The sequence below is a fragment of the Vibrio sp. Y2-5 genome (assembly GCF_014596725.1).
Taxonomy (GTDB): domain Bacteria; phylum Pseudomonadota; class Gammaproteobacteria; order Enterobacterales; family Vibrionaceae; genus Vibrio.
On sequence record NZ_JACVEG010000002.1, the window covers coordinates 805,633 to 920,975 of the forward strand.

Here is a 115,343-nt window from a genome sequence, read left to right on the forward strand (position 1 = left end):
TCGCAAGGTAACGGTGATTTAACTCAGCGTTTAAGTGTCACTTCTAATGATGAAATTGGTGAGATTTCAGGATCTATTAACCGCTTTATTGAACAGCTTCAGGGGATGTTTATTGAAGTATCGAATTCATCATCGAAAATTGATACTGCGGTAAATAACTTAAGCAGCCAGTCTCAATCAAATATGCAGATGCTAAACGCACACACCATTGAAACAGAACAGGTGATTACGGCAATAGACGAAATGAGTGCAACAGCAGGCTCTATTGCTCAAAGCGCAGCGGATGCTGCGAAGTTAACTGAGCTGACAAACGCTTATGCTGATGAGTCTAAACAAACGGTAAACCAAGCGGTGCAAAGTGTGACGGCTTTGGAATCGGATGTGGCTGAAATGGCGAACACTATTGGTGCCATGAATCAAGATACCAAGCAAATTGGAACTGTGCTTCAGGTGATTGGTGATATTGCGGAACAAACGAATCTATTGGCACTGAATGCTGCGATTGAAGCTGCACGCGCTGGAGAACAAGGTCGTGGTTTTGCGGTGGTTGCTGACGAGGTGCGTGCATTGGCTGCTCGTACGCAGCAGAGTACAGGGCAGATCAATGAAATGTTGTCTAAGCTCAACAACACATCAGAAAATGTAGTCACTAAGATGGAAACCACGCGTAAGAGCTGTGAAGCAACATCGCAAAGCACTCACAAAGTGATGGAGTCTCTCAATACAGTGACAACATCTGTGGTGGAGATTAACGACCTAAACACATTAATGGCGACCTCTGCTGAACAACAAAGCCATGTGACTGATGAAGTGAGCCGAAACATGGCGACGATTCAAGAGTTAATTGGCCAATTGAATAGTAGTGCGACACAAACAGATACTATCAGCCAGGAGCTTAGAGGGACTTCGACCGACTTATCTGACGTCGTCACCCAGTTCAAAGTCCACTAAAAATAGTTATTTCATACTCCAACTGAGAAAGAGCACCAATAGGTGCTCTTTTTTTGTAGAAAAAATAGAGTTGAAAAATGGATCTACAAAAAATAAAACAATGTATTAGATAAAACGCGATGGGATTCTAATAAAATATGACCAAGCTCTCATTTACCGAATGATGTAGGCTCTAATTTGAACTACTACTGATTGTTTCATATTAAGTTTGGATACAATGTGCCGAATAATAAACGTGGCTTTGTAAATTTGTGGGAATGTTTCTGCTACGAACGGTTATTCCAACGTGTAGAAAATTTGTTTGATAAGGCATTTAAATCAAGCATGGCCAACAAGTGATTTACTGAGAACCCGCATAATAATTATTACTCTATTCACCATTCGCTCACTGATTATATCGGGGTCAGTAGGCTAAAACTTTGTGAAGGACGCGAAGAATAATGAAGAGTTTTTCCTTTAAAAACAAAATTATATCGCTAATTGTTGCCATAATCGCTATCACTATTTTTGTTTCGTTTCTAAGTGTAAACCACTTTATCAGTTCCTATATCTATCAGTCAGATATAGAAAGGATTGAACATAACATCGAGCTAGTAAACCGAACTCTGGAAGGTGAGCTACGCGACAAGATCAGTCTGGCGAAAAGCCTTAAGTTCAACATGATGGACATCGGCACGACAAAAGAGTCGGCGGGTTTCACTCATATTGTTCGATTAGCAAGTAGCTATGCGTTTGATGATTCTGGCAGAGTGCTAGAGCAAGACGAAACGCAAAAGTACATCACAATGGCAGAGAGCCTGACTTCTGAACCCACAGTGAGTGAAGTCATTGTTGTTGATGGTCAGCCTACATTGAACATCTCTATTAAACACCTTGATGGTTCATCCAACTTTTTCACGCTAAGTTTAAGTGGATTGAAACCAATTCTAGAAGCCTACTCTTTATCAGGCAGCTACATGGAATTGATTTCATCGAACAATATTACGATTTTCTCTGATAAGGCTGGCGAGAACCTGATACCTGTTGAACGCAAGTTTGATATTAGCGGTCAGACATGGGCACTTAACGGTTATATTGACCTTGATAATATTCAAGCAAATACCGACAGTTTGAACTGGAAAATTACCATGGCATTGCTCGTTTGCGCTGCGATCATTATCGGTTTAAGTATCGCAATGCTGCACTACGCATTTAAACCGTTGTTGCGTCTTAAAGAGCTGGTGGCCGATCTTTCACAAGGTAACGGTGACTTAACCCAACGTTTGAGCGTGACATCAAATGATGAAATCGGCCAGATTTCAACGTCTATTAACCGTTTCATTGAACAGCTGCAGGGTATGTTTATCGAAGTCTCTAACTCGTCTGAGAAAATTGATTCAGCGGTTAACCATTTGAGCAGTCAGTCTGAATCAAACATGCAGATGTTAAATGCGCATACTATTGAGACAGAGCAAGTAATTACCGCGATTGATGAAATGAGTGCGACAGCAGGCTCGATTGCACAAAGTGCAGCCGATGCAGCGAAGCTGACTGAACTAACGAATACTTATGCCAATGAATCGAAACATACCGTAAATCAAGCTGTAAGTAGCGTAACTGCGCTGGAATCTGACGTAGCAGAAATGTCGAATACCATTAGCGCAATGAATCAAGATACTAAGCAAATCGGTACTGTACTTCAGGTGATTGGTGATATTGCCGAGCAAACGAACTTGCTGGCGTTGAATGCGGCAATCGAAGCAGCACGAGCTGGCGAACAAGGTCGTGGTTTTGCGGTGGTGGCTGATGAGGTGAGAGCATTGGCTGCTCGTACACAACAAAGCACTGGGCAGATCAATGAAATGCTGTCTAAGCTCAACAACACATCAGAAAATGTAGTCACTAAGATGGAAACAACACGTAAGAGTTGTGAAGCGACATCGCAAAGCACTCACAAGGTGATGGAATCATTGAATACAGTGACCACGTCGGTGGTGGAAATTAACGATTTGAACACGTTAATGGCAACCTCCGCTGAGCAGCAAAGCCATGTGACTGAAGAAGTCAGCCGCAACATGGCTGCCATTCAGGCTCTGATTGGTCAGTTGAATGATAGTGCCGCAGAAACCGACAACATAAGTCGTGAACTGGGTGGTACTTCGAGTGATCTGTCACAGGTTGTGGGGCAGTTTAAAGTTCATTAATCATTTGTTTCAAATGTCATGAAGAGCACTAATAGGTGCTCTTTTTTTGTGCGCTCTTCAATGCCATGTACAGGGTGAGTTAGAAGATTGTTAGTGTTGCAGACTTCATATTGAGTGAGTTGTTAACACACGCTTAAATTGGTGACGAATCAGCTCAAAAGGAACCAATATGAAACGATATGGGATAATTGCACCGCTTTTACTGCTAGGTACATTGATGACAACTCACGCTCAGGCGTCAGATTCACAGGTAGACATAGAATTAGGCTGTGTCTCGGTTGCCAACAAGGATGTCTCAATAAAAACGGGCGACTGTAATAGGAGAAGAGTCGAGACGGTCGAAAGAGTGAAAGTAGTAAAAGTGGTGGAAGAGCGTCATTACCATGATCATCCAGTGCATGGAAAACACCCGGGTAAGAAGAAAGGTCACAACAAAGAAACGTATATATTAATACCAGCGGATAAGCACAAACACTAACGATCAGGCTAATAAAACAAAAGGGATGCAGCAAGCATCCCTTTTCTGTTTGGTCACTTATAACGATTAAACGTCGTAAGTAGTAGACGCAGTGTTGCCGCCTGTACCAGTCCAGTTAGTGTGGAAGAACTCACCACGTGCACGGTCTGTACGCTCGTAAGTGTGAGCACCGAAGTAGTCACGTTGAGCTTGTAGCAGGTTCGCTGGTAGACGAGCTGTTGTGTAACCGTCTAGGAACGTTAGTGCAGAAGTCATACATGGCATTGGAATACCCGCTTCCAGAGATTTAGAAGCCACTTTACGCCATGCAACTAGGCTGCTTTGTAGGATGTTCTTGAAGTACTCGTCAGAGCCTAGGAATGCTAGTTCTGGGTTGTTCTCAAATGCATCACGGATGTTACCTAGGAATGCAGAGCGGATGATACAGCCGCCACGCCACATAAGTGCTACGTTGCCGTAGTTTAGATCCCAGCCGTTCTCGTTTGATGCTTCGCGCATTAGCATGAAGCCTTGAGCGTAAGAGATGATCTTAGAAGCAAGCAGAGCTTGACGTAGTGCATCAACCCACTCTTGTTTGTCGCCTTCAACTGGAGTGATAGTTTTACCAAACAGTTTTTCAGCTTCAACACGTTGGTCTTTCAGTGCAGACAGACAACGAGAGAATACAGACTCAGAGATTAGCGTTAGTGGAATGCCTAGGTCCAGCGCGTTGATACCTGTCCATTTACCAGTACCTTTTTGACCAGCAGTGTCTAGGATCTTCTCTACTAGAGGCTCACCGTCTTCATCTTTGTAGCCAAGGATGTCAGCTGTGATTTCAACTAGGTAGCTGTTTAGCTCAGTCTTATCCCATTCAGCAAATACAGCTTGCATTTCGTCTGCAGACATACCAAGACCGTCTTTCATGAATTGGTAAGCTTCAGTGATCAGCTGCATGTCGCCGTATTCGATACCGTTGTGAACCATTTTAACGAAGTGGCCAGCACCGTCGTTACCAACCCAGTCACAACATGGCTCGCCAGCGTCAGTTTTCGCAGAGATGCCTTGGAAAATAGGTTTAACGGCTTCCCAAGCTTCAGGAGCGCCACCCGGCATGATTGAAGGTCCGAAACGTGCACCTTCTTCACCACCAGAAACACCAGTACCGATGAAGTGGATACCTTTTTCACGTAGTGCAGCAACGCGACGGTTTGTATCTGGGTAGTTAGTGTTACCGCCATCAATAATGATGTCGCCTTTGTCTAGCAGCGGAACTAGTTGATCGATGAATGCGTCAACTACTGAACCTGCACGAACCATAAGCATCACTTTGCGTGGAGTTTCTAGTTTCTCTACTAGCTCTTCTAGAGAGTAAGCACCAACGATGTTTGTGCCTTTAGCTGGACCTTCTAGGAACTCGTCTACTTTTGACGCAGTACGGTTGTGAGCAACCACTTTGAAGCCGTGGTCGTTCATGTTTAGGATCAGGTTTTGACCCATAACCGCCAGGCCGATTACACCGATATCACCTTTCATTTGTTTCTCTCCTTCACGCAATCTTTGCTGCTGCGTCTAAATCTAAATACCACTCTGTTTCGCCAGTCTTTGACTGAATTTTAGCTGCTGGATAAGGCAGGTCAGCGGCTGGAGTAGTGTGAATTTCATTGACGATCTCGGTTTTACCTGCACCAAGAACGAGGTAACTAATACGTTTTGCGGCTTCCAGAACTTTCGCTGTTTTTGATACGCGAAGTTGACCAGACTCTGGATGCGTCGCGACAACTGACAGATTTTCGTCTGCATAGTTGGTCACGTTAGGGAACAGTGATGCAGTATGGCCATCAGCGCCAACACCGAGCAGGATCCAATCGAAAACAGGTGTGCCGTTTTCACATGGGATCACATCAGCCATCTCTTTTGCGAAACGTTCTGCTTCTGTTTGTGGATCATCTTCACCACGAATGCGGTGGATGTTCTCTGCTGGTAGCTTCACTTGGCTAAATAGCAGTGCATTCGCTTCACCGTAGTTGCTCTCTGCATCATCAGGTGCAACACAACGCTCGTCACCCCACCAGAAGTGTAGGTTTTGCCATTGAATCGCATCGGCATAAGAAGCACTTGCCAACAGCTTAAACAGCATTTTAGGTGTGCTGCCGCCAGACAGTGAAATGTGCACAGGTGTGCCTTGTTCACTGTAACGTTGCATTTCATTCGCTAACGATTCAACAACCTGCTCAGCGGTCTGAAAAATCTTTGAATTGATCATAGTTCGCAGTAATCCGTGTCAGTAAGGTTTTTGCATGGGAAACGCCATGCTCTTCCATCATTATTTAGAAGGTCATCAGACTCTTTTGGTCCCCAAGTACCGCACGCATAACCATATAGAGATTGTGGGTCTTGTTTGAAGTCCAGAATTGGCTGAACGAATTTCCAACAGGCTTCTACCGCATCTGTACGAGCAAATAGCGTTGCGTCACCGTTCAGTGCGTCGAGCAGTAGGCGCTCGTAGGCAGTCAGCATCTTCGTTTCTTCTAACGATGTGTAATGGAAGTTCATTGAAACTTCTTTCGCTTTGAAGCCTGCGCCCGGCTCTTTCAGGCCGAAGCTCATCAGGATGCCTTCATCTGGTTGAATGCGGATGATCAGTTTGTTCTCAGGCGCATTTTTACCAAATACAGGGTGAGGAGTGCGTTTAAAGTGAATTACCACTTCAGTCACGCGAGTCGGCAGACGTTTACCACTGCGCACGTAGAAAGGTATGCCATTCCAGCGCCAGTTGTTGATAAACATTTTTAGCGCAACATACGTTTCTGTACGCGAATCTTCTGCAACACCCGGCTCGTTACGGTAGCCCGGTAGGAACTTACCGCGCACTTCAGATTCTGTGTATTGACCAAGTACCAAATTGTTGCGTAAGTCATCTTCAGACAGTGGCTGAAGGCTTTGCAGAACTTTGTTCACTTCGTTACGAATAGAGTCTGCGTTGATTGCCGCTGGTGGTTCCATACCGATCATCGCCAACACTTGTAGCAAGTGGTTTTGGAACATGTCACGTACTGCACCAGAACCATCGTAATAACCGCCGCGCTCTTCTACACCTAGGAATTCAGCACCAGTGATTTCAACGTAATCAATGAAATTACGGTTCCAAAGTGGTTCAAACATACCGTTAGCAAAGCGGAACACTAATAGGTTTTGAACAGTTTCTTTACCTAGATAGTGGTCGATACGATAGATTTGGTGTTCTTTGAAGTGATGGTGAATTTCAATATCCAGTTCTTGCGCTGATTTTAAATCGTAGCCGAATGGTTTTTCGATGATCAGGCGTTTCCAACCGTCTTTTTCATCGTTAAGACCATGAGCTGCAAGGCAAGAAGGGATCACGCCGTAAAGGCTAGGAGGAGTAGCAAGGTAGAACAGGGTATTACGTTGTTCAAATGCGTAATCATCTGAAAGAGAGTCTAAACGGTCTTTCAGTTTTACATAATCTTCGACATCCGATGTATTGATGGCTTGATAGTGAATGTATTCACAAAAGGCATCAAGAATCTCAGGTTCGGTTTTCTCTAATTCTTGAAGCGAGCGTTTCAATTTTTCTCGGTAGGAGTCGTCACTGTATTCAGTACGACTTACGCCTAAGATTGCAAAGGATTTTGGCAGTTGGTTGCTTGCGTATAGGTGGTATAAAGCAGGAATCAACTTGCGGTAGGTTAAATCGCCCGAAGCACCAAATATCACGATGCTGCTGTTTTCAGGTATTAACATCTTCTTTCCCTTAGAAACTAGGTGTGCCCAAAAACCAATGGAGTTTTGGGTATATTTAGCAATGGCTTACCCTAGCAGCGCAATGCACAAATAAGTAATTGGTTTTGTCTATTTCTGTAATTAGAAAAACCGAAACGCCCTTTGTACTCAATGTCATTATTTTACATTGGACATCGGGACATGGTTGATTTGGTATCAAGAGGTGACATTCAAACCAACGCGAGGTCGGTATTGTCTACGACAATTTGACACACATCAACTATTGTTAGCGCAATCGATTATCTTTTGTTCGATTTGTAACCATAAATTCATTTTCAGGCAGTCATAGAGCCCAAATTTGTGACTCTATTAACCGGATTAGAATTGTTGTTTCATATACGCTTTCACCGTTTTAATGTGTTCTTCTTTGTCTATGTCACTGTGCTGGAATTTCTCCAAGAACATGTCAGCGTATTTCTGGTACACGTCTTGTTCGAGGAAGAGCAGATAAAGTTTTGGATCAATATGTCCTGAAGTCGCCATTTTGGTCATTATTGATATCGACTCATCAATAGTTTTGGCTTGCTTGTATGGTCTGTCATTGGAGGTTAAGGCCTCAAAGACATCGGCAATAGCCATGATCCTTGCCTGAACAGAGAGTTCTTCCTCTTGTAAGCCTCTTGGGTAGCCTTTTCCATCCATACGTTCGTGGTGACCACCGGCAATGTTAGGAACATTTTTAAGGTGTTCAGGGTAGGGTAAACGCTGCAACATGGTAATGGTTTGCACGATGTGGTCATTGATCATGAAGCGTTCTTCGTTGCTTAAAGTACCACCGCGAATTGAAAGGTTATATAACTCACCTCTGTTATATTGATACTCTCCCGGTTGAAGAACAAAAGGTTCTTGCCATGTGTCTTTAGGGTTGTTGTTCGCTTGCCATCTCACTTGGTGGACTTGCTTGTCGGCGATGAGGTTTTCCATTACTGGCAATGGTTGTTTTTCACCAGCTCGTTGTGCCTCAATCCAAGAAATACCCAACTGGTCATCAAGGGTACGTTTCCACTGTCTCTGTGCAATAGACTCTAAACGGGCAACATCTTCGTCTGACATATATTCACCGCCGATATTGCACTTGGCAACAAAAGCAAAATCAGCATCTAGTGAATGGTGAGTTTGCTCAAGAGTGGCTTTAAGCTGGCTTGCATCGCCTCCTTGGGCTACGCCTTGCCAGTAGTCGACTTCTGCTTGTGTTTTGAGCAATTCAAAACGCATACGAACTTCATGTATTCGATCATAGATGGTTTCGAGTTTTGTCGCTTTATCTACTACATATTCTGGTGTGGTCACTTTACCGCAGTCGTGTAGCCAAGCTGCTAGGTTTAACTCTTCCCACTGTGGTTTGCTCATGGAGAAATTGCGATAGTAGTGGGTATCTTTATCGGCAACCTCCGCCAGTATTTTAGTCAGCTCTGGCACACGTTGACAGTGTCCGCCTGTATACGGCGATTTGGTATCTATGGCCGATGCGATAAGCGTAACGAACGCATTCAACATGTCTTTTTGTTGTTGAATCTTGTCAATGTTGTCTTTAGCAATTTCAGCAAAGCTTAGTAACTCTCGTAGGAACGCGTGTTTGTCATACTGCTCTGGTGTTATGGCCCGTTCGTATCCCAAATTGAGTAAACCCACTAATTGTTTTTGTCGGTTAAGCAGCGGGAAGAAATAAATATCAGAGTTGTATATCTGGTCTTGATGCATTCTCAAGATATTGTCGTTTCGTGTTAAGTGAACGGTTTCACCTTTAGTCAGCTCCGCCATTAACCAAGGGGTGTTGCAGACAAGTGAATTTAAGTCGATTTTAAATGGAATAATCGCATGGTCGGCGACATTGGTGAAAACGGCTTCTTCTGGCGCATAGGTATACAGCTGGATAGTCTCCGCGCGAGTAACAAGATAACTTTGATGGGTGATGGTTTTTGCTAACACACCAAAATCCTGATTCGATGCAGTATCTCTAAGAAGCCGCAGCAAATCATGTAACGTGTGTTCCATCAGCTCTATTGATTTAGTGAGGTTTGCCACCTCTTTAATCATACTTTTTGGATAGCGAGTCTTCTTAAACTCAAAGCGAGTGATATTGTCAGTGAGCTCCATTAAGTTCACTAAAGGTTTAGCAAGGCGAGCTGAAATAATCCATACCGCTGCAAAACAGACCACCATCAAGGCTATTGCCGCTTGTACCTGCTTGGTTCGCATTGAGAGTAAGCTGGCAATCAGATCATCCTGTGGTGTGGCATCGGCAAGGAGTAAATGAATACTCGGACTTAAAGCGACAGGCGTCAGAGTAACAGACCAGGATTTTCCCTCTAGCTCAATAGTTTCGTACAAGGTTGAACTGCTGATTCGATTGGCGACGGGAGCAAAGATACTGCTATTTAACTTTTTCTGAGTTGAGTCCTCATCATCAGTCAGGCTTAAGGATGTATTGTGCTGAGCTAAGACTCGGAACTGGTGGTCAAAAAGTGCAAGTTTAGCGTTTTGTGAATAACCGATATTTGAGAGTTCTTGTGAAAGCGAGTCGAGCGTAAAGTCTGCACCCACCACCTTGCTGCCATCCGCAGAGCGACGTGACAGTGTGACGCCAGGTGTCTGAAATAGGTAGAATACATAAGGTTCGGTTAAACGAATAACGTCATCCTGTTCGGCAGAGGTGTACCAAGGGCGTGTTCGCGGATCGAACTGACTGGCTTGTTGAGCAACATGGCCCACCAGAATGAGGTCTTGGTCAAAGAAAATGTAGTCGTTGGTTCCATCCATTTTGGTGTAGTTAATAAACAAACGAGCGGTGTCCGGCGCGTTAACCCGTTGTCTGGATTGGCTGTCAAATAACGGACGGACAATGGTGAAATCGCCCTCTTCATTCGCGAAGTAGAGGGCGACTAAGCTCGTTTGACGTTCGAACAATAAGCGCATTGAGGAAAGCCAGCGAGCCCGTTCTGAGGGTGCTTCGTTATCATCGATAAAACTGCTGTAAGCCATAAAGTCCAAGGTGGACAAAATAGGTGCGATGCTTTTTTGGAAAGTCGTTTCTAGTTTGCGGCTGTTTTCCTGGCTCAACTCTTGAGCGCTACCACTTAGTAACTGTTTTGCATGGTGAGAGCTGATACTAATAAGCACTGCTCCTACGATAGCCGTTAATATGAAAAAAAGAGTACTAATGTGAATACTGAGTGAGTAGCGGCGCTTCATGCAGAATCCCTTCAACAAATGGTTGTATAAGTATTGTCGAACTTAGAAAAGTTGCAAAAAATTATCAGTAAAATAGTTGTTGAAAATTTCACAAAATCATTAACTTATTAATCATTTTGTTTGTAATCACTACCTGTCAGTATGGGCTGGAATGAGTATTTATCGGGCTTTGAATCAGATTTGAACCGATATTCATCTAGTTTTACTTATGCTGTACGGTTGTAGTTCATAGAGGGGCTGATACACTGCGTATATCGTGATGTAAGGAAAGAAAAATGAAACTCGAAGTAGATACCCATACCCACACTTACGCTAGCGGTCATGCTTACAGTACCCTGATTGAAAATGCCAAACAGGCAAAGCAGAACAATCTCACTATGTTTTGTATGACTGATCACGCTGAAACTATGCCTGGCGCACCGCATTATTGGTTCTTTGCCAACCAACGTGTGGTTCCGCGTTTCCTTGAGGGCGTGGCGATTATTCGCGGTATTGAATCCAACATTATGAACGTTGAAGGTGAAGTGGATATTCATCCTACGCTGGATGAAAAGCTGGATTGGGTGATAGCCAGCTTTCATGAAGCGGTGTTTAAACCGTCTAGCAAAGAAGAGCATACTCAAGCATTGCTCAACGTTATCAAAGGTGGACGTGTTGACGCTTTAGGCCACTTAGGCAATCCAAACTATGATTTTGATTTTGAAACAGTGATTGCGAGTGCCGTTGAACACAACGTCGCTATCGAAATCAATAACAGCACTTTGAAAGGGCACAGTCGAGTCGGCAGTGTTGAGCGTTGCTACCAAATTGCAGAAGTCGCAAAACGTCTGGGCGCTTGGATAACCACGGGTAGTGATGCCCATTTTTGCCAAGATGTCGGTGTACTGACGAAAGCGGAACAACTTCTTAACAATGTTGGTGTTGATTCTAAGCAAGTAATTACTCATAGTGCACAGCAGTTCTTAAACTTTTTGGCACTACGCGGTAGAGAGCCAATTGAAGAGTTTGCGGACTGGTATAAATAACAATAATGATTCTGGCTTACTAAAAAGTAAGACGAACACGGAAGAGAAAGTAAATGAAAAAACTACTAACGATTGGCCTAGGGCTGTTGCTCTCAACTCAACTGTTTGCTGCTGACTTTGACCTTAAGGCGACAATGAAGCAGATGAAACAAACATTCAAGCAAGCTGCGCAGGCTCAGACTATTGAAGAAATGCAGCAACCGATTATCGATTTAAATCAACTGATAGAACAAGCTAAGCAGGGTGACTATCCGCCGGAGAAAAAAGACATCTATCTTGAAGGCTTCAACAAGCTGACGGTTACTCTAGAGAAGATTGAAACTGAACTCCAAGCGGGACAGTTTGAGGCGGCAAAAGAGTCGTTAAAACAAATTGATTCGCTTCGCGAAGAATACCACGATAAACGTAACCCAAGCATTTGGAAGCGTTTGTTTGGCTAATAGCCAAAAACAATAATGTTCCACAGCGTTGGACGTCAATATCAAAGGTAGCCGAATGGCTACCTTTTTTCTTTTAGAGAAACGCTGTTGAAGGCTTGATACAAGAAACTGTGTTGTAAATGATATCTATTATCGATGCTATTTAAGCCTATGGCTGGTATAGTACGCGCCCATAAAAGAATACTTCTAATAATCATTAAAAAGTCACTCTTCAGGCATCTTATCTGGGTGCGTTACACAAAAAGGAAAGTTTACTTTGAGAGGTTCAACAAATTCTCAGGTTGCCGCGACTTCGCGTGCTAAATCGCTCTATTTTCTCACTTGGCGCTGGCATTTCTATGCAGGTCTGTTTGTTATTCCGTTTATCCTGATTTTGTCTCTGACCGGCTTAGTCATGTTGTTCGATGATGAAATTGAACAAGTGCGCTACCACGATCTTTTAGTGGTCACTCCGCAGTCTCAACAACTCGCAGTATCCGCTCAAATCGACGCTGTTCAGCAACGTTTTCCAGATTATGCCGTCACCCAATTTATTCCGGCACCAACAGAAAACATCGCAAATAAGGTTTCCATTCGCTCACCAGAAGGAACTAACCTTTTCGCTACTGTAGATCCCTATTCAGGGCAAGTACTTGGCACCATAGATAGAAGCGAAAGCTGGTATTCGTTGGCTAACGGAATCCATGCCACTTTGTTGATAGGCGACTTAGGTGATTACTTAATTGAAATTGCGGCAAGTTTAGGAGTACTTCTGCTCGTTACAGGCTTGTATTTGTGGTGGCCTCGTGACAATGCATCAAAAGCAGGGTTTCTCAAATTAAGAGTGACTCAAGGGACGAGAGTGTTTATGCGCGACTTGCACGCGAACCTTGGTGGTGTGTTGTCGATTGTACTGCTATTTTTCCTGATTTCTGGGCTTTCATGGACGGGCATTTGGGGTAAATCTCTGGTTCAGGCTTGGAATACGTTCCCAACTTACTATACGTGGGGTGAAAAACCGGAGTCGACATTGACCCATGCCAGTCTTAACCATGGTAATGAAGAGGAGATGCCATGGAATTTGGAGCTTGCACCAATGCCAGAATCCAAAGCTGCACATGACCATTCTGCGATGGATATGGAAATGCCAGAAATGTCTCATGGTGCTATCAGTGTGGACAAGATAGTTACTAAGGCAAAGGAGTTAGGTTTTACTCAATACCGCATTTATTTCCCGAAAGGAGAGAAAGGGGTATACACAGTAGCTGCGAATACGATGGCTGGTGATATTACCGACCCACGCAACGATCGTACTTCTCACTTCGATCAATACACAGGTAAGTTGCTGGTGGATGTCACTTGGGCAGACTATAACTTGTATGCCAAAGCGATGGCGGCAGGTGTCTCATTGCATCAAGGCGATCTAAGTACTTTAAATAAAGGTTTGAACGTGTTTTTTTGTATCGCCTTTATAGCAATAGCCGTAACAGGTGTTGTGATGTGGTGGATTCGCCGACCTTCAGGTAGAGCGGCGTTGGGTGTTCCTCCGCGTTTTGCAAGTTCAGGTATTTGGAAGACAGGCTTGGTGACGCTGATACTGTTAGCCGTTTTGTTTCCTTTGGGTGGCTTGACCATTGTTACAACTTTGATTTTGGATTGGCTGTTGTTTAGCAGGGTAGAAAAACTGCGTTTAGCTTTGCGTTAAGTGGCTAGCTGAAAATGAGTCAATAAAAAAGGTCAGAGTGTTCTGACCTTTTTCACATCTAATCACTTATTCAACTACAACATCACAAGACTTGCGGTACCTAAGAAGGCAAAGAAACCAACCACGTCGGTTACTGTGGTTAGTATCACTGAGCCTGCCAGTGCAGGATCTAATTCAAACTTGTCGAGAATGATCGGAATAATGACACCAAACAGCGCAGCAGTGATGATGTTAACGACAATCGCAAGTGCAATGGTGCCGCCAATCAGTGGTGATTGAAACCAGAGTGCCGCCATGCCACCGATGATTAACGCCCAAAGTAAACCGTTAATTGAACCTATGCCAAGTTCGTTTTTCAATAAGGCAAGTCGGTTACCGATGGTGATCTGATTGAGCGCCATAGCACGAACCATCAGTGTGAGGGTCTGACTCCCTGCAATACCGCCCATAGATGCGACAATCGGCATCAATACGGCTAGTGCTACCACTTCAGAGATAACATCTTCAAACATACCAATCGTGATCGACGCAAAAATTGCGGTGATTAAGTTAATACCTAGCCAAACGCCACGTCGTTTCGAACTGCGTAGAATAGGCGCAAAAAGGTCATCACCTTCGTCCATACCCGTACCCGCCATCAAACGGGCTTCGTATATCTCACGCTGAGTTCCCAGTGCAAACTGCCAGTCGATAATACCGACTAAGGTACCGTCATCGTTGACGACCGGCACAAGTGATTGTGTCGCGTGTTCCAAAGTTTCTACACCTTCGGCAAGCGTTAAATGCGCATTGATAATTGAGGTGTCTTCAAGCACGAGGGATTTGATTCGTTCCGAGCTATCCGCAAGAAGAATGTCGGTGTAGGTGACGATACCAATGAATTTCTTCTTTTTGTTGATCAGAAAAATATACTGAGGCGATTCATAGTGGTATTTATCCAACAGCATTTTTGCACGAGCCACGGTGATGCTGAACGGAAGGGTATAGACTTTTCTGTCTGCCCAGTGACCAATTTCATCATCGCCAAATTCGTTTGCTTGGTCATAGAGTTCAAGTTCATCACGGCTGATTAAACGCAGAGCTTCGGTAACGATATCGTCAGGAAGTGAATCTTCCCATTCGATAAGGGATAAGTTGTCCAGCTTGGCGAGAGTCAGTTTCAGCTCTGTCTCAGAAAGGCTTTTAATAACGGAAACACGTACATCCGCACGCATCTCTGTTAACACATCAATGTGCATTTCCAGTGGCAGACTACGCCACATTCGAACACGCTGTTCAACGGGGAATGCTTCGAGAATAAGCGCGATGGAGCCAGAATCCAGAACGTTTTCAATCAGTTCGTTTAGAAGGCTAACTTGCTGTTGGTCATCATCTGCTTTTGCCAGCATCTCAATATGTTGTGCTAAGTCTTGATATTCGCTCAACGTGTAACTCCGATTAGCCAAGGTTGTAAATTATAGTATTAATGCAGGGGTAATATTGGCAACGTGTTGTTAGAACGGGCTTTTGTATTATAGGTATGAACAAATATCCCGCGTTGTTCCCAGCGTGGTTAACTTACCATATTCTTTTTAAAAGCATGGCTATTTTCGAAAGGCGTTCGGTATATATTTTTATGTAAGTGGTTAAAAAATGGACGTAAAGGTATGTGTATAACAAAAACTAACAAGAAATTGCCAATTTTAACGATGCTACGGGAAAGGGATAGTTTCCTGATCAATGGTAAGTACCAGATCCTCAGGCGAAATGTCGGAGGTATTCATCATACGAGAAACTCGCTGGAGAGAGGAAAGAATCTGCGTTTGCTCCCATTGATCCAGTGCTTGAAACTGTTCAATGAAGTTATCTTGTAGCAGTTGCGGAGCTTGTTCTAAAACATTCTCACCTTCGGTTGTGATAACCGCATGCACTTTTCGTTTGTCTTTTGTATCGCGTTCTCTCTTGATAAAACCACGTTTTTCGAGGCGATCAAGAATGCTGGTTGCTGTGGCTTGGCTCATATTGCTGTTGATAGAGAGTTGGCGCAGCGTCATTTTGGGCGATGATTGAATAGTCCGCATGAGTAATAATTGAGGACTGGTTAAGCCAAAGTTCTTGTTCAGTTGCTTTGAGTGCAGATCTATTGCGCGAACAATTTGCCTTATCGAAATCAACACTTCATCGTGAGTACTCAAGTAAAGCTCCTAATACGTGTTTTTGAAAAGGGGGCTACTGGAAGACAGCAGCCCCACAGACGAATAGAATCAGTTAACTCTATTTACAAAGTGTTTCGTTACATAGCGGCTTTTTTGGCAGTCTCAATCCATGAATCGAACGTTTTCTGGTTCGCTTTGATCCATCCATTCGCATGCGCTTCAATGTCTTTCCCAGAGTTGTGGCCTTGGCTCATCATCATGTTTTCAGCACTAACATCGTTGATGTTCAGCTTCATGATTTCAAACAATTTCGCTGCTGCTGGGTTTTGTTCAGCAAATTTCTTGTTCGCTACGATCTTCATTGAGTTCATTTCGAAGCCATAGTTTTTGCCATTTGGTAAAGCGGTATCCACGTTTGAACGATCGCCCGGCAGTGAAGAGAAAGGTACTTCTAGCCATACCACATCTTTACCGGGAACCAATACGCCACTTACCCAGTATGGAGTCCAGGTGTAATACAAAATGGAATCGCCTTTTTTGTAGCGAGAGATGGTATCAGCGATGATCGCGGCGTAGTTACCTTGGTTATGCGTGATAGTATCTCTAAGACCGAATGCATCGATTTGATGCTCAATAACACTTTCACAACCCCAGCCTGGGTTACAGCCTGTTAGGTCAGCTTTCCCATCATCGTTGGCATCAAACAGCTTGGCGATTTTTGGATCTTTCAACTGTTCAATATTGGTGATGTTGTATTTTTCAGCGGTTTTCTTGTCAATCAAGTAACCTTGAGCGGCACCAGAAATATACTCACCTTTACGATAGAACTTGTCGTAACCGCCAGAAGCTTTAAATTTGTCATCATGTAGTGGTGCCCAGTTAACGGCTAAGTAAGTAGCGTCGCCTTCCGCTATAGACGTATAACCAACGTTGTAGTCCACTTCTTTGGTGGGCTTCACATCGTATCCAAGCGCTTCCATGGCTTTGTTAACGATTAAAGTTTGGAACGTTTCTTCCGCTACTGTCGACTGTACTGGCTGGACTGATATACCTTCACCGGGTAAAGACGCTGAATATGCGGATGCGCTCATAATTGAACTCATTGCAATACTGCTGGTTAACAAAGTCTTCCATGTTAATTTCATTTCTGTTCTCCTAGTTTTTTGTTTCCTTCGGTATGTGTGAGTTTCCGTTTGATACGGTATACAAAAGACGCAGGGCCTTTTTGATACCAGCGAGTTTTTGTATCGTTGCTCTCGCTGCCCACTTTTTGCGTAATTCGGTCGAGTAGAATGGCGAGTATGACAATGCCTAAACCACCAACTGCCGCCAGTCCCATATCTAAGCGCCCGATACCGCGTAGCACCATTTGTCCTAGTCCGCCGACGGCAATCATAGAGGCAATTACCACCATAGAAAGCGACAGCATCAGAGTCTGATTAATACCTGCCATAATCGTTGGCATTGCTAATGGTAATTGGATGCGATAAAGCATCTGTTTAGGGCTTGCACCAAATGCGTGTCCTGCTTCTATCAGCTCTTCGGGCACTTGCTGAATACCCAATATGGTTAAGCGCACAATCGGCGGCAGGGCGAAGATAATTGTCACAACGACGCCGGGCACGTTACCGATACCAAATAACATTACAATCGGAACTAGATAGACGAATGCTGGGGTGGTTTGCATTGCGTCCAGAATTGGCCGTACGATTTTCGCGGCGGTATTACTCCGGGCAAGCCAGATCCCCATTGGTAATCCTATCAACAGACAGAAAAAGACGGATGTCATTACCAAGGCCAGCGTGACCATAGCCTCATCCCATGCACCGATAAAACCGATCACCAGCAGAGAGAAGAAGGAGCTAATGCCTAAACGAGGTCCCGCAAACTGCCATGCCAATAGGAACAGAATGAGCAGCATGATAGGCGCTGGAGTAGAAACGAGGGCACCTTCGAATGAACTTAGAATAAAGTCAATGGGTACTCTAATTGCTTGAAATAATGGGCGTCCATGTGTGACAAGCCAGTTAAGCGCGGTTTCAACCCAGTGGTCAAAGGGAATAATGGCGTCTTTAAATGGGTGCATCCAGTCAAATGAATCGGGTTGTGTCTGCGCAGCATTAAGCCAATCATTGCCCGCAGTGGTTGCATTTGTAGCCGTTGACCAAGGGTCACTGCTTGCAGCATCGGTTGCTGATTGTGTCGCCGCTCCCCACGGGTCGGCTGTTTCCGGAGCGCTAGAAACGTTTTCTGTAGCCATGTTTATTCCCTGTCTAAAGTTTGAAGTAAGCGAGATTTGGTAATGACACCAAAATACTGTCCTTGTTCGTCGACGACCGGTACCGCATAAGGTACTTCTGCCACTTGACTGATGAGTTCGCCGACGGAAACGTCAGGATGAATGGTGATGGTGTCAGAAAGCAGGGCACTGCTGAGCGAACGTTGTTCTTTCTTCGCTTCATTCAAACTGTGAATGGAAACAATGCCGCTGAATTTGTTGGTTCTATCAACCACGATGCCAAAGTCTCGATCGTGATCCATGAGCAGTTGCAGTGCGGCCGCCGGTCCGTCGTTATCGTGTTTTTTAAACACTGCTGCGGGTTTTTTACGTGCTATGTCTTTGGCACTGAATACCGAAGCGACATTTACACCACGGAAAAACGAACTAACATAATCATTGGCAGGGTTATGCAGAATTTCGTCGGGTGTTCCTACCTGCACCACCACGCCGTCTTGCATAATGGCAATACGATCACCGATACGCATGGCTTCGTCTAAATCATGGGAGATAAAAACGATGGTTCGTTTGTCATCGTTTTGCAGACGAATCAGCTCATCCTGCATTTCAGCTCGTATCAATGGGTCAAGTGCCGAGAAGGCTTCGTCCATTAAGAGTATGTCAGGGTCATTGGTCAGTGCTCGGGCAAGACCCACGCGCTGTTTCATACCGCCGGATAATTCATCAGGGAAAGACTCGCAATAGGCATCAAGCCCAACGCGTTCTAATGCATTTTTTGCATTCTTATGTCTGGTTGCTTCATCAACACTGGCAAGTTCAAGTCCAAAAGCCGCGTTTTCCAACACAGTCATATGAGGCATTAATGCGAAGTTTTGAAAAACCATAGAGATGTTTTGACGACGAACTAATCTCAGCTCTTGCTCTGAGACGTGGGCTATATCCTTACCTTTAATCAGGACGTTACCCTTTGTCGGTTCAATTAAACGGTTAAGTAATCGGACTAATGTTGATTTCCCAGAGCCCGATAAGCCCATTATGACGAAGATTTCGCCTTCGTTAACACTGAGAGAGACATCTTTGACACCCACGGTTAACCCCGTTTGTTCAAAAATTTGATCTTTAGTTAACCCTTTCTTTATCAGGGGGAAAGCTTCACTCGGTGTTTCGCCAAATACTTTATAGAGGTTTCTGACCTCCAGCATGGTAGACATGTTTTTCATCCTTGTTGCTGTACGGTTTTGACGTGAAATATCAAAATATTTATTAGTACACTAACTATTATTTTTGGTTTTAACAAGGTTGAGTTGCGTAAAATTTGGAAGGTAATTTTGTAACTATATGAATATTAATAATTATTTTGTTGAATAAAAAATGAAAAATAATTTGAGTAAGAATGTTTTGTGTGGAAATTAAATTTCGAGAGATAAACGGTAGAGAAGGAAAATTAGAATGGATTTGTGCTCATAATTAAGGCAGAAATCTCCACCTGAAAACATAAAAAATGGAAGGCTTTTGAAACAACATTTTTGCGTTTTTATTAAAAACATTTACCCGTTGTACAGAAACAATAAAAGTTTGTCTTAACGACAAATTATTATGATTAGACACACCCCCTATTTTGTCCGATAAAGCGCGTGACATTTAGGGTGTCAGGTGTGGCTCGAAGCCACTTCATTCTCTCTTAGTGTGTGAGATTAAATGTGGAACAATCATCTAAATTAGATCGCGTACGTGCTGATTATAACGTTCATTATTGGAGCCAAGGTTTCTTCGGAATAGATAACCAAGGTGAAGTCTATGTGTCACCAAGGAAAGATGGCCAATATCAAACGCAATTGAGTTCAATTGTGAGTCAGCTAGAAACACGCGGTTTGAATTTACCGGTGCTTGTTCGTTTTCCTCAAATCCTGCATCAACGTGTTCACAACATTTGTGACGCATTCAATCAGGCGATTGATGAATACGATTACCCGAATAAATACCTGTTGGTTTACCCAATTAAAGTAAATCAACAGCGTGAAGTTGTGGACGAAATTTTGGCGAGCCAAGCTCAGCTAGAAACAAAACAACTCGGTTTAGAAGCGGGCAGTAAGCCAGAATTATTAGCAGTACTTGCAATGGCGCAACAAGCAAGTTCTGTCATCGTGTGTAACGGTTATAAAGACCGTGAGTACATGCGCCTTGCGCTGATCGGCGAGAAGCTCGGTCACAAAGTATTTATCGTACTTGAAAAACTTTCGGAACTGGATTTAGTACTGAAAGAAGCAAAAAGCTTAGGCGTGAAACCTCGCTTGGGTATTCGTATCCGTCTCGCCTCTCAAGGTGCGGGTAAATGGCAATCGAGCGGTGGTGAGAAATCTAAGTTCGGCTTGGCTGCGGCACAGGTCTTGTCTGTTGTTGACCGTTTGAAAGCGGAAAACCAGCTTGATGCACTGCAGCTTGTGCACTTCCACTTAGGTTCGCAAATGGCGAATATTCGTGACGTGCGTAATGGTGTAAACGAGTCGGCTCGTTTCTACTGTGAGCTTCGTGAGCTGGGTGCAGACATTCAGTACTTTGACGTGGGTGGCGGTTTGGCTGTGGACTATGATGGTACGCGTAGCCAGTCTTCAAACTCAATGAACTATGGTCTGGTTGAATACGCTCGCAACATCGTTAGCACTGTTGGTGATGTATGTAATCTTTATAACCAACCAAAGCCGACCATTATTTCGGAATCAGGCCGTTCGGTGACTGCGCACCATGCAGTTCTCATTACCAACGTAATTGGTACAGAAGGTTACACGCCAGAAGCGATTGTTGAACCAGAAGCCGATGGCCCAACATTGCTACAAAACATGTGGCGCAGCTGGCAAACGTTGAATGATGACACCGATGCTCGTGCATTGATCGAAATTTACAACGATACGCAAAGTGATTTGAATGAAGCACATATGTTGTTCTCGACAGGTGTAATTAACCTGCAACATCGTGCGTGGGTAGAGCAGCTGTCGCTACGCATTTATCATGAACTACGCATGAAAATGAGCGCTAAGAACCGCTTCCACCGCCCGATTCTGGATCACTTGCAAGAGCGTTTGGCAGACAAGTTCTTTGTGAACTTCTCACTGTTCCAATCGTTGCCAGATGCATGGGGTATTGATCAGGTGTTTCCTGTGTTGCCTCTGTCGAATTTGCAGAACGTCGAAGACCGCCGTGCAGTGATGTTAGATATTACTTGCGATTCAGACGGTGCAGTTGAGCAATACGTGGAAGGTCAGGGTATTGAAACAACGTTGCCTGTTCCTGCTTGGTCAAAAGATACTTCGTATCTGATGGGCTTTTTCCTAGTGGGAGCATACCAAGAGATCCTTGGCGATATGCATAACCTGTTTGGTGATACACACAGTGCCGTTGTGAATATCACAGACGAAGGCGAATCAGAAATCACCTTCATTAACGAAGGTGACACGGTTGAAGATATGATGCGTTACGTGCATATCGACGTAGATGCAATTAGAGCTAACTACCGTCAGTTGGTGTCTCAGCGCGTGGCTGAACACGAACAACAAGATGTGTTAGCAGAATTAGAGCATGGTTTAAATGGTTATACCTATTTGGAGGATTTTTAAGTGAATGATTTGTTTACTAAAATGGATTATTCATTGTATTCAAATGCAATGACGTTCCTTCGCCAGTCGTACCAGAGAGATCCGCTAGAGTCGGATGCTGATGTTGTGGTGTTAGGCGTGCCTTTGGATATGGCGACTTCAGGTCGACCTGGTGCTCGTATGGGGCCTGATGCGATTCGACGTGCATCGGTTAACTTAGCGTGGGAAGGCAAGAAGTTCCCGTGGGATTTCAACCTGTTCAAACGTATCAAGTTAGTGGATGCGGGTGATTTGGTGTTCGACTGCGGTGACGCAGAAGACTTCACTTACCGTTTAGAAGCAGCAACCAGTGAAATTCTAAAGACTGGTAAAACAGTATTGGCATTAGGTGGTGACCATTTTATCACTCTGCCGCTTCTTCGTGCTTACGCTAAACACTACGGTGAAATGGCGATGATTCACTTTGATGCACACACTGACACTTATGCAAATGGCAGTGCGTATGACCATGGCACTATGTTTTATCATGCGCCGAAAGAGGGTTTGATCTCTCCTCGTAACTCAGTACAAGTGGGCATTCGTACTGAGTATAAGCAGGAAGGACACGGATTCAATGTCATCAATGCGATGCAAGCAAATGACATGTCTGCGGATGAAATCGTTGAGCAAATTCGCGAAATCGTTGGCGATAAGCCAGTGTATCTAACGTTTGATATCGACTGTTTAGATCCTGCATTTGCACCGGGTACAGGTACACCTGTATGTGGCGGCTTAACTTCAGATAAAATTTTGAAGATTATCCGTGCACTGAAAGGGATAAACCTTATTGGTATGGACGTAGTAGAGGTTTCTCCGCCATACGACCAAAGTGATTTAACGTCACTCGCTGGTGCGACGATTGCGTTAGAACTGCTTTATGTTTGGGCTTCAAACCCTGAGCGTGAATAAGCCGTTTGCTGCAATGTGCAAAGTCAATTGAAAGCCGAGAGGGGAGAACCTCTCGGCTTTTTTTATGCGTTCAATTTACAGGTTCGCTATTCAACAGGCAGATAAAGGCTCTGTTTTGGCGTATCCAACACCACATTGGTCATAACACGGCGTATTTGTGGGAACTGCTCCATGATGTGCTCTATAAATCTATCGTAGCTTTTGGCGTTTTCAGCCGTCATCACCAGCATTAAATCGACATTACCAGTCACATAAAATACTTGCTGTATTGACGGTTGAGTTTCTGCCCAACGTTTGAATTTATTGAGGACGGTGTAATTGTCTCTGTCGATTTCTATTCCGGCAATAAAGGTCATTGGGTGGGTAGAAAATTCGGATTTGATCACGGCCACTTCGGCTTTAATTGCCCCTTCGTCTCTCAAACGTTTTATGCGTCTTTGTACTGCAGAAGCGGATAAGCCAACTTGCTCAGCAATGATTTCACTCGCCATGCGACAGTTGTTTTGCATCAGTTGCAGAATTTTCTTATCGAAATTATCCAGAGTGGTTTCACTCATGGTTTTCCTCTTGCCGTTATTCCGCATTATTGAGTTCTAAACGCGGTGTTTTTTCCATGTGGAGAGAAGAATAGCGGATTTTCCCTATCAATTGGAATTCACAATTAGCTCATTCATACGGTTTGGAACTAAAAATGCTCATTAGCCCCAAGTTATTTACGGCTGGTGACAAAGATGGGATCAAGAAAATAATGCATAACGATAATATCGATTTTGAAATGTCTCGCGAAATATACGCTCCTGAAACCTTGGCGGTGCATGCGGCTATTCAGCCAGATCCACACACTAACGCCATCGCTCCTAACATTGTGATGTCGGTAAATCACAGCTTTAGGCCCGATGAAGGGGCTTTTTCTGCTCAAGGGCTGGAAGATATCTCGGACTCACCATTCCTTTATGCTGGATGGACAAACCCAACGGTTCGGTTGCTCGAACAGCGTCTGGCTATTTTAGAACAGGCGGAGGATGGGCTTGCGACTGCAAGTGGAATGGCGGCTGTCACCGCTGTTTTTATGTCTTTACTTAAAGCTGGTGATCACCTCGTCATCAGCGATGTTTGTTATGCTGCGGTGTATGAATTTGCTACTCAAGTATTGCCCCAATATGGAATCGAAGTCACTACGGTTGACACTTCTTGCATCAAAAGTGTGCAAAGCGCGTTGCGTAAAAGCACCAAACTAGTGCACATAGAGACGCCGTGTAATCCGCTATTAAGATTAACGAACATCAAAGAACTCTCTTTACTACTTAAAAACAATGGGGTTTTACTTAGTGCGGACTCGACTTTTTCAACCCCGGTTATTACCCGACCAATCACACTTGGAGCCGATTTGGTTATTCATTCTTTAACTAAGTTTATTAATGGTCATGGTGATGTTCTTGGCGGATGTGTTTTGGGCTCAAAAGCCTTGATTAGCAAGCTTAGAAGCGTCGCAGGCGTTTATTTTGGTGCATCCCTAAGTGCACAAAGTGCATGGCTAATTATGCGTGGTATGGAGACTATGTATCCACGAATGAAAACGCTTTGTGAATCGGCTCAAGCCCTTGCTGAGTGGTTAGAAAAGCACCCCAAGGTGATAAGAGTTTTGTATCCCGGTTTAGAGTCTCATCAACAATTTTCGCTGGCTAAGCAGCAAATGGCATTTTCTGGCGGCATTATTGCATTCCAAGTAGAGGACATCGAACTGATTGAGCAACGTTTTGCACATGAGTCGAAAATGTTTTATTACGCTTATTCCATAGGACATCAACGCAGTTTAGCTGTGGTGTTAAAAACTGATGATTTGGACAAGTCGACCTATCGATTTAGCCCAGAACAAAAAGCGAATTTTTGTCGAGAAGCAGGTAAAGGCGTGGTTCGACTTTCCATTGGTCTTGAGTCTCCGGTGGATTTGATTCGGGATTTAAGTCATCTTCTTAGATGAAAACTGAATTTTTATAGCTTTATATTGGTTTTAAATTCGGATAGTTATTGAAGTGTTACTAGATTGTGTTGCATTATCTTGTGGTTTTTGATGTCAGTACGCGTTTGCGTGATATTCAATACAACATCGTATTTGTCATTGGACGAACAGAAAAATAACAAAATTTTTTATAAGGGATATTATGAAAAAATTTATTAAATCTTCAGCTGCTGGACTTGTTTTTGCCTGCTCTCTGCTTGGTGCCAATCAAGCAATGGCTGAGTCTGACCTAGAAGGTGTTCTTAGCTCAGGTGAATTAAAAGTTTGTTTCGACGCGGGTTACATGCCTTTCGAAATGAAAACCAAAGATGGCCGTTTCATTGGTTTTGATATCGATTTAGGTAAACACATGGCTCGTTCTATGGGTGTTAAGTTCACACCTGTAAACACCGCTTGGGATGGTATTATTCCAGCGCTTCAAACTAACAAGTGTGACATCATCATGGGTGGTATGACTATCACTCCTGAGCGTAACTTGAAAGTTAACTTTGCAGACCCGTACATTGTTATCGGTCAATCTATGATTATTTCACCTGCGCTTGAAGGTAAGGTTAAAAGCTACGCTGACCTGAATGATCCTAAATACACAATCTCAACAAAGCTTGGCACTACTGGTGTTGAAGCTGCGAAGAAACACCTTTTCAATGCAAAACTTGACCTATACGACACAGAAGTGGATGCCGTTCTACAGGTTGTTAACGGTAAAGCAGACGCTTTCGTGTATGACTTCCCTTACAACGCAATCTACGCTGCTCAAAACAAAGGTAAAGTTGCGCACCTAGCAGAACCGTTCACTTACGAACCTCTAGGTTGGGCGATTCGTCAAGATGACCCGAACTTCCTAAATTTCTTGAATAACTACTTACGTCAAATCAAAGGCGACGGTACTTACGATCGTATGTACGACAAGTGGTTTAAATCAGACAAATGGTTGAAAGACGTTCAATAATTAACGTTTTAAAGCTGTAGTCAACTGGGCGGCGTATTGTTGCCCAGTTCATTAAAAAAGAATAAAGAGAATCTGAGTGATGCAGTCAAAATCCTCAAAATGGATAGGACACGGAATTTACGTCCTAATTATGGCCATGCTTATTGGTGCGGTCTATTTCTCTGGGAAGAGTATCAACTATAACTGGCATTGGGATCGCCTCTGGCCATATGTCGTTAATACAGAGATGCAACAACTTCGTGCAAACGGCGACGGCACAGCAGTGCTGAAAGCGGGACAGCTAACAATTGAATTTGATGATTCGAGCACGCCTCAAATCATCGATCATTACACAACACTCATGGTTGGTAATGGTGATTTGGTTTTCCAAGGTGATACCGTCGCACGACTGAACGAATGGAAATTTGGACCGATAGCTCATGGTTTATGGGTAACGGTTGAAATCTCCTTCATCTCCCTCATTTTCGCGGTTTTTCTCGGTCTTGTGTTCGGCCTGATGAGGGTGTCCAAGAATCAGGTTGCGAGAAATTTATCTCTTACCTATGTTGAATTGATACGTGGTACGCCACTTCTGGTTCAAATATTCATCGTTTATTTCTTTATCGGCACTGTACTCGATTTTGACCGTTTTACTGCTGGCGTTGTTGCGCTATCAGTCTTCACTGGTGCTTATGTTGCCGAAATCGTACGTGCAGGTATTCAGGCTATTCCAACAGGGCAAATGGAAGCCGCGCGTTCTTTGGGTATGACCTATCCTAAAGCGATGCGCTACATCATTCTTCCACAAGCACTAAAACGTACTTTGCCACCTCTGGCTGGTCAGTTTATCAACCTAATCAAAGACTCTTCGCTGGTTTCCGTTATTTCAATTACTGACTTAACCAAAGCGGGCCGTGAAGTTGTCAGTGGTAGCTTTGCACCTTTTGAAGTGTGGTTTACGGTCGCAGCACTTTACTTACTAGTAACCGGGACTCTGTCTTGGGCAATTCAACGTTTAGAGAAGAGGTTATCAGCCAGTGACTAGTGAATACAACGGCGAAGATATGGTTTACGCCAGCAATGTCGACAAGTTCTATCCTAACGGTTGCCACGCTTTAAAATCGGTATCAACCACGGTAAAACGTGGTGAAGTTGTGGTTATCATTGGGCCTTCAGGTTCAGGTAAATCGACTTTTTTACGTACTTTGAACCAGTTAGAAGAGATCAGCTCAGGAACTATCATCGTTGATGGTTTTGATATGTATGCGAAAAGTACGGATATCAACGTACTACGTCAAAATGTGGGTATGGTGTTCCAAAGCTTCAACCTCTTCCCGCATATGACCGCGTTAGAAAACGTTATGATCGCACCCATGAAAGTGGCGAAACGTCCTAAGCATGAAGTGGAAGGTGCTGCGAAAGTGTTGATCAAACGTGTGGGTCTTGAAGATCGCATGAACAACTACCCAACGCACTTATCCGGTGGTCAGCAGCAACGTGTGGCGATTGCCCGCGCTTTAGCAATGAACCCAGACTTGATGTTGTTTGATGAGCCAACATCGGCACTTGACCCTGAAATGGTAGGTGAAGTACTGGACGTTATTAAAGCGCTAGCAAAAGAGGGGATGACAATGGTTATCGTGACTCACGAAATGGGCTTCGCTCGTGAAGTTGCAGACCGTGTGTTGTTTATGGAAGAGGGTAAGTTGCTGGTTGATGACAGCCCGCAAGCCGTGTTTGATAATCCAAGCCACCCTCGTTTGCAGCAATTCTTAGCGAAAGTTCTGTAGCAGATTAATACCGCTTAAACAAAAACCGAGCATTGACGCTCGGTTTTTTTCATTTGCGAATCACATCGCCCATAGTATCAGCGCGAGTATTTGTGGCGACAGTATCCTCAGACACATGACTAATGGATAAACGGTGGCATAGGATAAGGCTGAAGCACCGCTTGATTCGTGTATCGCATTGGCGAAAGCTAACGCTGGTGGATCGGTCATAGAACCGGCCAGCATGCCGCATATAGTGAGATAGTTGATGTGGCCGAGCACTCTTGCCAAGATACCGACTGTAATAAGTGGGATTGCAGTAATTGCTACTCCATATCCCATCCAGCTAAGTCCATCCCCTTGTACGAGTGTTTCGACAAAGTTACCTCCGGATTTAAGACCCACGACAGCCAAAAACAGTACGATGCCTATTTCCCGCAATGCCAAGTTGGCACTAGGTGGCATAAACCAATACATTTTCCCGATACTGCCTATTCTGGCAAGAATAAGGGCAACGATAAGTGGACCACCTGCTAAACCGAGTTTGATGGCTGCAGGAAAGCCCGGTAGGTAGAAAGGAATTGAACCCAGCAATACACCCAAACCAATCCCCACAAATACAGGTAACATTTGTACTTGTTGCAATTTTTGGTGAGCATTACCAACCATACCACTCACTGCTTCGATGGCTTCCTGACGTCCAACTAAGTTTAAGATGTCACCAAATTGAAGGGTAGAATTGCTGGTTGGTATCAGTTCGACCCCTGCACGATTGAGACGAGAGACAACAACGTCATACTTTTCTTTTAGATCCAAGTCTCGAAGTTTTTTACCCAGAACCACCTCGTTGGTGACAACTAAACGTTGCACACGAAGCTCAGTTCCTCGCGTCGACAAGGATACATCCACTTCTTCACCGATAACTAGACGCGCTTTTTCCAAAGCATTCTTGTCACCGACAAGGTGGAGTAGGTCATTGACTTCAACCCGAGAGTCCGGTTTTGGCACCAGTAGATGTTCGTTGCGTTTTAGACGTGAGCAAACAATATTTCCATCGCTCAGGGCAGGAATATCTTTCAAAAACAGTCCGTTTAAATTGGGGTTTTTAACCGAAATATTGATGGTGTGTAAGCTTGATTTTTTGTGACCATTTTTGATTTCAAACTCATCGGCCTCTTGGTTCACGTTGACGCGGAAGATAAGTCTAATCAACCACATAGTGAGCAGTATCCCACAGATACCAAACGGGTAGGCTATGGCATAGCCCATACCCGTCATATCAAGAAGGTTTTCATGGCCACCTAATTCTGTCAGGATTTGTTGACCCGCACCGAGAGAAGGCGTGTTGGTCACCGCACCAGAAAAGACACCGAGAATGACAGGTAACGGAACATCAAACAGATAGTAGAGAGCAACGGTAACCAGACAACCTAGCAGCACAATTAACGCAGCAAAAGCGTTGAGTTTTAAGCCAGAACTTCTCAGTGATGAAAAGAATCCGGGGCCGACCTGAATACCAATGGTATAGACGAATAAGATTAATCCAAACTCTTGGATAAAGTGTAAGGTGTGGTAGTTGAGCTCGACGCCCCATGCACCAGTAAAGTGACCAACGAAAATGCCGCCAAACAGCACTCCGCCAATCCCTAAACCAACACCATAGAGTCGCCAGTTCCCTATCCACAGACCTAACACCGCTACCAGAGCAAGGATACTGATAGAGAGTGCAATATCACTCATAGTAAGTCTCCTGAACAATTACAAAAACGGTTGACGGGCAATCGCTGTTGAACATCAGGCAGGGGTAGGCGTAAGAACGTTAATGTGGTTATGTCTACGGCTGGAGGGTTCAGATATAGGCGTTGAACGAGCGAGATATTTGGCGCTGCTCAACGTCACTTTATTGCCCTAACTATGCTATTAGTAATACTGCAATAGACTTAGATTGTTAACTCTAGACATACAAAAATGTGCTGTTTAGCAGGAAATAGATTTAGCCAATAAATATATGTTAAATAAGGGTAAAAAGCGTTTCTTAAATGCAAGTAAAGTAAACGCCGAGTACCAGAATGTAACATAATGTTTCGCTGGATATTCCCATTGATTGCGTTCGAGAAATAAAGTGAGCGTTGTTTTAGGAATCTAACATTTGATCACTGGCATGCTGTAGAAGATGACAGATCAACTCTGTGGCTGTCGCAGGGTCACCCGCTTGGCGACAATAGTCGATCACAGGACCACAGATCTCTTGGATCTCCATTGGACGCCCTTTTTCTCGATCGACCAACATGGATGTTTTGATTGCATCAAACTCACAGATAAGCCTAAACATCTCAGCTACGTCATCATCAGTCATATTTACATTCGCAAACCTTGCCGCTCTCGCTGTTTCTTGCATGATCTTATAAACAGTTTGTCTCAATACAGAATCTCTTGTGACGGTTTGAGTATCTTTCATCGTTAAAGCGGTAAGTGGGTTTATCGCGTTGTTAATGATCAGCTTACGCCACAATGCATAGCTGACATCTTCATAAAGCTGGTTTGGAATATCTGCAGAGTCGAAAACTGAGCCGAGCTCGTGGAGAAAACTTTTTAAATTTGGATTAGCAGAATCTGAGGGCCAAGCACCAAAATCGATTTGCGCTTTGCCCGTCGCTTCTATCTTGCCGGGTTCTAAAACATGAGCCCCGATTCTAATTGCTAGTCCACCTATCGTGCGCTTTAAGCCAACTGTATTGGCAATGATGCCTTCATTCATTACACCGTTTTGAATTGACAATACGGGAGTGTCACACGCATCCAGCCAAGGCTTCATTTGATCCATAATTGAGCTGGTTGTGCTGCCTTTTGACGCAATAATTAGCAAGTCAAAATCATTGCCGTTGTAAACATCACAAAGCCCTTGAACATCTGTAGCCGAAACGGGGGCAGCAAAGGAAAAATCTGGATGTGTTATTTCGAGACCTTGTTGCTGTAACGCTTTTAAATGTTCACCTCTGGCGACAAAAACCACTTCGTGTCCAGCGTTAACGAGCTTTGCCGCGTAGTAGCAACCAATACCACCCGCGCCGATCATTGCGAATTTCAAGAGACTCCTCCTTAAGTACATATCCATAAGCAAAACTAGATTAAACGCTTAAGAAAGTAATCACCAGAGTTAAGTGAACAGGGTTATTCAATAAGAGTTGCTGCAATAAAAATAAAAAAAGCCACATCAACCTTGATGTGGCTTTCGCAAAATGCGGAATGAATAAGAAAAGTCAGTAGATAAAGTTCTCGTAATTAGAACGAGTATTTAGCTACAAATTTAACTGCACTGCCGTCTTCTTTTACGCCAGCTTTTTCGATTTCGCCATTTTGAAGAACGAAGTCAGTCTTGAACTCTTTAGTGACATCGTAACCTAAGCCTAGGTACGCAGTTTGAGCATCGAATGAAGTACCTTGGTAATCGCCTTCAGCGTACTGAACTGAGCCGTAGATACGGAATAGATCGATGGTGTAAGTTGCTGCAACAGAATAAGTTTCACCATCGTTTGGAAGATCAAGTTTTAGCTCAACACTGTCATTTGCTTTCAAAGATGTTGCATTTTCAAATGAAATGTAACCTGCAGCCAGTTTTAGTGAACCAAGGGTTAGATCTGCAGCTACACCGATAGAATCAGCTTCGTCACCATCAGAACCGTAAGCGATCGCAGCTGAGAAATTATCCGCTTTGTAATTTGCTGAAAGACCATAGTTTGATTCGTTGCTAGATTCGCTGTCAGTTTCATAGTTTGCAGATAATTCTAATTTATCAATGGTTTTCTTGTAGCGGATACCTTGACCATTAACACCACCTTGACCAACGATATACAGGTTCGCGCCTTCACCGGTTTTTGCCTTTTCAATTGCACCAAATGAGTTGCCAGTATCACCTAAAGATAGATTACCAAGCCCTGTGTGATCGAATTCTAGTTTGATGTCTTCAAACTTAGCCGTTCTGTCACTAGCACTATCACCAGTATTGATTGCAAAGGAACCGATAACTTTAGTTTCTTCATTTAGGAAATGCGTTGCTTTAGCTTTTAAGTGTGCATCAGTAAAAACATGCTCTGATTTGTCAGCTTGGTCTGCATTTACGTAAAGACCAACCGCTTTTGCCCAACCTGAAAGTTCAACAGTATTTGTGTCAGTAGCGTAGATTTCGCCTGCCGCTACAGAACCTGCTGCTAAAAGAGATACCACTGCTGCTAATGGTTTGATGTTCATATTTTACTCCATTTTTTTATATTGATTACTCATAACGTAATCGAGTGTATTAATTTGCTTAACAACGTAATTTATTTGCAAATGAGAAATATATTTTCATTAATCAAATCGACAGGGGAATCTTATACAAAACAACTTTTAAATATATTGAAAATTTAATTTTTAAATATTTTTTACGATCTACTTCATAATCGGTAGGTTATTTATTCTTTATGTTGTGTAACAAGTTTCAATGCAATTAATAATATTATTCCTTCGATATTATTTAACGTATGCATTAAGTTAATTTACATAACGGTTTATTTTGAGATGTGTCTCGCGTTAGCTTTCGGCTGCTTGTTTACATTTGTGAAGATTGGCTTATATGACAGCCATGCACTTATATTCTTTACGCTGTTTTGTAATGGAGAAGGGAGATTCCGAGGTTTTGTATGTAGCTCGAAACTTTCTAGGCCGGATATCACTCAAAGGATTAGATAGGATTTTATGACTTTTATTGAGTTAAGTTTTATCTGGATCGCAAATTGTAATACTTTATGGTTTTTATTTGAAACGCAATTTCAAATTGAATTGAACAAGGAGAGTTGTTGTCTATAATATCTTTTATTAAATAATTTTTTTGTTTGTTAATTTTGGTCTTGTCTATTTTTGTGTGGTGATTCGCATTTTAAAATAGTTGCATTATAAGTGTATGAGATATTATGAGCGGTCAGTTTATAACAGTTTTAGTTCGTTGTTTTCCTTTTATTGCTTGGTTGCCGCAAGTAAAAATGGACGTTGTAAAAACGGATTTATTAGCGGGATTAACTGGCGCTGTGATCGTTATGCCTCAAGGCGTAGCGTATGCAATGATCGCGGGTCTTCCTCCTGAATATGGTTTGTATACTGCAATTATTCCCGCGATATTGGCGGCTTTATTTGGGTCCTCAAATCATTTGATATCGGGGCCGACTGCCGCTTTATCCGTTATTGTTTTCAGTACTATTAGCCAGTTTTCTGATACTGGAACCCCTTTCTATATTCAGCTATGTCTTACTCTGACCTTCTGTGCTGGCATCGTACAGCTGTTGATGGGCGTGATGAGAATAGGAGCTGTAGTCAATTTTGTTTCTCATTCGGTTGTGATTGGGTTTACTGCTGGAGCAGCGGTTGTGATTACCGTTAGCCAATTGAGGCATGTACTCGGTCTAGACTACTCTTCGGCAAATACGGCGATTGAAAACCTATGGTTGGTAATACTACACCTTGATCACCTTCAGGTTTTCTCATTGCTCATCGCTCTGATAACCATCGCGAGTTGTATTGTGGCGAAGCGTTATCTGCCTTCTGTTCCAAATATGCTAGTCGCGATGGTAGCGTCAGTCCTTGTCGCTCTTTTGTTTACTTACAATGGCATTGAAATTGATTACGTCGATCAGATTCAAAGCTCAGTGCTTAAGCTTTCAGCTCCAGAACTGGATCCAGCAATTATCGGAGAATTGTCGGGTGGGATTCTAGCGGTTGCATTATTAGGTCTGGTTGAAGCCATCTCAATTGGTCGTGCTGTAGCTTTGAAATCAAAGCAACGTATATCCAGCAATCAAGAATTCATCGGCCAAGGTATTTCGAACGTAGTCGGGGCATTTTTCTCCTGTTATATGTCTTCAGGCTCTTTTACCCGCAGTGGCGTGAATTTTAGTAGCGGAGCCAGAACGCCACTAGCAGCAGTATTTGCTGGGTTAATTTTGCTATTGCTGATGCCAGTTATGGCTGAGTATGTCAGCTATATTCCGCTCGCTGGCATGGGAGGCATCTTACTAGTTGTTGCCTATAACCTCATTGATATCCCTTACATCCGCTCGATCATTCAACAAGACAAGAAAGAGTCTGCAGTCTTAATAACGACTTTTGTTGCAGCCATTGTTTTACACCTCGAATTGTCTATCTACGTAGGCATCTTGATGTCGATGTTCTTCTATCTGAGAAAAACTTCTCGACCTGTTGTCGACAAAGTAACGCCTATCGAACTGGATATTGAAAACGCAAATTTTTCGGACACGCAGATCGTCAGAATCAACGGTTCTATTTACTTCGGTTGCGTAGAACATCTACAGAGAGAACTGGACGCTATTGAAGCGAAACGACTCATTATTTTAGGAAAAGGGATCAATTTTATTGACCATCTTGGCGTGCAAATGCTGGTTGAACTCACCACTCAAGGTAATCGAGAAGTCTATTTCTGCCATTTTAAAGCGAACGCTAAACAAGCATTGCTTCATGGTTCTTCCGTTTTCAAAGAAAACCATTTCTCAGAGCGCCTAACCTCACTTTTGGCAAGGTAGCGAGTAGATGTGCATTGATAATCGGTGCCCGAGAAGTTGGAAGGTTCGAATTTTACATTGTTTAGAAGGATATTGAGTCACTATGAAAGCAACCCAGTTTGATGAAATTGAGCATCCCCACCGTCGTTACAACCCTTTGTTAGGTGAGTGGGTGTTAGTTTCTCCGCATCGTGCAAAGCGTCCTTGGAGTGGGCAACAAGAAATGCCAGCAGCAGAGGTTTCAATCCGTTATGACAAGTCATGCTTTTTATGTGCAGGTAATGAGCGAATCAGTGGTGATGTGAACCCAAACTATACAGGTACGTTTGTGTTTAAAAACGATTTTGCTGCTTTAACAGATGACACACCGGAAAAGGACTCTACGGATGACCCTTTATTCAAGCTTCACAGTGCAAAAGGCGAGAGCCGCGTTATCTGCTTTTCTCCAGATCACAGTCGCACATTGGCGGAACTTTCACACACTGAAATCGAGCAAGTCATTGCAACCTGGGTTAGAGAAACGAACAGCTTAAGTAAGCGTTATCCATGGGTTCAGATCTTTGAGAATAAAGGCGAAACCATGGGATGCTCACAGCCTCATCCTCATGGACAGGTTTGGGCGAACAGTTTCATTCCTACTATGGTGAGTAAAAAAGACCATCATCAAGCAGACTATTTTGGCAAACATGGCTCGCCGCTACTGCATGACTATGTTCACCGTGAACTGCAAAACAAAGACCGTGTCGTTGTAGAGACTGAACATTGGGTTGTAGTGGTGCCTTACTGGGCTGCTTGGCCTTTTGAAACACTTGTTTTGCCAAAACAAAAAGTGAGTCGAATCACGGACCTTTCTGATGAACAACAAGCCGATTTGTCCATCGCTCTGAAAGCGATCACTACTCGCTATGACAATTTGTTTCAGTGCTCGTTCCCGTACTGTATGGGATGGCATGGCGCTCCTTTCTCATTGGGCGATAACTGTGAACATTGGCAGGTACATGCTTCATTTTTACCCCCTCTTTTGCGTAGCGCTACAGTAAGAAAATTCATGGTGGGTTATGAGATGTTTGCTGAGTCTCAAAGAGATTTAACGCCAGAGCAAGCAGCAGAAAAACTCCGCGCTGTAAGTGCAGTTCATTATCGAGAAAAGCAAATCTAAGTTATTCAATTTAATCTATAAAGAGTGTTCACTATGACCGAGAAAGTATTTCTGCGTCCATTGCCATCTGCGTTGGACGAGCAGAATGTTGTTAATCATTTACCTACTGTTGTGGAATCGATTCGTCGTAATATCGCCAAAATTGGCGAGCGTAACCCTAAAATAGGTACGGCATCAAACCAGTGGGATTACTGTGATCAATTTGATTGGGTTTCGTCATTCTGGACTGGCGAGTTATGGCTAAGCTACCAAATGACAGGCCAAGAAGTCTTCAAGAACAGCGCTAAACAGCGTAAGAACTACTTTGCTAATATGCTTCTAGACCCGTTTTGGTTGGATCATGATTTGGGCTTTCAATACAGTCTAAGTTGTGTCGCAGATTACAAACTTACTGAAGATGAAGAATCGAAAATGATGGCATTGAGAGCCGCTGATCATTTGATTCACCGCTTCAGAAAAATTGGTGGTTATATTGTGGCATGGAATGATACCCATCCACTTGGTCCACAAGTGACGCTGGGTAAGTCAATCATCGATTCTCTACAAAATACAGCATTGTTATTTTGGGCTTCTGAGATCACAGGTTCTCCTGTTTATGCCAACGCAGCAAAGCGTCATAGCGAAACGCTAGCGGAGCATATTGTCCGGGATGACTTCTCTACCTATCACTCTTTCAACTTCGATCCTATTACTCAGCAACCATTGAAAGGTGAAACATTCCAAGGCTATGCAGATGACTCTTGTTGGGCACGTGGCCAGTCTTGGGCTATTCATGGTTTTGCTCAGACATATCTATATACAAGAGATGAGAAGTTTTTAGCGCTGGCAAAGAAACTGGCTAAGTACGCGACGGATCGTATTACTGATGATGGTGTGCCCGTGTGGGATTACCTGCTTCCAAGTCATGAAATTCAATACAAAGACAGCTCTGCAGGGGCCATTACTGCGGCTGGCTTACTGCTTATCGCTCAATGTATTGAAGACGAAGAAGAAGCCAAAATGTACCGAGAGTGGGGGTTGTACCTACTTCAAGGCCTGATGAAGCAGTGTGACCTTACACATGATGAAAGTGCGCTTGGTTTACTGGCTCATGGAGCCTCTTTTGTCAAAGTCGGTCTATGCGACAACATGCTTCCTTATGGTGACTACTACTATCTAGAAGCGTTAATGCGTGCGAACGGATATCAGAACTTCTTCTGGTAAATCCTCTGATTGTCTTCACTTTTATTTTTTGATTTACGCGGGCAAGTCTGCCCGCTGATTTAACGTTTTTGGAGTTTGAACATGAAACAGGTTTCTTCAACCAAAGGGCACATGACATTGCCTGTTGAGGTTGGACAAGAAGACGTGGTATTGGATTTATACCAACGTTGGCAAGCGGACGCATTACGAGACAGTGATGGCACTACTATGCCGGAATCATTAGCAAAGCAAGATAGCGATATTTACTCCGTCGTGTGTTTGGTTCGTGCTGACCAACAGTTTGCCAATCAACACCCTGAATATTTACACCGCAAATATCTGATGTCATTTCCGGCCACAGCAATGGCCGAGACGCTTGTTATCCAGCCTCTTGATGGCTATAGCAAAGACAAATATGAGCTTGATGATGACAGTGACCCGAAATGCTGGTGGGAAGTACGCAACCGCACGTTGAATACGGTTATCGATGTGTCAATGTGGGAATTTGACGCTGCAACTCAACAAGTGTTGATTAAGCAGACACAGCCATACCATGAATACACAGTCACCTTTATGGCTCGTCAGGTGTGGGACAGCGTATCTATGTACAACGCGCTAACTAATGATTGGAAAGGCCCTCGTATTAAGAGCTTGGATCCTTATCATCCTGAGTGTCGCCAACATTTAATTAAGCACTTTGCTCAATGGTTGGATGAACATCCAAACACAACAGTAGTGCGATTTACGACTTTCGCATTCCTGTTCGTGATTGATACTGGCGAGCAAAATCAGGATATCTATCGCGACTGGACGGGTTATGGTGAAACCGTCAGCCCACGAGCATTAGAGGATTTTGCAAAGCGTTTTGGTTACCGTTTATCGCCAGAAGATTTCGTGGATGCGGGTTATTACAACGGCACCTACAAAGCACCATCAAAGCGTTATCAAGATTGGATGACTTTCGTTCAGGAGTTTGTGGTTGATTTCGCGGCTGAGCTAGTCGAAATGGCACACAAAGCAGGAAAGAAAACCGCCATGTTCCAAGGTGACCACTGGATTGGTACTGAACCATTTTTAGAAAGCTACCAAAACATTGGTCTTGATATCAACATTGGTGCGGTAGAAGACGGGGTGGCACTCCGTCGATTAACCGACTCCATGGGAGAACAAACCCGTGAAGCGCGTTTTTATCCTTATTTCTTCCCAGATGTTTTCCGTGAAGGTAATGATCCTGTTGTTGAGTCGATGTCTAACTGGGTGAAAATTCGCCGAGCGATGTTACAAAAGTCTCTGGACAGAATTGGTTACGGTGGCTATTTGTCATTAGCCAACAAATTTCCGCATTTTATTGACCATGTAACTGAGATATCACGTGAGTTTGGCGATTATCTGCAACACACACAGGGAACGGAATCTCAAAAGTTACCGGGAAAAATCGCGGTATTAAGTGCTTGGGGTAAGGCTCGCAGTTGGCTGCAAAACCAAGCTAGAGATCAACGTTTCTACGTTCCGCCGCGTCCAGATGTGATGGAGTTTGTAGGCAACAACTTGTTGGAGTGTTTGGCAGGTTTGCCATTTGACGTTGAGTTCATCAGTTTTGACGACATTATCCAAAACGGTATAAGTGAAGATATCAAGGTTATCATCAATACGGGTGATGCCAACTCTGCATGGAGTGGTGGTGAATGTTGGGACAATAGTGAGGTGCTGGTCGCCCTGCGTAAGTTTGTCGGCCAAGGTGGTGGTTTGCTTGGGGTGTGTGACCCTTCCGCGTTTCAGAAAAATGGCCGCTATTTCCAACTCGGAGACGTATTTGGTTTAGAGAAAGAGACGGCACTGACCATGGGCCGCGTTGCCATGCCGTTGTCGATTGCAAAAGAACATTACCTAAGCAAATTCGTCACAGATGAACTGGATTTTGGCAACCCTAGCTACGTATACCCACAGGCGATCGATATCGCGGTATTGGCTGCTCAAGGCCAGCATCTCGCTCTAACTGCGCGCACTTATGGTCAAGGACGCTCGGTATACATGGGTAATCTGCCATTCAATATGAAAAATGCCCGTTTGCTACAGCAAGTATTGATATGGCTAAGCCACAATGAGACACAGCAGCATGCGTGGTTGTCAGACTATCCAAATGTTGATGTCGCTTATTATCCGCAAACTGGCATGGTTGCTGTCGTTAACTACGTAAGTGAGCCTCAGCAAGTGACGGTATCTAACGCTAAAGGCGAGTTAGTGAATGTTAGCTTAGACGGTTATGAATGGAAGTGGATCTCCAACTAACCTTTCACTAAACAGTGAATAAACATAAAAAAGGTGCATAATAATGCACCTTTTTTATGTATATGACTGCTGATAGTTACGTTAATCACTGCCTGTGATTAACGTAGCGTTTTAACGAGTCTTCCCACTCTTAATTGACTCATCCAGAAGCTTTTGCATTTGCTCTACTTTTTCCGGCATAGCGTCAGCAAGGTTGTTTAACTGACCAATGTCGTCAAGCAGATCATACAGCTGAGCCGATGACATATTGCCTTTTTCATTACCAGTGTACTGACAAATGAAGTCGTCATCATGCGGTGGAATATAGGCATAACGCTGGTCGCGAAACACTTTTTTATACTGCATCCCTTCCAGTACCATACTTTCGCGTCCATCAGGATCGCGGCCGATTAACGCTTCGAGTTGTTGTTCGCTATCTGGGGCTTCGTCTTCTGTCAGCTCGTAGCCGATGATTTTAGCCAGACTATGGTAGAGATCGACCTGGTTGATCAATGCATGACTGTGTTTTTCATTGATGGTTTCAGGCCAGCGAACGATGAATGGCACGCGAGTACCGCCTTCAAAAAGACTGTATTTCCCGCCACGTAAAGGTCCCGCCATTTTATGCTCGCCATTGAGCTCTATTGCCTGATCCTTATAACCGTCATTAAGCACAGGACCATTGTCGCTAGAGAAAATGACGATGGTATTTTGCTTAAGTCCCAGTTCTTCAATTTTGTTAAGAACCTGACCAATGCACCAGTCCATTTCTACGATGACGTCGCCACGCACACCATGTGGGGTAGCGCCTCTGAATTTAGGATTTGGAATACGTGGCACGTGTGGCTGGTGCATCGCGTAATAAAGGAAAAACGGCGTGTTTTGGTTTTGCTCTATAAATTGAATCGCCTTATCTGCGAATCGCTCGCCCATGGTTTCGTCGTTCCAAACCGCAGATTGTCCACCGCGCATATGACCAATCCGGCTGACGCCATTAATGATGGTGCCGTCATGCCCATGGTCATACATCACGTCGAGCAACTCTGGATGGCTACGCCCATTGGGCACATCAGAAAATGCTTTGTCCCAGTCGTAGGTCACTTCAATCGGGTCGTTAGGGTCTAGGTTTTCGACATTGTGATTATCGATATACACACAAGGTACACGGTCATTGGTGGCTGCCATGATAAAGGATTCATCGAAACCAACATCATTCGGTGTGCCTGAAATTGGTTTGTTGAAATCAAGGTTGCCGTCACCCAACCCCAAATGCCATTTGCCCACAATACCGGTGTTGTAACCTTGTGTTTTGAACATTTTTGGCAGTGTTGGCTGATCTTTACTGATGATTTGTGCTGCGTCACCGGGTAACACTGCTGCGTTAGGGTTTCGCCAAGGATAACTGCCAGTCAGCAAACTATAACGAGAAGGAGTACAAGTTGCTGCAGTGGCATAACCTTGATGAAACTTAATGCCTTCGTCGGCCAGTTTATCGAGATTTGGCGTGGAAATATCGTTGGCGCCATAGCAACTCAGGTCGCCAAAACCTAAGTCGTCGGCATAGAGAATGATGACATTAGGAGGAGTATTGTTCATTAACAGTCCTTAGAATGCGGATAAGGTAATATATCGTTTAGAATTTTCAGCTCTGCCCAAGGGTCTTGGATACGAGCCAGTTCTGCAGCAAGTTGTGAAAGTAGTTCTTGAGTGAGAGAAGCGGATGCTTGCCAAGCGATGTTGGCTAACTGGTAAGGGTCTCTCTTGTTATCGAATAATAAAATGCTGTCGAGCTTAAGCTTGCGGTCGATTTCCAAGGCAAAGGTATAACGGTCAGTCCTAATTCCTCTGCTTTGTGGGAAGTAGCTAACTACTTTGCCATTCTCATCTTTTTCGCCATCTAAATTGCGAATGTAAAGGGCGCAGTTTGAGTGAGGACTCTTTTTATCATCGGTAATACTCAATGCTTTGCTTTGGCCTGTGATGTCGGTTGGTACTCTTTCTTTGAGGCCCAACATATCCAAAACAGTGGGCATGATGTCGGCGCTGTTTAGAAAGGTTTCAGACACTTTCGGCAGTTTTTGCTCAACATACTTAACCAAAAACGGTACGAGGAAAGCCTCTTCAAAAATAACGTTTTTTGCGTCTGTCAGACCTTGGCTACACAAGGTTTCACCATGATCGCTGGTAAACACAACGATGGTGTTATCCCATTCTCCAATCTCTTTTAGTGTTTCAATAATTCGCCCAAATTGCTGGTCAACCCCGCTTACGTTGGCGAAGTAGTATCTCGCGCTTGCAGCTTTATCTAAATCCAGTTTGGCGTTATCACGCACTAAAAGCTGTTCATCAATACAGGATTCGTAGAGCTTTAAGTCTTGCTCACGGCAGTCTTCCAGGCTTTGATATGGGCTATGTGGAGGGTTCATTGAAACAAATAGCGCAAATGGACTGCTCGGGTCTCTTTCTGCATTTTCATTTTTTAAATAAGCGATCGCTTTGTCTGTTTCATGTTCAGCAGACCAAGTGCCAGGTTCATGTCTCACGCCGTCAGTATCGTAATAGTGTGGGTTACGGTGTTCGTCAAAGGTTCCGTAACCATACCAGTAGTGAATGCCGTGCCTACGTTGTGGCTCTGTATAGGAATCCCATGCAGGGACTGATGAATCGACATACTCTCCGGGTTTATCGGGTGCATTGGGCGTTGGCAAATCGAGATGCCATTTACCGATATAGCCAACGTGGTAGCCAGACTGAGCCAGAATGTCGGTAAAGCAAGTTGCACTAGCCGGGAGGTCAGAAATTACTCGATCAGAATTACAGTTAAGTGGAACGCCACTTCTATTTGGATACTGACCCGTGAATAAGCTTCCTCGATGAGGGCTGCATACTGGGCAATTGCTTACAGCATTCGGTAATAAATAGGCTTGTTGAGCAAATTCATCGAGGTTAGGTGTATATACGGGGTCAGGTTTTCCAGAACAATGTTCTTTAAATAATAATTCATTCCACAAACTCATCGACATTTGTCTGAATTGATCCGGAAATATATAGAGTAAATTTGGCTTATTCATATAGACAACTTATGTATGAAAAATAAAGGGATTTTATAACGATTTAATTAGGTGTTTTTATGGCATTTTTTTAACTTACTCGCAAACGATAAATTAATAATTTGTTGCCCATATTCTTATCTACCTTGTGAGTTTATTGCTTTAGAATTTTCATAATCGAACACAGTGAATTGACTAACATGCATATCTTTACATCGAAACCAGCAGCCTTAAATCCATTTCATGTACTCATAAAGCCAATTGGCCCCATTTGTAATCTTGACTGCGACTACTGCTTTTACCTCAATAAGACAGACTATTTTCCAAATCAAAATCGTTTTGATATGAGTGACGAACTTTTAGAAGCACATATTAAGGGATACATCGAAAGTCAGCCACGCGGCACGGTAGAGGTGACGTTTGGCTGGCAAGGTGGAGAGCCGACTCTGCGCAGTATCGACTTTTACAAGAGAGCTATCGCTTACCAAAAAAAGCACAAACGAGAGGGCATGACAGTGGTGAATACACTACAGACCAATGGTGTGCTCATAGACGATGATTGGGCTCAGTTCTTAAAACAGCAAAGGTTTCTTGTCGGTATCAGTCTTGATGGCGATGAAGAACTGCACGATCATTACCGCAAGCATCGTAATGGAAAAGGATCTTACCGACAGGTATTAAGAGGGCTGCGCTGTCTTCAAAAGCACGATGTGGAATACAACGTCTTAACCGTGGTTCAAGCAAATAACGGCAATCATGGCAGAAGGGTGTATCAACATCTCACTTCATTGGGAGTTAAGTTCATTCAATTTATTCCTATTGTGGAGGCTGAGAAAGGGAAAGGAGTGACAGATAGAACTGTCGAAGCAAAACAATTTGGCCGCTTCATGATTGAGGTATTCAACACTTGGCGTGAAAACGATATCGGTCGCGTGTTTGTCAGTCATTTCGATAATGCTTTGGGAATGTGTTTGGGGATGCCGTCATCAATCTGTGTCCATTCCCCCAAGTGTGGAAGCAACTTAGTGATTGAGCACAACGGCGACGTATACAGTTGTGATCACTTCGTATATCCAGAGTTTAAGTTGGGTAACATTACACGCAGCGACTACCCAGATCTGATTGAAACACCCATTCAACAGGATTTTTCTCAGGCAAAGCAAAAGTCGAGCGAACTTCACTGTGCTCAATGCCCACAACGCTACTTGTGTCATGGCGCTTGTCCTGCGCAGAGGATAAATCAAAACGGAGAGATCGCTTTTACAGAAAAACATTACCTGTGTGAGGGATACTTGATGTTCTTTTCCTTTATTGAACCGTATTTAAAAGCGATGGGTGAGTGTTTAAGGCAACAATTATCGGTGATTTATTACTCACATTTTATGAAAGAGCAAAAATAATTAACATTGAAGGGCGTTAATAGGCTTTTAAAAATGTGCGATGTACTTAATGGTTTTGGGGCTTCCACTTTTATTAATTTCTGATTCGTTAAATTGTTATTAAGAGTTTTTATAAAGCGGTTAATTAATTTTTCGTTAAAAATTGCGATGCAATCGAAAAATAATTGAGGTGAATAGGTGGAGTTATGACTCAGATATCGAAAATATAAAAAGTCGTTTTAATAATATTAATTCGTGATATTAAATTATTTCCAACAAAGCAGCTTATTTAACTGAGTGATTATTTATAATGTCTGTATGCTGGAAAAATTTAACTGAAAATGACAATTTGTTTGCAACTCGCCAGAGTGTTGAGGAACTAGCTAAGAACGTGTTGCATCAACACGTGATGATTATTTCAGACCAAGTTAAATTAGATGTTCAAGTAAATAGTGCTGCTCATTACACACGTCAAACAGCAGATATCGAATATGTGTGTCGCTTGTTATGGTTGGCTGTCCCAGCGAAGAATATCCATCCTGAAATCAACCACTTGCTAAGCCAGCGAATTATTGATGGAACCACACCTGACTCAACTGAATTTTGGCAATATGCCAAGGACTACGACCAACGCGTTGTCGAGATGTCGGCCATCGCTATGGCGCTTGTTGAAGCACCAGAAATATATTGGCAACCATTAACTGAAGAGCAAAAGGCAAACTTATCTGAGTGGCTGCTATCGTCTACTTACATCGCACTTCCACCGAATAACTGGTATTGGTTTCGAGTTCTCATTTTGGAATCTCTGGCATCGTTGGGTATTGCCATTGATACAGTGAATTTAGATGCGGGTCTTCAATCTATTGATGATATGCAGCTTGAACAAGGCTGGTATGAAGATGGTGCCACAGGTGTTATGGATTATTACAACCCAATGGCATTCCAGCTTTACGCTCTTATGTATTGCCGATGGAACCCACAGTTTCCGAAGGCAGAAGTACTGCTTAGTAACGCATTAGAGTTTGCTAAGACTTATATTGACTGGTTTGACGTAGAAGGGCGTCAACTCGCCTATGGTCGTTCGTTAAACTACCGTTTCGCTGCGTTAGCGTTTTGGGCTGAACTTGCCAGAGTCAATCCAGAACATGCTGACATTGGTTTATGGCGCACGCTGTGGACTCGCGGTATGCATTGGTGGGCGGATCAGCCTATTTCAGACAGCAACGGTATGCTTCTTCCGGGGTTTGCTTATCCCAACTTATTAATGAGTGAATTCTATACCAGTTCAGTATCTCCGTTATTGGCGTTCAAAGCGTTTAATGCATTAGCGATGGAAGATACACACCCTTTCTGGCAAGCCGACGTGACATCGCTTTCGCACTCAACGCAGCCACAATGGGTAAACGACAGACACCTTCAATGGCGCAACGGAGGTAGCTATTTACTAACCAATGCTTCTGGTAGCAATGAACTCAGAGAATGTGGCGACAAGTACTACAAGTTTGCCTACAGCTCCGCTCATGGTTTTTGCATTGATAGCGTACGTTGGATAAATCAAGGCTGGGCGGGCGATAACATTCTAGCGTTTCAGCATCCGGATACCATGCAATGGTATAGCAGACCACGGAATATTAAAGCTTACCGTGATGGCGATACTTTAGTTTCTGTCTGGTCACCATTCAATGGTTGCCAAGTTACTACCTATCAGACCCTCCAAACCGCTCATGAAATTCGGGTTCATCGAATTACGAGCGATCGAGAGCTGTCATTCCTTATGACTGGATATTGTGTGGACGAGTGGCGAGGCTGGTTTAGTCACGCTGCCGCCGCACCTTCTCGAATCGAATCCAGCAAATTATTTAGTGAATTACGTTTGGTCAAAGGTCAGGGGCAAGCGTGTTGTTACCCATGTGCCCCTAACACCAACGTCATTTATCCGCATTCCAGTGTTCCAGCTATTTCAGGTGTTATCCAAGTTGGTGATACGGACATCGAAGTACACGTTCTGGCAGGAAGTGTGTGAGTGTCATACATGTAATGTCTTGAATTTATTAAAAATGAAGCAAAAGTTCATCTTATGGAGTTAAATATGATTAAAAGCAATAAGATCCCCCATTTAGGGAAAGCCGCCGTTGCTGTCGCAGCCGCGCTATCTTTCTCTAGTTGGGCTAGCTCTTATAATGAAGCGCCTCAACTCGCTGAATTAGTGAAATCGGGCAAGTTACCAAAAGTAGAACAACGTCTACCTGAGAACCCACTTATCGTTGAGCCTAACGAGTCTATTGGTCAATATGGCGGCACGCTAAATTTGGTCGGTAAGGTGGTTGATAACGGTCACCGTACTCGTACCATTGCTTATGACAATTTGTTTAACTTTGATACAACCTACTCGAAAGTTATTCCTAACCTAGCAACCAGTTTTACTTCAAATGAAGAGAACACTGAATTTACGATTCACTTGCGTAAAGGTGTTAAGTGGTCAGATGGTACTCCTTTTACTGCTGAAGATATTGCATTCTACATCAACGATATTGTTGGTGACCCAGAGCACTCTGGGAACCGTCCTTTGGTTCTGCCGAGTCATGATTCTGCAAAAGCAGAAGTGTTAGACACTTACACGGTAAAAATTACACTGGCTCAACCAAATGGCTTATTTATTCGTAGTTTAGCGACAGTAGATAGTGAAAGTTATACGGCATTCCCTAAACACTACTGTTCTCAGTTCTTACCTAAGTTTAATGATAAAGCGGTAGAAAATGCGAAATCGGCGGGCTTTGATTCATGGCGCCAATATGCATCAACTAAGTGTGAAGCCCATTACTTTATTGAGCATTATGCCAACGTTGATCGCCCTGTTCTGACGGCGTGGAAAGTCACAACTCCTCCTGGTCCAAACGCAAGCTATGCCGTATTTGAACGCAACCCTTACTACTGGCAAGTGGATACAGAGGGTAATCAGTTACCTTACTTGGATGCAGTTCGTTGGCGCTACAGTGAAGACCAAGAAGAGATGGTACTACGCGCAGCAAATGGGGAAGCGGATTATCAGCACCGTCATATCGGGCAGACTTCTTATCGCTCATTGCTGATTGAGAATGAGGAGAAGGGCGGTTACAGCTATGAGTTCCGTCCGAATACGCAAAGTACAGAGTTGGCGATTGCTCTTAACCAAACAGTGAAAGATCCGCTTAAGCGCGAACTGTTCCAAAACAAAGATTTCCGTATTGCACTTTCACACGCTATTGACCGTGAAGAAATCAGCGAAACGGTTTACTCAGGTGCTGTAGAAGCTTATCAGGCTGCACCGCTAAGTATTTCGCCGTTCTATGATGAAGAAATGGCGAAGCAATACACGGAATTTGACCTCAAAAAGGCGAACGAAATTCTGGACTCGTTGGGTCTAACAAAACGCGATAGTGAAGGCTACCGTTTATTAAAGAATGGCGAGCGTCTACGCATTGAAGCTTTGTCTAAAGTTTCGAACAAAGGTGTATTGGCCGATTCTCTAGAGCTTGTTAAGAACCAATGGAAAGCGGCTGGTATTTTCTTGGATATCCGTGTTCTTGAAATTAACCATGTGATCAACTTGCGTCTGACTAACGACTTCGACCTTATCCCAATTATTGGTGATGGTGGTGTTGGTATTATTGACGAAGCTCGTTTCTACTTGCCATTTAGCCCAGAGTCTACTTGGGGATTGGGTTATTACCTATGGGCAAGTGAACCTGATAATGAATATGCCGTAGAGCCACCTAAGCATATCAAGCATCAAATTGACTTATGGAATAAGTTGAAGCAAACGTCCTCCCAGGAACAGCAACAGAACTACATGAAAGAAATCATCCAAATTGCTAAGGATAATTTCTATGTAATGGGTACTGTCGAAGCGATGCCTGCAGGCGTTGTTGTTAACAATAAGTTGCATAACGTTCCAGAAAACATGCCGCAAAACTATAACTTCCCAACACCGGGACCAATGCGTATGAGCCAACTTTGGAAAAACCAATAATCAATAGCTTTATTTAAACTTTGCCCCACTAGGCAGTGGGGCATTTCTATGGTTTTTGATTGCAATTATTAAATTTATCAGTGGTGCGTTGAGGCTGATTTTGTTCTCTCAATAACAGGTTTAACGCATCCTTAAACGCTATTTAGAGTTTGATGTCACTATTAAGGAACAGTAATGAGCAGTTTTTTTCTGTTTGCAGGTAAGCGGCTAGTCTCGATACTCGTAACACTTTTGGCCGTGTCAATTGTAGTGTTCGCTGTTATTGACCTTCCTCCGGGAGACTTTGCTTCTGCCAAAATTGCCGAGCTTCAATCGATGGGGCAAACGGTCGATCCGCAAATGATTTTCACCATGCGCGAAATGTATGGCTTGGATAAGCCACTGTGGGAGCGTTATTTGAATTGGATGACGGGTTTATTAGTGGGTGACCTTGGTATCTCGCTGACGACAAACCAATCGGTATGGACGACGATTGAACCTCGAATCTGGCCAACAGTGTCGCTTGCCGCCGCGGTTTTTTTCTTCCAATTTCTAATCGCTATTCCAATTGGTATGTATTCGGCATTACGTCAGTATTCTTGGGGAGACTATGTGGCAACCATTTTTGGTTTCATTGGTATGGCTACACCTAACTTTGTTATTGCAATCGTCGCACTGCTAATCGGTTACTACAGTTTTGATACAGTGGTTTCCGGCTTATATTCTGATGAATATCTTGACCAGCCTATGTCTTGGGCAAAACTGCTGGATGCGGCTTCAAGAAGCTGGATTTATATTCTTGTCGTCGGTACTGCTGGTATGGCCGGTATTATTCGTATCATGCGTGCAAACTTGCTTGATGAGTTAAAAAAACCGTATGTAAAAACGGCCCGAGCCAAGGGACAAACAGAAGCAAAACTCATTTTAAAATACCCAGTTCGTATCGCTGTGCTTCCGATCGTTTCAACTATTGGTTGGATGCTTCCTGCTCTCCTTGGTGCTGACATCATTGTTAGCCAAGTCATGAACATCCCAACTCTTGGTCCTCTGATGCTTGCATCATTGCGTTCACAAGACATGTTTGTCGCGGGAGATGTTTTGTTGATCATGTCTATTCTCACCATCATTGGTACCTTGATTTCTGACCTTTTACTGTACTGGATTGACCCTCGAGTACGTGTTGGCGTTGCGAAGGAGTTTTAATTATGACTACGTCTGCTATTCGTAATCTTGGGCATTTGTTTAAACGTCGCAAGAAAACGATTGATCTAAGTACGGCTACTCAATGGCAGCTTATTGGCATGAAAATGCGTCAGCACAAGTTGGCATGGTTCAGTTTGAAGTTTCTGATGATTGTTTATGTGATTGCTGCGTTTGCTGAGTTTTTTGCGCCGTTTGATCCAAGTGATAACTGGAGACGCTATACCTACGCTCCACCACAATCGGTCAGTTTGTTTGAAAATAGTCATGATGGTTGGCGTTGGGCACCACATTTAGAATTTTATAAAAGTGAAACAGATAAGCGCACCTTAAAGAGGCATTATCAGTTAGACCCAGAGACTAAAGTTTACTTTTCGTTTTTTGGCAAAACAGAGTCTTATGAACTGATGGGCTTTATCCCAATGAGTTATAAGTTCATTGTTCCGCATGACATCAAACAACCTTTCTTTATCTTAGGTTCTGATCGTATGGGACGAGATATGCTGTCGCGTCTTATTTATGGTGCTCGTATTTCATTGTCTGTAGGTCTGATGGGGGTATTCACAACATTTGTTCTGGGTATTTTGATCGGTGGTGTATCGGGTTATTTTGGCGGCACTATAGACAACGTTATTCAACGTACGATTGAGTTCATCAAATCGATTCCAACACTTCCGTTATGGATGGCACTATCGGCGTCTTTGCCTGCCGAATGGAGTTCATTAACCAAGTACTTCTTAATCACCATCATTTTGGGTTTGGTTTCATGGCCGGATATGGCGCGGGTCGTCCGAAGCCGCTTTATGTCTCTTCGTGGTGAAGAGTATGTTGCGGCGGCTTGGCTTGATGGCAATAGTCCATTCGAAATCATTCGTCGATATATGGTACCCAATTTCATGAGTCACATTATCGCAGTCGTCACTCTCGCGATTCCTATGATGATTTTGGGAGAGACCGCACTGAGCTTCCTTGGCCTAGGTCTGCAAGCTCCAATGGTGAGCTGGGGGGTACTGCTTCAAGAAGCCCAAAACATTCGAGCTTTGGCCGAAGCAACTTGGCTACTCATTCCTGCAGTAGCGGTGATTATAGTTATTCTGGCGATGAACTTCGTTGGTGATGGTCTGCGTGATGCTTGTGACCCATACCATGATCAGGGAGCAAAATAATGAACGATAAAATCCTACAAGTTAAAAACCTCAATGTGAGTTTTCCAACCAGTATGGAGCACTTCCATGCAGTTAAAAACGTGTCATTTGACTTGTTTCGTGGCGAAACATTGTCCGTAATCGGAGAGTCAGGTTCTGGTAAGTCGGTAACTTCGGCTGCAATTATGCAGCTATTGGACAAACCGGGCCGAATTGACTCTGGTGAGATTCTTTATACTACTGAGACTGGTGATGTCATCGACATTACGCAAATGGATCCACGTAGTAAGAGTATGCGCTCCTTGCGCTGCTTTAATTTCTCACTGGTCTCACAAGAACCTATGGCAGCATTGAGTCCAGTGCATACCGTAGGCGACCAAATTAAAGAAGTATTGTGTTTAGTTGACCCAAGTATCACAAAACAGCGAGCGCACATTCGAGCGATTGAACTGCTTGAACAAGTACAGATGCCAGAGCCATCAAGTTTAATTAACAAGTACTCGTTTGAATTGTCAGGAGGTCAAAGGCAGCGGGTTGTTATTGCGATGGCGATTGCTTCACGCCCGGACATTTTGATTGCAGACGAGCCAACAACGGCACTTGATGTTACCACGCAAGCAGAGATTTTGCAGTTGTTTAAAAAACTCCAAGACGAAATCGGTATGGCAATTTTGTTCATTACACATGATCTTGGTGTGGTTGCTCAAATTTCTGACCGAGTTGTGGTGATGGAAAAGGGCGAAGTGGTCGAATGCGGAAGTATTCGCCAAGTTTTTGAGCGTCCTGAGCATCCCTATACCAAAAAGTTGATGGAAGCGACGCGATCCCTAGAAAAACCTTCGAAAGTGAAAGTGCCATATCGCTTGCAAGAAGGTAGCGATGTTCGTCCAATTCTGGATTTGAATGGGGTAACGAAAGTTTTCCATAAGCCTGCAAAAATGTTCAAGGAAAAGAGTACGATGACAGCGGTTGATAACGCTCATCTTAAACTGTATCCGGGCGAATCGTTGGGAATTGTAGGCGAATCGGGTTCGGGTAAAAGTACTCTAGGACGTGCCATACTTGGCATGTCTCCAGCGACATCAGGCACGATTCAATATGTTGATGAAAAAGGCAACGTTGACATAGAACTATCGGGTTACAAGCGTGTAGTACGTGACCCGCTGTTTGCGGATCTTCGATTGATATTCCAAGATCCTTGGTCCTCGTTGAACCCACGCATGACAGTATTCGATATCATCGAAGAGCCGTTAATTAAATTGCGCACTGAAATGAACAAAGCGGAACGTGAAGAGCGTGTCCGTAACATCATGAAGTGGGTTGGGTTGCCACCTCAGTTCTCTAGCCGTTATCCGCACGCATTCTCGGGTGGCCAGAGGCAACGTATTGTCATCGCTCGTGCTTTGGTCACTATTCCGAAAGTGGTGATTGCAGATGAAGCGACGGCTGCACTGGATGTATCACTACGATCTCAGGTATTGGATTTGCTTATCGAGTTCCAGAACGTGTATGGAACGGCATTCATCTTAATAACTCACGATATTGCCACTGTGAAGTACTTTTGTGACCGGGTTTTAGTGTTACAACACGGAAAAATCGTCGAGCAGGGAGCTGTGGAACAGGTGATATTCCATCCTGAACAGGCTTACACACAACAGCTAATTGCAGCGGTGCCCATTGCAGAGTTAGCGCCTGAAATATCAATTTAATTCTATTATGCAAAGCCTTCTCATTAGGAATATTGAGAAGGCTTCTTTCGTTGGAGATCTGGCATGAATATTTGGCACAAAATGTCTATTGTTGGTAGGTTCTATTTTGTCACTAGCCTTTTGCTTGTAGTCATTACAGTGATAGGTGGTGTTGGCTTCTGGCAGAGTCAGAAGCTAACGGAGCAATTAGATTACATTGGCAAATTTTCTATGGATGATCTGTCTCGTCTTTCGGTAGTTGAAACTGAGCTAGTTGAATTAGAAGATGACATCGTTCATTTTGATACTGACACTTGGAAAGAGATCAGTGAACACGTGCTGGTTCATGTTAGTTTTTCAAAACAAGAGGTCGCAAAAATAGACACTCAACATGAAGGTTTGAGTTTAAATTGGGTGGTACCAGAAACGTTTGAACAAGATTTAAAGCGGTTGATGAACCTGATGGAAACTCATGGTGAACTGATATCAGAACACCAAAAACATATGCAAAACTATCGCTTAGTTTCTTCGCAAGTTAAACGATTTATTTATACGTTAAGCGCTACAGAGAAAGATATGAACAGCGCCATGAAGGTGGAGAACTTAAGCAGTCGTTTAGACACTCTTATGTTCAATACAGATAAGGCATTGGACTCAACCAGTCTTGAAGAGGTTGAAACATTTTTCGTCAAGAATAAAAACGTGGCTAACCAAATCGTAGCAATGGTTTCGGAGCTTGTAGAACGTAACAGTGTGTCGAAAAGAAATCTTAAGTTGATTGAGTCACTACTAGCGCACAGCACACAGAATGATGGTGTCGCTTTTAATCATTTACAGATGATCCAGTTGTCAGCCGAAGAGAAAAGCATTACTAAAAACCTTTCTCTTTATGTGCGAGAACAAATCAATGTTTTAGAGGCGTTTAGAGATGTTTTAATCACTGAAGCCCAAAACAAGGTTTTGGAAGTAAAAGAGCAGCAAAGTCGTTATATGTTGCAGTTAGTCGCCTTCATCACCGCCGTCGGATTGCTATCTTTGGGGCTTGTGATCGCTACCTCTCGAAACATCCAATCTGGGCTAAAGGCGCTTAGAGCCGTTTTAAATTCGATGGCAAACCGAGACCTGACACTGCAAGCAACCTATAACAAAAGTCGAGAGCTAGCATGGTTGGCTAAGCATGTAGAATCGGTTCGTGAATTGCAATGTGGTTTATTAGGGCAACTGCAACAGTCTTCTCTGACACTGAATGAGGTCGTGGAACATAACAGCGAGCACGCGCGCCAGACCGAGCAAACACTCAAAGAACAAGTTGTGCTAACCGACGAAGTAGCCTCGTTAACAGAAGAAATGGAAGGCGTTATTAAGCATGTAGCCGAGCAGGCTAAAGCGACAAGTGACAGAATGACATTAGCCGTCGATGAGTCCCTAAAGGGGTATGAACATATCAAGCTTAATGATCAGTGCATTGCCTCAACGTCGCTGTTGCTCGATCAAGCGGTAGAAACGATCGACCATTTAGTAAAAGACGCCAAGCACATAGAATCCGCCCTTGCAATGATTGAAGAAATTGCAGATCAAACGAATCTACTCGCATTGAATGCGGCGATAGAAGCCGCTAGAGCTGGGCAACATGGTCGAGGCTTCGCCGTTGTTGCTGATGAAGTTCGCCAATTGGCGACCAACACAACACGCTCAACTAACGGTATTTTGGGCAATATTCAATCGCTGCAAAAAAGTGTTTCTCAATCGGTGCTCCTAATTCAGCAATGCAAAAGTAGCATGGTGGAAGCGACACACAGTTCGCAAATCTCATATGATGCGGTGAAGGAAGTAAAATTGTGCATTGATACTGCTGCCGAAATGTCACATGCGATATCGGTTGCAACGTCGCAACAGCTGACTACAAGTCATGTGATGGTAGAAAAGCTGGCAGCAATTAAAATAAGTGCTCAAGGTAATACCAAGAGCATCGAAGCTCTTTCCAACAGTGTCAGTGAGATCAAGCAAGTGTCTTCTAAACAACGAGACTTAGTCAGTAACTATGTCATCTGAATAAAAGTAGATAATGTTGATGAAACTGCATGTAATTTCTTGACTAAATAAATTTTTTTGTTGAAAAGACTATGAAAATCACTAAAACGGTTCAGATTGATGATTAATTGTGAAAAAAGATAACTGAACCCTATTTTTTTTGAGCACATTATTTTAAATTAGCGAGTGGACGTTTAGTTGTTTGGAAACGTGTTTTAGTTTTTTTGAAAGCTGCTCTAGGCGGCATTCTATCTGAATCGAGCTCATGCCAACTGCTTATTGGGCGATTAAAGAGTATGTCGATAAAAATGAATTTGAAGAATAGGTAAGACAAGATGACAGCTGACAAGCAACCCGAATCTGTTTCATCCGTATTAAAGACGTTTGGTATTTTACAGGCACTTGCGACGCAAAAAGATATTGGCATCAGCGAGTTAGCTCAAAGATTAATGATGTCTAAAAGCACGGTATATCGTTTTTTGCAAACAATGAAGTCTCTTGGTTACGTTTCTCAAGAAGGGGAAACCGAGAACTATGCGTTAACGCTAAAACTGTTTGAACTTGGTTCAGCAGCTCTTGAGTACGTTGATTTGGTAGAGATTGCCAACATTGAAATGCGACGTATCTCTGACCTGACGATGGAAGCCCTTCACTTGGGTGCACTGGATGGAGATAGCATTATCTATGTGCATAAGCTGGATTCTAAATACAATTTACGTATGCAGTCTCGTATAGGACGCCGTAATCCGCTTTACTCCACGGCAATTGGTAAAGTATTGCTGTGTACTCGCCCAGAGCAGGAAGTTCGAGACATTCTGTCTGAAGTGGAGTTTGTTCAAACCACAGAACGTACGCACAAAGATGTGGATTCTTTGCTTGTAGAGCTCGCGCTTGTCAAAGAACAAGGTTTTGCAGAAGATGTGGAAGAACAAGAAATTGGTCTACGATGTATTGCCGTTCCTGTATACGACCGTTTCCACCAGGTGATCGCGGGTTTGAGTATTTCTCTTCCAACAATTCGCTTTACCGATGAAAAGAAAGTTGAATATGTCACTGAGTTGCATGCCGCTGCTCGACGTATCTCGAAGAAATTAGGCTGCGCTGATTATCCGTATGCAGACTAATTAACAAGTTATAGTAAAAAGCCGTGTGTAGACTTATCTATGCACGGCTTTTTTACTTTCCGCTGCTTGAATATTGAACCGAATCTTGCAATCAACTATTGCAACCGCACCGTGAATTGAATTTACCCAAACCTTGGACAGAATCTCACTCTGGACTGACATTTTTCTTATGATGATTTGGCATTGTACTTATATGTTTGAGTGATATTTTAAGAGATTTACATGGAATTCTGTCAAGAAGATCGAAGAGCCTTATATGATGTGTGGATGTCGCAGAAAGCGAAAATGCATCTTACCCAAATGGAAATAACCAAACGCCTTGGTGTAAGCCAAGTGGAGTTTTCAAATCTTTTACGTGGTACCGAACCGTTATCCATGTCATTCGTGACAAAGTTCTGTAAACACCTTCATGTTGAACCTGAGAATGTATTGCCAACTTTGAGGCAGAAAAGTGGGAGAGGGGAATCCGTCATTTATCTGCAGAATCGAGTCAGTGTGGATGGTGAGATTCAGAAAGTGCACGTTGAAGGCAATCAGGTCATCATTGAATATGTGCATGTGGCGAAGTAGTCGTGTGAAACAGAGTGAATTGAGCGACTAGATCGCCCATAAAAGCCAGTCATAAAGGCTGGCAAGGAGATCGACGAATGGCTATTTCTAGGGTGTTGTTATATCGTTGTTTTAAAAATATTTATTAGACGATGAAGTCTTTGCGCATTGGCGTGAAATTATCGAGCAAGACGCCTTTTTCCAAGCAAACACAACCGTGCATTACGTTTGGAGCTTTGTAGAGTGCGTCGCCCGCTTTTACGATTTTCTTTTCATCACCAATAGTGAATTCGAATTCGCCAGAGAGTACATAAGTGAGTTGTTCGTGTGGATGGTTGTGTAGAGCTCCCACCGCACCTTTTTCAAAATACACTTCTACACTCATGATATTTTCGCTGTATGCAAGGATTTTACGAGAAATCCCATTGCCCAGATCTTCTAACTTCACGTCTTTGTTGTATACGAACATAGTTTGCCCTTACCTATATAACTTCTGATGGAATTGCTGTTTTCTTTTCGTCTCTAACCAAGCGATACATAGTCAGCAAGTTCACACAAATCAATGTTGCTTCAAGCATGGTTCCACCAATCGAACCGACGATTATATTGTTGATTAACCAGCAGATCCCCCCAGCTAAGAAGGCAATGCGCATGGCTATCCCTCTAAGCATAAATACAGCGAATGTCCCTATCACTGTCCCCACAATCGGCCACATGTCCCACCAGTGATTTGAGATGCTTAATCCTAAACTCAGGCCTAAAACTATAAATAGCACGGCGACATATCTAGACGAAGTATAAATAGATGTCCCGGTTCTTGTTGCTGATAAAGCGGCACTTAATGCTGATGTCATTGAACCGAGCAACAAGTAATGCAACAGATGGTTGATATTAAAAATCAGCATTATGATTTTCAATTTACGGTCATCTTTTTGATAAAACGTTGAAATACCTAAAGCAAAACTGACTAACCCTAAAGCCTGAGCAAAAGAAATGTCCATCAAACTCACACACCCGTTAGGTAATAGAAAACTGAGCGAAAAATTGTAATTTTTACTCAGAACCTTTTTAAAAAGGACATCGCTTGGTGCTTACCTTTTGGCATGCTTGGCGAATCATTTTTTCAATTCACACTTTCAACTAATGCCTTTCAAATGAATGCATAATAAGTACTTAGCACCTTATCGGAAGTGTTAAGCATCAGTCTCTGAGTGTTTTATTGCTCGTAAGATATACAAAAAATGAACTTAATACAATTAAAAATAAAACACCTTTTCAATAATGTGTTGATGGTTAACTTTTGAGTTAAGGCATAGTTAGAACATCACTTATCTTCTCGGATAACAAACGATGTTCTGAAATACTGTCGTATCTGTAACCGCTTGATAGCCATGAGCTTGATCTGCCATGAAGCGAATACTTAGCCCTTGAGTTAAAAGGTGCCACTGCCCCTCAAAATAGAGATTTAGATTGCCGCTGAGAACGTGCACATGCTCTATTACCCCTACATCATGGGCTTCCGACATCTGTTGATGTTTGTCGGTTAAGGTGATTTCGAACATTTCAAATCCGGCGTCTTCCTTAAAGGGAAACAAAGTCTTTACTTTCATTTTTGGATCTTCAGGAAAGGTCATTTCGCTACTTCTTAGCTCTGGTTCGTCAGCAAAGAAAGCAGAAAATGACGTTTCTAAGCCACTGGCTATTTTCCAAAGTGTCGAAATGGTGGGGCTTGATTCACCTCTTTCAATTTGCCCAAGCATGGCTTTTGATACGCCAGTGAGTTTTGAGGCAGCATCTAAACTCAACTCTTTTTTTGCTCTAAGCGTACGTAAGTAGTTCGCTATCTGAATTTTGAAAATGGTGTCATTCACAAATAAATTCCCGTTGTGCGCTATAACGCACGATGATATTCTCGACTTCGTACGTTATAACGCACAAGTATGAAAATTTCTAGGACAAGGAAATCAAATGCAAAAGGGAAGATTTAATTTAAGCCACGTGTCGGCAGGCTTTACAGCAGTTTTAGTGGGTTACACGAGTTCGGTGGTGATCATTATTCAAGCTGCAACGGCTGTTGGTGCAACGTCTGTTGAAATAGAGAGCTGGTTGCTGGCTCTAGGTTTGGCAATGGGCATCACTTCTATTCTCTTTTCTTGGTATTTCAAGAAGCCAATCTTAACGGCATGGTCAACGCCGGGTGCTGCCATGCTTGTAGCTGCGGTCGGACAATATGAGATGTCAGTCGTGTTAGGTGCATTTGTCATTTCTGGCTTATTGATCGTATTAACGGGATTAATATCACCACTGAGTAGAGCACTGGCGAATATTCCTCCACAACTGGCGACTGCGATGTTGGGCGCTATATTGCTTTCGTTCTGTGTGAAAACTTTTAGCCCGGTAATGACAGACCCTACGATCTTCTTTTGTATGTTTGCAGCGTTTTTAGCGGGAAAACGATTTTTACCTCAGTACACCATGGCTATATTGTTGATTGTTGGCATCGTCTATTCAATTACTAGTGGTGCATTCGACAAGCAAAGTATTGATCTGACTTTTGCAAAACCAGTATGGATTACTCCAAGCTTCAATATCACAGCCATGATTAACCTTAGCTTTCCGCTTTATATCATCACGATGCTATCCCAGAACCTACCAGGCATTGCTATGATGAGATCGCATTCGTACGATGTTCCGGTCAAACCGTTGCTTTTGGGGAGTGGTATAGCAAATATGCTGTTTGCCCCTTTTGGTGGTTTTAGTGTGAATTTGGCGGCTATCTCTGCAGCTATTTGTATGAACAAAGATGTTGATGAAGATCCTAGTCAAAGATATAGAGCTGTGATTTGGGCGGGAGTCTTCTACTTGGTTGCTGGTATTTGGGCAACCACGGTTGTGGCAACTTTCCTTGCTCTGCCTAAGGAAGTGACGCAAATTCTCGCCGGTCTTGCTCTGCTAGGTACCTTGTTGATGTGCTTTCAGACGGCTTTTAAAGAAGAAAATGTTCGCGAATCTGCGTTGTATACATTTCTGATTACCTTGTCTGGAGTGACATTTCTTGGGATTGGTTCAGTCGTTTGGGGATTAGTTGTTGGATTGCTGCATCTACACTTTATTGCCAGAAAAGTTTAGAAGTCTATTACAAAGCTTGCTGTTTACGAGAGTTTGTATCGGTTTAAATTTATACAAGAACTACTGCTCAATGGTCTATCACAATATTATGTGCATTGGTGTTCCAAGCCATAATATTTCTTAATATTGCTATTAATTGAATTAATACTAGAAATTCCTAGACGCTACATCAACAAGTTAGCTAGCATTATTAAAGATTAGTGTGTCTGGTTATCTATGTAATGTATCTGCCAGTATCTATTGAAACAGCGAATGGTTGGAGAACCGCCGTGAGTGTAAAGTTAAATCCTAAATCGATACTTTTTACGTTTTTATTTATTATCTTTCTTCTTGTTGTCGCCAATTTAGCGGGTGTGTTTGCTCGTTTTTATCTGCATTTTCCTCATATTAAGAGCTTTATTCGACTTGTTGATGTCGATACAGAAATGAATATTCCAACACTCTATTCATCATTTGCAATGTTTGTTGCCAGCGCATTGCTTGCATTGGTTGGCTACATGCACCGAGTGAAAAGAGAGTCCAGTTTTCCTTGGTTTGGATTGGCATTTATCTTTATCTTTTTATCGATAGACGAGTCATCAGAATTTCACGAAATGTTGGTCGGCCCAGTGAGGGAGACTTTGCATACCTCAGGTATTTTCTATTTCGCATGGGTGATTCCATATGGAATTCTGGCCATTGTGTTGGGCATTGCCTACTTTCGATTCCTGCTGAATTTGCCAAGAAACATACTAGGATTATATGTGCTTTCTGGCGTTGTTTTTCTATCAGGGGCGCTAGGGCTTGAACTAGTAGGTGGTGTGATCGCACAGAAATCGGGAACGGAGTCATTCATCTACGCTTTGAGCTATACCTGCGAAGAAACGTTAGAAATGTTGGGTATTGCGCTTCTTATCTATACGACGGCTCAATATATCGTTCAAGTTTTCCCAGGCACTAAGCTTGAATTTGTAGAGTCAAAATAAAATACTATTTACCTATGTCTAGACCCCTGTTTTCAGTAGAAAGCGGGGCTTTTTTATATTCTGATTCCAATTTTTATTATTTAAGCTACTAACTTCATCTTTACACCTGCAGCTAGCGTTAACTCTTCTATTATTAAAGAGTCTTTAGTCATGAGTAGGTACCTTAACTATGAACAAATTTAGTGTCGGATTATTAGTGTGCGCGGGTGTTCTGTCTCTTAATAGTTTTGCAAGCGAGGAGACGGACACTCGACCGATGAGAATGATGCCTTCCTTCGAGAGTGTGGATACCGATGGCGATGGCGTAATCAGTATGTCAGAGCTCGATACATATCGTTCAAGTATGCCCATGCCAATGAATCAAGCGAATAATTCAAACTCAAACGCAAAACAGATGAACAGAAGAGACTCAGTGAGTGCTTTTGCCTCATTCGATAAAAACAAAGACGGAGTTATTACCCAAGAAGAATTTGCTGCGCACAGTCGTTATTCAAACCCAGGCAATGGTACGGGCGACATGAAGATGTATAAGGAAGAAAAGACAAACCGTAACAAGTCTAAAAATGAAAAAGGCGGTGGTAACAGCAACGGAAAAGGGAATAAAAATAATTAGGTAAGAAAAATCCCCTGATCTCGGTAGATCAGGGGATAGAAAACTAAGTGCAAAATTAAGCGAGAGCTTTTTGAATCGCCTTAGATAGGATTTCGTGATCTGGAGTCATGTCCGGTGCGAAATGCCCAATGACTTCACCATCTTTGCTTACTAGGAACTTTTCAAAGTTCCATAAAATATCGCCTTCTTTTGCTTCGATACCGTACCCTTTAAGTTTTTCTACAAAACCGCTTTCAGGCGCGGTTGTACGTTCTGGTTGAGCAGAAAATAGCTGTTGGTATAGAGGGTGGCGACCTTCGCCATTAACTTCGATTTTGCTAAACAGAGGAAAAGTTACGCCAAAACGCATGCTACAAAATGACTGGATGTCTGCTTCTTGCCCCGGTTCTTGTGCACCAAATTGGTTACATGGGAAGCCAAGAATCTCTAGGCCATTTTCTTTTTCAGCTTGGTAAAGCTTCTCTAAACCTTCGTATTGAGGTGTTAAACCACATTCAGAAGCCGTGTTAACGATTAGCAGAGTTTTACCTTTAAAGTCAGCCAGTTTCTGTTGTTTACCTTCAATTGTCACTACATCAATATCATAAATAGAGCTCATTATTCTGTCCTTGTATTCCGGTTGAAGTACTTTTAGTTTCTTATTTTCTCAATGAAGTTTTAGCGGCAATAGCCGAGACTTCAAGTCTGATTAACGTTCACAACATCAAGGTATCGCACAATTATATTGTGAGCAATGATAAATTGGGAAAGTAGGGCTAGCCGAATGTGTCTTATATTAGGTTTTAATAAAATAAAACTTGTTCTTGGACAAAGCTTTGTCAGTTCATTTGCTCGATTATCCTAACATTATGTGTCAAATAATAATGCTCTGCGTGAGTCACAGAATACTAATTAATTACCCGCTATAGTGGTTTGTAAGGAAGCAATCTACAGCCCAGGTATACGCTAGCAATTCCATTCAACATTTCTACTTAAACAGTACCCTCAGGAGGTATCTATGTCCCAAAAAAATGATAGACATATCAGTAATTTGACTAAAGATACTTATGCTTTGATATTGGCAGGAGGCCGTGGGAGTCGTCTTTATGAATTGACTGATTCTCGAGCAAAACCTGCTGTTTATTTTGGTGGTAAGTTTCGTATTATTGATTTTCCTTTATCAAACTGTTTCAACTCAGGCATTCACCGTGTAGGTATAGCAACACAATATAAATCGCATTCGTTAATCCGCCACATTAGCCGTGGTTGGGGAAGCTTTAGAGCTCATGAATTCGTCGAAATTTTGCCAGCTTCGCAACGAACAGGTGATGATTGGTATGCCGGTACAGCGGATGCGGTATATCAAAATATTGATATCATTCGTTCACATAAACCTAAATACATTCTAATTCTGTCGGGTGATCATGTATATCGTATGGACTACGGTACTCTGCTAGCGGAGCATGTGGCAAACAATGCCGATATGACTGTCTGTTGTCTAGAGGTCGACACGGAAGAAGCGGCCGGTTCTTTCGGGGTTTTGACCGTAGATGATAAAAATAAAATCGTCGCTTTTGATGAAAAGCCACCTCAACCTAATGAAATCCCGAATAAGCCCGGTAAGTGTCTAGCTTCAATGGGTAATTATCTGTTCAATGTTGATTTTCTTTTCAATCAGCTATTAAAAGATGTGGATGTCGAAGACTCCACCCATGATTTTGGCCACGATATCATTCCTTCAATCATCAACGAGAGCAATGTTTTTGCCTATTCATTCAAAGACCCAGACAGTGAGAACCAGCCGTATTGGCGCGATGTGGGTACATTAGACTCATTTTGGGAAGCCAATATGGAGCTTGTTACTCCTACACCGCAACTTGATCTTTATGATAAAGATTGGCCGATTTGGACTTATCAAGTGCAGCTTCCACCAGCTAAATTTATTTTTGATAACGATGAACGACGTGGCATGGCCGTAGATTCAACGGTATCTGGAGGGTGCATTATTTCCGGTTCTACTATTAGAAAGTCGCTGTTGTATTCAAATGTCCATGCCCACTCATACAGTCTTATTGAAGAGTCAGTATTGTTGCCTGGCAGTGATGTTGGTGAACACGCGAAACTGAAACGAGTTATACTTGATACTTATTGTTGTGTCCCAGCAGGTATGAGTATTGGCTATGATAAGAAACAGGATGAAGCCAATGGTTTTCGTGTTACCGATAAAGGAGTGACTTTGGTAACCAAAGCTATGCTGGATAAGCTCGTTAAATAAACGTACCGAATAACCTACATTAGGAACTAAGGATTCGCTTGCCGAGAAATAAGGCAAGCGAATTCCATTCGCCGGGTATACGATATTGTTAGCTTCAACTTTTACTCATTTACATATGAGGAAGTGAAACACACCTATGCAACATTTGCAGTGGTCAACTAAAATAGCGCCTTAATGCGATTACTTACAACGGTTCGCGCTGCTAAATTGCGATACTTATAGTTGTTGTTGAGTGTGGGGCTGCCGTGCTAAGAAACTCCCAGAAGTATGCATCTGTTAGTCTTTAGTCATTGGACAAGTACTTGCGAACCTATTCATGTGTGTTATTACGGTTTAGAAATCATAATAGAGCACAAATACTTTATTCATAGCTGTACGAATATGGGCTAACTTTATTTCTGCCTGCTTTTTTTGAGTTATACATGGCTTTATCTGCTCTAGCTAATATGCTTTTTATATCTCCATCGTCTTTAATCACTTGAGTAACGCCAATACTGATAGTCAGTTCAATTTCATTGTTGTTAACAATGAAATGTTTTTTTTCCAGAATAATTCGAAGTTTCTCTGCTACAGACATAGCATTATTTAGCTCAGTATCGTAGAGAATAACCGCAAACTCCTCTCCACCAATACGCCCAAAACAATCGGACTCTCGAAGCTCCCCCTTGATTACCTGTACAGCATATTGAATAGCTTCATCTCCACAAGAGTGACCTAGTAAATCGTTGATTCGCTTGAATCGATCTATATCAAGCATGAGAACTGAAAAACTCCTGTTAAAAAGGTGGTATTCCTTGAGAGCCTCAGATAAGGAGTGAGTAAATGATCGCCGATTTGCAATACCTGTTAAATCATCTATCTCAGATAGCTCTTTCAGACGTTGTTCTAGCAAATGGCGTTTAGTCACGTTCTTTGCTATCCATACAACAGTGCGTTCCCCATTTTCTATTAGTGGAAGAGGCTTAATAATACCTTCAAACCAAATCTCCTGCGGAGTAGGAACATGTTCAGGCAAATCTATCATGTCTTGTTTGTCGAACTTATAGATTGCTGTTTGGGTTTTGTTAGTCTTCAAAGCAGCCAAAATATAAGAGTGAAACTCTTTTGCCATTTGAGGTGGTGCGACATCGTACAGTGACAGTCCAATAAAAGGTTTGCAATCAAAACCTGTATCATTGTCATCTCCACCGTATACATCAATATAGATACCAGATTCAGAGAAAATAAACACATGGTCAGGCAATGAATCCAACACCGTGAAATATCGGTCTTTCATTTCCATTTAGTGGCTTCCTTGTATACACCGAGATCTTAGCGTAATAGAACGCGTAGGTATGTCAAATCCACACCGTTAAAAACGGTTCATCGACAATAAATACCTCGAATCAGCTCCAATTGATGAGAATATCAACATAATTATAATGCATAAAACATTTCATGCGAGCACAGCTATCATGCACAGAAATGTCCAACCTACGCTATCAACATTTATTCTATTTAATGAAGCTGATCCTGAGTATTTCTCATAAAGTTCGCAGACTAACTATCGATATCTCTGTACTCTATACTTTGCTAAACTCCGCCCTTTGATGAGCAAGGTCCCTAAAATGATGACTGACGAAGAGAGAATTGAACTGCAACAAAACAATCCACTGCACGGGTTAAAGCTAGAGACTATGTTGCAAGAATTGGTGGATTTTTATGGCTGGGACATTCTATATACAGCCATGCGTTTTAATTGCTTTAATACCAAGCCTTCGATTGCAAGTAGCGTGAAGTATTTAAAGAAAACCGAATGGGCGAGAGAAAAGTTAGAAAACTTTTACCTTTATCGCTTTAAGCGCATGCCACGTGCGAGCGAAGAAGAATTCAATTTACCACCGAGAGCTCGTACTTTCCCCCATGGTCTTGAACCAAAAGAGCCGATGCCGTTAACCGTTGACTCTATTCTCAACTCGCAAGCGAAAGCTGCATCTGAATTTAAAAAGCGCTCACCTCGCGGACGTCCGACACGTCGCTAGTATACTTCCTTGGAAAGTAATAGAGTCCTGCTTGACGCAACCAGCATGGCTCTATTGTTCTTTAAATGGCTCAACGGCAACGAGTAACCCAATTGGTTTATCTTCGCCCAAGAAACTTTCGCAATGAAACTGACTTGTGGTTTACGTTTTCTACTGGTTGCGCGTTTTCTTTTTTTTACCCATACCTGCTGGCTTTGCCCGTGGCTTCATTGGTAAAAAGTATGCTTCACTTTGATCGTCATTCACTTCAAAGCCCTCGACCTGCTCGCGTTCAAGCTGGAACTTATTTTTCTTTTCTATCACTTTAAAATGGTGGTAGTCATCGTAATCGATAAGAGATAGACCCAGACCCACTTCGCCCGCTCGGCCACTACGCCCGATGCGATGCATATAGTCAGCAGGACTACGCGGAAGATCGAAGTTAATCACCACTGGCAGTTTTTCAATATCAAGACCGCGAGCAGCAATATCAGTCGCAATGAGTACTTGAATCTCACCAGACTTAAAACCCTCAAGGACACGAGTACGCGCACCTTGTCCTTTATCACCATGGAAAACTTCCGCAGTGATGCCGCGTTTTGACAGTTTTTGGGCTAAGTGGTTACAGGCATTTTTAGCATTCACAAAGATTAAAGTTTGTCGCCATTGATGCTGTTTGATTAGGTGGGCGAGTACCGCAGTTTTCTCACCTTTATTCACACTAAACACGCGCTGTACCAAGGTGCTAGCTTCTGCACTCTGTAACTGAACTTCAACAGGATCGTTCAGTAAGTGCTGAGCCAAAGCTGTGACTTTATCAGGGAAAGTGGCAGAAAATAGAAGTGTCTGTTTCTTCTCTGGTAGCAAGGCAAGAATCTTATTGAGTTCTTCAGTAAACCCTAAACTCAACATACGGTCGGCCTCATCGAGCACGAGCGTTTTTACTTGATCTAACTTAATCGCGTTGCTCGATACTAGATCAAGTAGTCGTCCCGGCGTTGCAACAATGATGTCACTACCACCACGTAGTGCTAGCATTTGAGTGTTCACTGATACGCCACCAAATACGGCAACCGTTTTGATTTTATCTCTAAGATGATATGAGTAGGATTTAACACTGTATGCTACCTGCGATGCCAACTCACGAGTAGGAACCAAAATCAAATGAGAAACGAAGTTGCCACGACGATCATTTGATTCACCTTGTTGAAGAATTTTCTGCAGTATCGGCAGCGAGAAAGCGGCAGTTTTACCTGAGCCTGTATTGGCCCCGCCTATCATATCCCGCCCGGCAAGAACATCAGGGATTGCATGATATTGAATAGGTGTTGGTTGGTTATATTCTAATGCTTCTAGTCTCTCGACTAAGGTTGGAATCAGGCCAAGATCGGCAAATGTCGCTTGCTGTGTTTTGTCTGTCATTACGAAGAGTGGCTCAGTACAGGTTAAAGGCCGTGTATCTTATGCTATTTAACACGAGGGTGTTAGCGATAATAAACCAACTAGATTATGGCTGTCGCAACAGAACGCTGGTAATCCCTGCCAGAAATAACCTAGCTATTTCTAGTGGCCGATCGCGTAATACCTCTGCGCGGAATCTCCCATTAACACGAGTTGTACAACAAACGACGTCTGACTCACATCATCCACCTACGCAACTGGGGTTTTAATGAAGCATGGAATAATGCATGAACAGATTTCTTTCTATATCAAAATGCTTGTTTTATATACAGGAATCACGATGCTTAGTGACGCACAGGAATATACTACGGCTTGTTTCAGTTAATTTAGAGGAGCCTTAGCATGCGAGGCATTAAGCGTGGCGACGTAAATGAAGAATGGGCACATTCAGGCTATGTTGTAGCGGGAGACTTTATGTATCTTGGTTACTGTGTTGGGAATGTTGGAAAAACTGTAGAAGAGCAAATAAACGGTGCCTTTGATGATATGGAAAGGAAACTTAAAATGGAGGGAATAACGCTTGACCATGTAGTTAAAATAGACGTGCTGTTTAGGGATGTTTGGAATATTCCACTACTTGAGAAAGTAATCAAAGCTCGGTTTAAAAATGGTTACCCCGCAAGAAAAACTATCTCAACAGACTTTGCTCATATAGGTGGAAATAACGGGTTGCATGTGCAAATTGATGGTGTCGCGTATATAGGGAATTGCCTTTGAGAGTGTCCATCTTCGTTTCAGCCAGCTCTGGCTGAAACATTTTTGCCCCAAACAGTGTTACGTCAGTTGTTGAACACTAAAATGGTTTCTATTAGTTTCCCTCAATTTATCTAATAACAACTAATTCCAAGAACAAATTTTTGTCCCAATAGTATCCTTATGTGTCCTTTAAGCCACTTTTGAGCGTCTATCCTATTGCATAAAATGACTCCATTACAGCAAAACACAGCAATACTGGAGCACAATTATGAAAATCACACAAATTCGCAATGCAACACAAGTCATCGATTATGCAGGTAAAACATTCCTTATTGACCCAATGTTAGCGCCAAAAGGCACTTACCCTGGATTTGAAGGAACAGCAAATTCACACTTACGCAATCCAACAGTTGAATTGCCTCTGCCTCTTGAAAGCATCATCAATGTGGACGCTGTTCTTCTAACTCATACTCACCCAGACCACTGGGATGAAACAGCGGTGAATGCGATACCTAAAGATAAATTGATTTTTGTACAGCACGAAGGTGATGAAACTATTCTTCTATCACAAGGTTTTACCAACGTTAAAATCTTCTCTGAAGAGACTGAATATCACGGTATTTCATTTACACGTACAGTCTGCCAGCATGGCTCTGATGCAGCATTCCAACATGATCAAATGGCTGAAATTTTGGGTGAAGTGACAGGCGTGATTTTATCCCATGCCGATGAAGAAAAGTTATATGTGGTTGGTGATACGATTTGGATTCCAAGTGTAGAAGAAACCATGAAAAAAGAACAACCAGGTGTCGTTATTCTCAATACAGGTTGGGCGCATGTACTGGGCTTTGGTCCTATTATTATGGGTAAAGAAGATGTACTCAAAACACACCAAGTGCTACCTAAAGCGAAAATCGTTGCGACTCATATGGGGGCGGTTAACCATGTATTGGTGACTACTCAAGAAATGCGCGAATACGCAGCTGCAAATATGATTAGCGATTTTGTGTTTGTTCCAGAAGATGGTGAAACAGTAACACTTTAGTTTGATGTTAGGAGTATGCTGGTAATGACATCTGAGACAAATATTGAGCTAGTGAAGTCTTTCTATAGGGCTATAGAGGACAATGATTATGATGCAGTAGCTTCAATGTGCCATGAGCAATTCACTTTCTACTCACAAGTAGATACACCATTAGATATCAACGGTTTCCTTACTCAGGAAAAGGGAAATATGGACGGTTTTCCTGGCTTTGTTTTCCGTATACATGACATCTTCGCTCATGATGATAAAGTAGCTTGTTATATGATATTTGAAGGCGTTCATTCGGCACCTATGCATAATTTGAAGCCAACAGGGAACAAGGTTCGATTTTCATTGATGATGCAGCTAAAGATTAAAGACGGCAAAATCATCGAAAAACGAGCGCACTTCAATGAGGTTGATATTATGAAGCAACTACAGAGTTAGAGTTGATAACGGCACAGAGTGATTCATTGACATTGCTCTGTGCATTTTACTTTGGAAACGAACTATGTATCTCAATGAAAACCATAAAATTCCTTCCGTTGCTGTTGTTGTTTTCAATCGCTTTAGCCCGTTTCATATTTCTGTCCCTAGCATTGTGTTTGGAAGAGATACCCTTAATGAAGCTTTTTTCGAGCTTAAATTTGTCGCTGGAGAGGAAGGACCGATTTTATCTGATATCGGTATGGAAATTCATACCGAGGCGCAGCTTGATTTCCTAGAGTATTGCGACATCATCGTTGTACCTTATTGGAGAACAATTGACGAGCGCCCTAATGAAAAGTTGCTCAATGCTCTTTGTCGTGCTCATGCCCGAGGCGCATTGGTTGTCGGTTTATGTCTTGGTGGTTATGTTCTCGCTTATGCTGGCTTATTAGCGGGGAAACGAGCTGCGACACATTGGGAATTAGAACAGGATTTTAGTCAACGCTTTCCAGAAGTTTCGCTCGATACGAATGCCTTATATGTTGAAGATAGCGGGGTGATAACCTCAGCAGGTACTGCCGCAGGTATCGATTGCTGTCTGTATGTTTTCCGAAAATACTACAGCAGTACGATTGCGAACCGAGTAGCAAGAAGAATGGTTGTGCCTCCATACAGAGATGGTGGGCAAGCTCAGTTTATCGATCAACCTATACCTGTGACGACATCTGATTCACGTATCAATGCATTAATGGACAATATCAGGCGTGATATCAATCAAAAATATTCACTGGATGAGCTAGCAGATTCAGTGATGATGTCCCGCCGAACTTTTACGAGAAAATTTAATAGAGCTACAGGTATGTCATTTGGAGAATGGCTGACGGCTGAGCGACTAAACTTGGCTCAGGATCTACTTGAATCTACAGATTTGTCTATTGAACAGATTGTTGCAAAAACAGGGTTTAGCTCAGTTCTCATTTTCAGAGATAAATTTAAAGAGCGTTATGAGGTAACCCCTAACCGATGGAGGAAAACGTTCCACCAACAGCCTTAGAAAAATATTCAGCGTTCCAACTAAGGTTTGCCATACATTTCCTCATGTCAATTCCGATTATTAGGGAGGTTAGCGTAGCTCATTAATGTCCAAAGGTGTGCTGACGGGGTGTGAAACACGAGAGTGTCCCATAGTGTGCCAGCTTAAGATATGGTACACATTTATTTTGTCATCATTTGATCTATTTTTCTAACAACTAAATATTTAGTCAGCTTTGTGTTGGATGTTATATCGATACTGTCTTTATTTTGAATTTATTGTTTTGTTTTTAATCAAATAAAACAATTTGACAAGTGATTGCACTCGGAAATTTTCTTTGCATTTATATGGAATGTATCTGGATAAAAGATACTGTTAGGTTAAACGGAAGCTTAACAAGGTATGAATATTTTTCTGATTATTGCTGGTATTTTAAGTGCGTTAATTGCCATTCTCCATTTAGGCTGTATTTACTATGGCGCGTAACGGTATCGTTTTTTTGGTGCAGGAGAGTAAATGGCAATACTTTCTGAACAGGTGAGTATATAACCAACTCTGACAACAGCTGGGATTGCATTGGTTCTTTCAATTTGGTCAATGTATGCGTTTTCTGCTGTTGGGATTATTTTCAAACTCCCATTAATTCAATTAGCTCTCATACTAATAACGTTAATCTATTTTCTCCGTAGGATAGTGGGTCTTATTTTATAAGCTCATCTATGGAACGTTCACCAGAATTTTTGGTTTGGAGTTCAGTGATTTGTTTATCTTTTGGTATAGTGCAACTAATAGAGTTAAGGGATCAATGATCTAATTGTGAGGCAAGTTTAACTTAACAAAGCCAGAAATCAGCCTAAAGTCATAAGTTACTGATTTGGCGATTTATATTTACAAAACTAGAAAAATTAAGTGATTCACTTCACGATTTATATTTTAAGATTGGGCAAGAAAATATTTTTTGTACTATCATAATTGCTGAAAACATATTTACTCGTATACCAGGCGTGTTACTGATACGCAGGCAAGACCTGGATTGAGCAGTTTAATTTTAGACTGCTCAATCCAGGTTTTTTTTTGCTTAAAATAAAGGAAAGATGATGAACTACGCGAATGTAACTAAGTCCATCTTGGAGTATGTGGGCGGTAAAGAAAACATATCGAATGCTTTACATTGTTCAACTAGACTCCGTTTGGAGCTTAAAAACTCTGCTGATGCAGACTTGGAAAAAATAAAGGCTATTCCGGGCGTTATGGGTGCAGTATATAGTGCCGGTCAGTGTCAGATTATTATCGGAAACGATGTTGGTATTGTTTTTAAGAAACTCTTATCTTTTATTGGTGGTGAGATTGAAAGTTCAGAAAGTGAACCGAGAAAAATAGATCTTTCATTCAAAGGTTTATTTGATAGATTCGCGGCAATGGTTACAGGTATCTTTCAGCCAATTATTCCAGCAATTGCTGCTTCAGGTATGTTAAAAGCATTACTGCTACTCTCTGTATCTCTAGGTTTAACAAGCAAGACAAGTCAATTTTACTTAGTAATGAGCTTTATTGCTGATGCTGCATTCTATTTTCTTCCTTTACTTCTTGCTTATTCTTGTTCTCAAAAATTTAAAACAAACCCGTTCGTTTCTGTAGCATTAGCGGGTGTATTAATTCACCCTAAATTAATTGCATTGATGGGTACCGGAACGCCGATAGATTTTCTTGGCTTCAACATTCCTTCTGTCTCGTACGCATCTTCCGTACTCCCAATAATATTCTCAATATGGTTGATGTCGTACATTGAACCGCTTGCTGATAAAGCGTCTCCGGGTGCTGTAAAAATATTCATGAAACCATTGCTAGTTCTAGTAATTGTCGCTCCAGTTGCTTTAATTATATTAGGGCCAATTGGCAACTATATGGGACAAGGTTTATCTAGCGGAGTGTTCTGGGTACAAGGTAAAGTAGGTTGGTTAGCAGTAGCACTATTATCCATTTTTATGCCACTGATCGTTATGTTTGGTATGCATAAAGTGTTCTACCCAATCATTTTTGCTGCGATGGCATCACCTGGTTATGAAAGCCTTATTCATAGTGCAATGCTATCCTCAAATATGGCGCAAGGTGCCGGAGCACTAGCTGTATGGTTCTTAACCAAAGATGCTCAACTAAAACAGAATGCTCTTCCATCTGGTATTTCTGCATTATTCGGTATCACAGAGCCAGCATTGTATGGTGTCCATTTGAAACTTAAACGTTCACTATTTGGTTGTATGATTGGAGCTGGTTGTGCTGGGGTATATGCTGGCATTGTTACATTAAAAGCTTATGCACCAGTTGGACCTGGATTAGCGTCTTTACCTATGTGGATTGGAGAAGGTAACAACTTTTACCATGCTTTAGTGACGTTAGCTATCTCAGTCGTTGTTACACCAATTGCAGTATACTTTATTGGTGTAGACAGCCCTAAAGAAAGTACTGATAGTTTATAAATTTTATTCTGGAATAATTAATATGAAGCCAAGTGATTACATCCCTGAAATTATGTCTTGCATCGGAGGAGTAAATAACATTTCTGGGGTGAATCACTGCTCTACAAGACTAAGGTTCGAAATACAAGACCTAGAACTAGTTAATGTAGAAAAACTAAATGATATTCCCATTGTTATTGATGCTTTTTACAGAGCAGGACAAGTACAACTAATAATGGGAGAAAACGTGAGCATTTTATATGGCGAGTTACTGAGAAAGTACAGCTCTCTAAGGCCCGATAAAACCAAAATGAAAATTGATAAAAATATATTTTCAACAGGCATTGTAAATGTTTTTTTCTCAACACTGGTCGGGATATTTCAGCCAATAGTCCCTGCAATAATTGGTGCAGGGATAATAAAAGCAGCTTTGTTACTTTTTGTGAAGTTCAATATATTGAACAATTCTGATGATTCGTATAAGCTTTTGTTGTTGATATCTGAGTCAATATATTATTTTATACCAATACTACTTGCACTATCATGCTCATACAAATTCAATACCAATTCTTTCTTAGCGATTTCTATCGCTGGTGTTTTAGTTCACCCAGAACTTATAAAAATGATTTTAAGTTCTAATGGGATAAATATTTATGGTATAGCTATACCTCCCATAAAATATACATCATCGATTATACCAATAATATTAACCGTGTGGGTGATGTCATATACAGAACGATTCTTAGATAGATTGATACCTAATGTTTTTTCAATCTTCCTAAAGCCATCATTGATTTTAGTTATAACTATTCCAATATCATTGATTATTTTAGGGCCAATAGGGAATTGGATGGGAGACATGTTGTCACATTTAACCATTTATGTTCAAAGCGAATTGGGATGGTTTTCGAATGTACTTCTTGCGGCTTGTTTACCGTTTTTTGTCATGTTCGGGGCGCACAAAATCTTTTATCCGATTGTCATAACAGCTATGACAAAAACAGGATTTGAGACTTTGGTGCTGTCGTCTATGCTAGCTTCCAATATTGCTCAAGGTGCTGGTGCATTGACGGTTTGGATTTTAACTCCTAAAAAGTCGATTAAAAAGCTAGCGTTGCCCGCTGGTATTGCAGCTCTATTTGGCATCACAGAGGCTGCTTTATATGGCGTACATTTAAAAATCAAACAAACTTTTTTTTGTTGCATTATAGGAGCATCAGTCGCTGGGTTATTTGCCGGAATATTTCAATTGAAAGCATATGCCAACTTAGCTCCAGGACTTCTTACCCTACCGATGTTTATTGACAATAGTTTTAACTTTCAATATGCATTGGTTGTCATTGCAATTTCTGCTTGCATAACGTCTATGTCCATATATATATGGAATATAAAAACAAAATTTTTGGATTATTCAATTAGTTCTAGTCAAGAGAATAAATTGACCACGGATTCCGAGCATAAAATAAAACCGGTAGAAAAGAATAAACTAGTGGATAGAATCGTTGTATTTTCTCCTATGAGCGGTGAATTGTGTTCTTTAGATGAAATTAAAGATGACAGTTTAAAGGAAAAATGTATTGATAAGGGAGTAGCTATATATCCATCTCAAAATAAAATTCGAGCACCATTTGATGGAATAATAACTTCCAAATCAGAGAATGACCAATCTATATATATAACTTCTACGGAAGGAGTCGAATTGCTTATATCATTAGGAGTTAACTCATCAGAGTTTGAAAAAGGGTTATTCTTTTCTCGTGTAAACATAGGTGATTACGTAGAAGTAGGAGATATAATTGTTGAGTTTGATATTGAAAAATGTAAAGAATGTGATATGGACACCTTAAGTATTGTTACTGTAATAAATTATTCTGAATACTTTGAAATAATTAAAAATTCAGAAAGTAACAATGTCAACCCAAGTAAGCCATTACTTGCACTCTTATAATTTACATGGTGAATTTTTTATGAAAGTTATAAAGGTTTTAAATACAAGTATTGTTCTTGCTAAAAGAAATGACAGAAGAGAAGTTATTGTCTTTGGGAAAGGCATTGGATTTAAAAGTAAACCTGGTGATGTTATAAATAAAGATGACATAGAAAAAACATATATTTTGGAAAGTGAACAGGTATCTTCAGATGTTGTCAATCTATTGAGAGACATTCCTGGCGAGTACTTATCCTTAGTCGATGAAATTGTTGAGCATTCTAAATCGATACTAAATGTTTCTTTATATGAACATATTTATGTTTCGTTGATTGATCACTTATACTTCGCAGTAAAACGAGTAAATAACAACATGCCGATATCTAATCGAATGCACTGGGAAATAAAGAAATTATATCCGATAGAATATGATTTGGGTAGATATGCCCTAACTTTGGTTAAAAAGCATTTAAAAGTCGACTTTCCAGAGGACGAAGCATCAAACATTGCATTTCATTTAATTAATGCACAGCAGATAGACCAAAACTCAAATCAGGTAATGTTATTGACGAGTATTGTTAAAAATATATTAAACATTGTAAAAATAACATTTGATGTAGAGTTTGATACGGATTCAGTAAATTATTCTAGATTTGTTAACCATCTGCAATTTCTCGCTCAGAGACTGATTAATGATAAGATGTTAAATAGTGATGATGATGAGTTTTTAATGAGTGCAATACAAAAATATAATGATGAATACCAATGTTCGTTAAGTATTAGTGATTATATTAAGACCAGGTTTGAGCGCTCTATTCCTAATGAAGAATTATTGTATTTGATTATTCATATAAATAGAGTCATTGTAAGAGACAAGTAAGGAGTTAAAATGTCTGAAGTTATGAGAGATTTTCCAGAGGGATTTCTATGGGGTGGTGCTATTGCAGCAAATCAGGTAGAAGGCGCTTGGAACGTTGATGGTAAAGGTATATCGACTGCAGATGTTGCCATGTATAAAAATAACCTCTCTAAGGGAGACTATAAAAAACATAATACTGTTGACGAGTCGCAAATTGAAACGGCGATGAAGTCCACATCTACAGCGGAATATCCTAAACGTAGAGGTATCGACTTTTATCATAGATATGAGGAAGACATACTTTTATTTAGTCAACTTGGTTTAAAAGCACTTAGATTTTCAATAGCATGGACTCGTATCTTTCCAAATGGTGACGAAACACATCCTAATGAGGCTGGTTTACGATATTACGATCATATAATTGACGAACTAATAAAGCATGGTATTCAGCCTGTAGTAACTCTTTCACATTATGAAATGCCGATGTATCTGGTAAACGAATATGGTGGTTGGACTTCAAGAAAAGTAATAGATTTTTTCGAAAACTTATGTCTAACACTATTTAATCGATACAAAGATAAGGTTAAGCATTGGATTACATTTAATGAGATCGATAGTATTGTTCGTCATCCATTCAGTAGTGGAGGAATTGTACCTCATCGCTTTGAAAATGTAGAACAGGCTGTTTATGACGGATTGCACCATCAATTTTTAGCTAGTGCCTTAGCTGTTAAACACTGTAAAAATATAATACCAGACGCTCAGATAGGATGTATGCTGACAAGCTTATTAACTTATCCACATACTTGTAATCCAGAAGATGTATTAGCGGCCCATTGGAATAATCAATTTAATTATTTTTTCACTGATGTACAGGTAAGAGGCTCCTATCCAAAATATATCCATCGATACTTTAGAGAAAAAGGTATTTCAATAAAGATGGTAGAAGGAGATGAAGAGTTATTACGTAATAATACTGTGGATTTTATTTCTTTTAGTTACTATAACTCTTTTGTAACTAGTGCCGATAGTGAAGGTTTGGAAACTGTCAGTGGTAATACTATGGGGGGAATAAAGAACCCATATTTGCCAGTATCTGAATGGGGATGGCAAATTGACCCAATTGGTTTGCGAATCGCACTTAACAATTTGTATTCGAGATATCAGAAACCACTGTTTATTGTTGAAAATGGACTAGGTGCATATGATAAGGTTGAAGAAGATGGTTCGATTATCGATGATTATCGAATCAAATATCTAGAAGCTCATATTGAGCAAATGCATGAAGCTATTTTAGATGGTGTTGAATTAATTGGATATACACTATGGGGTGTAATTGATTTAATAAGTTACTCATCTTCAGAAATGGAGAAGAGATACGGGTTAATTTATGTAGACCAAGATAATGATGGTAATGGAACTTTGAGTAGAAAAATTAAAAAAAGTTTCTCATGGTATAAAAGTGTTATTGAGCAGAATCGCCTGTAGCCAAACAACACCAGCGAGTAGATAGAGATTCCCCAACGAATATCTATCTACTACCGTTCGGTTGTTTAGAAATGCTAGCTACATAGTCTAATCGTCCACTATCATATATATGGCTTATGCACCCTGAATTACCCCCAATATTCTTGAAAGCAGCCTCAGATTGAGGCTGCTTTCAAATAACTGAGTTTCTTTAAAGTCCAACGTCCTTCACGATTGTCAATCGATACTATCGCATTACATGCTAAAAGAGACCTTCAGGTCTCATTTTCTATCAAAGTAAAAACAAGATATCTTTTATTGAAAGGACATCTTGGGGTTGTAAATTAAAGGTTTGTCATTCCTAAGATAATTAAAAAAGTTACTAAATAAGGAAGCTACTGACACGTTTCAGCCCCATTCGTTGCTAACCTAAAATTTGGGACAATCTTCTTTTGGCATTAATTGGCCTACTTTTACTAATCCTTTAATTCTGTGGCTTAATATGTTTTATATTACAATTAAAGCCAACTGTGACTGAGGACTTATGATGAAAGATGTTCTTATTATCGTACCTGAAGGTGGGATGTTGTTTGAAGCAGCGGGAGTGGTGGATATTTTACAGCGAGCTAATCACTTTGTTGTTTCTGAAAATTTAGAGCCTCATTACTCTATTACAGTAGCAACTACACAAAAGCACCATGTAATCCACGGACAGTCAAATCTTAAGCTACTAGCTGATAAGCGTCTTTGCGACCTGAAACCTGAATATAAGAGGCATTCTGTTATTGTGACTGGCAGGGGGCTTTCGACGGAAGAAAATACAGAAGTAGCTGAATGGATAAGTCTGTCTAAACCTTATAACAATAGAATTGTATCCATATGTGGTGGTGCTCTTATACTTGCTGAAGCGGGCATTCTTGACGGACTAATTGCAACAACTCACTGGCGGTTAGTACATGAATTACAGTCTCGTTTCCCTAGTGTAAAAGTTGAGAACGCTCCTATCTTTGTACAAGACCAAAATATATGGACATCTGCTGGGGTTAGTGCGGGGTTTGATTTAACACTTGCTCTAGTTGAAGAAGATCTTGGGTTTGAAATAGCTCGAGATATTGCTCAAGATTTGGTGATGTTTTTACGACGTCCGGGAAATCAATCACAGTTTAGTCGCTCGCTTATTAGCCAAGCTCCGAAATCAAGTCGAATTAATAACATTCATCATTGGATACTTAACAATTTGGCTGGGGATCTTTCTATTAGCGCTTTGTCTGACAGATTTTCCATGAGTCCGCGTAATTTTACTCGAGTATTTACAAAGGAGTCAGGTTTGTCACCAGCAAAATATGTGGAAGAAGCAAGGTTGGAGGATGCGAGGCGGCGTTTGGAGCAATCCTCTTTAACACTTAAACAAGTGGCTCATGAAGCTGGATTTGGGTCTACTACAAATTTGCGCCGTGTCTTTGAAAGGCATCTAGAGGTTACTCCGGAAGAATACCGTAATCGATTCTCTTCACGATATTTGTCCTAAATTGTCGTATATGTGTCCTTTTGGTCTGTTGCTTCAATTTCTATATTGTACATGTAAAAACTGAATTGCAGATTATAAGAAGAAGGTTGTTGGTATGGACATAAAGCCATTTAACATTGCTATCCCTCAAACGCAGTTAGACGATTTATACAAGCGTTTAGAAGCGACACGTTGGCCAGTTTTGCCTAAGAATAATAATTGGGAACGTGGAACTCATTCGGATTACTTACAATCTTTGGTTCGATATTGGCTCGATGATTTTGACTGGCGGAAACAAGAAGCAGATCTAAACCAGTTTTCTCATTATCAGAGTGAGGTCAAAGGAGAAAAATTACACTTTATTTATCAGAAAGGTAAAGGGAAATCACCGACGCCACTAATTTTAACGCATGGATGGCCTGATTCGTTTTATCGCTACCATAAAATCATACCAATGCTGACAGATCCTGAACAATTCGGCGGTAGTACTGATGACTCTTTTGACGTCATCATCCCATCCATTCCTGGCTTTGGATTTTCCGAACCTTCAAGTCTTACTGGGTTGAATAATTCCCAAGTCGCGGAATTGTGGCACGAGTTGATGACGCAAAATTTAGGATATAAAACATACATGGCAGGAGGTGGTGATATTGGCTCAGGAGTCTCTCGTTACCTTGCTGCAAAATACCCAAATAGTCTTATTGGTTTGCATCTTACAGATGTTGGTATTATTAGGGACCTGTTATCTACCCAAGACTCTCATTGTTCTGATGAAGAATTAAACTATAAAAAATCAGCTATGAATTGGTTGAATCAGGAAGGTGGCTATATGTCACTTCAAGCAACTAAACCTTCAACTTTGGCTTTTGGTTTAAACGATTCACCAGTAGGACTAGCATCATGGATAATAGAAAAATTCAGAAGCTGGAGCGATTGTGGTGGTGAGCTAGATAAGCGTTACAGCAAAGATGAGTTGCTTACAAATATCATGATTTATTGGTTTACAGGAACAATAGGATCATCAATAAATATGTACTATGAAAATATGCACGGTTTACCATCGCTAGATGGTTTTAATGTCCCTTGTGCAATAGCCAGGTTTGGTGCCGATATTTTATTGCCCCCTAAGGTATGGACTGAACAAAAATACAATGTGGTTCAATGGAGTGATATAGCTAAAGGCGGTCATTTCACTGCAATGGAAGAACCTCTATTATTTGTTGAAGATATAAGGAGCATCGCTCGTATCTTAAGACAATAATGTTCATATCAACGCGTCAGTTAGGAAGTCTTTCTTTGGATGATACGGATTTGCCCCTTTTCAAGTTAGCGATATCGTTAATGAACGCCTTGTTATTATAGATTTGCCCTACAAAAAGTCATGCTATCAGCATGACTAAAAACTATGGATAGCTTACCAAAACCCCTCCCTCAATATTACTAACCTATTGATTTTCATTTGAAGTAGTAATTAAAAGACGAAATAATAACAGCGCAACAGGTAACTTTTTACCGTATGAGTGTAGTTATAACGGAATAAAAACATGGAGAAAAAATGAATAAGGGACAGCTAGCTAAAGAAATTTACAATATCTCGAACATTAGAGGTGAGTTTTTACTTCGATCTGGTGTCAAAGCGACAGAATATTTTGATAAATACCTATTTGAAGCAAACCCTAGATTATTACGCTCGATTGCGCAGTATTTGGCGGAGTTACTTCCGGATAGTTTTGATCAGCTAGCAGGTTTGGAAATGGGAGGAATTCCAATCGCTACAGCTATTTCATTGGCAACAGATACTCAGGTGTTATTTGTCCGGAAAGAAGCCAAAGCATATGGCACTTGTAAGTTGGCAGAAGGTGGTGAGATCAAAGGTAAAGAACTTGTAATTATCGAAGATGTTGTAACTTCTGGTGGTGCAATTATTGATGCAGTTAAAGAGCTTCGAGAGCGTGGAGCAATAGTGAATACTGTGTTGTGTGTAATTGATAGAGAGGGCCCTAGTAGGACCAATTTGGAAGCTTTAGGTTTAAAATTTTGCCCTTTATTTACTAAGTCGGAACTAGAGCAAGCAGCCAAGTTATAATCGTTCAAGATTTCAAAATTTTTGCTATTGCTGAGTCAGAACAATTTGTTCTGGCTCGTCTTTACCCCATTCCTTCTCAGCACGAAAGTCTATTCACAATCTGTGATTGTACGTTTTGTCCACTTCCCCTAAACTGAGACAGATTTAGTTGGAGTTTTCTGCAATCTAATACCCATAACATCTCATTAAGCTATTGATTTTTAATTGAACTGTGATTGGAAAACTGCATGGCAAGAGTATTAAATGCGACTAAAAGCCGTATAGAAAGCGTTATGCGTTTAGGGAGAAAAATGGAAATTTCTTTATTAGCGGAACATCCGCACTGTGTACCAGAAATTGCTCAATGGTACTTTACTGAATGGGCTTCTAAATCTCCTAGCGGAACTCTCGAAAAAGTATTAGCTGACGTAAAAGCCAAGTCAGAGAATAGAGAAAAACTGCCACTTTCTTATATCGGATTACAAAATAAAGTTTTATCCGGTGTAGTGGAGCTGAAATTTAGAGAGCACAAAAAATATCCGGAATATGAGCATTGGCTGGGCGGTGTATATGTCAAATCAGATTTTCGTAAGCAGGGAGTAGCAAAGGCATTAATAGTAAAAGCGTTGTCTCATGCTGACAGTTTGGGTATTTCTGAGTTGTATCTACAAACGGAAGAAAAGAATGTTTCATTATACGCTCAGTTTGGTTTCAAGGAGCTTCATAATGCAGAGCCAGGTACTATGATTATGGTGCGGTTAAAAAACGCATAACGTTTAAGGTTTCAAGATACTTTTTCTTATCGGAAATGAAGCCACTAAGTGATTTGATCTAAGAAGCTTTTGTCCAAAATCGTTTCACAACATAACAAAAGGCGAACCACTCGGTTCGCCTTTACTATTGATAACTCAGTTAGTCACAATCTTAATTACGATCATAAACTTTTATTAATGGTCATCAATTACTCATAGCTATCAATGCTCGGGCATGAACAAATAAGGTTACGGTCGCCATATACGTTGTCTACTCGGTTTACTGTTGGCCAGTATTTCGAGTCTTTTGTTTGCTTACTTGGGAAACAAGCGATTTCACGTGAATATGGGTGTTCCCACTCTGTGCTTGATAGGTCAACTTGAGTATGAGGAGCGTTAACCAATGGGTTGTTTTCCAGTGGCCAAACACCGCTATGCACTTGATTGATCTCTTCACGAATTGCGATCATTGCGTCACAGAAACGGTCTAGTTCCGCTAAATCTTCCGATTCAGTTGGTTCTACCATTAGCGTGCCAGCGACAGGGAAGGACATAGTTGGTGCATGGAATCCGTAATCCATTAAACGTTTAGCAATGTCTTCTTCGCTGATGCCTGTCTCTTCTTTTAATGGGCGAATGTCTATAATACATTCGTGCGCTACGCGACCATTTTTACCACGGTATAACACAGGGTAGTGTGGGCGTAGACGTTCCATAACGTAGTTAGCATTTAGAATCGCTACTTTTGTAGCGTCGGTTAAGCCTTCTGTTCCCATCATTGCAATGTATGCCCATGAAATAGGAAGAATAGAAGCACTGCCGATATCGGCTGCTGCAACCGCATAATCCGTCCCTTCAACACCATCTTCGATGTGACCAGGAAGGAATGGAGCTAAGTGAGACTTAACGCCAATAGGTCCCATACCTGGGCCGCCGCCGCCGTGTGGAATACAGAACGTCTTGTGCAGGTTCAGGTGAGAAACGTCTGAGCCAATGAAGCCCGGTGAAGTTAAACCAACCTGAGCGTTCATGTTAGCGCCGTCGAGATAAACCTGACCGCCTGCAGCATGTACCATGTCACAAACTTCACGTACTTGCTCTTCATAAACACCGTGCGTAGAAGGATAGGTAATCATGATGCTTGATAGATTGTCTTTGTTTTTTTCAATCTTATCCGCAAGGTCGCCCAAATCGATATTTCCGTTCTCATCACATTTAACTACAACCACTTTCAATGAAACCATTGAAGCTGTTGCTGGGTTAGTACCGTGTGCTGAGCTTGGGATTAAACATACGTTACGATGACCATCACCACGGCTTTGGTGGTAACGTTGAATCGCAAGTAGGCCAGCATATTCACCTGAAGCACCTGAGTTAGGTTGAAGAGAAAACGCATCGTAACCTGTAATCTCACATAACTTCTCTTTCAGATCATTTGCAAGAGCGGTGTAACCAGCAGCCTGTGTTTTTGGCGCAAACGGGTGTAGTGCTCCGAACTCAGGCCATGTAACTGGAATCATCTCTGCAGCCGCATTCAGTTTCATGGTACAGCTGCCTAGTGGAATCATGCCGTGAGTTAGTGAGAAGTCTTTGTTTTCAAGCTTCTTCAGGTAACGCATCATCTGAGTTTCACTACGGTGTGTGTTAAACACTGGGTGAGTCAGATAGTTAGATTCGCGACGGCAATTCTCAGGAATTGCAGCGAATTCGTTGCTTGCTATAGCGTTTGAAAGTGTAGCGATATCTTCTTTTACGTCGAAGATCGCAAATAGAGCTTCGATATCCGCTAGCGTTGTTGTTTCATCAAAACTGATACCAAGCTGATTTGGAAGCTTGCGTAAGTTGATATCTGCTTGCTGTGCTTTTAGGTAAACAGCATCAGTATTGTTGCCAGTATTGATTGTAATAGTGTCGAAGAAGCTGTTGTGTGCAAGCTCGTAGCCTGATTTAGTTAAACCGGCCGCTAGTATTGCTGTTAAATGATGAGTACGACGAGCAATCTTCAACAAACCTTCTGCACCATGGTAAACCGCGTAGAAAGAGGCCATGTTTGCAAGTAGAGCCTGAGCGGTACAGATATTCGATGTCGCTTTTTCGCGTCGAATATGCTGTTCGCGAGTCTGCATTGCCATTCGAAGCGCTTGGTTGCCTTTACTATCAATCGATACACCGATAACACGGCCCGGCATAGTTCGTTTATAAGCTTCGCGAGTTGCCATAAACGCGGCGTGTGGACCACCGTAACCCATAGGTACGCCAAAACGTTGAGCAGAACCGATCACTACGTCTGCGCCCATTTCACCTGCTGGTTTTAGTAGGGTGCTCGCCAAAAGATCTGTCGCTACTGTTACTAACGTTTTGTTTACGTGTGCTTTTTCGATGATATCGGTTAAATCGCGAACTTCACCAGTAGTGTTAGGGTATTGAACAAGTGCACCGAAAACATCTTGCTCAGAGAGGCAATCGATTGCGCCGATAATAACTTCAAAACCAAAGAACTCTGCACGAGTCTTCACCACTTCGATAGTTTGTGGATGAACATCGTCTGCTACGAAGAAACGGTTGCTCTTACTCTTACCTGCACGTTGGCACAGAGTCATAGCTTCGGCAGCCGCTGTCGCTTCATCAAGTAGTGATGCGTTAGCGATGTCCATACCCGTAAGATCCATTACCATTTGTTGGTAGTTCAACAGAGACTCTAAACGACCTTGAGAGATTTCTGGTTGGTATGGTGTGTAAGCGGTGTACCAGCCCGGGTTTTCAAGCACATTACGCAGTATTACGTTTGGCGTGAAAGTGTTGTAGTAACCCTGACCAATGAATGTTCTTTTGACTTGGTTTTGCTCGGCGAAAACACGCATCGCTGCGAGCATGTCAGCTTCACTTTTTGCTGGAGCAAGATTAAGCGGAGATTCTAGGCGAATGTTTTCCGGAACGGTATCTGCGATAAGTGCGTTTAAGCTCTCAGCTTTAATGGTGGCAAGCATTTTTGCTTGATCGTTGTGATTCGGACCATTGTGTCGAGCAACAAATTCATTTTGCGTACTTAGGCTATGAAGTAATTCAGTCATTTTCCCTTTACCTTCTAAACCACGAGACAACTCGCTTGCGTGGCTTTGAAAAAAAGCTGCCCCGAGTGGACAGCTTTCCTGTTGTATAAATTAGTCTTCTTCGATTGAGCTCAGATACTCTTCGGCATCTTTAAGATCGTCTAGCTCTGCAGGATCGGACATTTTTACTTTCACAATCCAGCCGCCTTCATAAGGCTCTTCGTTGATAAGCTCAGGGCTATCTTGTAGCTCTTCATTAACTTCAACGACCACACCAGATACTGGTGCATAGATATCAGAAGCCGCTTTTACAGATTCAACAAGTGAAAAGCTGTCTCCAGCATCAATTTCTGTATCTGTTTCTGGTAGTTCAACGAAAACCACATCGCCCAGCATTTCTTGAGCGTGCTCAGAAATACCGATAGTTACAGTGCCATCACCGTTGTCACGAACCCATTCATGGCTTTCTGTAAACTTCAGTGTATTGTCCATTGCTAATTCTCCAAAAAAGTATCCAAACTGTACTACCAATTGAATGGGGTTTTGAGTATTAACGTTCCATTCAATCTTCAAGCATTATCAAACGATTTGTTGTCGACAGACTTTTTAGATAGACCTTATCAACAACGATTTCAAATTCTAAACAGCTTAAACCTATTTATACTTGATGATGTATGAATTCCACATCAAAAGTAATGATAGGCATCTCTGGCGCAAAAAGAGATGATTTATTTGTTAGTGTTTCGCTTCAAAGGTTTTGAGTGGCTTTGCTCATTATTTGTAATTATTTGTTGAGCGAAAATGTTAAATCTAGCCGGCTCAGCGATACCACCATTATTGGTGTAGCTAACAAGCCAGTAACATACTCTTTGGTGTGACAACAATCAATGAAAAATTTCCTATAGGAAACCTTGGTGGCGTTTTTGTTAGCCAAAGCACGCTTTATTTCCCGATGTGCTCTTTAATGGATCAATAGCTTTGTGCCACAATGATTTTCAAATACAGGAATACTATTCATTAGAGGGAAAGTATGTCAGAAGACATTTATGATGAGTACCCATCAATGATACTTGCCAAAGAAGCAAGTGAACAAAATATTGAACCTTTACAACTTGGGCAGAGAATAAAAGATATTCGAACAAAGTTAGGGATCACTTTAGAAGAAGCGAGTAACCGAACGGGGTTGGCTCGTTCGACTTTAAGTAAAATAGAGAACGAACAGATTTCGCCAACCTTTCAGGCGATGCAAAAATTGGCGTATGGCCTTCAGATTGATATGCCTCAACTCTTTGAGCCACCTAAGAAAATACTGGCAACTGGGCGTAGGGATATTACGAAAAATAGTGCTGGGAAACCGCATCCAACACAAACCTATGAGCATGAATTGTTAGCCACTCAGCTATCAAATAAGAAAATGATGCCGTTTAAAAGCCGAGTTCGAGCTCGTACTTTTGAAGAGTACAGTGACTGGGTTCGCCATGATGGAGAGGAGTTTCTTCTTATTCTAGAAGGTGTGGTTATGTTCTATAGCGAGTTCTATGAGCCTGTTCGCCTAGAAGAGGGAGATAGCGTTTACTATGACGCCACGATGGGACATATGTTGGTTTCATTAAGTGAAGATGATGCTCATATTCTCTGGGTAACGGCAAAATAGACTTAAGAACGCAAAGTTTCCTATAGTGAAGGCAAACGTTTGCATTTTGTTTTGATTTGAAGAAAAATACGCCGCATTGATGTTTAAAGATTCAATGCGGCGTTTTTGTTACCTAAAGAGAATGTGATTGAGTTGTTAACTTAGACCTTGGTCACTGTTTGAAACTTGTTAATCAGAGAAAACAGGCGCATTCTTGTTTACTATTGGAAACATGGTTTCCGCTTTATGGAACTTTTGCTTTTTGAGATGGCTGACTCTACGTATAAGAGCTTGGCAAAATGGAGAATAAAATGACTCAAGAACATGCGACTCAGGAACTTCTAGTTACTCCTTTACATGCTTTGCACATTGAAGTTGGTGCAAAGATGGTTCCTTTCGCAGGCTATGATATGCCTGTTCAGTATTCACTAGGCGTAAAAAAAGAGCACTTGCATACTCGTGAGGCTGCGGGACTGTTTGATGTTTCGCATATGGGTCAGCTTCGTCTGCATGGTGAAGGTGCTGCTCAAGCACTAGAAACTCTCGTTCCTGTGGATATCGTAGACTTGCCTCAAGGTAAGCAGCGTTACGCATTTTTCACTAATGAAGAAGGTGGCATTTTAGACGACCTTATGGTGGCTAATTTAGGTGACCATTTGTTTGTAGTTGTTAATGCAGCTTGTAAAGAACAGGATATCGATCATCTGCAAGCTCATTTACCTTCAGGGGTTGAACTTGAAGTGATCGAAGACAGAGCGCTATTAGCACTACAAGGCCCAAAAGCCGCCGAAGTTCTGGCTCGTCTACAACCTGCTGTTGCTGATATGCTTTTTATGGATATTCAGCAAGTTAGTATCGATGGTATTGAGTGTGTCGTTAGCCGCAGTGGTTACACTGGCGAAGACGGCTATGAGATTTCCGTTCCAGCAGACCAAGCTCAAAAACTGGCAACTAAGCTGACTTCATTTGAAGAAGTGGAATGGATAGGTCTAGGAGCTCGTGACTCTTTACGTCTAGAGTGTGGTTTATGTCTATATGGTCACGATTTAGACACAACAACGACTCCAGTCGAAGCAAGTTTGCTATGGGCGATTCAACCTGTGCGCCGTACTGGCGGTGCTCGTGAGGGGGGATTCCCTGGCGCTGAGATTATTCTCAACCAGATCGCGACTAAAGATGTCGCTCGTAAACGTGTTGGTTTGGTTGGTCAAACGAAAGCGCCAGTACGCGAAGGCACTGAGTTGTTTGATGCTGATGGTCAACAGATTGGTATCGTCACAAGTGGTACTGCGGGGCCAACAGCAGAAAAGCCGGTTTCTATGGCTTATGTTCGCACCGATTTTTCAGCAGTCGGTACAGAAGTATTCGCAGAAGTTCGCGGTAAGATGCTACCGATGTTGGTCGAAAAAATGCCGTTTGTACCGCAAAGATACTACCGCGGTTAATCGAATCTAAATAAATAGGTTAGTCCTAAGAGTCGTAAGTCTAGTCTTACGGCTCTTTTTTATTTACATTAGCCGTCTAAAATTATTAGTAACAGATGTAAGCAACGGATTACCGCTATGAAGAAACAGGTTGCAATACTATCAACCCTATTAGGTGTGTGTAGTCATGCATCAGCAGCTGAAGATTATACAGCGTATATAGTGAACGGCTCTAGCGCCGATATCACAACCTTTTCTTCTTACGTTGCCTTGTTTGTCGATTTGATTGAATACAACAACACCTACTATGAAGGGAGTTATTGTGGTGGAACAATCTTGGATTCCACACATATACTCACTGCCGCTCACTGCGTTTATAGCGCGGATCCAGATAACAACCTGTATTCGCTGTTTACAACAGTAGTTCCTAGCTTACAGTATGAGAGTTATTTCCCTTACAACATCACAGAAAAGAAGCGTGTAGCCAAAATCTATTATCGGGATGATTTCAACAGTTCTACGCTGAATAATGATTTGGCGATTCTGCAATTGGAATCCGCATTAACAACAATCAACACTAGTTATTACGCTAACAGACCTTCGACAGGTACTACTTACCGTAGTACTTCAGAGACTTTTTATGCGGTCGGGCATGGCAATACCAAAACTGGTGTTGATGATAAAGATGATTTACAGATGGCCTCTTTAAAGTATGTCGATAATAGCGCTTGTAACTACAGCAATATGACAGACACCAAACTATGTATGGAAGGAGTGGTAAGCCCATCCAATGGGCTGGAAGCGAGTACCTGTCAAGGTGATTCTGGAGGCCCTCTATATTGGTACACTGGTGGTAACTACATTCAAGTGGGATTAACCAGCTATGGTCCGGCAACATTTTGTGGTGATCCCAGTAAAAGCGCTACGTCTGTATTTACAGAAGTTTACGATTATGAATCTTGGATAGACAGCGTACTTGCTGGTACTGAAACGGCCAACTATGTGGCTACCGATGCCAAAAGAAAGGCTTATGTAGACAATATCGGAAAAGAATCCTCAAGCTCAGGAGACTCTGGGGGAGGTTCGCTAAGTTTCATCTCGTTGTTGATTATGGGCTTTTGGGCGTCAATCAGGCGCAAAGTTCAATAATGTATCTTCAGTTTCCTTACAATAATTATTTAAGCCGTCGTCAAAACGGCTTTTTTAATGTTAAACAACGACATATTTTTCACATCGTTTCCTGCATCATTGAATGACTTTTTGATTATTGAGATCCAGTTCTATAGTTTATTAGCTTTAACTTGTTTACATAACGTTTACATGCACAATGCTACTTAATCTATTGATATCATTGTCTGTATAAATAATTAACTATAAAGAGAATTTTCTTGAATAAATGTAAGTCGTTATTGGGACCTATTTATCCTTTAGTCGCTGCTTCGATTGCGATGATTGTTTTGTTTACTCTTTCACGTATAGGTTTGTCTTTATGGCACTTCGATCGCGTATCGGATGCACATGGTTGGGGAGAGATCTTGCTGAGTGGGTTGCGCGTTGATATCGCCTCTGTATCCTATCTGTTTATTCTTCCTGCATTATTAGCTTCATTGATTTCAGGTGAACACTTCATCGGACGCATGTGGAACTGGGTTCTGCGCGTTTGGATTACCGCTGGGCTTTGGTTAGTGGTTTACATGGAAGCGGCTACCCCTCCATTTATCATTGAATACGATTTACGGCCAAATCGATTGTTTGTTGAATATCTAATTTATCCTAAAGAAGTGTTTGGCATGCTTTGGTCAGGCTACAAGCTTGAGTTGTTTTTAGGTCTGACCGTGAGTGTGGTAACGCTTATTGTAGGTTGGAAATGGTCTGCATCTCTTGTGAAAGCATTGAGTTACCCTCGTTGGTACTGGCGTCCTTTTATTGCTGTTGCGCTTGTTGCTGTATGCTTAATGGGTGCTCGTTCATCGCTTGGTCATCGTCCATTAAACCCAGCGATGGTCGCATTTGCTGCCGACCCGTTAGTGAATGACTTAACGTTAAACTCTTCTTACTCGGTAATATTTGCAGCCAAGCAGATGAGCTCAGAAGCGAGTGCGTTTGAGTTTTATCCAAAAATGGATAAGCAACTGATTGTCGAGCAGATCAAAGATTCTATGAATGTTGATCCACAATCGTTTACTGATAACCAGAAGCCGACTCTCGCTAATCATTTCGCGTCTTATACAGGGCCAAGAAAGAATGTCGTGATTCTATTGTTGGAGAGTCATGGTGCACGTTACGTTAAAAGTTTAGGTGGTATTGATGCTTCTCCAAACCTAGACAAGCTGATTCAAGAAGGCTGGGCATTTACAAGAATGTACGCAACAGGTACTCGCTCTGTTCGCGGTATTGAAGCGGTAACAACAGGTTTTTCCCCGACACCAGCTAGAGCTGTAGTTAAATTGGGTAAGAGCCAGACTAACTTCTTTACCATTGCTAATTTGTTGAAAGCAAACCAATACCATACTCAATTTATCTATGGTGGAGAAAGTCATTTCGACAACATGAAGAGCTTCTTCCTAGGAAATGGCTTTGTTGATATGCAAGACTTCCCAACGTTTTCTTCTCCAAAATTTGTTGGTTCTTGGGGAGCGTCGGATCAAGATCTCTATACTAAGGCCGATGCACAATTTACACAGCTTGCACAAACTGAACAGCCATTTTTCAGCTTAGTGTTTACGTCTTCAAACCACAGCCCATTTGAATATCCAGATGGTGTTATTGAACCTTACAATGAACCTAAACAAACTGTAGAAAATGCGGTTAAGTACGCTGACTATTCTTTAGGTGAGTTTGTCGAAAAGGCGAAGAAATCCAAATATTGGAACAATACTGTTTTTGCAGTGATTGCAGATCATGATGCTCGCGCGACAGGCACACTTCCAGTACCGATTGGACACTTTAAAATTCCCGCTGTGATCTTTGGTGGTGGTATTGAACCTCGAGTAGATGATCGTTTGGTGAGTCAAATTGATTTGGTACCAACACTGCTATCGTTAGCTGGTATCAGTAGTCAGAACCCGATGATAGGGCACGATCTGACACATGAAGTTCCCGTAGAAAAGCAACGTGCGATGATGCAACGAGATAAGAACTTTGCTTGGATGACTGCAGATAATGAGGTTGTAGTGATTCAGCCAGAGAAGGGTATCTCAACGTATACTTATAATCCAAGTGAAGATTCGTTGACGGCTGCATCTCTCAGTGACGAGACGGTTGTTAAAGCTCACGCGAATGCTATGTGGGGTAATTTGGCGTTTGATAACAATTACTATACGGCTCAAAAGAGCTACGCTGTGAAACAATAACAAGAATGTCCTCAAGCAGTTGTTTTTGACGCTGCTTGAGGAATAACATCACTTTTAAGTAGTGTATAGCGGCTAGCGCTGGCAATGGACAGAGGTTTAGAAAACCAATAGCCCTGAAAATAGGATGCTCCCATATCTTTATACTTTTGGAACATCGCTTGATCTTCAATCCCTTCAAACACAATATCAATTCCTTTCGAGCGACATAACTGAGTAATAAACTGTAGGTATTGCTCGTAGGCGTCGTTGGTCATCGATTTTGTCGTCATCACTCTATCTATCTTGATTTGGTTTAGTGGCAAGCCCAGGAAACTGTGAATAGAGCTAAAACCAGAACCAAAGTCATCGAGCGAAAGAGAAAATCCCATACTGCTCAAAATATAAATCTGGTTTAATGCATTTTTGTTCCCGTCGAGCATGACGGTCTCTGTTAATTCGAGAACGATGGATTTTGGTTCGACGTTAGAATTTACAGCGAGAGTGTATAGGTTTGAGGGGAAATTAGTATCTAAGAGTTGTAGTACTGAAACGTTGACGTTAACGCGTATATCAGCTTGATTTAATTGGTTATAGCGACTGATGAACTCACATGCTTTGCCAAAAACCAAATACCCTAATTCATTGATTAAGCCTTTTTTCTCGGCAATTGGAATAAATTCATCGGGATATATTTCACCGTAACCTTTAGAACGCCATCTGACTAACGCTTCAAAGCTGGCAACTTTTCCATTTTCTGCATTTATTATGGGTTGGAATTTTACGCTAAGCGATCGAGAGTGGATCGCTTCTTTAAGTTCTTTCTCAATGAAGAAGAAACGGTCAACACTGTGCTGGGTTCTACCGGTATAGATTTCAATTCGGGACCGGTTATTTTCACCTGCAAACTGGCAGGTTCTTGAAGCAATACTTAAGCATTCAGGAGCCGTTAAGCTCGTGTCTACATATGGATATACGCCAATACTAATTTTGTCTCCATACAACTTGCCATATTCAAGTGTAGATTCAGCATAGTGCTTGAGGATGTTCTGGCATAGCCTTTGCAGTTCCCCTGTTGTGTAGTCTCCGTATAGTAGAACGGCAAAATCATCGGAACGTACACGATAATGTTCGCAACTATCATTCGGAAGTACGCGTAATGCGCCTGTTAAATGTTCAATAATCTGTTGAAAAACATCTGTGCCGTATTGATTAAGATAAGACTTAATATCGTCAATTTGGATGTAGAGCAGGGTGGCATTCAGTTGCGGCTTTTTAGCGAGAGCTTCTATGTCGTGTATCAGCTTGGTTCTATTTGAAAGCCCAGTAGCGTTGTCGAAAAAGGCAGCTTGATGGAGGTAGGATTCCATCAGTTTTTGATCGGAAATGTCTCGATGGCATCCGACCATAAAAGTTTTTCCACATATGTTTTTTGTCGTCGCAACACCTTCAACCCAAACGTACTGGCCATTGGCTTTTCTTAAGCGGTATTGAGTAGCGAGATTGCCGCCTTCGTCAATATGCTGTCCTATACGGCTATCAAGCAAGGCTGAATCTAAAGGATGGACAATGTTAAACCAATCTGCCAGCTCAATTGTCTTCGTTTCAAAGCCAAATTGATGGTAGAACTCAGGGTTATAAAAAGTCATCAAACCCTGTTCATCCATATAGAAAACGCCGTGTTTGAACACGTCGAAAATGTGTACTAAACGTTTCAAGTAAGTATCATCCAGAACATTCTCTATAACAGATAAATTATCTTGTTTTAACGACATAACCGCATACCAACTATAACAACCGCTAACCATAATGCGACATATGGATGAAAGTAATGTGAATCTAACACATTGGTAAAAAAACAGAGTTTTAGATTATTAATACTAAACGATGTTTCAATTTAAATCTAAATGAATACTGATTCAATTATTGATAATAATAATTGTTGTTAATCGTGCTGTAGCGCAAGCTTTAATGACAAAAAAGTCCACTTGCAATAACGCATCTCTTTGATGTTTAAAACAATAGACCTATAAAAAAGCGGCTCTAAGCCGCATTTTTTCGTAGATATGAACTTAACGTTCCCAATATGCTTCTTCTAAGCTGTCTTCACGTTCAGGTAGCGAACGAGATAAGCGAGGAGAATGCTGCGTCAGAACTTCATAGCTGACACGGTTTGCGTATTTACACACTTGAGAAAGAGAAGAATATGTTAGGTATGGTTGATCATGCTTAACAGAATTTGGCACATTAATCAGATGGAAGGCATTGGCCGCCATATCATGCAATAGGGCAGATAGTGCTCCGTCACCGGCACCATTAGTATTCTTGATTTCGAGTGGGCCACCAAGATAAGGTCCGATATGCGAATAGATTTTAACTGGGTTCGCACAATCGTTTTTGCGCATAGCACGGCTGAATTCGTACTTATTAAATTCAGGAATGTTGCCCGGAAGTAGAGGCAATTCGGTTTCGCGCTTACTGGACTCGTCGGTATAACCGGCCATAAACAAGCCGATTGGGCCTGCGGTACACAGCACTAAATCAACCCATTGCAGTGCGATATCTGAAGCTAAAAGAGGATCTTTGTGCCCAGTTAATGCTTCACCTTCTTCTTCATTCATTGCAACGATAGTGACGTTTTCTTTGAGAAATTCTTGCCACCATTTCTCATTGCCCTCAATGACATATTTAGTGCCTAGAGTTAAGACAACAGGAATGTTATTTGCTTTAGCCAGTTCAATAGCACGCTGAACAGCCTGTGGCATCGGGTCTTCCGGCTTTCCACGCATAAGATAAGAGGAAACAACTAGGGCTGAAGCTTTTTCGAATACTTGTTCGGGAATACTATCCGGACGTAATTTGTTCATGTGTCCTTCATTAATCGCAAACGTACGTTCACCGTCTTCAGTGATTAACGTATAGCAACGACCTATAGGACCATCAACGGTTTGAAGATGATTCAGGTTCATGCGTGAAGAAGTTCGACATAAGTAACGATAGGCAAATGAACCGACTTCGATGTTTTTAGACATAACACCAAGAAGTACTGATTTGCTATCCGCCAGTACGGAATAGTTGTGTAGCGTATTACCAATGGTGTCACCCGGATGTTGATGGGTGATGAGATTTAACTCAACCAGCTCTCTATACAAGGCATCCGCTTTAGACTCTTCAAGGACAAGGGAATGACCTTTACTTAAATCGTATTTGGCTAGGAAGTCGTTATCGACTCGGGCCTCAATATCAACAATCGTCTGACCGACACCGATGATGGTTGGTCTATGTAGCTTAGGCGCTTGCTGTATGTGGTTGAGTAATGGATCTCGAGCATGTGTCGGAAAGTAGTGCTTAGATTTACGCTGTCCGGGAAACTTCATCTTGATTGTTTAGGGGAAAGAAATATTTCGTGCATAATATCACAAATATATTTTTTTATTTTCATTTTATTACACGGTAAATGGTTAGAGAGATAAACCATTTACCGTATAACTAACTCATTATTGAGTGCTGGTTTGGTTAACAGGAAATGCGTTGTACGCCTTTGTTCCCCAGAGCGGAACGGTCGACAAACTGTGCTTAAAACTGCCATCCGTTTCTTTGGTTGTGTATGACAAATAAAGTAGCGTTTGATTTTCCGGGTCAAAAATACGTCGAACCTTCATGGTCTTAAAGAAAATACTTTTTGACTGCTTGAACACTACTTCGCCAGACTTGCTCTTATCAATGGATGCGATCATGTCTGGAGTGATGTCGCCGGTTTGTCGGCAAGAGATTGAGCTGTCACTTGGGTCTGAAAGGCTCAAATTCGCTTCAATGGACGCTATATGGCAGGTGACACCCAGAACTTTGTCATCGTGAAGAGACGCGATTTTTATGTCCTTTAAGGTAAAAACGCCTAGGGAAACATCGCCTACTTCGTTGTCTGAACATCCGAGTAGTAGGGTAGACAGTCCTACCATCAAAAGTATTTTTTTCATTGTTCATCCTATGGAGATCTGTACACAACTGAACTCATCATAACCTAACTTGATAACAGATGCTGAACCAAATATCTGACAGTAAACAAAGAAAGAGCTGTAGATGAGATATCAAGACTTGTGAGATTGAGTGTACCTAAGTATCCTTCGCTTATTCATTACAGCTAAATCAGGTTTTAGCGTAATCACTTCAATAGAAGAAGAATTCATGACAGATTCCTATCCAAACGTCTTTAAAGTGAAAAATCAGTGGCTGTTTGATCAAGTTGAGGTGGAGTTTCCAACACCAGAGAGTTTAAAAGGTAGGGCGATATACAAGTCTCTTTGTGAAGATAAACTAGTGACGTTATTGACTAATAATAGTGCTCAAGAGTCAGACATTGATTTAGATGATATTTATCTGGTTGATTTTCATCGTTTGACGGTGATGTTCTCACTGTTGCAAGCATCGAGAGGACGTGATGAACAAGAGCAAAACTATCTGTTAGAGTTTTTCACCCAAATTATATTCTCTGAGCCTTGCTACCTTTATGTTGGGTTCAAGCAATCGGAGCCGGTCGCTGCAGCTTTAATTACTGAGTCTGAAAACGAACTCTTGGTTTCAGATGTTGTAATTAAAGACCTTGCTTATAGTTCTGCTGATTTGTTCGCTCAAGCAGTGATACAAAAGTGGCTAATAAGTCACGATTTTTCAGGCTCGGTCTATATCGAACAGTAAGTTAAAGCATCCGTTGGCGTTGGAAATTTCCGGTTTGTTTTAAACAGTGACGATGCTACAAAATATCAATATTGATCCGTAACTACATTTCAAATTGTTAACTGAATCATTTTTCCTATTTCTTTTGTATTTAAACTGCATAGAAAGGAGAAATATTATGGTTGGCAAAAAGACGAAGTGCGTTATTTTCGATTGTGAAGGGACATTGGTCGACAGTGAACGCTTGTGTTGTGAAGCCCTAGTACAAGTATTTAATGAAATTGGGGCAGAGCTAACTATCGAAGATATTATTGATAACTTTGAAGGTGGCAAAATTGCTGACATTATGCACGCAACTTTGCAATTGGCTGAAAAGTCAGCAGATGTTGATGTTTTAGAACAGCGATATCGCGAAGTGTTAGAGCCTCTATTCTTACAAAAACTCACGCCAATGCACGGTGCAGTAGAACTTTTAGACTGGCTTAGAGGAACGGGAACTGAATTCTGCGTAACATCGAATGCGCCCAAAGAGCGTATTGAATCCATTCTAAAATCTGCTGGGCTATACCACTATTTCCAAGGTAAGATTTTTTCTGCATTCGAAGCAAATAGCTGGAAACCCGAACCTGATTTGATTCGCTACTGTGCGATGAATATGGGCTTTATGTTAGATGAATGTGTTTACGTTGATGATACACACAAAGGTGTGAAAGCCGGATTGAATGCCGGAGTTACCACCTTTCAAATTACGCCTTTGGCTTGGCAAAACCGAGTTTCTCACCCCAAAGTTACAGTGCTAGAGAGTTTAGAGCAGTTAACTCTGTATTTAGCCTAACTTTTTATTGTTTTAATGAAGTGTATTCTCAGGCACATGGATGTACGGGGTTAATACCACACTAGCGGTTAAAATTTTTGCTTCAATGCTACTCAATTCTTCCGTGTGAAAACCACATTTACCACACGTGAACTTTTCACCACTTTCAGATATCAAATATTCATCGCTTTGACATAGCGGACAACACTCGATCATTTTCATCACACATTCTCTTTGTATAGTTTTTATTATCTTGTTTTAGCGATTGCTTCTTTTATGTTCAGAATATACGGAATGTTGGACTGTGATGGTTATAATTAGATTATTCTTTCATTTTTTGAGATTCATTTCATAAATCTATGAATTGCGTTTGTTGATTTATTAACCTTAATTAACGAATACCGCGAATTTGGTAGAAACTTAGAACAGTCAAAGAAGAAAAACATAAATGGGGTCGAATAAATGGAAGATAAATTCTGCATCGTTTTAACCACAACAAACAGTCAAGAAGTCACACAGCAGCTGATTCGATACCTATTATCAAATCAACTGGCTGCATGTATTCAAACACTGCCCATTAATAGTCATTACATTTGGCAAGGTGAGGTATGTAATGACGAAGAGATCCTATTGGTTATAAAAACGCAATCCAAATTGTTTGATCAAATCACGGAGGCGATTGAACAGATTCACAATTATGAAGTACCTCAACTCGTTCAGGTGCCTATTACCGATGGCTTTAACCCGTATCTTGAATGGATTGAAGCTAATACGAATTAATCTTTCAATCTATTAGGGTTAATTCGAATCTGAACGGCGAGTAACGATAATGATGCTAATGCGCCTAATGTGTCGCACAGCATGTCTTTTTGAGCATCCCAAATGTCACCTTGAGACCCTAAAAACGCGATACCTTCATCACCACCAGCAAAATCCGCATACCACCATTCAACAATTTCGTAGCCAGCGGCAATACTCATAATACAAAACAGAGCATAGCTAGCGGCTAACCAAGGTGTCGCAAGTTTCTTTCGTATCAACAGTTCTGCAATTGGGTACGCATACAAACCAATGGAAAAATGAGCGACACGGTCAAAGTTGTTTCGCTCTGAACCAATCAAGTTATTAAACCAGTCAAAAGGGACTTCAGAGAAGGTATATTTCGCGCCAATCGTGTGAAGCGTCAGCCATACAAAAAACAGAATATAAGACGTGGTACTTAATCGCTGTTTCATAGAGACCAACCATACAATCGTTAGAATCAGTAACGCAGGGATAATTTCAGCCACCCAAACAGCACGAGATGTTGGAGATAAGGCGGAAAAAACAAACACGGTTGTATAGGCCAGACTTAAAAATGTCAGGCTTCTTGGTACTGTCATAGTTCAGATGTCCTTTATTCAATTTCCGTGAACATATTTGCATCATTTGAAACAGTGTTCAATTAAGTTGTGTTGGAAATTGGGTAGATTAATTTCAAAGGTAACTGGGATTTGCTCGCATTCTGAAGTGGAAAAATTGAATTAAGGTCAAAGCCTTAATAGTTTCGTCCTATTCTTACTCGACAAACAGCCGCACATAGCTTTGAATAAAAGAAGGGAAAATTGAGAGAAACTATATGACTGAAGCACAGCAAGTGTCCGCATCGTTTCAAAACTATGTTGAGAATCCGTTACTGTGGCCAATTCTGGAAGTGTTGAAACGTCAACCATCCGGTTGGAAAGTTCATACGCTTGCCGCGCATTTAAGTGAACTTGAACTGATGCCGATATTGGATGACGCTCCAGAAAAAGATTTGTTCAAACGCAATTTTCTTATCATGAACGCGCTCTATCAACTGCAAGAGACGTTATACCCTAAGCAATGGTTACAAGTCGAAGCGATGGATATTATTCTGATGCCAATGTTTCGCAATGCCTCGCACGTTATTGATGTTGAAGATCCTTTGCGCGAATATTATTCACAGTGGGAGCACTATGAAGCGAGTGAAGGGGAAGTAAAACGTCTTCTCCATGAATTCTGGACTCGCTATCGTAAGTTTGTTGGTGGTAGCAGCAAAGACTTAAATCGACAGCAAGCCTTGCGCTTATTCGAACTCCACGATGATGCTACACACTTTGAAATCCGCAAAACTTGGCGAAAGCTCGCTCTGAGATGGCATCCGGACAGAGATAATGGCAATGCGGACAAATTTAGGATCTTATGTGAGGCTTGGAATATTCTTCGCCAAGAGGCATAGAATTCTTTGACCAGAGAAAAACAGCGCTATTTAGCGCTGTTTTTTGTTTCCATCACTCTTAATTCTTGAACTTAGCTTTGCGCATGCGGTTCAGTGCTGCCATCGCATCGAGTATGCGAGGCTTCGCCAAATCACCATGGTTTGGCATGTTTTCGTGCCAATTGTTGTTAAGAAGAGCTGCGAAATCTTTAGCTGGGTTTTTCGACCAACCTGGCGTCTGTGCAAGCTGGAACCAAAGCCAACCAATCGCATTAATTTCTGAAGGAGACTCTATCTGCTCTAGTGCGTTTAAGTCAGTAAACTCTTTACCAAAGCGAAGTGAATCTGTGCCTTTTGCAGATACGCGGAATTTCCCTTCTGCCAATATAGCTTGTAATGCCATGCAGTTTAGTGAGCGAGGCTTAATGATTTCTAGCGGCGTCTCACATTCGTTTTTACGCTCAGTAGGGTGAAGCGCAATCACTTGCTGTGCTTTTTCTGTCACGTCAATCGCTTGGAAATCATGCATTTGAATCACAGTGTCAGCCACATCAAGGTAGTCCCCAGAACCACCCATGACAACTAGACTTGATATTCCCATTTCATCTCGCAGTTGACCAATGCGATCGACTAACGGAGTAATAGGTTCATCACCTTTACTTACCAATGCCTGCATGCGTTCGTCACGGATCATGAAGTTGGTTGCTGAAGTATCTTCATCAATCAGCAAAGTGCTAGCACCAGCTTCGATCGACTCTTGTAGCCAAGCGGCTTGTGAGGTAGAGCCAGATGCATCTTGAGTACTAAAGTTGCGAGTATCTCTGCCTAAAGGCAAGTGGTTGATGTAGTTCGACAGGTTGAGGCTGTGCACGCAGCGACCATCTTCAGCGCGAATTTTCATGGCATTGATATCAGCCACAATGCCCTCACGGCCATCACCCGGAATATGGTTGTAGATTGAACGTTCAATTGCAGTAAGCAAGGTTGATTTACCGTGAAAACCACCGCCGACAATCAAAGTGATACCTTTTGAAATGCCCATTCCGCGCACTTCACCTTTATTAGGTGCCACCAAAACCGTTTCCAGCTCTTTCGGAGACTGGAAAGCAACCGCATCTTTCATTGGTAGGTCGCAGTTACCAGCAATACGTGGCAACACACTTCCATTTGCAACAAAGGCAACCAAATTTTTCTCATGAAGTTGAGAACGCAATGCTTCTTGGTCTTCAATGATTTCACAGTGATGAGTCAGCGCTTCAATATCCAGTTCACGAGCATTCGTCGCTTTGCGAATGAACTTAGGCATATGAAACGTAAGCGTATTGAGTGCTTTCTTCGCAAGAATGTCACGTCCTTCAGCAGGCAGAGACATACGAAAACGTAATTCAATGCCGTGTTCAGTAAATAATACGGCGGTACTATCCATTACGGTTTGGCCAGTGATATGAATAGTCACGGAGTTTTCTTGCTTGGCGAATTCTGCGAATGAGCGAGCGATAAAGTCGCGGGCAGCCATTTGATAAGCAGGAGACTTGTCTTTCAACCATGCTAAGCCAGTGAGTGACCATGCTCTTGTCGCACGCAAGCGCGAAGCTGACGCGAACGGATCTGACTGAACATAATCGATGTACAGATTGTAGTCGCCGAAATCATATTCGCCTTTAATTTGCTGATATGCGCGATAATTCTGCTTTTCGAGTTTTTTCAGTTTTGCTGTTAATACATCCATCACGACTGCTCTTGGAATAATGAAAAGGGGGCGATTATAGGTAGCCCTATCAAGGGAGTAAAGCCATGTGTTGTTTAATCCTTGAGGGATAAACAAAAACTGTACTCTATTTAGGAGTACAGTTTTAGTGGCAGTAGGGTATTTGTCAACAAAGAGGCGGTTCAAGACAAGGTGATCTGATACCCGCCAGTGGTTGAGTTTGTTAACATTCTTCCGTTAGGAATGGTTTTAGGTCGACGTCTTTTGAGTAGTCGATATTCTCAAAACCAAATCCATTGAGATTGAGAAACTCTTGCTTGAATCCTTGGTAATCGCCCAGTTGTTTAAAGTTCTCGGCATTCATTTCGCCAAGAATCGCCAATACTTTTTCCTGAGTATCTTTGTTAAGTTCCAGATCATCCATTCGAATCAAACGTTCGTTATCAACTGGCGTAGTGACATTCTCTCCTAGATACAGTTTTTCACTGAATAAACGTTGCATTTGTTCAATACAGCCTTCATGAGTGCCTTTCTCTTTCATCACTCGATAAAGCGCTAAAATGTATGGGCTTAAGCCAGGAATAAACACACTCGCTTTTGTGACCAACGCCTTACAAACCGAAGCGTAAGCGCCACCATTGTAATTGGCCAATTTCAAATTAAGAGAGTGGCTGGTTTGGTGCAAATCAACTTTTGCATAACCCAAGGTACCATCAAGATAGATAGGGTGGGTGATTTCCGGGCCAATGTATGAGAAAGCAACGGTTTTACAACCTTCTGCGATAGAGTCAGAGTTGATCAAAGTATCAATCCAGTTCTCCCAGTCTTCGCCGCCCATTACCTTAACGGTGCTTGCTATCTCTTCATCTGTTGCCGGTTCAAGCGTGCTATTTACCCAGCTATCGTTCTCCAGAATGATGGTGGAACCTGATACTGCATCACCAATAGGTTTGATGGCGGAACGCCAGAACTCGTCACTGTCACCTTTTCGGCGCATACCACTAGCGATACTGTATATAACGAGGTCAACTTCACCTTCGAAGTACGTTTCTATCGCTTCGATCACTTGTTCACGAATGTCATTTGAGAACACATCACCGTCAATATTGACGGCTACATTACCGTTTTGTTCGGCGTACTTTTTAAAGAAATGGTTGTTGTAAAACCCTGCACTGCCCACGCCTTTGTCAGATGGTCCGCGCTCCATAGAAACGCCAATTGTGTCAGCATTCGCACCGCCGAATGTTAACGCGACACGTGCGGCAAGCCCAAAACCGGATGATGAACCTAAAACCAATACACGTTTAGGGCCATGTTTAATTGGGTTTGCTGATTTAACGTATTGAATTTGCTTTAGAATGGCTTGTTCGCAACCGAAAGGATGTGCAGTACGAGCAACCACACCCTGAATTACGGGTTCTATGAGCATTATTGGTACCTTCTGGTTCTTTGGGGCAGTAACAATAGCGCAAAGTTAGATAAATTTTATTGAGCTGAGGCAACAGACCTACAATTAGCGGACCATAATAATACATTAAAGCAGAGGCTCTAGTTGGTCTGCCATGAAATCCGCTATCCATGGTTGAGCGTCAGGTTTTGGGTGCAGTCCGTCTTGCATCATCCATTCAGGTTTGATGATGACTTGCTCCAAAAAAAACGGCACAAGTGGCACAGATTTCTCGTTGGCGATGTTTGGATACAGCTGTGAGAAGGCATCACTGTAGCGTTTGCCGTAATTTGGCGGAATACGGATTTGCATCAAGATCACTTGACTGTCTTGTGCGTGAATAGTGTCAATCATGGTTTTCAGATTGTTTTCAACAAGCTGAGGAGGGAATCCTCGCAGTCCGTCATTGGCGCCGAGTTCAATCAAAACGGAGTCAGGTTTGTGCTGTTTGAGTAATGAAGGTAGACGTGATAATCCGTTACCTGTTGTATCGCCTGATATACTTCCGTTAATTACTGTTACAGATTTCCCTTTGTTTTTTAAAGCATCACCAAGCAAATTAGGCCAAGCTTGTTCTATAGACATGTTATAGCCGGCGCTCAAACTATCACCCAACACTAAGAGTGTGTTACTACTAGCGTTGGTCGAGAAAAATACAACAAGAAGCAAGGAAAGTAGTCTAGTCATGCAATCATCCGTTATTTCAGCTCAGTCTTTATCTAAAGTAGTCTCCACCAATCAGGAGCAATTAACAATCCTCAAAGAGGTGAATCTTGATATTCGCCAAGGCGAAAGCGTGGCCATCGTTGGTACTTCTGGCGCAGGTAAATCGACCTTGATGACACTGCTTGCAGGATTGGACACGCCGACCAGTGGAGAAGTTCACCTGTTAGGAAGAGCGCTGACAGAGCTTGATGATGAGGCGAGAGCCGCAATTCGCAGTCAATCGGTAGGGTTTGTATTCCAAAGTTTCTTGCTCATTCCAAGCTTATCGGCATTGGAAAATGTCACTCTACCGTGCTTGTTAAAGGGTGAAGCTGAAGATAAACAACGGGCTGAAGCGCTACTAAAATCGGTGGGATTAGAGCATCGTATTCATCACTCACCGAGTCAGCTTTCGGGTGGGGAACAGCAGCGTGTTGCTCTGGCGCGTGCCTTCATGATAAGCCCTCAGGTGTTATTTGCTGACGAGCCGACAGGTAACCTCGATCAGGAAACCGCCGCGAAAGTTATTGATTTACTCTTTGAGCTGAATTCCCAACATGGAACAACGCTGGTTCTTGTCACTCATGATCCTGTTCTTGCTGCGAGATGCCAGAGACGATTTCATATGACGGCTGGCATGTTGGAGGAGCGAGTATGAAGCTTGCCCCGTCTTTAAATAAACGCCTGTTTCGATGGAGTTTTAGCGAGATTCGTCATGGTCAGTTGTGGCCGATTTCTGTTGCTCTAACACTCATTATTGCCTGCGTGTTTGCGTTAACCGCTTTAGCTGATCGTATGGAACAAGTGGTTGTGAAACAGGGCAAAGATGCGTTGACGGCGGACAGTGTCTTTGTTTCGGCAAATCCTTTGCCCTCAACATTATTGGAACTAACGAATAAGAACAATCTCACCACTTCCACCATGACACGTTTTTCGACTATGGCATTCAGTGATAATGGAATGAAGTTGGTCACAGTCAAAGCGGTAGATAACCGGTATCCACTGCGTGGTGAGATGGCGTTGTCGGATGGTAAAACCATAAAGCATCAGATTCAACCTAACGAGTTATGGCTCGATGAACGGATCTTCAACGAACTGAATGTTGACATTGGTGACAGCGTCACTATTGGCGATGCTGATTTTGTTGTTTCAGGTAGAGTTGTTCAAGAACCCGGCTTGAGCTTCAACCCATTTCAGCAAATGCCTTCTGTTTATATTCATCTGTCGGATGTAGAACGCACAGGAGCGATCCAAATCGGCAGTCGAGTTCAGTATCAGCTTTTCATCAATGCAGAAGATGTTGCGATTGAACAGTTGAAAAAAGCAGTCACTTTGACGCCAAGTGAACGTTGGAGAGATCAAGACAGCGCTAGCAGAACCAATGAGGTGTTTGAAAGAACACAGCAATATCTGTCTTTGACTGTGGCTATCGTGATTATTATGGCGGCCACGACTCTGGTTTTAACCTGTCAGCATTATGTTTCTACCCGCCAGCGTACCATTGCAATGCTTAAAAGTTTGGGTGCCAGCAAGCAATGGGTAGGGCGTTGGTTAGCCATTCAGGTGGCGTTACTACTTGGTTTTGCCGCTGTGAGTGGCATTGTCATCGGTATGGGGCTGGAATATCTGCTGCGAGTGCCTTTGGTCGACCTACTTCCTACACCACTTCCAAGTTATGGTTATAAACCAGCACTAGTTGCTCTGACGTCAAGTGTTTTAATTGCCGTTCCCGCATTAGGTATACCGCTAGGTCATTTGCTAAATGTCAATGCTGCCAGTGTCATGCAGGAAGCTCAAAAGCAAAGCCGGATGCGATGGAATATCGCTCTTGCACTGGTGCCTTTACTGCCCATGCTCGCTTTCTACTGGCAAAACAAGTTGGTTTGGATCGTGCTTGCAGGAATAACGGTGCTGTTTTTGATTCTTGCTTTAATCAGCGTTGTGGTGACACGTTCTTTGGCAAAGTTACCACTTAATACTGCAATGAAGCTGGCTCTTAGCCGGATTAATCGTTCTTCTGTCGCTACGGGAATCCAGTTTGGAGCATTATCACTTTCTCTGATGCTATTGGCTGTAATGTGGTTGGTACGAACAGATTTGTTATCTGACTGGCAGAAAACATTACCAGCCAATGCGGCTAATGCGTTTGCTTTCAATATCGCCACTTATGAGAAAGATGCCTATTTAGGTACCATAGATAAAGCAGGCATTGAACGTTCGGATGCCTATCCGATTATTCGTGGACGATTAACTGAAATTAACGGTGTTGAAGCGAAAACTTATGCTCACGGGGAAGGAAGCAGTGATGCTCTAAGGCGGGAGCTGAACTTCACATGGGGCGATAGTTTACCGACCTATAACGATTTAATTGCGGGAGAGTGGACACAAAGCAAGGGTGTGTCCGTTGAGCAAGACGTGGCAGAAGATCTCGGTCTGAAAATCGGTGATAAACTGACATTCGTTATTAACAGCCAGTCGGTTGAAGCGACAGTGAATACTATACGTCACGTTGAATGGCGCGCAATGAAACCGAATTTCTACTTCATATTTACACCAGATTTATTACAAGACATCCCTAGCTCATGGTTGGTCAGTTTTAGAATCGAACAGCAGCATGATGGGCTGCTAACAGAGCTTTCACGTAATCACCCAACTGTAAGTTTGATGGATATCCGAGTAATGGGCGCAAAAATACAAGATCTGCTTACGCAAATTGTTTGGTCGATAACAGTACTTGCTTTAATGGGCGTAGTAGCAGGTATACTACTGATCTTCACGTTATTGCGCCTAAGCTTGAGCCAACGCCAGCAAGAGATAAGGCTGTACAGGACTTTGGGGGCGAGTCGCCGCCGAGTCACTCAGACCATTTGGTCAGAATTTGGGCTCATGGCTCTGGTCGCTGGAATCGTTGCTGCTCTCAGTGCTGATGTCGTCGTGGCAAGTGTGATGAAATTTGGTTTCGACCTGTCACCTTCGTTACATTTTAATATGTGGTTAGTGTTGCCCATTGTCACTTTTTGCACACTAGCTGCGGTTGTGAACAGTCTAATTAAACGTTTGTTAGTTCCTATAAATAAAGCATTTAATTAGTAATTCCTTGAGTAAGTGAGAGAGTTATCCACAAAAACGGTGGATAAATGTTGGGATAACTCAAAGCACCTGTGCCGTGTATTTCGGTGTTAGCCCCGTAGAACCTTTGGCTGCAGAGAGAGCGTTATGCACAAGGTTAAAAAAACGTCGATCACAGAATATTGAGTCAAGATATTTATTTCATTTTTTTGTATTGCAACTTTCATTTTGTCGATCTATAGCCACGTAAAAAATGTGATTTTAATAACACTTTAGAAGCTTTAGAATGGGTTTAGTTTGAATGACTATCGGTAGCGAAATGTCTCAGAATACACCAAACTTTCAGTCACCTCGCGTTGCTATCATTGGCGGTGGTGTTGCCGGTGCAACGGCCGCGGTTCATTTAGGTGAACTGGGCGTGAATGTACTATTACTGGAAAAAGGTCCGAGTTTAGTGAACGGGCCCCCAATTTGTCACCTACACGCGGGTGGCAACTTATACAGAGAAATTTCAGAGCAGCAATGTATTGAATTGTTACGTCAGTCGGTTGAGACAATCCGATTGTATCCGCATACCTTGAATAAGCGCCCAACCGTGATTGCCATTCCTGATACCGATTCAGGAGAGCCACAAGATATTATTCCTCGTTTGGATACGATACAGGCATGTTATCAACAGTTGGTTGATGAAGACCCTCGTAACAAAATTATGGGTGAGCCGAAGCAATATTATGCAACTTATCAACGTGAACAGTTGGAATACTTGGCTAAGCAAACTCAACCGAAAGAACCGTTAAGCAGCGAAGAATGGTTGATTCCTTTTGCCAAATACGCAGACCTGAATTCGATTAAGTACCCTGTAGTGGTTGTTCAAGAGTACGGGTGGAGTGTATTTAGACTAGCGGCTAGTGCAGAACTGGCGTTGAGTACTATGGCTAATTGCCAAGTAAAGACTCATGCAACTTTGGTTAGCGCGGAATACAATGGACATTGCTGGCATCTCACTTATGTGAGCTCCGACGGTCAATATCAACAGGTGGAAGCCGACTACCTGATCAATGCGTGTGGCTATGAGACTGGAAAAGTCGACGACATGGCACATTATCAGCGTAAGCGCATGGTTGAGTTTAAAGCTGCCTATATCACTCATTGGCCGCAATGCCAACATGAATGGCCAGAGGTTGTCTTTCACGGCGAGCGTGGCACACCACAAGGTATGGCGCAGTTAACGCCTTATGCTGATGGTGTATTCCAGTTGCACGGTATGACGGAAGATATCACCTTGTTCAAAGATGGATTAGTTACATCTGCCGATAACTCTTCTCAACCGGTTCTTCCAAAATATTTAGAACGAAAGCTATTGGAAGGTTGGCAGAGCGATGCTCTCAATGAGAGAACAGAAAAAGCTATCCGACATATCAGCCAGTTTATGCCTGAATTTGAGACTGCTCAGGTTGGTGGGAAACCGCTGTACGGTGCCCAGCAAATTCCGGGCTATGACGCGACATTACGAGCTGCCGATGTGACGTTTGAAGACAATAATTATGCTCGAATGGAAGTCGTGAAAGGGTCGTCAGCGTTAGAAGCCGTGAGAAAAATTGTCTCAAACTGGCATCTAGTAAATTTACCATTGGATCAATCGATTGAAGATCAGCATCCGATCAGCATGTCGCTGATGCCAAGTGATATTGAAACAAGAGCAAAGCAATTAGCTGAAGAACGAGGTTATCCACAAGCTTTAGCCAAGTTTGTTGGCATGAAGTAACTTGTCATTTAACAGCCCTAGAGTTTCTGCCAACTCTGGGGCTGATTTTTAAATATCTGTGGCTAGGCATCCAGTTGGGCGCGAATTTTAGCAATAAGCTCAATGGCGGCTTCATTATCACCATGAACGCAAATGGTGTCCGCTTCAATTGGGATAATGGCTCCATCAGAGGTGCTAACTTTGCCGTATTCTGCAATCTGTTTGATTTGACTCAAGATAGCGTCTTCGTTGGTTAATACGGCATTCGACATAGTTCGAGGCGTTAACAACCCGTTCGCCAAATAAGTTCTATCAGCGAAGGCTTCAAATAACAGTGGTACATCGTAGTTATCTGCAATATCTAAATACCGTTGATTGTTGCCTGACGCTAATATCATCAGCGGGACATTGAAACATGACACTGCATCAGTGACCGCGCGAAATATATCTTCATTCGACATCATGTCGTTATACAAAGCGCCATGAGGTTTGACGTATGTGATTTCGGTATTTTTGCTTTCGCATAGCGCTTTTAAAGCCCCGATTTGATAGATAAGAATTTCGCAGATTTCTTCTTCTGAAAATGACATTGAACGTCTTCCAAATCCTTGCAAATCTGGATAGCCGGGATGCGCACCAATCTGAACATCATGCTGAATAGCGTAATCAATGGTGCGACTCATGACATGCGGATCCGAAGCATGAAAGCCGCACGCAATGTTGGCCATATCGACCCATGGCATAACTCGTTCATCGTTACCCATTCGCCAATGACCAAAACTTTCGCCCATGTCGCAGTTAAGAGTGATAGTCCGTTTTTTCACGTGAATCGTCGTTCCTTAGTATTTAAGCTACTATAAAATACAGAATTAATTATAAATAAACAGCGATAAAGCTCATCGTTATGGCATGTACTGCATGATTGATGGCCTGATAAATTGACAACCTATTTGGCTGGTAAATGAGTCCCTACTGAACGTTCATACACATGGAAGATATCGTAAATGAAAAAAGCGACGTGTATTTATACAACGTTAGTTTTTATTTCAGCTACAGCATACGCTGACGACAAAGTGCTTGAGCATCTTATGAGTCTCTCATTAGAAGAGCTTTCAATGCTGAATGTTCGTATGGAGACTGCCACTAAGTCGTCGCGGCGATTAGCAGACATTCCATCTTCAGTTTATGTGTTGAGCAATGAACGTATTATCCGTAGTGGTGTTCGTACTATACCCGATGCTCTCGCCCTTGTTCCTGGCTTACATGTTTCCAAGTATTCAGATACAGAGTGGATTGTCTCTGCACGGGGTTTTCACGATGGGCTTTTCAACAAACAACTTGTCATGATTGATGGCCGGAGTGTCTACAGTCCGCTTTATGGAGGCGTTTATTGGGCGGATATCGATTATGTATTGGACGATATAGATAGAATAGAAGTGCTTCGCGGGCCAGGTGCCGCATTATGGGGTGGTAACGCCGTTAATGGCGTGATTAACATCATCACAAAATCCGCGAAAGAGACTCAAGGAAGCTTTGTAAGTGCTGGTTGGGCTGAAGGGGGTGACTACGATGCAAGTGTTAGACACGGACTTCAGTTGAGTGAGGATGTCAGCGCACGGGCTTTCTACAAAAAGCGGCAGCTTCGAAATGACCGAAACAAACCTTATCCAGACTGGACGTTGGAAACGGCAGGAATTGTTACTCAATCTGATTTGGAGCAAAATGATTGGGAGTTTCGTATGGGAGGGGAACGTCTTACTTATAGTCATGATTGGTATCAATTGCATTACTCAAATGGAGATTTAAGTACCTCTGAAAGAGTGGAACAAGACGTTGATAGTTACTCGTTCTATACGCAGCTTAGATACGAAACTCGGCATTCAGATAAGCTCACGGGAAATTATCAGCTCTGGTTTGAACGTAATTCCAATGAAATGGCTGATGATGCGGGGTTGTCTAATACCCTTGATCTGGACTTTAACTATAACCACCAGATTACCGATGAACATCTAATCACCTATGGTGGAGGCTATCGACTGGTTGAAGTCGAATTCTTTCATCCATATGAAGGCATCGATTTCAATAACTTACCTTATTACCAACGCTATGCGACTGATCAGCAAGACGTAGATAGTATTGTCAATTTGCACCTACAGTCTGAGAAAGTTTGGAATAGCAAATGGAAGACAGTTGCTGGTGTAAAGCTCGAATACTTTGAGCTTTCTGACCAATTTGAAGTATCACCTCAATTACGAACACTATTGACAATAGATGAGAATCAAACTGCTTGGGTGGGGTATGGCCGAGCTTCGGTTGCACCTTCATATTTAACTTCGAACACTTATTTAGTTACCAACTACTATGACAGCGAACAAGACCGCTATTTTGCTGAATTAATGGTACCGGAAGGTAATATGAAGCCCGAAAGCGTTAGTACATATGAGGTAGGCTATCGTTATGATTCCGAAATAGGTTTTGAATTTGATGCCTCATTCTTTTTAAGCCATCACAGCTACGTAAGGGGGCTGGATAATATTGAAGTCTCCGGTGTGCCTGATCAGGTTGTAGGCGTCGTGATTACTGATGACTACTCGCTTGAAACTCACGGCGTTGAGTTAAGCGCAGGATATATTGCTTTAGAAACGCTACGTTTCTATCTAAGTTACAGTTACTTACATGCTAAAGGGGAATGGAATGGTGGGAGTAACTCCAACGGCAGCTCTGTAAACTGGTATGACATAGAAGCTCAACATAATGCAAGCTTACAGACTCTTTGGGACATTTCCCCACAGTGGAAGCTGGATTTTATCGTTAGGGGGCAGTCAATCCAATATCATGAGCAATTTCCGCAAATCCCAAATTATTTGGCCTTTGATGCTCGGCTTGCTTGGCAAGCTCATTCAAAAGCCCCTCGATTAGAATTCATTTTGCAAAATATTGGGGAGAAAGATGGATATAGAACCGATTGGATTAGCACCATTAATGAAGAAACTGGAGTGCTAAAGGCTTCTTATGAGTTTTAATTTACACCGCGCTTGGGTATTGCTTTTAATGTTTGTTTCAGGCGTGTCTTATGCTGCCTATGACCCAATGGATATTAAAGCGGTTTATATTTTCCGTATTTCAAACTTCATCCACTGGAACAGCGAAAGTGAAATGACCAACATAGAATTCTGCATTGTTGGTAATGAGAAAATTGCTACAACACTAGACAAAATAACTCAGAATAAAAAAGTTCGTCAGCTTCCTCTTATTGTTACTCCTTTTTATAGGGAGCAATGTGACATTCTGTTTGTAGACGAGCAAAGTGAATTAAACCTTGATTCGCTTGACCCACATATGGTCGTCATCGGAGATGGACAAACCATTGGTACACAAGGTGGCACAATAGAATTAGCGACACTAGAAGGTAAAGTAAAACCCAAGATCTACATAGCAAATATTGGTGCGTACTCAATTTCTTCCAGCTTGTTGCGTATAGCAATTATTGAAGACGGGAGGAAAATATGAACTCGCTGTCTTTAAGGTTCAAACTCATTCTTCCGATTTTCTTGCTAATGTCGTCTATTTTTTGTGTTGCGCAGTGGTTTAGTTTTCAAAAAGACATTGAACAGAAAGAGAAAAGCTTAATCGAACGCGTTCATGTGTTATCCAAAGGGGTATCTTACAACTTACAAGCTGCAATTTTGTTTGATGACCAACTTATCGCTCAGGACATTCTGTCCGCTTTTGCGGTTGATGAGGATGTCGTTCGAGTTAAGTTATTCGATCAGGAAAACCAGTTGTTTGCTTTGTATGTGAAAGAGGGAAGTGATGCACCGATTCCTAATGAACATCAACGCGAAGAAGCACTGCAAAATGAGTATGTTATTTCCAACCAATATATTTACCTGACTGTTCCTGTAGAGGTAGATGATTTGGCTATCGCTTCACTGAGTGTGACAGTCTCCGCTAAGCCATTACTCGAAATTTATGAGACAGCGCTTAACGATGCATTGTTCTTTTTTACTGTGTTAACGCTTTCCGGTATTGCACTCTATCAACTGGTCCAAAAGCTGATCGTAAAACCTGTCTATTCACTCAATCATGCAATGAAGGCGTACATTGATAACCGAGAGCGAGATGTCGATTTAAAATGCAAGTCTAAAGATGAAATCGGTGATTTGGTGAGTGCATTTAACACTATGCTTGATACTATTGAAGCGCACGAAGAACAAGACAGGTATACGCTTGCTAAGTTGGAGCAAGAGAAATCGTTTGCTAACGAAGTCGTTGATACCGTCCAACATGGGCTGATCGTGGTTAATAGCAATGGCGACATTATCATGGCGAATGGTGAAGCCAGTCGAGTTTTCCACCATTCATCACTCGGGCTATTGGGTAAAAATCTTAGTGAAATTTTGCAAACTGATAACGATCCCATCATTAAATCCGCGTTAAATGAACATAAACAACTGGATGAAGAACTCATCGTTAGAGCGAGCGAGAATAACGTCCAACAATTACTACGGGTTAGCAGTCGTCCGCTATCCAGACCTGATCAAACCTTGTTTGCCATTGAAGATGTCACTGAAATTGAAGTTGCACTTCGTCGTCAGCGATTAGCGGCAGGTGTGTTTGAAAATAGCCAAGATGGGATCATTCTACTCAACCACCAAGGTGTAATTACAGTGATTAACCCTAAAGTGACTCAATTACTTGGCTATAACAACGAAGATGTAGTCAACAAACCGATTGATCAAGTTTTGGTGTGGAATCAATTCAGCTCTTTGCTGCCAACTATTGAACAGTCGTTGCAAGAGTTGGGTCAATGGCAAGGCGAAGTGTGTGAAAGACATACCGACGGACATCTGGTACCTCTGTTTGCTAAAGTTAATCGCATTGCAAAATCTGACCTGTCAAAAGGTCATGATATGGTGATTATCATTTCAGATCTTTCCAATGTGAAAGAGATGGAGCGATTGGAATACCTTGCTCATCATGATTCATTAACAGGTTTGGCTAATCGTTCTAAGTTGTATCGCTTACTCAATGATATCATTGCTGAAAATCAAGTCTCGTTTCGCCCGTTTTCTTTGCTTTATCTTGATTTAGATGGGTTTAAACAGATCAATGACACCTATGGTCACGAAGCAGGAGATGAAGTTCTTAGACAAGTGTCTGAGCGATTACTCTCTCAGGTTCGCAGCCAAGATCTTGTTGCTCGGTTGTCGGGAGATGAATTTGTTATTGTGATTAACCCGAGTGAACGACAAAGTGTAGAACTGATGTCGCAACGGCTGATTAAGTTGATTGAGCAAGATATTCAATACAAACAACATAGTGTCAATGTTGGAGCAAGCATAGGCGTATACTTCATTGATAGTAATGAAGATAACTTAGACGCAATGATCAAAGTGGCGGATAACGCTATGTACAAGGCAAAAAATTTAGGCAAAGGTCAATTTGTGCTTATTGATAGTTCATCACAAGCAATGATGTAAAAACGGCTGTGGTGACAACAAGTTTAATAAATGGTTAGGTTGGCAGTATAGTGCTGCGCTTTTGGAGAGAATAATGAACGTATTAGTGACTGGTGGCATGGGATATATCGGTAGCCATACATGCATCCAGATGATTCACGCAGGTATGACGCCAGTGATTTTGGACAACTTATACAACAGTAAATCAACAGTGCTTGATCGTATCGAAAAAGTCGCTGGGGTAAAGCCTAAGTTTGTTGAAGGTGACATTCGTGATAAAGCTTTGATGGTAGAGTTGCTGACGGAACACAACATCGATGCCGTTATCCACTTTGCAGGCTTAAAAGCAGTAGGAGAATCGGTTCAGAAGCCGTTGGAATACTATGATAACAACGTTAATGGCACGCTAGTTTTGGTTTCAGCGATGCGAGAAGCAGGAGTGAAGTCATTAGTGTTTAGCTCTTCAGCTACGGTTTATGGTGATCCAGCGTCTGTTCCTATCACAGAAGACTTCCCAACCAGTGCGACGAATCCATATGGTCGCAGTAAACTGATGGTAGAAGAATGTTTAACTGATTTTCAAAATGCAAATCCAGACTGGAGCATTACGCTGCTAAGATACTTCAACCCGGTTGGTTCCCATCCTTCCGGTGAATTAGGCGAAGATCCGCAAGGTATCCCGAACAATCTCATGCCATTTGTCTCTCAGGTTGCGGTAGGGCGCAGAGAATTTCTTTCTGTATTTGGTAGTGATTACCCGACTAAAGATGGTACTGGCGTACGCGATTACATTCACGTGATGGATTTGGCCGATGGTCATATTGCCGCGTTGCAAAAAGTAGGGGATAAAGCTGGATTACATATTTATAACTTAGGTACTGGTATTGGTTATAGTGTTCTGGATATGGTGAAAGCGTTTGAAGTGGCTGCTAACAAACAAGTGCCATACAAGCTGGTGGATAGACGGCCAGGTGACATTGCAGAGTGTTGGGCTGACCCAGCAAAAGCAGAGAATGAGTTGGGGTGGAAGGCTTCGCGCACACTCGAAGAGATGACTCAGGATACTTGGCGCTGGCAGTCAAATAACCCTCAGGGATATCCATCAGCGTAAATACGCGTACAACAAAAAAAGCGGCTTTTGGCCGCTTTTTGCTTCTAAACAATATCTCATTACATCAGTTGGTACGGTAGCGACTTAGAGTCTCCACTAAGTTACGAGTTGCTTGAGCGATGTTGCGAATACCTATAGAAGACTGCTCAGCGACTCCGCGAATAGTATTTGATTGGTTGCGAATATCACTCAATTCAGAAGCGATGTCATTCGCAACTGAGCTTTGTTCATCGGCTGAAGTTGAAATTTGAAGACTTAAGTCATTAATCAAATTCGCAGATTCCGCGATGATGTTTACATCGTTCCCAATTTCTGTCACCAACAGGCTGCTTGTTTGCGCTTGGCTAACGGTTTGATCGGTGATTTTTGCAATGTTCTGCGTTTCGCTTTGTAGTTGACCAATCATAGTTTGAATCTCTACCGTCGCAGCTTGAGTGCGACTCGCTAGAGTGCGAACTTCGTCTGCTACAACTGCAAAACCTCTACCTTGCTCGCCAGCGCGAGCCGCTTCAATTGCCGCATTAAGGGCCAGAAGGTTGGTCTGTTCAGAAATCGCATTGATCGTGGTGATGACATCGTTAATCTTGATTGCGTTTTCATTTAGTGTCGTCACCGAAGATGACGTTTGAGCGATATAGCCTGTTAATTGTTCAATTTCGCTGATCGCCTGTTGAACTCTCTTGTGGCTACTGCTGACTTGTTCTGAGTCATTTTCGGTTTGCTGAGTCGCTTTTAGAGCAATGTTTGAAACTTCGTGCGCTGATGCCGTCATCTCTTCCATTGCCGTCGCTACTGAATCCAGCGAAGAGTACTGTCTCTGAATTTGTGTTTCGCTTTCTTTCATCTCTTCAGCAAATGAAGCCGACGTTTCGCTCAGTGTTGTCGAATTGTCTTTTACTGCCACTATAAGATCAGTCAACGTATCCATTGCATTGTCTAAAGCGCAACCGATAGTACCGAATTCATCGCGACCAGCATGGAAACCTAGACGTGAAGTTAGGTCACCTTCGGCAATTTTTTGCGTGGTTGTGTAAAGAACCCAAAGAGCACCGCCAATAAAGGTCGCAACCCAGTAGATAAAAATAGCGAATGGAATCACCCACAAGAATGAGAGTAACAACGTAGTGAAAGCTTCTGAACGAGCTTGCTGTTCACGTTTAGAAAAATCATCGGTAAGCGCATATACTTTGCCATCCGGTGCTTTGGCCGTCGCCGTTACAACACCATTGTTATACCGAGTATCACTCAATGACGAACGAGTGTCTAAACCTGAAAATGTGGTGATGTTGGGCTGAGAGATAATGCCTTGCAGTTTGTATTCAACAGCAAGTTTTGACTGTTGTTCAATAGATTGCAAAGTATCAAAATAACGAGCGCCCGAGATGCTAGCGATCGCTAATAGAAACAGTGTGAAGACAACCCACATTTTATCGTTGATAGACATCTTGATAAACACGCGGTCTATCGTTCGGAACTCAACTTCTTTCATTGTTACTCCGAGAGGCAAATTTAAGAGATTCTTGTGTAGCTAATATCCTACTATTTATGTGCTGTGTGTCGTATTTAAATTTGAAATATATGTAATATAAATTTTAATAATGAGATATAGATCGACTAGATTCCTAAAATTAAAAAAAGGGGCAAATACGGATGTATTTGCCCCTATGTGATTTCATTGATTATTTAACCCAGTGACGGTAGCACACCTGCTGTGATCAATAGTTGTGAACTGATGATCACTATACCTACAACACCTGTTGCAACCAGTGCGATATTGCCACCGCCAACTTGGTAATGGTTATCTGTTGCCGTTTGGCGAACACGAACAACCATGACTAATGGTAGGAAGATAGCGAGGACTGCTAGAGCAATCGCTGCGTATCCTAGAGCCATAATAAAACCCTGAGGGTAGTACAAAGCAAAGATCAGCGGAGGTGTGAAAGTTACAAGCGATGCCGCAATTCTATTCATGCTGCCATTCTTCTTACGAATAGTGTCGCCCATAAATTCAAACAAACCTAGACTCACGCCTAAGAATGAAGTCAGCAGTGCGAGATCAGCAAAGATACCGATGATATTGCCAAGATTGGATTGATGAACGGTTTGAGAAAGCGTTGAGATTAAAGCACTCAAGCCAGCATTGCCGATAAGGTCAGGTTGGCTAACCACACCAAGTGTTACCACTTGCCAGAAGATGTAAATGATCAAAGGAATTGCTGAACCAACGATAATCGCTTTACGTAATGAAGGAGTATGACCATCCAAGTAGTTTACGATTGCTGGAATGCTGCCGTGAAAACCAAACGATGTAAAAATCACAGGAATGGAAGCAACGACCAGTCCTTGGCCAACAGGCATGCTCAGTAAGTATGAATGAGTAACGTTTGGTGCAAGAAACGTCAGCACAACAATCATTGCGACGATTTTGCCAGCAAACAAAAGTCGGTTTACTTTATCAACCGTCGCAGTACCGATAGTAACAACTGCAGCCACGATTACCGTGAAAATCAATGTGCCAATCTGTCCATTGATTTCAGTGCCTGTAAAGCTAGCGATGCGTTGAGTGAATTGAGCGCCACCACCTGCGATATACGCAGCACATAAAGCGTAAAACAAGAAGAGCATGGCAAAAGTCGCCACCCATTTTCCTTTGTCGCCCAAGATTTGCTTCGCTAAGGTATGCAATGTTGCATCTTTATCGGCGTACTGATGGATCTCTACCATGAGTAGTGCTGTAAATGACATCAATGCCCAAAGACCAAGCATGATAATCAGAGAGGTTGAAAAACCAATTCCTGCGGATGCGAGTGGCAGAGCAAGCATACCTGCACCAATGGTGGTGCCCGCAATAATCAAAGTACTGCCTAAAAGCTTTGATTTCATCATTCTGTAAACTTATTTTTACTGTAGTTGTGTTGCTTAACATTATGTTCGAACATTGACCACTCTAGGTGGTTTTATTCACTGATTTGGCGACATTCTGTAGAACTTATCTGTAAACGTCAATGAATTCGTACAGATTAAATTCCAGAAGTGTAAAAATATATTTACAGTTGGTTTGCGAGGTAAAGATATGATTGATGAGTTAGGGTTTTAAATTGAACAGCTCAATGTAAATGCACTTATAATCATGCGAATAAAGAAACAAAGAGTCTAAGTTTTTTCTATGAATTATCTTGCGCATTTACATATTGCAGAAGCGTCTGACAGTAATTTACTCGGTAATCTATTAGGGGATTTCGTAAAAGGTAATCCGAGTGATCTCTATTCTGATGAAATCGTGCAAGGAATCAGGCTTCATCGCTGGGTTGATGCCTATACAGATAGCCATGAAGTTATGGTAGTTGCAAAAGCCTTGTTTCCATCAGCAACTCGTCGTTTCTCGCCCATCGCGTTAGATATGTTTTGGGATCACTGTTTAGCGAAACATTGGCAGCGATTTTATTCAGAGTCTTTACGGCAGTTTGTATTGGATGCTGAAAAGAAAGTCAGGAATGATCACTCTTCGTCTTTACCCGAGCGTTATATGATGGTGAGCGATAAGATGTGGCAAGGGCGATGGCTGGAATCATATGCTGATTTTGAAAATATTCACTTTGCATTACAACGTATGTCCTTACGAAGAGAAAGAATGAAACCTCT

General features: G+C 42.1%; 91 protein-coding genes (2 of these 91 only partly in view). 58 read left to right on the plus strand and 33 right to left on the minus strand.

Annotated features, from left to right (window positions below):
* The 3 genes from HUO09_RS08815 to HUO09_RS08825 form a co-directional block, all read left to right on the plus strand.
* On the plus strand, positions 1-951 hold the 3' portion of the coding sequence (locus tag HUO09_RS08815) for a methyl-accepting chemotaxis protein (protein ID WP_188233706.1). It extends 792 nt beyond the left edge of the window; the window shows 951 of its 1,743 coding nt (coding positions 793-1,743); its start codon lies beyond the left edge, outside the window; its stop codon occupies positions 949-951.
* 440 nt (positions 952-1,391) lie between these two features.
* Complete coding sequence (locus tag HUO09_RS08820; protein WP_188233707.1) at positions 1,392-3,134, plus strand: methyl-accepting chemotaxis protein; 1,743 nt, start codon at positions 1,392-1,394, stop codon at positions 3,132-3,134.
* Positions 3,135-3,303: 169 nt separating this feature from the next.
* The gene (locus HUO09_RS08825; RefSeq protein WP_188233708.1) at positions 3,304-3,612 is read left to right on the plus strand and encodes a hypothetical protein; all 309 of its coding nucleotides are present in this window, start codon (positions 3,304-3,306) and stop codon (positions 3,610-3,612) included.
* Positions 3,613-3,678: 66 nt separating this feature from the next.
* Here HUO09_RS08825 and gnd read toward each other — a convergent pair whose 3' ends face one another.
* From gnd to HUO09_RS08845, 4 genes are all read right to left on the minus strand, one after another.
* Positions 3,679-5,127, minus strand: coding sequence for a decarboxylating NADP(+)-dependent phosphogluconate dehydrogenase (gnd, locus tag HUO09_RS08830; protein WP_167411702.1), 1,449 nt, complete (start codon positions 5,125-5,127; stop codon positions 3,679-3,681).
* Positions 5,128-5,140: 13 nt separating this feature from the next.
* Positions 5,141-5,857 (minus strand): 6-phosphogluconolactonase, encoded by a 717-nt coding sequence (gene pgl / locus HUO09_RS08835; protein ID WP_167411703.1) that lies wholly within the window; start codon positions 5,855-5,857, stop codon positions 5,141-5,143.
* Positions 5,854-7,356 carry a glucose-6-phosphate dehydrogenase gene (zwf, locus tag HUO09_RS08840; RefSeq protein ID WP_167411704.1) on the minus strand — a complete coding sequence of 501 codons (1,503 nt, stop codon included), beginning with the start codon at positions 7,354-7,356 and terminating at the stop codon, positions 5,854-5,856. Before zwf ends, pgl begins: the two co-directional genes overlap by 4 nt.
* Positions 7,357-7,713: 357 nt before the next feature.
* The gene (locus HUO09_RS08845) at positions 7,714-10,587 is read right to left on the minus strand and encodes an HD domain-containing phosphohydrolase (protein ID WP_188233709.1); all 2,874 of its coding nucleotides are present in this window, start codon (positions 10,585-10,587) and stop codon (positions 7,714-7,716) included.
* Positions 10,588-10,862: 275 nt separating this feature from the next.
* Here HUO09_RS08845 and HUO09_RS08850 point away from each other — a divergent pair, with 275 nt between their 5' ends.
* The 3 genes from HUO09_RS08850 to HUO09_RS08860 all read left to right on the plus strand — a co-directional run bounded on the left by HUO09_RS08850 (position 10,863) and on the right by HUO09_RS08860 (position 13,736).
* Positions 10,863-11,612, plus strand: coding sequence for a phosphatase (locus tag HUO09_RS08850; protein ID WP_188233710.1), 750 nt, complete (start codon positions 10,863-10,865; stop codon positions 11,610-11,612).
* A 53-nt stretch (positions 11,613-11,665) separates the two neighbouring features.
* Positions 11,666-12,052 carry a cytochrome b562 gene (locus HUO09_RS08855; RefSeq protein WP_167411707.1) on the plus strand — a complete coding sequence of 129 codons (387 nt, stop codon included), beginning with the start codon at positions 11,666-11,668 and terminating at the stop codon, positions 12,050-12,052.
* Between the two features lie 217 nt (positions 12,053-12,269).
* Positions 12,270-13,736 (plus strand): PepSY-associated TM helix domain-containing protein, encoded by a 1,467-nt coding sequence (locus tag HUO09_RS08860; RefSeq protein WP_373563688.1) that lies wholly within the window; start codon positions 12,270-12,272, stop codon positions 13,734-13,736.
* 74 nt (positions 13,737-13,810) lie between these two features.
* Here HUO09_RS08860 and HUO09_RS08865 read toward each other — a convergent pair whose 3' ends face one another.
* The 5 genes from HUO09_RS08865 to proV form a co-directional block, all read right to left on the minus strand.
* The gene (locus tag HUO09_RS08865; protein WP_188233712.1) at positions 13,811-15,160 is read right to left on the minus strand and encodes a magnesium transporter; all 1,350 of its coding nucleotides are present in this window, start codon (positions 15,158-15,160) and stop codon (positions 13,811-13,813) included.
* A 267-nt stretch (positions 15,161-15,427) separates the two neighbouring features.
* On the minus strand, positions 15,428-15,910 hold the full coding sequence (locus tag HUO09_RS08870; protein ID WP_167413590.1) for a MarR family winged helix-turn-helix transcriptional regulator: 483 nt from the start codon (positions 15,908-15,910) through the stop codon (positions 15,428-15,430).
* Between the two features lie 98 nt (positions 15,911-16,008).
* Positions 16,009-17,016, minus strand: a complete 1,008-nt coding sequence (gene proX, locus HUO09_RS08875) for a glycine betaine/L-proline ABC transporter substrate-binding protein ProX (protein ID WP_167413591.1) — start codon at positions 17,014-17,016, stop codon at positions 16,009-16,011.
* A complete protein-coding gene (gene proW / locus HUO09_RS08880; protein WP_188233713.1) occupies positions 17,013-18,131 on the minus strand; it encodes a glycine betaine/L-proline ABC transporter permease ProW in 1,119 nt (372 codons plus the stop codon). Before proW ends, proX begins: the two co-directional genes overlap by 4 nt.
* 2 nt (positions 18,132-18,133) lie before the next feature.
* Positions 18,134-19,321, minus strand: a complete 1,188-nt coding sequence (gene proV / locus HUO09_RS08885; protein WP_188233714.1) for a glycine betaine/L-proline ABC transporter ATP-binding protein ProV — start codon at positions 19,319-19,321, stop codon at positions 18,134-18,136.
* A gap of 489 nt (positions 19,322-19,810) precedes the next feature.
* On the opposite strand from proV, the gene speA reads away from it, so the two are divergent.
* The gene (speA, locus tag HUO09_RS08890) at positions 19,811-21,721 is read left to right on the plus strand and encodes an arginine decarboxylase (RefSeq protein WP_167413594.1); all 1,911 of its coding nucleotides are present in this window, start codon (positions 19,811-19,813) and stop codon (positions 21,719-21,721) included.
* Positions 21,722-22,648 carry an agmatinase gene (speB, locus tag HUO09_RS08895; RefSeq protein ID WP_188233715.1) on the plus strand — a complete coding sequence of 309 codons (927 nt, stop codon included), beginning with the start codon at positions 21,722-21,724 and terminating at the stop codon, positions 22,646-22,648. It abuts the gene before it with no gap.
* Positions 22,649-22,734: 86 nt separating this feature from the next.
* On the opposite strand, the gene HUO09_RS08900 is transcribed toward speB, so the two are convergent.
* The gene (locus HUO09_RS08900) at positions 22,735-23,205 is read right to left on the minus strand and encodes an Lrp/AsnC family transcriptional regulator (RefSeq protein ID WP_167413596.1); all 471 of its coding nucleotides are present in this window, start codon (positions 23,203-23,205) and stop codon (positions 22,735-22,737) included.
* 134 nt (positions 23,206-23,339) lie between these two features.
* Here HUO09_RS08900 and HUO09_RS08905 point away from each other — a divergent pair, with 134 nt between their 5' ends.
* From HUO09_RS08905 to HUO09_RS08920, 4 genes are all read left to right on the plus strand, one after another.
* Complete coding sequence (locus HUO09_RS08905) at positions 23,340-24,629, plus strand: PLP-dependent aspartate aminotransferase family protein (protein ID WP_223159350.1); 1,290 nt, start codon at positions 23,340-23,342, stop codon at positions 24,627-24,629.
* Positions 24,630-24,810: 181 nt separating this feature from the next.
* Positions 24,811-25,617: a transporter substrate-binding domain-containing protein gene (locus tag HUO09_RS08910; RefSeq protein WP_188233716.1), complete on the plus strand. Its 807-nt coding sequence runs from the start codon at positions 24,811-24,813 to the stop codon at positions 25,615-25,617.
* A gap of 79 nt (positions 25,618-25,696) precedes the next feature.
* The gene (locus tag HUO09_RS08915) at positions 25,697-26,641 is read left to right on the plus strand and encodes an amino acid ABC transporter permease (protein ID WP_167413568.1); all 945 of its coding nucleotides are present in this window, start codon (positions 25,697-25,699) and stop codon (positions 26,639-26,641) included.
* A gap of 19 nt (positions 26,642-26,660) precedes the next feature.
* Positions 26,661-27,386 carry an amino acid ABC transporter ATP-binding protein gene (locus tag HUO09_RS08920; protein WP_167413569.1) on the plus strand — a complete coding sequence of 242 codons (726 nt, stop codon included), beginning with the start codon at positions 26,661-26,663 and terminating at the stop codon, positions 27,384-27,386.
* 60 nt (positions 27,387-27,446) lie between these two features.
* On the opposite strand, the gene HUO09_RS08925 is transcribed toward HUO09_RS08920, so the two are convergent.
* The 3 genes from HUO09_RS08925 to HUO09_RS08935 form a co-directional block, all read right to left on the minus strand.
* Complete coding sequence (locus tag HUO09_RS08925; protein WP_167413562.1) at positions 27,447-29,105, minus strand: putative transporter; 1,659 nt, start codon at positions 29,103-29,105, stop codon at positions 27,447-27,449.
* A gap of 394 nt (positions 29,106-29,499) precedes the next feature.
* Complete coding sequence (locus HUO09_RS08930) at positions 29,500-30,453, minus strand: ketopantoate reductase family protein (RefSeq protein ID WP_188233717.1); 954 nt, start codon at positions 30,451-30,453, stop codon at positions 29,500-29,502.
* Positions 30,454-30,647: 194 nt separating this feature from the next.
* Positions 30,648-31,613 carry a porin gene (locus tag HUO09_RS08935; RefSeq protein ID WP_167413564.1) on the minus strand — a complete coding sequence of 322 codons (966 nt, stop codon included), beginning with the start codon at positions 31,611-31,613 and terminating at the stop codon, positions 30,648-30,650.
* A gap of 701 nt (positions 31,614-32,314) precedes the next feature.
* Between HUO09_RS08935 and HUO09_RS08940 the strand changes: the two genes are divergently transcribed.
* From HUO09_RS08940 to gnpA, 4 genes are all read left to right on the plus strand, one after another.
* The gene (locus HUO09_RS08940) at positions 32,315-33,934 is read left to right on the plus strand and encodes a SulP family inorganic anion transporter (protein WP_188233718.1); all 1,620 of its coding nucleotides are present in this window, start codon (positions 32,315-32,317) and stop codon (positions 33,932-33,934) included.
* 82 nt (positions 33,935-34,016) lie between these two features.
* Entirely contained in the window at positions 34,017-35,072 is a 1,056-nt protein-coding gene (gene galT / locus HUO09_RS08945; protein ID WP_188233719.1) for a galactose-1-phosphate uridylyltransferase, read from the plus strand.
* Between the two features lie 33 nt (positions 35,073-35,105).
* Positions 35,106-36,275: a glycoside hydrolase family 88 protein gene (locus tag HUO09_RS08950; RefSeq protein ID WP_188233720.1), complete on the plus strand. Its 1,170-nt coding sequence runs from the start codon at positions 35,106-35,108 to the stop codon at positions 36,273-36,275.
* An 81-nt stretch (positions 36,276-36,356) separates the two neighbouring features.
* On the plus strand, positions 36,357-38,543 hold the full coding sequence (gene gnpA / locus HUO09_RS08955; RefSeq protein WP_188233721.1) for a 1,3-beta-galactosyl-N-acetylhexosamine phosphorylase: 2,187 nt from the start codon (positions 36,357-36,359) through the stop codon (positions 38,541-38,543).
* Between the two features lie 111 nt (positions 38,544-38,654).
* On the opposite strand, the gene HUO09_RS08960 is transcribed toward gnpA, so the two are convergent.
* Positions 38,655-40,118 carry an arylsulfatase gene (locus HUO09_RS08960; protein WP_188233722.1) on the minus strand — a complete coding sequence of 488 codons (1,464 nt, stop codon included), beginning with the start codon at positions 40,116-40,118 and terminating at the stop codon, positions 38,655-38,657.
* Entirely contained in the window at positions 40,118-41,593 is a 1,476-nt protein-coding gene (locus HUO09_RS08965; protein ID WP_188233723.1) for a sulfatase, read from the minus strand. Before HUO09_RS08965 ends, HUO09_RS08960 begins: the two co-directional genes overlap by 1 nt.
* 179 nt (positions 41,594-41,772) lie before the next feature.
* Here HUO09_RS08965 and HUO09_RS08970 point away from each other — a divergent pair, with 179 nt between their 5' ends.
* The 9 genes from HUO09_RS08970 to HUO09_RS09010 all read left to right on the plus strand — a co-directional run bounded on the left by HUO09_RS08970 (position 41,773) and on the right by HUO09_RS09010 (position 54,697).
* On the plus strand, positions 41,773-42,972 hold the full coding sequence (locus HUO09_RS08970; RefSeq protein ID WP_223159351.1) for an anaerobic sulfatase maturase: 1,200 nt from the start codon (positions 41,773-41,775) through the stop codon (positions 42,970-42,972).
* 289 nt (positions 42,973-43,261) lie between these two features.
* Positions 43,262-44,974, plus strand: a complete 1,713-nt coding sequence (locus HUO09_RS08975) for a DUF2264 domain-containing protein (protein ID WP_188233725.1) — start codon at positions 43,262-43,264, stop codon at positions 44,972-44,974.
* Positions 44,975-45,040: 66 nt separating this feature from the next.
* Positions 45,041-46,960 (plus strand): ABC transporter substrate-binding protein, encoded by a 1,920-nt coding sequence (locus HUO09_RS08980; protein WP_167411389.1) that lies wholly within the window; start codon positions 45,041-45,043, stop codon positions 46,958-46,960.
* A 174-nt stretch (positions 46,961-47,134) separates the two neighbouring features.
* Positions 47,135-48,142, plus strand: coding sequence for an ABC transporter permease (locus HUO09_RS08985; protein ID WP_167411390.1), 1,008 nt, complete (start codon positions 47,135-47,137; stop codon positions 48,140-48,142).
* A gap of 2 nt (positions 48,143-48,144) precedes the next feature.
* Positions 48,145-49,305, plus strand: a complete 1,161-nt coding sequence (locus HUO09_RS08990; protein WP_188233726.1) for an ABC transporter permease — start codon at positions 48,145-48,147, stop codon at positions 49,303-49,305.
* The gene (locus tag HUO09_RS08995; RefSeq protein ID WP_188233727.1) at positions 49,305-50,993 is read left to right on the plus strand and encodes an ABC transporter ATP-binding protein; all 1,689 of its coding nucleotides are present in this window, start codon (positions 49,305-49,307) and stop codon (positions 50,991-50,993) included. The genes HUO09_RS08990 and HUO09_RS08995 overlap by 1 nt, the downstream gene beginning before the upstream one ends.
* A gap of 63 nt (positions 50,994-51,056) precedes the next feature.
* Positions 51,057-53,024 (plus strand): methyl-accepting chemotaxis protein, encoded by a 1,968-nt coding sequence (locus tag HUO09_RS09000; RefSeq protein WP_188233728.1) that lies wholly within the window; start codon positions 51,057-51,059, stop codon positions 53,022-53,024.
* Positions 53,025-53,338: 314 nt separating this feature from the next.
* Entirely contained in the window at positions 53,339-54,127 is a 789-nt protein-coding gene (gene kdgR / locus HUO09_RS09005; RefSeq protein ID WP_167411394.1) for a DNA-binding transcriptional regulator KdgR, read from the plus strand.
* A 222-nt stretch (positions 54,128-54,349) separates the two neighbouring features.
* Positions 54,350-54,697: a helix-turn-helix transcriptional regulator gene (locus HUO09_RS09010; RefSeq protein ID WP_167411395.1), complete on the plus strand. Its 348-nt coding sequence runs from the start codon at positions 54,350-54,352 to the stop codon at positions 54,695-54,697.
* Between the two features lie 124 nt (positions 54,698-54,821).
* Here the strand turns inward: HUO09_RS09010 and HUO09_RS09015 are convergent, their stop codons facing one another.
* The 3 genes from HUO09_RS09015 to HUO09_RS09025 all read right to left on the minus strand — a co-directional run bounded on the left by HUO09_RS09015 (position 54,822) and on the right by HUO09_RS09025 (position 56,547).
* Positions 54,822-55,145 carry a cupin domain-containing protein gene (locus tag HUO09_RS09015; protein WP_188233729.1) on the minus strand — a complete coding sequence of 108 codons (324 nt, stop codon included), beginning with the start codon at positions 55,143-55,145 and terminating at the stop codon, positions 54,822-54,824.
* A 13-nt stretch (positions 55,146-55,158) separates the two neighbouring features.
* Positions 55,159-55,677, minus strand: coding sequence for a YgjV family protein (locus HUO09_RS09020; RefSeq protein WP_188233730.1), 519 nt, complete (start codon positions 55,675-55,677; stop codon positions 55,159-55,161).
* A 327-nt stretch (positions 55,678-56,004) separates the two neighbouring features.
* On the minus strand, positions 56,005-56,547 hold the full coding sequence (locus HUO09_RS09025; protein WP_188233731.1) for an XRE family transcriptional regulator: 543 nt from the start codon (positions 56,545-56,547) through the stop codon (positions 56,005-56,007).
* 97 nt (positions 56,548-56,644) lie between these two features.
* Between HUO09_RS09025 and HUO09_RS09030 the strand changes: the two genes are divergently transcribed.
* From HUO09_RS09030 to HUO09_RS09040, 3 genes are all read left to right on the plus strand, one after another.
* Complete coding sequence (locus HUO09_RS09030) at positions 56,645-57,805, plus strand: benzoate/H(+) symporter BenE family transporter (RefSeq protein ID WP_167411399.1); 1,161 nt, start codon at positions 56,645-56,647, stop codon at positions 57,803-57,805.
* A gap of 269 nt (positions 57,806-58,074) precedes the next feature.
* Positions 58,075-58,770: a hypothetical protein gene (locus tag HUO09_RS09035; RefSeq protein ID WP_188233732.1), complete on the plus strand. Its 696-nt coding sequence runs from the start codon at positions 58,075-58,077 to the stop codon at positions 58,768-58,770.
* 169 nt (positions 58,771-58,939) lie between these two features.
* On the plus strand, positions 58,940-59,383 hold the full coding sequence (locus HUO09_RS09040; RefSeq protein ID WP_188233733.1) for an EF-hand domain-containing protein: 444 nt from the start codon (positions 58,940-58,942) through the stop codon (positions 59,381-59,383).
* A 55-nt stretch (positions 59,384-59,438) separates the two neighbouring features.
* On the opposite strand, the gene HUO09_RS09045 is transcribed toward HUO09_RS09040, so the two are convergent.
* Positions 59,439-59,981 (minus strand): glutathione peroxidase, encoded by a 543-nt coding sequence (locus HUO09_RS09045; RefSeq protein ID WP_167411402.1) that lies wholly within the window; start codon positions 59,979-59,981, stop codon positions 59,439-59,441.
* Between the two features lie 399 nt (positions 59,982-60,380).
* On the opposite strand from HUO09_RS09045, the gene glgC reads away from it, so the two are divergent.
* Positions 60,381-61,637 (plus strand): glucose-1-phosphate adenylyltransferase, encoded by a 1,257-nt coding sequence (gene glgC / locus HUO09_RS09050; RefSeq protein WP_167411403.1) that lies wholly within the window; start codon positions 60,381-60,383, stop codon positions 61,635-61,637.
* 361 nt (positions 61,638-61,998) lie between these two features.
* Here the strand turns inward: glgC and HUO09_RS09055 are convergent, their stop codons facing one another.
* Positions 61,999-62,919 (minus strand): sensor domain-containing diguanylate cyclase, encoded by a 921-nt coding sequence (locus tag HUO09_RS09055; RefSeq protein ID WP_188233734.1) that lies wholly within the window; start codon positions 62,917-62,919, stop codon positions 61,999-62,001.
* A 325-nt stretch (positions 62,920-63,244) separates the two neighbouring features.
* On the opposite strand from HUO09_RS09055, the gene HUO09_RS09060 reads away from it, so the two are divergent.
* Entirely contained in the window at positions 63,245-63,658 is a 414-nt protein-coding gene (locus HUO09_RS09060; RefSeq protein ID WP_188233735.1) for a VF530 family DNA-binding protein, read from the plus strand.
* Positions 63,659-63,808: 150 nt separating this feature from the next.
* Here HUO09_RS09060 and HUO09_RS09065 read toward each other — a convergent pair whose 3' ends face one another.
* The gene (locus tag HUO09_RS09065) at positions 63,809-65,059 is read right to left on the minus strand and encodes a DEAD/DEAH box helicase (protein ID WP_188233736.1); all 1,251 of its coding nucleotides are present in this window, start codon (positions 65,057-65,059) and stop codon (positions 63,809-63,811) included.
* Positions 65,060-65,440: 381 nt separating this feature from the next.
* Here HUO09_RS09065 and HUO09_RS09070 point away from each other — a divergent pair, with 381 nt between their 5' ends.
* From HUO09_RS09070 to HUO09_RS09125, 12 genes are all read left to right on the plus strand, one after another.
* Positions 65,441-65,815 (plus strand): RidA family protein, encoded by a 375-nt coding sequence (locus HUO09_RS09070; protein ID WP_167411407.1) that lies wholly within the window; start codon positions 65,441-65,443, stop codon positions 65,813-65,815.
* 247 nt (positions 65,816-66,062) lie between these two features.
* Positions 66,063-66,839 carry an MBL fold metallo-hydrolase gene (locus HUO09_RS09075; protein WP_188233737.1) on the plus strand — a complete coding sequence of 259 codons (777 nt, stop codon included), beginning with the start codon at positions 66,063-66,065 and terminating at the stop codon, positions 66,837-66,839.
* Between the two features lie 24 nt (positions 66,840-66,863).
* On the plus strand, positions 66,864-67,265 hold the full coding sequence (locus tag HUO09_RS09080) for an ester cyclase (protein ID WP_188233738.1): 402 nt from the start codon (positions 66,864-66,866) through the stop codon (positions 67,263-67,265).
* 64 nt (positions 67,266-67,329) lie between these two features.
* Positions 67,330-68,301: a GlxA family transcriptional regulator gene (locus HUO09_RS09085; protein WP_047009328.1), complete on the plus strand. Its 972-nt coding sequence runs from the start codon at positions 67,330-67,332 to the stop codon at positions 68,299-68,301.
* Positions 68,302-69,377: 1,076 nt separating this feature from the next.
* Entirely contained in the window at positions 69,378-70,757 is a 1,380-nt protein-coding gene (locus HUO09_RS09090; protein ID WP_188233793.1) for a PTS transporter subunit EIIC, read from the plus strand.
* Positions 70,758-70,779: 22 nt separating this feature from the next.
* Positions 70,780-72,684: a PTS transporter subunit EIIC gene (locus HUO09_RS09095; protein ID WP_188233739.1), complete on the plus strand. Its 1,905-nt coding sequence runs from the start codon at positions 70,780-70,782 to the stop codon at positions 72,682-72,684.
* A 19-nt stretch (positions 72,685-72,703) separates the two neighbouring features.
* Positions 72,704-73,543, plus strand: a complete 840-nt coding sequence (gene licT, locus HUO09_RS09100; protein WP_188233740.1) for a BglG family transcription antiterminator LicT — start codon at positions 72,704-72,706, stop codon at positions 73,541-73,543.
* A gap of 9 nt (positions 73,544-73,552) precedes the next feature.
* A complete protein-coding gene (locus HUO09_RS09105; protein ID WP_167411412.1) occupies positions 73,553-75,010 on the plus strand; it encodes a glycoside hydrolase family 1 protein in 1,458 nt (485 codons plus the stop codon).
* A gap of 523 nt (positions 75,011-75,533) precedes the next feature.
* Complete coding sequence (locus HUO09_RS09110; RefSeq protein WP_223159352.1) at positions 75,534-76,517, plus strand: GlxA family transcriptional regulator; 984 nt, start codon at positions 75,534-75,536, stop codon at positions 76,515-76,517.
* A 94-nt stretch (positions 76,518-76,611) separates the two neighbouring features.
* Entirely contained in the window at positions 76,612-77,757 is a 1,146-nt protein-coding gene (locus HUO09_RS09115) for an epoxide hydrolase family protein (protein ID WP_188233741.1), read from the plus strand.
* Positions 77,758-78,051: 294 nt separating this feature from the next.
* The gene (gene pyrE / locus HUO09_RS09120) at positions 78,052-78,582 is read left to right on the plus strand and encodes an orotate phosphoribosyltransferase (RefSeq protein ID WP_188233742.1); all 531 of its coding nucleotides are present in this window, start codon (positions 78,052-78,054) and stop codon (positions 78,580-78,582) included.
* A 227-nt stretch (positions 78,583-78,809) separates the two neighbouring features.
* On the plus strand, positions 78,810-79,334 hold the full coding sequence (locus tag HUO09_RS09125) for a GNAT family N-acetyltransferase (protein WP_223159353.1): 525 nt from the start codon (positions 78,810-78,812) through the stop codon (positions 79,332-79,334).
* A 188-nt stretch (positions 79,335-79,522) separates the two neighbouring features.
* Here the strand turns inward: HUO09_RS09125 and gcvP are convergent, their stop codons facing one another.
* Positions 79,523-82,384 carry an aminomethyl-transferring glycine dehydrogenase gene (gene gcvP, locus HUO09_RS09130; RefSeq protein ID WP_188233743.1) on the minus strand — a complete coding sequence of 954 codons (2,862 nt, stop codon included), beginning with the start codon at positions 82,382-82,384 and terminating at the stop codon, positions 79,523-79,525.
* Positions 82,385-82,474: 90 nt separating this feature from the next.
* Complete coding sequence (gene gcvH, locus HUO09_RS09135) at positions 82,475-82,855, minus strand: glycine cleavage system protein GcvH (RefSeq protein WP_042487376.1); 381 nt, start codon at positions 82,853-82,855, stop codon at positions 82,475-82,477.
* 538 nt (positions 82,856-83,393) lie between these two features.
* Here gcvH and HUO09_RS09140 point away from each other — a divergent pair.
* The 4 genes from HUO09_RS09140 (at position 83,394) to HUO09_RS09155 (ending at position 88,773) form a co-directional block, all read left to right on the plus strand.
* The gene (locus tag HUO09_RS09140) at positions 83,394-84,017 is read left to right on the plus strand and encodes a helix-turn-helix domain-containing protein (protein ID WP_167411417.1); all 624 of its coding nucleotides are present in this window, start codon (positions 83,394-83,396) and stop codon (positions 84,015-84,017) included.
* A 290-nt stretch (positions 84,018-84,307) separates the two neighbouring features.
* Positions 84,308-85,441, plus strand: a complete 1,134-nt coding sequence (gcvT, locus tag HUO09_RS09145; RefSeq protein WP_188233744.1) for a glycine cleavage system aminomethyltransferase GcvT — start codon at positions 84,308-84,310, stop codon at positions 85,439-85,441.
* Positions 85,442-85,558: 117 nt separating this feature from the next.
* Positions 85,559-86,569, plus strand: coding sequence for a trypsin-like serine protease (locus HUO09_RS09150; RefSeq protein ID WP_188233745.1), 1,011 nt, complete (start codon positions 85,559-85,561; stop codon positions 86,567-86,569).
* 239 nt (positions 86,570-86,808) lie between these two features.
* Positions 86,809-88,773, plus strand: a complete 1,965-nt coding sequence (locus HUO09_RS09155) for an LTA synthase family protein (RefSeq protein WP_188233746.1) — start codon at positions 86,809-86,811, stop codon at positions 88,771-88,773.
* A gap of 11 nt (positions 88,774-88,784) precedes the next feature.
* Here HUO09_RS09155 and HUO09_RS09160 read toward each other — a convergent pair whose 3' ends face one another.
* The 3 genes from HUO09_RS09160 to HUO09_RS09170 form a co-directional block, all read right to left on the minus strand.
* Complete coding sequence (locus HUO09_RS09160; RefSeq protein ID WP_188233747.1) at positions 88,785-90,524, minus strand: EAL domain-containing protein; 1,740 nt, start codon at positions 90,522-90,524, stop codon at positions 88,785-88,787.
* Between the two features lie 297 nt (positions 90,525-90,821).
* The gene (locus HUO09_RS09165) at positions 90,822-92,126 is read right to left on the minus strand and encodes an inosine/guanosine kinase (RefSeq protein ID WP_167411421.1); all 1,305 of its coding nucleotides are present in this window, start codon (positions 92,124-92,126) and stop codon (positions 90,822-90,824) included.
* A 120-nt stretch (positions 92,127-92,246) separates the two neighbouring features.
* Entirely contained in the window at positions 92,247-92,726 is a 480-nt protein-coding gene (locus HUO09_RS09170; protein WP_167411422.1) for a CreA family protein, read from the minus strand.
* 208 nt (positions 92,727-92,934) lie between these two features.
* Between HUO09_RS09170 and HUO09_RS09175 the strand changes: the two genes are divergently transcribed.
* The 3 genes from HUO09_RS09175 (at position 92,935) to cutA (ending at position 95,017) form a co-directional block, all read left to right on the plus strand.
* The gene (locus HUO09_RS09175; RefSeq protein WP_188233748.1) at positions 92,935-93,444 is read left to right on the plus strand and encodes a hypothetical protein; all 510 of its coding nucleotides are present in this window, start codon (positions 92,935-92,937) and stop codon (positions 93,442-93,444) included.
* Between the two features lie 157 nt (positions 93,445-93,601).
* Positions 93,602-94,258 carry an HAD family hydrolase gene (locus HUO09_RS09180; RefSeq protein ID WP_188233749.1) on the plus strand — a complete coding sequence of 219 codons (657 nt, stop codon included), beginning with the start codon at positions 93,602-93,604 and terminating at the stop codon, positions 94,256-94,258.
* Between the two features lie 441 nt (positions 94,259-94,699).
* Positions 94,700-95,017: a divalent-cation tolerance protein CutA gene (gene cutA / locus HUO09_RS09185; protein ID WP_188233750.1), complete on the plus strand. Its 318-nt coding sequence runs from the start codon at positions 94,700-94,702 to the stop codon at positions 95,015-95,017.
* Here cutA and HUO09_RS09190 read toward each other — a convergent pair.
* A complete protein-coding gene (locus HUO09_RS09190; protein ID WP_188233751.1) occupies positions 95,014-95,619 on the minus strand; it encodes a DUF2238 domain-containing protein in 606 nt (201 codons plus the stop codon). The two genes, cutA and HUO09_RS09190, sit on opposite strands and share 4 nt — an antisense overlap.
* Before the next feature lie 236 nt (positions 95,620-95,855).
* On the opposite strand from HUO09_RS09190, the gene HUO09_RS09195 reads away from it, so the two are divergent.
* On the plus strand, positions 95,856-96,476 hold the full coding sequence (locus tag HUO09_RS09195; protein ID WP_188233752.1) for a DNA-J related domain-containing protein: 621 nt from the start codon (positions 95,856-95,858) through the stop codon (positions 96,474-96,476).
* Positions 96,477-96,534: 58 nt separating this feature from the next.
* Here the strand turns inward: HUO09_RS09195 and HUO09_RS09200 are convergent, their stop codons facing one another.
* From HUO09_RS09200 to tesA, 3 genes are all read right to left on the minus strand, one after another.
* Positions 96,535-98,184 (minus strand): ABC-ATPase domain-containing protein, encoded by a 1,650-nt coding sequence (locus tag HUO09_RS09200; protein ID WP_188233796.1) that lies wholly within the window; start codon positions 98,182-98,184, stop codon positions 96,535-96,537.
* A gap of 202 nt (positions 98,185-98,386) precedes the next feature.
* Positions 98,387-99,592: an enoyl-ACP reductase FabV gene (gene fabV / locus HUO09_RS09205; RefSeq protein ID WP_188233753.1), complete on the minus strand. Its 1,206-nt coding sequence runs from the start codon at positions 99,590-99,592 to the stop codon at positions 98,387-98,389.
* Between the two features lie 105 nt (positions 99,593-99,697).
* Complete coding sequence (gene tesA / locus HUO09_RS09210) at positions 99,698-100,297, minus strand: multifunctional acyl-CoA thioesterase I/protease I/lysophospholipase L1 (protein WP_188233754.1); 600 nt, start codon at positions 100,295-100,297, stop codon at positions 99,698-99,700.
* On the opposite strand from tesA, the gene HUO09_RS09215 reads away from it, so the two are divergent.
* From HUO09_RS09215 to HUO09_RS09225, 3 genes are all read left to right on the plus strand, one after another.
* Positions 100,296-100,973, plus strand: coding sequence for an ABC transporter ATP-binding protein (locus tag HUO09_RS09215; protein ID WP_167411430.1), 678 nt, complete (start codon positions 100,296-100,298; stop codon positions 100,971-100,973). The two genes, tesA and HUO09_RS09215, sit on opposite strands and share 2 nt — an antisense overlap.
* Positions 100,970-103,405, plus strand: coding sequence for an ABC transporter permease (locus HUO09_RS09220; RefSeq protein ID WP_188233755.1), 2,436 nt, complete (start codon positions 100,970-100,972; stop codon positions 103,403-103,405). Before HUO09_RS09215 ends, HUO09_RS09220 begins: the two co-directional genes overlap by 4 nt.
* 280 nt (positions 103,406-103,685) lie before the next feature.
* Positions 103,686-105,149, plus strand: a complete 1,464-nt coding sequence (locus tag HUO09_RS09225; RefSeq protein WP_188233756.1) for an FAD-dependent oxidoreductase — start codon at positions 103,686-103,688, stop codon at positions 105,147-105,149.
* A gap of 62 nt (positions 105,150-105,211) precedes the next feature.
* Here HUO09_RS09225 and HUO09_RS09230 read toward each other — a convergent pair whose 3' ends face one another.
* Positions 105,212-105,952: a 5-oxoprolinase subunit PxpA gene (locus HUO09_RS09230; RefSeq protein ID WP_167413561.1), complete on the minus strand. Its 741-nt coding sequence runs from the start codon at positions 105,950-105,952 to the stop codon at positions 105,212-105,214.
* Between the two features lie 180 nt (positions 105,953-106,132).
* Here HUO09_RS09230 and HUO09_RS09235 point away from each other — a divergent pair, with 180 nt between their 5' ends.
* From HUO09_RS09235 to galE, 4 genes are all read left to right on the plus strand, one after another.
* Positions 106,133-108,151 (plus strand): TonB-dependent siderophore receptor, encoded by a 2,019-nt coding sequence (locus tag HUO09_RS09235; RefSeq protein ID WP_188233757.1) that lies wholly within the window; start codon positions 106,133-106,135, stop codon positions 108,149-108,151.
* The gene (locus HUO09_RS09240; RefSeq protein ID WP_188233758.1) at positions 108,141-108,638 is read left to right on the plus strand and encodes a YfiR family protein; all 498 of its coding nucleotides are present in this window, start codon (positions 108,141-108,143) and stop codon (positions 108,636-108,638) included. The genes HUO09_RS09235 and HUO09_RS09240 overlap by 11 nt, the downstream gene beginning before the upstream one ends.
* Positions 108,635-110,611 carry a diguanylate cyclase gene (locus tag HUO09_RS09245; protein ID WP_188233759.1) on the plus strand — a complete coding sequence of 659 codons (1,977 nt, stop codon included), beginning with the start codon at positions 108,635-108,637 and terminating at the stop codon, positions 110,609-110,611. The genes HUO09_RS09240 and HUO09_RS09245 overlap by 4 nt, the downstream gene beginning before the upstream one ends.
* A gap of 73 nt (positions 110,612-110,684) precedes the next feature.
* Positions 110,685-111,701: a UDP-glucose 4-epimerase GalE gene (gene galE / locus HUO09_RS09250; protein ID WP_188233760.1), complete on the plus strand. Its 1,017-nt coding sequence runs from the start codon at positions 110,685-110,687 to the stop codon at positions 111,699-111,701.
* Between the two features lie 64 nt (positions 111,702-111,765).
* Here the strand turns inward: galE and HUO09_RS09255 are convergent, their stop codons facing one another.
* Positions 111,766-113,190 (minus strand): methyl-accepting chemotaxis protein, encoded by a 1,425-nt coding sequence (locus HUO09_RS09255; protein WP_188233761.1) that lies wholly within the window; start codon positions 113,188-113,190, stop codon positions 111,766-111,768.
* A gap of 194 nt (positions 113,191-113,384) precedes the next feature.
* Positions 113,385-114,587, minus strand: a complete 1,203-nt coding sequence (locus tag HUO09_RS09260; protein WP_167412617.1) for an aromatic amino acid transport family protein — start codon at positions 114,585-114,587, stop codon at positions 113,385-113,387.
* A 280-nt stretch (positions 114,588-114,867) separates the two neighbouring features.
* Here HUO09_RS09260 and HUO09_RS09265 point away from each other — a divergent pair, with 280 nt between their 5' ends.
* Positions 114,868-115,343 carry the 5' portion of an ACP phosphodiesterase gene (locus HUO09_RS09265; protein WP_188233762.1) on the plus strand. It continues 106 nt past the right edge of the window, so only the first 476 of its 582 coding nucleotides appear in the window; it begins with the start codon at positions 114,868-114,870; its stop codon lies beyond the right edge, outside the window.

Bases quoted from the DNA above. Each gene is read 5' to 3' on its own strand.
- HUO09_RS08820 (WP_188233707.1), top strand. From the start codon at position 1,392: ATGAAGAGTTTTTCCTTTAAAAACAAAATTATATCGCTAATTGTTGCC.
- HUO09_RS08825 (WP_188233708.1), top strand. From the start codon at position 3,304: ATGAAACGATATGGGATAATTGCACCGCTTTTACTGCTAGGTACATTG.
- gnd (WP_167411702.1), bottom strand. From the start codon at position 5,127: ATGAAAGGTGATATCGGTGTAATCGGCCTGGCGGTTATGGGTCAAAAC.
- pgl (WP_167411703.1), bottom strand. From the start codon at position 5,857: ATGATCAATTCAAAGATTTTTCAGACCGCTGAGCAGGTTGTTGAATCG.
- zwf (WP_167411704.1), bottom strand. From the start codon at position 7,356: ATGTTAATACCTGAAAACAGCAGCATCGTGATATTTGGTGCTTCGGGC.
- HUO09_RS08845 (WP_188233709.1), bottom strand. From the start codon at position 10,587: ATGAAGCGCCGCTACTCACTCAGTATTCACATTAGTACTCTTTTTTTC.
- HUO09_RS08850 (WP_188233710.1), top strand. From the start codon at position 10,863: ATGAAACTCGAAGTAGATACCCATACCCACACTTACGCTAGCGGTCAT.
- HUO09_RS08855 (WP_167411707.1), top strand. From the start codon at position 11,666: ATGAAAAAACTACTAACGATTGGCCTAGGGCTGTTGCTCTCAACTCAA.
- proX (WP_167413591.1), bottom strand. From the start codon at position 17,016: ATGAAATTAACATGGAAGACTTTGTTAACCAGCAGTATTGCAATGAGT.
- proW (WP_188233713.1), bottom strand. From the start codon at position 18,131: ATGGCTACAGAAAACGTTTCTAGCGCTCCGGAAACAGCCGACCCGTGG.
- proV (WP_188233714.1), bottom strand. From the start codon at position 19,321: ATGTCTACCATGCTGGAGGTCAGAAACCTCTATAAAGTATTTGGCGAA.
- HUO09_RS08900 (WP_167413596.1), bottom strand. From the start codon at position 23,205: ATGAGTGAAACCACTCTGGATAATTTCGATAAGAAAATTCTGCAACTG.
- HUO09_RS08905 (WP_223159350.1), top strand. From the start codon at position 23,340: ATGCTCATTAGCCCCAAGTTATTTACGGCTGGTGACAAAGATGGGATC.
- HUO09_RS08910 (WP_188233716.1), top strand. From the start codon at position 24,811: ATGAAAAAATTTATTAAATCTTCAGCTGCTGGACTTGTTTTTGCCTGC.
- HUO09_RS08915 (WP_167413568.1), top strand. From the start codon at position 25,697: ATGCAGTCAAAATCCTCAAAATGGATAGGACACGGAATTTACGTCCTA.
- HUO09_RS08920 (WP_167413569.1), top strand. From the start codon at position 26,661: ATGGTTTACGCCAGCAATGTCGACAAGTTCTATCCTAACGGTTGCCAC.
- HUO09_RS08925 (WP_167413562.1), bottom strand. From the start codon at position 29,105: ATGAGTGATATTGCACTCTCTATCAGTATCCTTGCTCTGGTAGCGGTG.
- HUO09_RS08935 (WP_167413564.1), bottom strand. From the start codon at position 31,613: ATGAACATCAAACCATTAGCAGCAGTGGTATCTCTTTTAGCAGCAGGT.
- HUO09_RS08940 (WP_188233718.1), top strand. From the start codon at position 32,315: ATGAGCGGTCAGTTTATAACAGTTTTAGTTCGTTGTTTTCCTTTTATT.
- galT (WP_188233719.1), top strand. From the start codon at position 34,017: ATGAAAGCAACCCAGTTTGATGAAATTGAGCATCCCCACCGTCGTTAC.
- HUO09_RS08950 (WP_188233720.1), top strand. From the start codon at position 35,106: ATGACCGAGAAAGTATTTCTGCGTCCATTGCCATCTGCGTTGGACGAG.
- gnpA (WP_188233721.1), top strand. From the start codon at position 36,357: ATGAAACAGGTTTCTTCAACCAAAGGGCACATGACATTGCCTGTTGAG.
- HUO09_RS08960 (WP_188233722.1), bottom strand. From the start codon at position 40,118: ATGAACAATACTCCTCCTAATGTCATCATTCTCTATGCCGACGACTTA.
- HUO09_RS08965 (WP_188233723.1), bottom strand. From the start codon at position 41,593: ATGAATAAGCCAAATTTACTCTATATATTTCCGGATCAATTCAGACAA.
- HUO09_RS08970 (WP_223159351.1), top strand. From the start codon at position 41,773: ATGCATATCTTTACATCGAAACCAGCAGCCTTAAATCCATTTCATGTA.
- HUO09_RS08975 (WP_188233725.1), top strand. From the start codon at position 43,262: ATGTCTGTATGCTGGAAAAATTTAACTGAAAATGACAATTTGTTTGCA.
- HUO09_RS08980 (WP_167411389.1), top strand. From the start codon at position 45,041: ATGATTAAAAGCAATAAGATCCCCCATTTAGGGAAAGCCGCCGTTGCT.
- HUO09_RS08985 (WP_167411390.1), top strand. From the start codon at position 47,135: ATGAGCAGTTTTTTTCTGTTTGCAGGTAAGCGGCTAGTCTCGATACTC.
- HUO09_RS08990 (WP_188233726.1), top strand. From the start codon at position 48,145: ATGACTACGTCTGCTATTCGTAATCTTGGGCATTTGTTTAAACGTCGC.
- HUO09_RS08995 (WP_188233727.1), top strand. From the start codon at position 49,305: ATGAACGATAAAATCCTACAAGTTAAAAACCTCAATGTGAGTTTTCCA.
- HUO09_RS09000 (WP_188233728.1), top strand. From the start codon at position 51,057: ATGAATATTTGGCACAAAATGTCTATTGTTGGTAGGTTCTATTTTGTC.
- kdgR (WP_167411394.1), top strand. From the start codon at position 53,339: ATGACAGCTGACAAGCAACCCGAATCTGTTTCATCCGTATTAAAGACG.
- HUO09_RS09010 (WP_167411395.1), top strand. From the start codon at position 54,350: ATGGAATTCTGTCAAGAAGATCGAAGAGCCTTATATGATGTGTGGATG.
- HUO09_RS09015 (WP_188233729.1), bottom strand. From the start codon at position 55,145: ATGTTCGTATACAACAAAGACGTGAAGTTAGAAGATCTGGGCAATGGG.
- HUO09_RS09020 (WP_188233730.1), bottom strand. From the start codon at position 55,677: ATGGACATTTCTTTTGCTCAGGCTTTAGGGTTAGTCAGTTTTGCTTTA.
- HUO09_RS09030 (WP_167411399.1), top strand. From the start codon at position 56,645: ATGCAAAAGGGAAGATTTAATTTAAGCCACGTGTCGGCAGGCTTTACA.
- HUO09_RS09040 (WP_188233733.1), top strand. From the start codon at position 58,940: ATGAACAAATTTAGTGTCGGATTATTAGTGTGCGCGGGTGTTCTGTCT.
- HUO09_RS09045 (WP_167411402.1), bottom strand. From the start codon at position 59,981: ATGAGCTCTATTTATGATATTGATGTAGTGACAATTGAAGGTAAACAA.
- glgC (WP_167411403.1), top strand. From the start codon at position 60,381: ATGTCCCAAAAAAATGATAGACATATCAGTAATTTGACTAAAGATACT.
- HUO09_RS09055 (WP_188233734.1), bottom strand. From the start codon at position 62,919: ATGGAAATGAAAGACCGATATTTCACGGTGTTGGATTCATTGCCTGAC.
- HUO09_RS09060 (WP_188233735.1), top strand. From the start codon at position 63,245: ATGATGACTGACGAAGAGAGAATTGAACTGCAACAAAACAATCCACTG.
- HUO09_RS09065 (WP_188233736.1), bottom strand. From the start codon at position 65,059: ATGACAGACAAAACACAGCAAGCGACATTTGCCGATCTTGGCCTGATT.
- HUO09_RS09070 (WP_167411407.1), top strand. From the start codon at position 65,441: ATGCGAGGCATTAAGCGTGGCGACGTAAATGAAGAATGGGCACATTCA.
- HUO09_RS09075 (WP_188233737.1), top strand. From the start codon at position 66,063: ATGAAAATCACACAAATTCGCAATGCAACACAAGTCATCGATTATGCA.
- HUO09_RS09080 (WP_188233738.1), top strand. From the start codon at position 66,864: ATGACATCTGAGACAAATATTGAGCTAGTGAAGTCTTTCTATAGGGCT.
- HUO09_RS09085 (WP_047009328.1), top strand. From the start codon at position 67,330: ATGTATCTCAATGAAAACCATAAAATTCCTTCCGTTGCTGTTGTTGTT.
- HUO09_RS09090 (WP_188233793.1), top strand. From the start codon at position 69,378: ATGAACTACGCGAATGTAACTAAGTCCATCTTGGAGTATGTGGGCGGT.
- HUO09_RS09095 (WP_188233739.1), top strand. From the start codon at position 70,780: ATGAAGCCAAGTGATTACATCCCTGAAATTATGTCTTGCATCGGAGGA.
- licT (WP_188233740.1), top strand. From the start codon at position 72,704: ATGAAAGTTATAAAGGTTTTAAATACAAGTATTGTTCTTGCTAAAAGA.
- HUO09_RS09105 (WP_167411412.1), top strand. From the start codon at position 73,553: ATGTCTGAAGTTATGAGAGATTTTCCAGAGGGATTTCTATGGGGTGGT.
- HUO09_RS09110 (WP_223159352.1), top strand. From the start codon at position 75,534: ATGATGAAAGATGTTCTTATTATCGTACCTGAAGGTGGGATGTTGTTT.
- HUO09_RS09115 (WP_188233741.1), top strand. From the start codon at position 76,612: ATGGACATAAAGCCATTTAACATTGCTATCCCTCAAACGCAGTTAGAC.
- pyrE (WP_188233742.1), top strand. From the start codon at position 78,052: ATGAATAAGGGACAGCTAGCTAAAGAAATTTACAATATCTCGAACATT.
- HUO09_RS09125 (WP_223159353.1), top strand. From the start codon at position 78,810: ATGGCAAGAGTATTAAATGCGACTAAAAGCCGTATAGAAAGCGTTATG.
- gcvP (WP_188233743.1), bottom strand. From the start codon at position 82,384: ATGACTGAATTACTTCATAGCCTAAGTACGCAAAATGAATTTGTTGCT.
- gcvH (WP_042487376.1), bottom strand. From the start codon at position 82,855: ATGGACAATACACTGAAGTTTACAGAAAGCCATGAATGGGTTCGTGAC.
- HUO09_RS09140 (WP_167411417.1), top strand. From the start codon at position 83,394: ATGTCAGAAGACATTTATGATGAGTACCCATCAATGATACTTGCCAAA.
- gcvT (WP_188233744.1), top strand. From the start codon at position 84,308: ATGACTCAAGAACATGCGACTCAGGAACTTCTAGTTACTCCTTTACAT.
- HUO09_RS09150 (WP_188233745.1), top strand. From the start codon at position 85,559: ATGAAGAAACAGGTTGCAATACTATCAACCCTATTAGGTGTGTGTAGT.
- HUO09_RS09160 (WP_188233747.1), bottom strand. From the start codon at position 90,524: ATGTCGTTAAAACAAGATAATTTATCTGTTATAGAGAATGTTCTGGAT.
- HUO09_RS09165 (WP_167411421.1), bottom strand. From the start codon at position 92,126: ATGAAGTTTCCCGGACAGCGTAAATCTAAGCACTACTTTCCGACACAT.
- HUO09_RS09170 (WP_167411422.1), bottom strand. From the start codon at position 92,726: ATGAAAAAAATACTTTTGATGGTAGGACTGTCTACCCTACTACTCGGA.
- HUO09_RS09175 (WP_188233748.1), top strand. From the start codon at position 92,935: ATGACAGATTCCTATCCAAACGTCTTTAAAGTGAAAAATCAGTGGCTG.
- HUO09_RS09180 (WP_188233749.1), top strand. From the start codon at position 93,602: ATGGTTGGCAAAAAGACGAAGTGCGTTATTTTCGATTGTGAAGGGACA.
- cutA (WP_188233750.1), top strand. From the start codon at position 94,700: ATGGAAGATAAATTCTGCATCGTTTTAACCACAACAAACAGTCAAGAA.
- HUO09_RS09190 (WP_188233751.1), bottom strand. From the start codon at position 95,619: ATGACAGTACCAAGAAGCCTGACATTTTTAAGTCTGGCCTATACAACC.
- HUO09_RS09195 (WP_188233752.1), top strand. From the start codon at position 95,856: ATGACTGAAGCACAGCAAGTGTCCGCATCGTTTCAAAACTATGTTGAG.
- HUO09_RS09200 (WP_188233796.1), bottom strand. From the start codon at position 98,184: ATGGATGTATTAACAGCAAAACTGAAAAAACTCGAAAAGCAGAATTAT.
- fabV (WP_188233753.1), bottom strand. From the start codon at position 99,592: ATGCTCATAGAACCCGTAATTCAGGGTGTGGTTGCTCGTACTGCACAT.
- HUO09_RS09215 (WP_167411430.1), top strand. From the start codon at position 100,296: ATGCAATCATCCGTTATTTCAGCTCAGTCTTTATCTAAAGTAGTCTCC.
- tesA (WP_188233754.1), bottom strand. From the start codon at position 100,297: ATGACTAGACTACTTTCCTTGCTTCTTGTTGTATTTTTCTCGACCAAC.
- HUO09_RS09220 (WP_188233755.1), top strand. From the start codon at position 100,970: ATGAAGCTTGCCCCGTCTTTAAATAAACGCCTGTTTCGATGGAGTTTT.
- HUO09_RS09225 (WP_188233756.1), top strand. From the start codon at position 103,686: ATGACTATCGGTAGCGAAATGTCTCAGAATACACCAAACTTTCAGTCA.
- HUO09_RS09235 (WP_188233757.1), top strand. From the start codon at position 106,133: ATGAAAAAAGCGACGTGTATTTATACAACGTTAGTTTTTATTTCAGCT.
- HUO09_RS09240 (WP_188233758.1), top strand. From the start codon at position 108,141: ATGAGTTTTAATTTACACCGCGCTTGGGTATTGCTTTTAATGTTTGTT.
- HUO09_RS09245 (WP_188233759.1), top strand. From the start codon at position 108,635: ATGAACTCGCTGTCTTTAAGGTTCAAACTCATTCTTCCGATTTTCTTG.
- galE (WP_188233760.1), top strand. From the start codon at position 110,685: ATGAACGTATTAGTGACTGGTGGCATGGGATATATCGGTAGCCATACA.
- HUO09_RS09255 (WP_188233761.1), bottom strand. From the start codon at position 113,190: ATGAAAGAAGTTGAGTTCCGAACGATAGACCGCGTGTTTATCAAGATG.
- HUO09_RS09260 (WP_167412617.1), bottom strand. From the start codon at position 114,587: ATGATGAAATCAAAGCTTTTAGGCAGTACTTTGATTATTGCGGGCACC.